Origin of the sequence: Nonomuraea montanisoli (assembly GCF_013363975.1) — a bacterium.
Lineage (GTDB): Bacteria > Actinomycetota > Actinomycetes > Streptosporangiales > Streptosporangiaceae > Nonomuraea > Nonomuraea montanisoli.
This window is the reverse complement of sequence record NZ_JABWGN010000010.1, coordinates 227608-342950: the sequence shown is the minus strand read 5'-3', so window position 1 is coordinate 342950 and position 115343 is coordinate 227608. Positions and strand designations below refer to the sequence as shown.

Genomic DNA, 115343 nt, shown 5'->3' with positions numbered 1-115343 from the left:
CGCTGGAAGACCCGCTGCTCCTCCGGAACCTCGTGGAACAGCGCGAGCCGGCGCTCCGAGGAGAAGAGGTCGGAGCGCCTGGACACGTACACGACGTCCTCGTAGCGGGTGACCGCCCAGAACGGGGGGTCGTCGTCGTGGCGGTGGACCGGGTCGTTCTCGCGCAGCCAGCGAAGCTGGTCGAGGGGTGGTCCGGATTGCGCGTACTGATCCTGGTCGACGAGGTCGATCCGCACGGTCGCTCACCTCAGGGGGACGGTTCCCATCAATCTGGAACGTGTTCTATTCGGGTTCGCCCTCAAGTCAACCGCACCCGGTCCCGCAAGGCCACCCGCGCTTCACCGCGCTCGCGCCGGGGTATGAGACATCGGGTGTCTGCGGCTCACGGATCTGTCCGTCCGGTCGTCCGGCCAGAGAAGACGCCGGGGCGAGCGGCGGCGGGCCGCCCGGTTCGACGCCATGCGCTCCCTCCCGGAGGCGATGGGCGAAGCCGTCCGATGACCTTGCCGCGCTCCTCCGCCTTCCGGCCCGTAACGGAAGCCCGCCCTCCTCCGATGTCTCTTTGCCCTGTCCGCGAGGGCTTTCTGGAGCTTCCTGATCTCTTGCTGCGGTGCTTCGGGTGCGGTGTCGGCATATTTCCACCCACGGATCCGATGTATCGCCCGCCGAAGCCTTGACATCCCTGCATGGCTCCCACCAGCATCGGAGCTATAGACATCCGATGTATGGACTGTGTGGACGAAGGATGCGGTGTGAAGCTGCTGCGAGTAGGACCTGTCGGGCAGGAGCGGCCGGTGGTGATGGACGACGCCGGCAACCTGCGTGACATCGGAGAGCCCGAAATCGACGGGGCTTTCCTCGCCTCCGGGGGAGTGGCCCGCGTCCGTGAGGCGTTGGAGCGCGACGAGCTGCCCGTCGTCGTGGGCGAGGGGCTGCGGGTCGGACCGCCGATCGCGCGGCCCGGCAAGATCGTGTGCATCGGGCTCAACTACAGCGACCACGCCGCCGAGTCCGGCGCCGACGTGCCGGCCGAGCCGGTCGTGTTCATGAAGGCCGCCAACACCATGGTCGGACCGTACGACGAGGTGCTCGTGCCGCGCGGCAGCGTGAAGACCGACTGGGAGGTCGAGCTCGCGATCGTCATCGGCAGGCGGGCCCGCTACCTCGACAGCCGCGAGGAGGCGCTGGACGTCGTCGCCGGGTACGCCGTGTCCAACGACGTCTCCGAACGGGAGTTCCAGCTTGAGCGCGGCGGCCAGTGGGACAAGGGCAAGTCGTGCGAGACGTTCAACCCCCTGGGACCGTGGCTGGTGACGGCCGACGAGATCGCCGACCCGCAGAGCCTGGCACTGCGGCTCTGGGTGAACGGCGAGCTGCGCCAGAACGGCGACACCAAGAACATGATCTTCGACGTCGCCGAGATCGTGCGCTACCTGAGTCAGTTCATGGTGCTCGAACCCGGTGACGTCATCAACACCGGCACCCCGGCCGGCGTCGCCCTGGGCATGGCCGGCCAGCCGTACCTGCGGGCCGGCGACGTGATGGAGCTGGAGATCGAGGGTCTGGGCCGGCAGCGGCAGACGGTGGGGCAGGCATGACGGGGGAGGTCACGGAGGCTGCGAACGGTGCGGCGGCGCGGACGTACCGGATCGTGGAGATGGAGACGCACGACGTCCGCTTCCCCACCTCGCGCGAGCTGGACGGCTCCGACGCCATGAACCCCGACCCCGACTACTCCGCCGCCTACGTCGTCCTGAAAACCGACGACGGCTTCTCCGGCCACGGGTTCGCGTTCACGATCGGGCGCGGCAACGACGTGCAGACCGGTGCCATCACCGCCCTGCGGCCGCACGTGATCGGCAGGGACGCCGAGGACCTCGGCGCGCTCTACAAGGAGATGGTCAACGACTCGCAGCTGCGCTGGCTGGGCCCCGAGAAGGGCGTCATGCACATGGCGATCTCCGCCGTGGTCAACGCCCTGTGGGACCTCAAGGCCAGGCGCGCGGGCAAGCCGCTCTGGCTGCTGCTGTCGGAGATGACCCCCGAGGAGATCGTCGACCTGGTCGACTTCCGCTACCTCAGCGACGCCCTCACCCCCGAGCAGGCGCTCCAGATCCTCCGGCAGGCCGAGGACGGCAAAGCAGAGCGGATCGAGACGCTCCGGCGCGAGGGCTTCCCCGCCTACACCACCTCGCCCGGCTGGCTCGGCTACGACGACGACAAGCTGCGGCGGCTCTGCAAGGAGGCCCTGGACCAGGGGTTCGGGCAGATCAAGCTCAAGGTGGGCGCCGACCTCGCCGACGACGTGCGCCGCTTCCGGGTGGCCCGCGAGGTGTGCGGGCCCGACTACCCGATCGCGATCGACGCCAACCAGCGCTGGGACGTCGACTCCGCCATCGCCTGGGTCAGGGCGCTCGGCGAGTTCAACCCGCACTGGGTGGAGGAGCCGACCAGCCCCGACGACGTGCTCGGCCACGCCGCGATCGCCGAGGGCATCCGCCCCATCCCGGTGGCCACCGGCGAGCACGTGCAGAACCGCATCGTCTTCAAGCAGCTGCTCCAGGCCGGCGCCCTGTCGTACCTGCAGATCGACGCGGCGCGGGTCGGCGGCGTCAACGAGAACATCGCGATCCTGCTGCTCGCGGCCCGCTTCGGCGTCCCGGTCTGCCCGCACGCGGGCGGGGTCGGGCTGTGCGAGCTGGTGCAGCACCTGTCGATGTTCGACTACGTGGCGATCAGCGGCTCCATGGAGAACCGGGTCATCGAGTACGTCGACCACCTGCACGAGCACTTCACCGACCCGGTCGTCATCGACAACGGACGCTACCGCGCCCCCTCCGCGCCGGGCTTCAGCGCGGAGATGCGCCCCGAGTCGATCGCGGCCCACAGGTTCCCCGACGGCGAGGTCTGGAAGGACGCATGAGTCTCAGAGCGATCGTGACAGGAGGCGGGTCCGGCATCGGCCTGGCCACCGCGACCCTGCTGGCCGAGCGCGGCATGAAGGTCGCCTGCCTCGACCTGCGTCCCCCCGGTGAGCCGTTCGTCGGCATCAAGGCGGACGTCACCGACGACGCGGGCGTGCGCGCGGCGGTCGCCGAGGCGGCCGAACGGCTCGGCGGCATCGACGTCGTCGTCAACAACGCCGGCATCGGCGCCCAGGGCACGGTCGAGGACAACCCCGACAGCGAGTGGCAGCGGGTCTTCGACGTCAACGTGCTCGGCATCGTCCGGGTGAGCCGGGCGGCGCTGCCGTACCTGCGCCGGTCGGAGCACGCGGTGATCGTCAACACCTGCTCCATCGCCGCCACGGCGGGCCTGCCGAACCGCGCCCTCTACAGCGCCACCAAGGGCGCGGTGCTGTCGCTGACCCTCGCGATGGCCGCCGACCACGTACGCGAGGGCATCCGCGTCAACTGCGTGAACCCCGGCACCGCCGACACGCCGTGGGTCGGCCGGCTGCTCGACACCGCCGACGACCCGGAGGCGGAGCGCAGGGCGCTGAACGCCAGGCAGCCGATGGGCCGCCTGGTCACCGCCGAGGAGGTCGCCGCCGCGATCGCCTACCTGGCGAGCCCGGAGGCGAGCGCGACCACGGGCATGGCGCTCGCCGTCGACGGAGGCATGCAGGGGCTGCGCCTGCGCCCCGCCCCCTGAGGCGCACCCGTAGCCCGCCAACTGAAAACAGCACCACAGGGCCGGCCCCAGCGGGGGGCCGGCCCGGTCCGAGGAAGGTGTCTCCACGATGAAGCTCGGCCCGGTCGTCGCCGGCGCGGCCCTCATGGCGGTCGTCGCAGCCTGCGGCTCCAGCAGTACGTCCACCACCGGCAGCGGCGCGGCGGGCGGCGGGAAGGTCGGCATCGACTACCCGCGCGCCGACTCCGACTTCTGGAACTCCTACATCAAGTACGTCCCGCAGATGGCCGCCGAGCAGAAGGTGGACCTGATGCCGCCCACCAACTCGCAGAACGACGTGGCCAAGCTCGTCAGCAACGTCCAGGCGCTGGTCGGGCAGGGGGCCAAGGCGATCGTCATGGCCCCGCAGGACACCGGGGCCATCGCCACGACCCTCCAGCAACTGGAGAACAAGAAGATCCCCGTCGTGTCCGTGGACACCCGGCCCGACAAGGGCAAGGTCTCCATGGTGGTCCGTGCCGACAACCGGGCCTACGGGACCAAGGCCTGCGAGTTCCTCGGCGAGAAGCTGGGCGGCAAGGGCAAGGTCGTGCAGCTCATGGGCTCGCTCAGCTCGATCAACGGCCGTGACCGGGCCGAGGCGTTCCGCGAGTGCATGAAGACGAAGTTCCCCGGGATCACCGTCTTCGAGGAGCCGACGGAGTGGGAGGGCAGCAAGGCCGCGTCCATGCTGCAGACCCGCCTGGAGCAGAACCCCGACATCAAGGGGATCTACATGCACGCCGGCGGCGTCCACCTGGCCCCGACGCTCCAGGTGCTCAAGCAGAAGAACCTGCTGGTGCCGCCGGGCGACCCCAAGCACGTCTTCGTGATCTCCAACGACGGCATCCCGGAGGAGCTGGAGGCGATCCGCAAGGGCGAGATCGACGCCACGGTCTCGCAGCCGGCCGACCTGTACGCGAAGTACGCGATGTTCTACGCGAAGGCGTCGCTCGACGGGAAGACGTTCAAGCCGGGACCGACCGACCACGACAGCACGATCATCCAGCTCCCCAACGGCCTGGAGGACCAGCTTCCGGCGCCGCTGGTGACCAAGGACAACGTGGACGACAAGAACCTCTGGGGCAATCAGGTCAAGTGATGAAATATCACGTTGAAGCTCGTAATGTCGTGAAGCGCTTCGGGCCGACCGTGGCGCTCAACGGCGCGAGCATCGCGATCGCCGAGGGCGAGACGCACGCCCTCGTCGGCCGGAACGGCGCCGGCAAGTCCACGCTGGTGTCGATCCTCACCGGCCTCCAGCCCGCCGACGAGGGCGAGGTGCTGTTCGCGGGGGAGCCCGCGCCGGCCCTCGCCGACCGCGACGCGTGGCGGCGGCGCGTCGCCTGCGTCTACCAGAAGTCCACGATCATCCCCGCGCTCACGGTCGCCGAGAACCTGTTCCTCAACCGGCAGACCGACGGCGGCGTGATCAGGTGGCGGGCGCTGCGGGCCAGGGCGCGCGAGCTGCTCGACACGTACGAGGTGGACGTGGACGTCCAGGCGCTGGCCGGCGACCTGAGCGTCGAGCAGCGCCAGCTCGTCGAGATCGCCCGGGCGCTGTCGTTCGGCGCCCGCTTCATCATCCTCGACGAGCCGACCGCCCGCCTCGACGGTCCCGCCATCGAGCGGCTGTTCGCCCGCATGCGGTCGCTGCGCGAGCAGGGCGTCACGATGATGTACATCTCCCACCACCTGGACGAGGTGTACGAGATCTGCCAGAGCGTCACGGTCTTCCGCGACGCCCGGCACATCGTCACCCGGCCCGTCGCCGGCTTCTCCCACGACGAGCTGGTGGGCGCCATGACCGGCGAGGCCACCGCCGCCTACCAGTCCCGTGCCCGCACCCCGGGCGAGCGCGTCGTGCTCGCGGGGGAGGGCCTGTCGCTGGCCGGCCGCTACCGAGAGGTGGACCTCACCGTCCGCTCCGGCGAGGTGGTGGGCCTGGCCGGCTCGGCCAGCAGCGGCAAGGTCGGGCTCGCCGAGACCCTCGTCGGCCTGCGCAGGCCCGACGCCGGCACGGTCACGGTCGACGGCGTCCGGGTACGGCCCGGCGACGTGCCGTCCGCCCTGCGCGCCGGCCTCGGCTTCGTCCCCGAGGACCGCCACCACGAGGGCTTCGTGCCGCTGCTGTCGATCGCCGAGAACGCCACCATCCCCATCGCGGGCAAGCTCGGCCGCTTCGGCACGGTCTCGCCGTCGCGGCAGCGGGCCCGGGCCGTCCAGCTCATCGACGACCTCGACATCAAGACGGAAGGGCCCGGGCAGCCCGTCGGCGACCTGTCCGGCGGCAACGCGCAGAAGGTGGTGTTCGCGCGGGCGCTGGTCGACGACCCGTCCGCGCTGGTAGTGATCAACCCGACGGCGGGCGTCGACGTCAAGGCCAAGCAGGCCCTGCTCGGCGCCGTCGAGGACGCCGTCGAGCGGGGCGCCGGCGCCGTACTCGTCTCCGACGACCTCGACGACCTGCGCGTCTGCGATCGGGTGCTGGTGATGTTCCACGGCCGGGTCGTGAAGGACGTGCCCCGTGGGTGGACCGACCACGAGCTCGTGGCCGTGATGGAAGGCATTGAACAGTGACGACACTGACCGCGTCGCCGGCCCCCCGGGTGCGGCTCGCCCGGTTCCGGGACCTGACCCTCGTCCCGGTGATCCTCATCCTGCTCGTCGTGGGCGCGTTCCTCGACCCGACGTTCCTGACGAGCGGCAACCTGACGAACGTGCTCCAGCAGCAGGCCGCGATCAGCCTGCTCGTGCTGGCCGAGGCCATGATCCTGATCTCCGGCAAGTTCGACCTGTCGCTGGAGTCGACGGTCGGCATGGCGCCGGCCATCGCGGTCATGATGGTGATCCCGGCCTCGGCCGGCGGGTTCGGGCTCGGCCTGCCCGGCGGCCTGGTCATCCCGCTCTGCCTGCTGGTGGGGGCGGTCATCGGCGCCTTCAACGGCTTCCTGATCATCAAGTTCCAGCTGTCGGCGTTCATCGTGACGCTGGCGATGCTGATCATCGTGCACGGGCTCCAGCTCGGCCCCACGCAGGGCAAGACGCTCTTCGAGCTCCCCGACTCGATCCTCTACCTGGGCAGCGCCGTGTGGCTCGGGCTGCCGGCCTCCATCTGGATCGCCGGGGTGCTGTTCGCGGCGGGCATCGCCGGGCTCGCCTACTTCCGGATCGGCCGTTCGCTGTACGCCATCGGCGGCAACATCGACGCCGCCCGCGCCGCCGGCATCCGCGTGGACCGGGTGCTGTGGGGGGTGTTCATCCTCGGCGGCACGCTGGCGGCGCTCGCGGGCGTGCTGGAGACCGGCCGGCTCGGCGCGATCGGCTCCAACCAGGGCGTCGGCTGGATCTTCATGGTGTTCGCGGCGGCGGTCATCGGCGGCGTCAGCATGGACGGCGGCAAGGGCACGATCCTCGGCGCGCTGACCGGCGTCCTCGTCATCGGCCTGGTGCAGAACATCCTCACGCTCAAGGGCGTCTCGGGCTTCTGGCAGCCGGTCGTCTACGGTGCGATCATCCTGGTCGCGCTCATCATCAGCCGCATCGCCGGGGGAAAGGCACAGGACTGATGGAACGGCTCGCGCTGCGCACCCGGCTCAGACCGGGCTGCGAGGAGATCTACGACCGGGAGCACGCCGAGATCCCGGCCGAGCTGGAGCAGGCCATGCGTGAGCACGGGGTGCGCTCCTGGCGCATCTACCGCGACGGCCTGGATCTGTTCCACTTCGTCGAGGTCGAGGACTACGCGGCGCTGCAGGCGGCGCTGCGCGACCACCCCGCCGACCGGGCGTGGCAGGCGCAGATGAACCGGCTGCTGGACGGCGACTTCGACAAGGGCTCCGGCGGGCTCTCGCTGGTCTGGGAGATGACGTGACCGGCGACGTTGCTCGAGGGGATGACGTGCTGGCCCTACCAAGTCACGGGTTCGGCGCCGCGCCCATCGCGGGGCTGTACGAGGCGGTGAGCGAGGAGCAGGCGCGCGCCACGGTCGAGGCCGCCTGGTCGAGCGGGGTGCGCCTGTTCGACACGGCCCCGCACTACGGGCTCGGCCTGTCCGAGCGCCGCCTGGGGGCCGCGCTGGCCGGCCGTACCGGATATGTGCTGTCCACCAAGGTCGGCCGCCTGCTCGTGCCGTCGAGCCGGGGCGGGCGCGACGACCAGGGCTTCGACGTGCCCGCCGACCACACGCGGGTCTGGGACTTCTCGCGCGACGGGGTGCGCCGCTCGCTGGAGGAGTCCCTGGAACGGCTGGGCCTGCCGGCCGTGGACGTCGCCCTGATCCACGACCCCGACCAGCACATGGAGGAGGCGCTCGCCCACGCCTACCCGGCCCTCGCGGAGCTGCGCGACCAGGGAGTGATCAAGGCCGTCGGGGTCGGCATGAACCAGTGGCAGGCGCCGCTGCGCTTCGTCGAGGAGACCGGCGTCGACGTGGTCATGCTGGCCGGCCGGTACACCCTGCTCGACCAGTCGGGGCTGCCGCTGCTGGAGGCGTGCGCGAAGCGCGGGGTGCGGGTGCTGGCGGCCGGGGTGTTCAACAGCGGCCTGCTGGCCACCGCCCGGCTGTCGGGCACGTTCGACTACGCCCCGGCGCCGCCCGCCGTCCTGGACCGGGCCCGCCGTGTCGCCGCGATCTGCGAGTCGCACGGGGTGCCGCTCCCGCAGGCGGCGATGGCCTTCCCGCTGCGGCACCCGGCGGTGGCCTCGATCGTGCTGGGCGCCCGTTCGCCGGAGGAGGTGCGCGCCAACGCGGCGCTGTGGGACCGGCCGGTGCCGGAGGACCTGTGGGCGGAACTGGAGGCGGAGGGCCTGCTGACGCCGTGACGTCCTGGGTCAGGCGGTCACGGCGTGGCTGACGTTCCGGGCCAGGCGGTCCGGGGCAGGCGGGCAGGGGCAGGCGTTCCGGGTCAGGCGGGCGGGGTCAGGCGGTCAGGGCGTAGTTCGCGATCCACAGGCCGGGGATCACCTCGAGCTCACCCCGGGCCTCGAACCCCAGCCGCTCGTACAGGCTGCGGGCGGGCACGTTGTCACGGCCGGTGGACACGATCACCCGGCGGCCGGCCGCCCGCGCCATGACCTGCTCGACCAGCGCCCGCCCGATGCCGCGCCGGTGGGCGCGGGGGTGCACGATCAGCCGGTTGACGTCGATCTCGTCCGGCGACTCCTCCCACGCCACGGCGCCCAGCAGGCCGCCGTCGTCGTCGAAGGCGCCGAGCCAGGTCAGCGGCTCGGCGCGCAGCGCGTCGAGGGTCTCGTGCAGGGGCGGGATCCGGTCGTCGCCGATGAGCTCCGCCTCCACGGCGTACGCGGCGTGCTGCAGATCGAGCAGTTCCTGGCCGAAGGGGTCGCTGTGAGGGGAGATATCCGAGATGTGCACGCGACGAGTATGTCGTCGCACACGGGCACGCCGCGCGTCATTTTCGGGACGTGCCGGGAGAGGTGCCGCGCGTCATTTGCGGGACGTGCCGGGAGAGGGGATGAGCAGCCACGCCTTCGACGGGCCCGGCTCGTACGGCGCGTCGAGGCGCTTGGCGACGACCCCCGGCAGGCCCTGCTCGCGGGCCGCCTGGCGGACCGGCGCGGCCTGGCCGGGCCATGACGGGGCCGTCTGCCAGCGCGCCGCCGACAGGCCGAGCGCCTCCAGCGCCGCCCGGCGCGCCGCGTACGGCTCGGCCACCAGCGAGCGGCCGTCGTCGTACAGCAGGTCGTAGCAGACCAGCACCTCCGCGCCGCCCAGTGTGACCACCTCGCCGTCGAGGACCGCGCTCCGGCTGCCGAACGAGGCGGCCAGGGCGCGCAGCCACGAGTACGCGCGGGCCGCGTCCGTCCGGCCGCCGTCGATCGGCACCAGCGTCCGGCGGCCGCCCCACGCGAACTCGAACGCGTACTCCTCCTCGTCACGCGGCGGCCTGACGCGCTCGACCGGCAGCATGGGCTCCAGCGGCGGGAACGGGTCGCGCGCCGGCGGGTCCATCCGGTGGATCATCCAGTTCTTGCCGTTCGTCCGGAACAGCACGAACCGACCGGAGGCGCGGGAGCCGCGCAGCACCACCTTGACCTCGCGGTCCGACCACTTCTCGGTCTCGTACGTGCCGTGATCCCAGATCGTCATGGCGCCGCCGCCGTACTCGCCGGCCGGGATCTCGCCGTGAAAGGTGAGGTACTCCATCGGGTGGTCCTCGGTGTGGACGGCGAGATGGTTGACGGCCGGGTCGGCCGGCAGGCCCTTGGGGATGGCCCAGGAGGCGAGGACGCCGTCGTGCTCCAGCCGCAGGTCCCAGTGCAGGGAGCGGGCGTGGTGCTCCTGGATCACGAACGCGTCGCCGTCGCCTTCGCGGTCGCCTTCGCCCTGGCGGGCCTCGGGGCGTTCGGGGGGCTCCGCGGGTACCGGCTCGGGGGTACGGCTGGGGTCGCGTCTGCTCCGGTATCGCGCGAGTTTGTCGGCCACACACGCCTCCTACCCCGGCCCACCCGCCCCGCACTGCCCGCGCCGCGGTGACGCCGACCGGGTGGAGATGCCGGCAACGAAAGTCGCGCACCGCAGATACTTTCGGCTGAAGGCGGGGACCCGGCGCACGGCTACGGTGGCTGCGGAGAACGACGCCCGCGGCTGTCGTTCATGAGCCGCTCACGACAGAAGGAGCACCGCCGATGCCCTCCGGTGACCCGTCCGCGCCGGACGCGACCGCCCTGCCGAAGCTGGGCGATCGGGTCGTCGTCTGGGTGGGGGCCCCGCTGCTGGGCGCCGGGGCCGGCTGGCTGCTGCGGTACGTCGTGGGATGGGCGACCACACTGCCGTGGACCCCGTTCGAGGGCCCGCTACGGCTGATCGAGTCGATCCCGCCGACGGCGTTCACGATCGGGGCGGTCGTCGTGGGGGTCGTCGCGGGTCTCGTGCTCGCCGCGATCGCCGACGAGTACACCGTGAAGATCGTCATCGACGACCAGCGGGTGTCGATCGCGCACCGGAGCTCCCGGCAGGAGCTGCCGCGCTCCGCGGTGGCCCTCGCCTTCCTCGACGCCAAGCACCTGGTGCTGCTCGGTCACGACACCGAGGAGCTGGTCCGGCAGGGCGGCGACCTGCCCCGGCCGCGCCCGCTGGCCGAGGCGTTCCAGGCCCACGGCTATCCGTGGCGGGCCGAGGGCGATCCCCACCGGGAGGAGTTCCGGCGCTGGGCCGACGGCCACCCCGACCTGGCCGACGCCGCCCACGCCTACCTCAGGGCCCGCGCCCGCGCGCTGGAGAAGGGCGACGACCGCGACGCCGAGCAGTTACGGCAGGAGCTGGCGAGACTGGGCGTCGCCGTACGCGAGGAGGACAAACGCCAGTTCTGGCGCCACGCCGGCCGCGGAGCGGAGGAAGCCGAGACCTGACCTGAGCGGATGTTCGGGGAGTGGGTGGCGGCCTCCTGCGGTGGGGCGGGGGCGGGATCAGGCGAGGGCCTTGCGGAGCCAGGACTCGACGCCCGCCACGTGAACCGTGGCCCAGGAGCGGGCCACGTCCGCCTGACGGGCGGCGATGGCCTCGTAGATCGCGGTGTGCTGCTCGCGCGTCTTGTCCATCGCGCCCTCCTGCGTCAGGCCGCGCCAGATGCGCGCCCGGGTCGTCGGCCCGGACAGGCTCTCGATGAACGAGCAGAGCACGGTGTTGCCCGACCCCTGGGCGATGCGCTGGTGGAACTGGAGGTCGTTGGCCACCAGTTCCTCGACGGTCGGGTCGGCGGGCAGCGACTCCAGGATCACCCGCAGCTCGTCGATCTCGTCGTCGGTCATGAGCTTGGTGGCCATCGCGGTGGCGGCGGGCTCCAGGATGCGGCGCACCTCGAAGAACTGCAGCACGGTGTCGTCGCGGTGCAGGTCGAGCACGAACGACATGGTGTCGAGCAGCAGCCGCGGCTCAAGGCTGGTGACGTACGTGCCGTCGCCCTGCCGTACGTCGAGGACGTTGATCAGGGCGAGGGCGCGGACGGCCTCGCGCAGCGAGTTGCGCGACAGGCCCAGCCGCTCGGCGAGGTCGGCCTCCTTGGGGAGCCGGTCTCCGGGGGCGAGCTCGCCGGAGAGGATCATCTGCTTGATCTTGTCGATGGCCGCGTCGGTGACCGCCACGATCTTCTCCCTAGACATCGGATGTCTAGGATTCTACGGCCTGGAAGCGGACCGCATCGACTCCTCGTACGCGCCTGACGGAGCCCCGGACCTCCAGGGTGCGCAGGTGGGCCGCGGCCTCTCCGGCGGCCATGCCCCTCAGTATGGGCGCCAGGTCCTCCCAGGGGCGGTTCCAGGTCATCATCGCGGCGATCTCCCAGAGGGTCAGCGGCTCCGCCCGCTCGGCCAGCAGCGCGGCCAGCCGGTCGAGCTTGTCCTCGTGATGGTGGCGGATCTCGGCCGCTCGCGCCGCCACATCCGGGAACATCCACTCGTGCGCGGGCAAGGCGTCCAGCGGCCCCAGCTCGCCGACCCGGTCCAGCGAGGCGAGGAAGTCGCCCAGCGGGTCCACGTCGTCGCGGTCGTAGGGGTAGATGCCGATGTGCGGGGTGATGTCGGGCAGGACGTGGTCGCCGGTGAACAGCCGGTCCGCGTCCTCCAGGTGCAGGCAGATGTGGCCCGGGGTGTGGCCGGGCGTGTGGACGGCGCGCAGCTTGCGGCCCGGCAGGTCGACCAGGTCGCCGTCGGCCAGTTCGCGGTCCGGCCGCGCGGGCGGCAGCGGGCGCTCCGCGGCGACCACCCGGACGTCGCCCGGGTCGGCGCCCGCCCGCTTGAGCATGTCCGTCTGGAACGCCTCGTGCTCGCCCGCGTCGAGCCCGTGGATCAGCCTGACCAGCGCCGCGTCCGCCTCGTGCATCGCGATCCAGCCGCCCGACTCCTCGCGTACCCGTCCGGCCAGGCCGGCGTGGTCGGGGTGGAAGTGCGTGACCACCACGCCCCGCACCGAGGCCACGTCCATGCCGAGTGTCGCGAGCCCGCCGCGCAGCGCCTCCCAGGCGTCGGGATGGTTCCAGCCGGCGTCGACCAGCACGGGGCCCTGGGGCGACTCGATCGCGTAGACGAGGGTGTAGCCGAGCGGGTTGCCGGGGATCGGCACCGGCACGCTCCACACCCCGCCGCCGAGGTCCTGCGGGCGCTGCTCGGCGTACGGCCTGCGCCGGGTCTTTCTCATGGTCGGTCCCCCGTGGTGCGTGAGCGTGGAACGAGTGTGGCGGAAGGAGGGGAGCACCGAAAGGGATTTCCGGCACTTAACGTGACTCGTCCTGAGATGACGGGTCGCTCACCTTGGGGGCGTCACGGCGCTTGGACGGCGGGGTGTGGATAGGCGTCGTACGCGCAGGCGCTCGGGGGTGTGGGCGGACGTCGTACGCGCAGGCGCTTGGGGGTGTGGGCGGGCGTCCTCGCGCAGGGGCCGGGCGTGGGGGACTGGTGGTGGAGCGGCATCCGGCGCGGGGGACGGTGAACGCGCTCTCGGCGGAAGTGCGCGGGCTGACGGGACGATCAGCACGCATGGCCGCGGAGCGTGCGGCATCCGTGGTCGCGGCATGCGGGTACGTACGTATCCACGATCACGTGACGCGTTCGAGGATGGTGGCGGTGGCCAGGGCGCCGCCCGCGCACATCGACACGAGAGCCGTCGACGAGTCCGAGCGCTCCAGTTCGTGCAGCGCCGTGGTGATCAGCCGGGCCCCCGACGCGCCCACCGGGTGGCCGAGCGCGATGGCGCCCCCGTTGACGTTGACCCGGTCGAAATCGGGCTGGTGGACGCCCGCCCACGACAGCACGACCGCGGCGAACGCCTCGTTCACCTCGAACCGGTCGATGTCGCCGATCGACATCCCGGCCATGGCCAGCGCCTTTGAGGTCGCCTCCACGGGGCCGTCGAGGTGGTAGTAAGGCTCGGCGCCCACCAGGGCCTGGGCCAGGATGCGGGCCCTCGGCCGCAGGCCGTGCGCGCGGGCCGCCTCCTCGCTCATCACCAGCACCGCCGCCGCCCCGTCGGAGATCTGCGACGAGTTGCCGGCCGTGTGCAGCGCGCCCTCGCCGAGCACCGGCTTGAGCTTGGCCAGCCCCTCGACGGTGGTCTCGCGCAACCCCTGGTCGCGCCGTACGTCGCCGACGGGCACGATCTCCCGCTCGAACCGCCCGTCGGCCCACGCCTTGGCGGCGAGCTGCTGGGAGCGGGCGCCGAGCCAGTCGAGCCGTTCCCTGGTCAGCCCGCGCCGTGCCGCGATGCGCTCGGCGGCGGTGAACTGGTCGGGTAAGTCGATGCTCCAGTCATCGGGTCGCGGCCTGGCGGGCAGGACGTTGCTGCCGAGCGGCGCACGGCTCATGATCTCGACGCCGCACCCGACGCCGACCTCGATCACGCCGGCGCGGATCATCGCCGCGGCGAGGTGGACGGCCTGCTGCGACGAGCCGCACTGCGCGTCGACCGTGGTGACGCCCGTCTGGTACGGCAGGCCCGCGTACAGCCAGGAGTAGCGCCCCACGTGACCGCCCTGCTCGCCGGCCTGGGTCACGCAGCCGGCGAAGACCTGGCCGACGGCGGCCGGATCGACGCCCGAGCGCTCGATCAGCCCGTTGAGGGCGGCGGCGAGCACCTGCTGCGGCTTGAGCCCGGACAGCCAGCCGTCACGCTTGCCGATGGGGGTGCGGACGGCTTCGACGATCACCGGTGTGCCCACTGTCGCCTCCAGAACGATGCTCGGGAGGCCGACTGTAACTCGTTCTAGTTTGTTGTGGAAGCCCGCTCCTCGACGGGCCGTGTGCTCGGCAGCCCGAACGCTTCGAAGAGCCCGACGTCGAAGAACATGGCCACGTGCCGGATGCCCTCGGCGGCGAGCGTCAGCACCATCAACGAGAACGCGGTATAGATATCACCCTGGCGGAAGTACACCGCGAAGGCCGGCTGGCCGTTGGCCGCGACGGGCACCAGGCGCAGATCGCCCGCGTGCTCGGCCGGGCAGTTGACGCTGATGAGCCGCCCGATCTCCTCGGGGCCCTGGTACCACCCGATGAAGGGCGGCATCTCCCAGACCGCGTCCCGCGTGAACAGCTTCACCAGCGCGGCCACGTCGTAGCTCTCGAACGCGGCCACATAGGCGTCGAGCTGCTCGCGCTGGTCGTGGGGCAGGGGCGGAGTGGGATCGTCCAGGCTCGGCGACACCTCGTTGAGCTGGGCCCGGGCCCGCTGCAGCCCGCTGTTGACCGCGGCCGTCGTGGTCTCCAGGGCCTCGGCCACCTCGGCGGCCCGCCACCGCAGCACGTCGCGCAGCACCAGGATGGCCCGCTGCCGGGGTGGCAGGTGCTGCAGGGCCGCGATGAGCGCCAGCCGGATGCTCTCGCGCGAGGTGACGATCGCGGCCGGGTCGTCGGCGCCCGCGCCCACCATGCCGTCGGGCACCGGCTCCAGCCACGGCACCTCCGGCCGCTCCACCAGCGGCGCGGTCGCCTCGGTGCTCGGCGCGCCCAGCCCCGTGGGCAGCGGCCGGCGGCCCCGGCTCTCCAGCGCGGTCAGGCACACGGTCGTGGCGATGCGGTAGAGCCACGTACGCAGGGACGAACGCCCCTCGAAGCCGTCGTAGGCGCGCCAGGCGCGCAGGTAGGTCTCCTGGACGAGGTCCTCGGCGTCGTGCACCGAACCCGTCATGCGGTAGCAGTGCGCGAGCAGCTCGCGCCGCATGGGGTCGGCCAGCCGCAGGAAGTCCTCGGTCGATGGCCTGTCGGTCATCTTCTCTGTATACGCCCTGCCACCGACAGATTCGGGAACCTCGGTCAGGAGGCAGGGCGTATACAGGGCGAGAGGGGGAGGCCGACCCCGAGGGAGGCAGGTCCTGGGCGGGGATGCCGCACGGGCCGGCGGTGACTTCGGGGCGGCTGCGGCGTGACAGTGACCCCGGAGCGGAGCGGGGCGGGGGCGAAGAGCGGCCCGTGTCAGACGCGGGGCAAAGGGCGGCTCACGTCAGAGCAGCGCGGGCGTGGGGGGACGGCAGCCCGGCCGGGGGTCACGAGGTGACGGTGAGGACGATCTTCCCGGTGGTGCCGCCCGACTCGCCCAGCTCGTGGGCCTTGGCGGCGTCCTCCAGCGGCACGACCGCCGCGATCTCCGGACGCAGCCGCCCCGCCTCGACCAGCGCGGCCAGGGACCGCATCCCCGCGTGGTCGGCCTCCACCAGCATCGCCTCGGACCGGATGCCCCGCTCGGCCGCCGCCGCGTGCAGGCCCGGGTCCAGCAGCGACAACGCCAGGGAGACGATCACGCCGCCCTCGCGCAGGGTACGCAGGGACCGCGGGCCGTACTCGCCGCCCATCGTCTCGACGACCACGTCCATGTCCCGCGCCACCTCGGCGAAGTCCTCCGTGCGGTAGTCGATCACCTCGTCGGCCCCGAGGCCGCGCAGGAAGTCGTGCTTGGCGGCGCTGGCCGTGCCGACCACGTACGCGCCGCGCGCCTTGGCGATCTGCACGGCGAAGTGCCCGACGCCGCCCGCCGCCGCGTGGACGAGCACCCGGTCGCCGCCGCGGGTCGCGGCGGTGTCGACGAGCGCCTGCCAGGCGGTCAGCGCGGCCAGCGGGATCGCGGCGGCCCGCGTGTGGTCCACGGCCGCGGGCTTGCGGGCGAAGGTCCGCGCGGGCGCGGTCACGTACTCGGCGTAGGCCCCGTTGCCGAAGGGGAACGGCAGCATGCCGAACACCTCGTCGCCCGGCTTGTGGATCGTGGTCCCGACGCCCACCTCCTCGACCACGCCGGAGACGTCCCAGCCGAGCACGAACGGCGGCTGCCCGAGATGGCTGCCGGCTGTCCGGACCTTCCAGTCGGCCGGGTTCACCCCCGCCGCGTGCACCCGCACCAGCACCTCCGCCGGCCCCGGCTCCGGCCGGTCCAGCTCCACCAACGTCAGCACCTCGGGACCGCCCAGGGTGTTCTGGCTCATCGCGCGCATCTTCATGGCTCCAGCGTGCTCGCCGCCGCGGTAACACCGCGAGTGGCCCGGAGGCCAAGGTGTGCAAACATTGGGCCATGCATCGCGTGGCCGTCCTCGCGCTCGACGGCGTCATCCCGTTCGAGCTGAGCATCCCGTCGAGGATCTTCGCCACGGCCCGCGGGCCGGCCGGCGAGCCGCTCTACGACGTCGTGACCTGCACGCTCGACGGCGGCCCGGTGCGCACGACGGCCGACTTCTCCATCGCCGCCTCGTGCGACGCGGGCGTGCTCGCGACGGCCGACACGGTCGTGCTGCCCGCGGCCGACACGCACGTGGCCATCACCGGCCCCGAGAGCCTGTCGCCCGAGCTGCTCGACGCCCTGTCGCTGATGCGGCCGGGCGCCCGCGCGGTGTCGATCTGCGTGGCGACCTTCGTGCTGGCCGCCGCCGGGCTGCTGGACGGCCGTCCGGCCACCACTCACTGGAAGCACGCCGAGCGCTTCGCCCGGCTCTTCCCGCGGGTGCGGGTGGACGCCGGGGTGCTGTTCGTGGACGACGGCGACGTGCTGACCTCCGCGGGCGCGTCGTCCGGGGTGGACCTCTGCCTCCATCTCGTACGCCGCGACCACGGCAGCGAGGTCGCCAACCAGGTGGCGCGCAGTTGCGTCGTGCCGCCCTGGCGCGACGGCGGCCAGGCCCAGTACATCGAGCACCCGGTGCCCGAGCCGTCCACCGCGGGCACGGCCCCCACGCGGGCGTGGGCGCTGAGCCGCCTGGCCGAGCCCCTCCAGCTCGCCGAGCTGGCGCGGCACGCGGGGATGAGCCGGCGCACGTTCACGCGGCGCTTCCGCGAGGAGGTGGGGATGAGCCCCGGGCAGTGGCTCACCCGGCAGCGGGTCGAGCTGGCCCGGCGGCTGCTGGAGACCAGCGATCTGCCGATGGACGGGGTGGCCGGGCGCGCGGGGTTCGGCACGGCGGCGTCGTTCCGGCGGCACCTGCACGCCGCCCTCGGCGTGTCGCCGCACGCCTACCGCCGCACGTTCCGGGCCACGAGGGAGGAGACGGCGGAGGTCTGAGCGGGCGCGTGTCGGGGGCGTAGCGCCGGACGGAAGGCCGGAAAGGACGGAAAGGCCGGTCAGGCGATGTCGGTGAGGAGGCGGGCGGCGGCGATCTCGATGCGGCGCTGGATCTGGTCGTAGGTGCGCCGGCCGCGCAGCATCTCCAGCAGCTCCTGCACCCAGATGCTCGACAGCGACCCCGCCAGCGCCACCTGCTCCTCGGTGGCCTGCTCGCGCGAGAGCCCGTCGGCCGAGACCCGCAGCAGCAGGCCGGTCATGCGGTCGCCGAACGGCGTCTCGACCTCGGCCAGGATGAGCGAGCGGATGAGCGCGTCGGCCAGCTCCGGCTCGCGCATGAGGCCCCGGGTGGCGCGCATGAGCACGTCGACGGCCCGGCCGGCCGGGGTGGAGGCGCCCGGGGGACGGCGCTCGATGCTGCTCTCCAGCAGGTCGATCTCCTCGCCGACCACCGCGACGACCAGGTCCATCTTGGACGGGAAGTAGCGGTAGAGGGTGCCGAGCGCGACGCCGGCCCGCTCGGCCACGGTGCGCATCTGCATGGCCTCGACGCCGCCGCGCGAGGCGAGGGCGGCGGCGGCCTGGACGATCCGCTTGCGGCGCTGGTGCTGGCTGCGGGTGCGGACGCTGTGGCCGCCGGACGCGTGCCCGCCGGAACCGGGTGTGGTGTGGCTCTCCATGGTCCCCTCGGTGTCGCTGGAGGGTGCGGTGCCGGCCGCCTGCGGGGTACGCATAAGAACACGTTATCTGATTTCCCTCGGGCACGGCTTGTTACTGGCGAGTCACAAAGAAGCCTGTATAGGCCCATGTCCACGGCGTTACAGGCATATATCCAGACTTTTCGGGGGATGCCAACACTGGACAGATACTAGAATCTGTTCTAGTTTGCGGATCGTTTGGCCGAGCGCTTGCTGGAGGCGCCATGACCGCGGACACCCTCGCCGCCCTGCTCCTGGCGCGGGCCGGCGACGACCGTCCCGGCCTGCTCTTCGAGGACCGGGCGTGGTCCTGGCGCGAGCACGTCGCGGCCTGCCTGGCCGCCGCCGCCCGGCTCGGCGCGATCACCGCTCCCTCCTGGCGGGCCGCGCGCGCCGCCGGCCGGCCGCACGTCGGCGTGCTCTGCGACAACGTCCCCGGGCTGCCGGTGCTCGTCGGAGCCGCCGCCCTCGGCGGATGCGTCGTCGTCGCGCTCAACCCCACCCACTCACCGGCCGAGCTGGTGCGGGACGCCGCGGCCACCGACGTCGCCCTGCTCCTGTACGACGGTCCGTACGAGGAGGCGGCGACCGGCCTGGCCCGCGACCTCCGCATACCGCGAGCCCCGCTGGCCACCATCGCCGACAACGCCGAGATCGCCGAGATCGCCGGTGTGCCCGGCGGGGCCGCCCCCGGCGACCTGGTGATGCTGATCTTCACCTCGGGCACCTCCGGCCGCCCTCGCGCCGTGCGGATCACCCAGCGCAAGCTCGCCGTGCCCGGGCGCAGCCTCGGCATGCTCCTCACCCCGGACGACGTCGTCTACTGCCCGATGCCGCTGTTCCACTCCGGCGCCCTCATGGCCGCCTACGCCCCGGCCGTCGTGTCCGGGGCCGCGCTGGTGCTGCGGCGCCGGTTCTCGGCGTCCGGCCTGCTGCCCGACGTCCGGCGGTACGGCTGCACGTACCTGCACTACGTCGGCAAGGCCCTGTCGTACGTGCTCGCCACCCCGCCCCGCCCCGACGACGCGGACAACCCGTTGCGCCTGGCCTTCGGCAACGAGGGCAGCACGACGGCGACCCGGCGCTTCGGCGAGCGGTTCGGCTGCCGGGTGATCGACGCGTTCGGATCGACGGAGACGGCGATCTCGCTCACGCCCGACCCCGCGGCCCCGCCGGGCGCGCTCGGCCGGCTCCCGGACGGCGTCGAGATCCGCGACCCGCGCACGGGGGAGCGCTGCGCCACCGCCCGCGTCGAGGACGGCCGGCTGCTCAACCCCGACGAGGCGATCGGCGAGCTGGTCAACGTGTCGGGCACCGGCCTGTTCGACGGCTACTACAACGACCCGGAGGCGGACGCCGAACGGCTGCGCGACGGCGCGTTCTGGTCCGGCGACCTCGCCTACGCCGACGCCCGCGGCCACGTGTTCTTCGCCGGCCGCGGCACCGAGCGGCTGCGCGTGGACGGCGAGAACCTCGCGGTGGCCCCGATCGAGGCCGCCCTGCGGGAGTTCCCCGGCGTGGTGGAGGCCGCGGTGTACCCGGTGCCGGACGCGGCGGCCGGTGACCAGGTGATGGCGGCACTGGTCATGTCCGGGCCGTTCTCCCCGGCGGCGTTCGGCTCCTTCCTCGCCGCCCGCGCCGACGTCGGCCGCAAGGCCGTGCCCCGCTACGTCCGGATCGCGGCCGAGCTGCCGCAGACCCCCTCGCACAAGGTCGTCAAGCGCCTGCTCGCCCGCGAGGCGTGGCGCACCGCCGACCCCGTCTGGTGGCGTCCCCCCGGCCCGTCCCAGGACGGCCCGTCCCAGGAGCACCCGTCCCAGGAGGGCCCACCCGAGGACGGCGCGCCGCCGGAGGGCGCGCGTCAGGACGGGCGCTGGCGGCGGCTGGAGGAGGACGACGTCAAGGCCATCGAGGACGACTTCGCCAGGAACGGCCGCGCAAACCTATTGGAGGCATGATGAACTTCGGCCTGGACGAGACCCAGCGCGACCTGCGCGAGCTGGCCGCCGACCTGCTCGCCGAGGACGAGCCGGAGCGCCGGTTACGCGAGGCCGGCCTGCTGGCCGTGTGCCTGCCCGAGGAGGCGGGCGGGGCGGGGCTCGGCCCCGTCGAGATGGCCGTGGTGCTGCGCGAGGTGGGCGCCCGCGCCGCGTCGGTGCCCGCGTTGCCCGCCCTGGCCGCCTCGCTGTTCCTCGCCCGGCACGGCACCCGCGACCAGCAGGAGCGTCCCGCGACGCTCGCGCTGCGCGAGCCCGGCCGCGCCCTCGCCGACCCGCCCGCGACCACCGCGGACCGCACGGACGACGGCTGGGTGCTGACCGGCCGCAAGACCGGCGTCCCGTACCTGGAGTCCGACGTCCTGGTCACCGCCGACGCCGGCGTGTTCCTGGTGGCGCGGCCCGAGTCGAGCCCCGAGTTCGCCTCGACCGGCGAGCCCGCCGCCACCGTGGTCCTCGACCGGACGCCGGCCGAGCGGGTCGCCGGCCCGGAGTCCGTGGCCGCGCTGCGGCAGGTCCTCACCGCCGCCGTGGCCGCCCAGGCGAGCGGCGTCCTCGCCGGCGCGCTGGAGCTGACCACCGGCTACGTCAAGACGCGCCGGCAGTTCGGCCGGGCGCTGGCCGAGTTCCAGGCCGTGACCATGCAGGTCGCGGACGTCTACATCGCCGGGCGGGCGCTGGACGTGGCCATGTGGTCGGCCGCCTGGCGGCTCGGTGAGGGCCTGCCGGCCGAGGAGGACCTGGCGCTGGCCGCCTTCCACACCGGCGAGGCGTTCCGGGCGCTCTACACCTGCCAGCACCTGCACGGCGGGCTCGGCCTCGACGTCACCTACCCGCTGCACCGGTACTTCGCCCACGCCAAGCACCTGTCGCACCTGCTCGGCGGCCAGGACGCCCAGCTCGACCTGATCGGAGCGCTCGCCTGATGCTCATCGACCTGACACCGGACCAGCGCGCGCTCCGCGACGAGCTGCGCGCGTACTTCCGGAGCTGTCTGTCCGACGACGAACGCCGCAAGATCGCTGACGACCCGTTCGGCGAGACCTACATGGAGCACTGCCGGCGCCTCGGCCGTGACGGCAAGCTCGGCCTCGGCTGGCCCAAGGAGTACGGCGGAGGCGGCTACGGCCCCGTCGAGCAGCAGATCTTCGCCAACGAGATCGCCCGCGCCGGCGTGCCGTACCCGATCATCACGCTGCAGACGGTCGGGCCGACGCTGATGCAGTACGGCACGCCGGAGCAGAAGGAGTTCTTCCTGCCGCGCATCCTGGCCGGCGAGTGCCACTTCGCCATCGGCTACAGCGAGCCCGAGGCGGGCACGGACCTGGCGTCCCTGCGCACCACCGCGGTGCTCGACGGCGACCACTACGTCGTCAACGGCCAGAAGATCTTCACCAGCGGCGCCCACTACGCCCAGTACATCTGGCTGGCCGCCCGCACGAACCCCGAGGCGAAGAAGCACAAGGGCATCACCATGATGATCGCCTCCACGGACGACCCGGGCTACTCCTGGACGCCGATCGTCACCATGGACGGCCGCCACCACACCAACGCCACCTACTACTCCGACGTGCGCGTGCCGGTGAGCATGGTCGTCGGCGAGGTGGACAAGGGCTGGGACCTCATCGTCAACCAGCTCAACCACGAACGCGTCACGCTCGGCCCGGCCGGCAACCTCGGCCAGACCTACGACCGGTTCCTCGCCTGGGCGCGGCGCACGGGGCTGGCCGAGGTGCCGGACGTGCGACGGGCGCTCGGCCGGGTGCGCGCGTACTTCCGTACGAACGAGCTGCTCAACTGGCAGGTGGCCGCCAACATGGACCTCGGCTGGCTGGGCGCGCCCGACGCCTCCGCCACCAAGATCTACGGCTCGGAGCGGATGCAGGAGGTCGGCCGGCTGGTCGGCGAGGTGCTCGCCCGCTACGGCGACCCGTCCGACCCGGAGACCGCCGAGCTGCTCGAACGCGTCGACCACGGGGTCAAGGGAGCCGTGGTGCTGACCTTCGGCGGCGGCGTGAACGAGGTGCAGCGCGAGCTGATCGCCATGCTCGGCCTGAGCCTGCCGAGGCCGCCGCGATGACGGAGACGGGGACGAGGACGGACACGGGCACGAGCTCCGAGGACGCGCTGCTGGAGCTCGCGGAGAAGCAGGCGGCGCTGGGCGAGGTGCGGGGCGGCCCGGCCGCCGACCCGGTCAACATCCCGATGATCAGGCACTGGCTCGACGCGATGGGCGACACCAACCGGTCGTACCTGGACCAGGGGATCGCGCCGCCGGCGATGGCCCAGGTGTGGACCATGCCCGGCGTGCGGCGCGGGGTCAAGGAGCGCTCGCCGGTGGACGACGTGCTGGCCGCGCTCGACGCCGCCGGCTACACGGGCGTGGTGGCGACCAACTGCGAGCAGACCTACCACCGCCCGGCGCGCGTGGGGGAGCGGCTCACGGCGGCCACCCGCTTCTCCGGCCTGGTCGGCCCCAAGCGCACCGCCCTGGGCGAGGGGTACTTCGCCACCTGGAACGTCACCTGGTACGGCGAGGGCGACGCGCCGGTGGCCGAGATGATGTTCCGGGTGCTCAAGTTCCGCCCCCGCCGGCGGCGCGAGACCCCGGCTCCGGCCTCCGGCTCGGCCCCGGCCGCGAGCTCGGCCCAGAGATCGGGTGTGGCCCCGTACCCGCTGCGACCTGCCCAGAACCGGGACACCGCGTTCTTCTGGGAGGGCGTGCGCCAGGGCGAGCTGCGCATCCAGAGCTGCGCCGACTGCGGACGCCTGCGGCACCCGCCCGGCCCCGTCTGCCCGTCGTGCCGCTCCACCAACCGCTCCTTCGTCGTCGCCCGCGGCGAGGGCACGGTCTTCAGCTACGTGGTGCACCACCATCCGCCCGTTCCGGGGCGGGAGATGCCGTTCGTGGTGGCTGTGGTGGAACTGCCGGAAGGGGTGAGGATTGTGGGCAACGTCGTGGACTGCCCGCCCGACGCGGTGGGTATCGGTATGGAGTTGCGTGCGACCTATCGGGCAATGGACGACGAAGTGATCCTTCCTATGTGGGCGCCACGGGAGTCGTGATGCGGACGCTGACCGAAGACCAGATCGAGATCGGCGCGGTGCTGCCCGAGCTGTCCATCGACCTCACGCCCACGGTGGTCGTCTCCACCGCCCTGGCCACCATGGACTTCACGCCGGTCCACCACGACGTCGAGGGCGCGCGGGCGCAGGGCTCCAAGGACATCTTCCTCAACATCCTGACCACGATGGGCCTGGTCGAGCGGTACGTCACCGACTGGACGGGGCCCGAGGCCATCATCAGGCGCATCAACGTCAAGCTCGGCGTGCCCGCGTACGCGGGGGACCGGCTGGACTTCAACGGCACGGTCGTCACCCAGGACGGGCCGGACTACACGGTCGAGGTGCGCGGCAAGGTCAGCCTCGGCGACCACGCCACCGCCACCGTCACCTTCACCCTTCCCTCCGACCGAACGATCTGATCACCGCCCCCTTTCCGGAGGCCTTCCGGGGATCCGCCGTGCCCGCGCACGCGACGACGTCAAAGGAGCCAGTACGTGTTCGGAACGCGAGCCGCCATCGCGGGCATCGGCGCCACCGAGTTCAGCAAGGACTCCGGCCGGTCGGAGCTCCGGCTGGCCGCCGAGGCCGTGTTCGCGGCGTTGGACGACGCCGGTCTCGACCCGTCCGACGTGGACGGGATGGTGACCTTCACCCAGGACACCAACCAGGAGATCGCCGTCGCCAGGGAGATCGGGGCGGGCGAGCTGACGTTCTTCTCCCGGGTCGAGTACGGCGGGGGCGCCGCCTGTGGGACCGTCGCGCACGCCGCGATGGCCGTCGCCACCGGTATGGCCCGCACGGTCGTGTGCTACCGCGCCTTCAACGAGCGCTCCGGCCGGCGCTTCGGGCAGCCCGACGCCCGGCTGGGCGGCCAGCCCACCTCGCAGGGGCTGGAGATGAGCTGGCACGTCCCGTTCGGGCTGATGACGCCCGCGGCCTGGGTGGCGATGTTCGCCCAGCGCTACCTGCACACCTACGGCGCCACGTCCGAGGACTTCGGCCGGGTCGCCGTGGCCATGCGCCGCCACGCCGCCACCAACCCGGCCGCCTGGTTCTACCAGCGGCCCATCACGCTGGAGGAGCACCAGGCGTCGCGCTGGATCGTGGAGCCGTTGCGCCTGTTCGACTGCTGCCAGGAGAGCGACGGGGCGGTGGCCCTCGTCGTCACCTCCGCCGAGCGGGCGCGGGACCTGCGGCGCTCGCCCGCCGTCGTCACGGCCGCCGCCCAGGGCTCGGCGGAGGGGCAGATGATGATGACCAGCTACTACCGGGACGACATGAGCGGCCTTCCGGAGATGTCCGTCGTCGGCCGCCGGCTGTGGGAGATGTCGGGGCTCAAGCCGCAGGACGTGCGGACCGCCATCCTGTACGACCACTTCACCCCGTTCGTCCTCGCGCAACTGGAGGAGCTCGGGTTCTGCGGCCGGGGCGAGGCGCCCGGGTTCGTCCGCGACGGCGGCATCGAGCTGGGCGGCCGTCTGCCGGTCAACCCGCACGGCGGGCAGCTCGGCGAGGCGTACATCCACGGCATGAACGGCATCGCCGAGGCCGTGCGCCAGATCCGCGGCACGTCGGCCAACCAGGTGTCCGGGGTGGAGCACGTCCTGGTGACGGCGGGGACGGGGGTGCCGACCAGCGGACTGATCCTGTCCGCCGGCTGACATCCCCGCACGCCGGGAGCCCGTCAGGGGCTCAGGATCGCGGGCACCGAGAAGAACACGATCATCGCGATCGCCACGCACATGAGGAACCCGATCAGCTCCCACGCCCAGTCGTGGTGCCGGCCGCCGCGGCGCGGGCGGGCGCCCTTGCGCGGGGCGCCCTTGCGTGAGGCGCTCTTGCGCGGGGCGTTCTTGCCCGAACGCAGCGGCTTGGCCGGGGCGCCGGAGCGCAGCCGGTCGGCCGGGCCGCCCTTGCCGGAGCGGGGCTTGGCCTTGGCGTCCTTGCCGGGCCGCGTCGTGGGCGCGGCCTCCTCGCGGGACTTCGCCGATCCGCCGGCCGGTCCGGGCTCGGCGTCCCGTTCGGCTCGTCCCGGCTTGGCGTCTCGTCCGGGCTTGGCGTCCCGAACCGCTCCTCCCGACATGGCCTCCGGGACGGCCGGTCCGGTGGGGGACGGCGCGGCGGCGGCCGGGCCGCTGGGGGACGGCCCGGTGAGGGACGGCGCGGCCCCGGCCGGTGCGTCCGCCGGGAGCGGCATGCGGTAGATCGGCTCGGGAGCCCGGTCGCGCCGCGCGAACAGGCTGCCGGGCGCGCCCTCGCCCGCCGTCCGGGCCGGCGGGCCGGTCGGCGTGCGGGCGGCCGGGTCGCCGGGGCGGGCCGTGTCGCGGATCGCGGGCATCTCCTGCGTGGCCGACTCGTCGTCCAGCACGTCACCCGGGATCGGCGCCGAGGACGCGCGGCCCCGTGCGGACCGCGGGCCGCCCGCCGGCGGGAACACGTCGCCCGTGGCGAACGCGTCGCCGCCTCCCGGCAGGAAGAACGGCCGTTCTCCCAGCCGTGCCCCCTCCCCGGCCCCTTCCAGCCGTGCCCCCTCCCCGGACCCTCCCGGCCGCGCCCGATCCTCGGGCGCCGGCCGCTTCGGGATGAGCCCCTGGTCGCGGGCGGAGGTGAACGCCTGCCACGGCCGCACCAGACCCGTGCTCGGCCGGGCCCGGTCGGTCGCGGCGAGCGGGTCGCCCACCTTGGGCATCGGCTCGGTCGTCGCCTCGTGCGGCGGCACGCGGGACGGCGACGGCGGCTTCAGCAGCTCGGCCGGGAACAGCCCCGTGCTCGTCAGCGGGTCGCGCTCGCCGAGCGGCAGCGGCCAGACCGGCGGCACCGGCCAGCGCGGCCTGACGAACATCGGCGCGGCGTCGGGCGACCGGGACCCGGCGAAGTGGATGCGGAGCGTGCCGGGCGGCTCCGGCCACGGCAGGCGGCCGAGCACGTCGCGCAGCGGCGAGACGCCCAGCGCGCCGTACACGTCGGCCACCGGCTTCGGCATGCGGCGGGCGGCGGCGCGGTCGAGTGCGGCGCCGAGCAGCCGGCGGTAGCGGTGCGCGGCGGCGCCGACCAGCTCGCCGGCCGTGTCGGGCGCCACGTCGAGCACCCAGGCGAGCTCGGCGCGGTCCAGGCCGCACACCTCGGACAGAAGGAGCACCTCGCGGTGGTGCGGGCGCAGCTCGTGCAGCGTGCGCTCCACCAGGGCGGAGGCGGGATCGATGAGCGGGTCGACGACAGGGGGCGCGTAGACGACGTCACGGCGCTGGATCTCACGGCGGGCGAGCGCGTACATCGCGGCGCGGGGCGGGGCCGTCGCGGGGACGCTGGTGAGGACGGACACCAGCACGTCGGCGGCGGAGCCGTGGTCGCCGAGCTGGTCGGCGCAGTACGCGAACAGCCCGGCGGCGTGACTGTCGTAGAGCTCGGCGACCAGCTCGGCGCGGGCACGCTGATCGGTGAGCGGCTGTGTCACGGGCCGGTTCCTCTTGCTGAATTGCTGCGGTGGGGGGTGGAGAAGGGGCGGGCGGGCTCGGTGGTGTTGACCGATGGTGAAGCAATCATGCCAAGTCGCCACCATCGGCGCATCAAGAGATCCGGTTTTGTTGTGAATTCCGGCTGGTGGGGTGAAGCGTTTAACCGCGGGGGTGACGCGACATACCGCTGTCGGCCGCCGTAGTGTGGGCCACCAAGAGATCATGCGGCGGTCGTGGCAGGGGGGCCGCGACCCTGCCCGGGCAAGCGAGAGGTCGCGCGTGATCACATTCGACGCCGTCACGAAACGGTACGCGGACGGCACGGTGGCCGTGGACAATCTGTCACTCGAGGCGCCCACGGGCGAGATCACCGTGTTCGTCGGACCGTCGGGCTGCGGCAAGACGACGTCCCTGCGGATGATCAACCGGATGATCGACGCTACGGAAGGGCGCATCCTCCTCGACGGCGACCCGGTGCAGGACATCGACCCGCCCAAGCTGCGGCGCGGCATCGGCTACGTCATCCAGCAGGCCGGCCTCTTCCCCCACAAGAAGATCGTGGACAACGTCGCCACCGTCCCGCTGCTGCTCGGCTGGGACCGCGGCAAGGCCCGCAGCCGGGCCATGGAGCTGCTCGAACGCGTGGGCCTCGACCCCGCGATGGGCGAGCGCTACCCGTTCCAGCTCTCCGGCGGCCAGCAGCAGCGCGTGGGCGTGGCCAGGGCGCTGGCCGCCGACCCGCCCGTGCTGCTCATGGACGAGCCGTTCAGCGCCGTCGACCCGATCGTCCGCACCAGCCTGCAGGACGAGCTGCTGCGGCTCCAGGCGGAGCTCAACAAGACGATCGTCTTCGTCACCCACGACATCGACGAGGCCATCAAGCTGGGCGACCGCGTGGCCGTGCTGCGCGTCGGCGGGCGGCTGGCGCAGCTCGCCGACCCCAAGACGCTGCTGTCGGAGCCGGCCGACGACTTCGTCCGCGAGTTCCTGGGCCACGACCGGGGCATCCGCCGCCTGCAGTTCGTCGGCACCGAGGGGCTGCGGCTGCGCACCGACCTGACCGTGCCCGCCGGCTTCTCCGGCGGCTCGCCGGAGCCCTGGGTGCTCGCCGTCTCCGACGACGGCCGGCCGGTCGGGTGGCTGCGGGGCGACGGCGGCGGCGAGCCGGAGCCGTACGGCACGTTCCGGCCCGGCCGCGACTCCATGCGCTCCGCCCTCGACGCGGCGCTGCTGTCGCCGTCCGGATGCGCGGTGGCGGTCGGCGAGGACGGCAAGGTGGCCGGCGTGGCCACCCGTGAGGCCCTCGACGAGGCGCTCGCGGAGGCCGCCGATGGGTGAGCCGCTGCTGTCGCGCCTGATCGCGGACGGGCCCCCGTCGCTGTGGGAGTGGATCGCCCGCAACTGGGACACCGGCCGGGTCGGCAGCATCAAGGACCTCCTCGGCGACCACCTCGTCATGTCGCTCGTGCCGATCGTCGCCGGCCTCGTGCTGGCCCTGCCGCTCGGCCTGGCCAGCGCCCGCTGGCGATGGCTCTACCAGCCGACGGCCGGCGTGTTCAACGTCGTGTACGCGCTGCCGTCGCTGCCGGTCTTCATGCTGCTCATCTCGGTCACGGGCCTGTCCAAGACCACGGTGATCATCCCGCTCACCTTCTACGCGATCGCCGTGCTGCTGCCCGCCGTGGTGGACGGCCTCGGCTCGGTGCCCGACCACGTGCGCCAGTCGGCCGTGGCGATGGGCTTCACGCCGCTGCGCCGCCTCGTCCAGGTCGAGCTGCCGATCGCCGTGCCCGTCGTGCTCGCCGGGCTGCGGGTCGTCGCGGTCTCCAGCATCAGCCTGGTCAGTGTCGGCGCGCTGATCGGCCAGGGCGGCCTCGGCATGCTGTTCACCCGGGCCTACCAGAACCCGTTCCTGCCGCCGGTCATCGTCGGCATCGTGCTCATCGTGGCGCTCGCGCTGGTCGCCGACGGACTGCTCGTCCTCGCGCAGCGGCTGCTGACCCCGTGGGTGCGGGCGAGGAGGGCATCGTGAGCTGGCTCAGCGACTTCTTCGGCGACCCGGCCAACTGGTCCGGCCCCGACGGCATCCCCGCCCGGCTGCTGGAGCACCTGGAGTTCTCCGCGCTGGCCCTGGCCCTGGCCATGCTGGTCGCGATCCCGCTCGGGCTGCTCATCGGGCACACCGGCCGCGGCGGCGTCATCGTGGTCATCTCCGCCAACCTCGCCCGGGCCCTGCCCACGCTGGGCCTGCTGGTGCTGTTCGTGCTGCTGCTCGGCACCGCCTCGATCCTGCCGGTGATCATTCCCCTGGTGCTGCTGGCGATCCCTCCGATCCTGGTCAACACGTTCGAGGGGATCCGCGGGGTCGATCCGGAGCTGCGCGACGCCGCGTACGGGATGGGCCTGACCGGCGGGCAGGTGCTCGGCCGGGTGCTGGTGCCGGTGGCGCTGCCGCTCATCCTGCTCGGGCTGCGGCTGTCGGCCATCCAGGTCGTCGCGACCACGACGGTCGCCGCGTACACCGGGCTGGGCGGGCTCGGCCGGTTCGTGATCGACGGTTTCGCGACGAAGGATTACGCGAGCGTCGTCGGGGGTTCTGTACTGATTGTGCTGTTCGCACTCGCGGTGCAGCTCGTCTTCACGCTTCTCCAGCGGACGACGGTCTCGCCCGGCGTGAGCCGGCGGGTCAAGGTCCGTCAGGTGGCCTCAGGAAGGGAAACAACGTGATGAGACGTAGATTCGGCACCGCGGCGGTGCTTTTGACGGCGGCGCTGGCCCTCACCGCGTGCGGCGGTGGCGGCGGCGGCAACCCGCTCGACACCACGAGCGCGGCGCCCAGCGGTTCCGCGACGGGCGGCGGTGGCGGCGGCGGGAAGGCCGTCATCGGCTCGTTCGACTTCGACGAGAGCGTGCTGCTGGGCTCCATCTACGCCCAGGCGCTGGAGTCCAAGGGCGTGAAGGTGGAGGAGAAGCCCCGCATCGGCAGCCGCGAGGTCGTCTACGACCAGGTCAAGAGCGGCGGGCTGACGATCGTGCCCGAGTACAACGGCAACCTGCTCGCCTTCGTCGACCTGCAGAACAAGGCGAGCACCACCGACGACGTCAACGCGGCGCTGAAGGAGAAGCTCCCGGCCGAGCTGGAGGTCCTCGCCTCCTCGCCCGCCGAGGACAAGGACACCCTCTCGATCACCAAGGACACCCAGGCCAAGCAGTCCCTCAACAGCATGGAGGACCTGGCCAAGGTGTCGAAGACCATGACCGTGGGCGGCCCGCCCGAGTTCAAGAAGCGCTGGCAGGCGCGCTTCAAGGAGGTGTACGGGCTGGAGTTCAAGGAGTGGAAGCCCACCGGCCCCACCACGGCCGACGCCATCAAGGACGGCTCCATCCAGGTCGGCAACGTCTTCTCCACCGACCCCAAGATGACCGCCAACAACCTCGTGCCGCTGCAGGACCCGAAGAACATCTTCCCCGCGCAGAACGTCACGCCCCTGGTGAACAAGGCCGCGGCGACCGACACGATCAGGACCACCCTGGACGCCGTCTCGGCCAAGCTCACGACGCAGTCGCTGCTGGACATGATGCAGAAGATCAGCGTCAACAAGGACGAGCCGGCCACGGTCGCCAAGGAGTGGCTGACCAGCAACGGGCTGGCCTGACCCGGTGACGGGCCCCGCCGTCCGCGGGGCCCGTCGCGACCCGCCGTCGGAGGGGACGTTGGAATTCACGGAGGCGATGGCCCAGCTCGCCGCCGGGGTGTCGGTGGTGACCGTACGGGACGGGCGTGACGACCTCGGCACCACGGTGTCGGCGGTCATGTCGGTCTCGCTCGACCCGCCGCTCGTCCTGGTCAGCCTGGCCAGTGGCGGCTACCTCTGCGAGGTGCTGCTGCGGCAGGACCGGTGGGCGGCCTCACTCCTGTCGTCCGGCCAGGCGGCCATCGCCAGCCGCTTCGCCACCGCCGGCCGCCCCAGCGCCCGCCACCTCGTGGCGGGCGTCCCGCACCACCGCGGCCCGCACTCGGACGCGATCGTCGTCGAGAACGGGGTCGCCGCTCTGGAGGCGGAGACGACGCAGGTGGTGCCGGCGGGTGACCACACGCTGTTCCTGGCCCGCGTGGTGAACGTCCCCTACATCACCCCGACCCTGGCCCCGCTGATCCGCCTGCGCGGCCGCTACCGCCCGATGGGCGGCTGACCCTTCTCGGCTCCGGCAACGGCCCGCGCGGCTTCGTCAGCGGATGGCGTACCACCCGGGCAGGGCCAGGGGACCCGCGGCCGGCAGCCCCAGCTCGGCCGACAGCCGGGCCAGCGGCCCCCACGCGTCGATCCGGACCCGGGCCAGCGCCGCCGCCTTGTCCTCGCTCGACTCCGCCCCGCGCAGCCGCTCCAGCGGGTGGATGCGCGGGTAGACCCGCACCGGGGCGTCGTCGGCCAGACCCGCCCGCTTGCGCGCCACGGCCAGCGCGTCCTCCAGCCCGCCCAGCTCGTCCACCAGCCCGCGCTCCCGGGCGTCGGCGCCGGTCCAGACCCGGCCCCGGGCCAGCTCGTGCGCGCGTTCGCGGGTCAGGTCGCGCGACTGCGCCACCTTGCCCACGAAGTCGTCGTAGATGCGGTCCAGCCAGGCGTTCACCCGCTCCCACTGCTCGGGCGAGAAGCCGCGCGTGGTGGAGAACATCCCGGCGTTCGCGCCGCCGGCCACCAGCTCGGAGTTGACGCCGATCCGCTCCAGCAGCTCGGACAGGACGGGCTTGCCGCCGAAGACGCCGATCGAGCCGGTCAGGGTCCCCGGCTGGGCGACGATCACGTCGGCGGCCATGGAGACGAAGTAGCCGCCCGAGGCGGCCAGGTCGCCCATCGACACGATGACGGGCTTGACCTTGCGGGTCAGCACCACCTCGCGCCACACGGTGTCGGAGGCGACGTACGAGCCGCCGGGGCTGTCCACCCGGAACACGACGGCCTTCACGTGGTCGTCGCGCCGGGCGGCGCGCAGCGCGGCGCTCACCGTGTCGGACCCCATCGCCCCGCCGCCGCCGAGCGGGCTGCGGCCGCTGCGGCCCATCCTGATCTGCCCGTGGCCCTGGACGAGGGCGACCCCGTCGGCCGTGGGGTTGGGCAGCTTCCGCACCATGGCGGCCCGGGCGTAGCGGGAGACGTACTGCAGGTGCGCCTCGCTGCCGGCGGCCTTCTTGACCTCGTCGTACACCTCGTCCCGGTACGCGAGTCCGTCCACCAGCCCGGCCTCGACCGCCTCGGACCCGATGAACGGGCCCCGGTCGATCAGCTCGCGCACCTTGGCCGGGTCCAGCCGCCGCCCCTCGGCGATGCCCGCCACGACCTGGTCGACGACGGACCCGACGATCCGCTCCATCGACTCCCGGTGCGGCTCGGTCATGTGGTCCTGGGTGAAGGTGTTGGCGGCGGTCTTGTACTCGTGCCGCTGGCCCATCTCGTACCCGACGCCCAGCTTGCCCAGCGCGCCCTTGACGAAGCGCTGCTCCAGCGCCACGCCGGTCAGCCCGACGTCGCCGCTGGGCTGGAGGTAGACGCGCTCGAAGGCGCTGGCCAGGTAGTAGGGGACGGTGCCGTTGCCGAACTCGCCGTAGGTCTCAGAGAAGGCGACCGTGAGCTTGCCGGAGGCGCGGAACCGGGTCACGGCCTGCCGCAGCTCCTGGACCACGGCCAGCCCGAGCGGGTTCCCGCCGATCTTCACGACCAGCGCCTTGACCCGGGAGTCGTCGCGGCCGCGCTTGAGCCCGGCGAGCACGTCGGACAGGCGCGGCTTGCGCATGGACAGCACGGCCGACAACGGATCGGTGGGCGGCCCCTCGGTGAGGCCCTCGGTGAGGTCCAGCTCCAGGACAAGCGGGGCGGTGCGCCGCTGACGAAGCTTGTCCACGGTCTCGAAGATCGCCTTGCCTGCGTCCATGAAGCCACCCTAAGCGACACATCTCGGACGTACGCGGCCGTCTTCGGAGAGGTGCTTAGAAGTATGCTCCTTAGAAGTACAGTCCTTAGGTATATGGTTCTAACATGTCCGCGAGGCTCGCCAAACCCGCTCACGTCTTCGACCGTGACCGTGAATGGGAGGGATTGGCCAGGTTCGCCACCTCCCCCAGTCCGGACGTCCGGCTGGGCATCGTCAGTGGCAGGCGCCGTCAGGGGAAGACCTATCTCCTTGACGCGCTCGCCCGGCAGGTCGACGGGTTCTTCTTCGCGGCGACCGAGGCGACGGAGATCGAGTCTCTGGCGCGCTTCGGGCAGGCCCTGGCCGCTCACACGGGGGGCGGCCGATACGCGTTCGACGACTGGGAAGAGGCACTGGAGCGGCTCTTCGCGGTGATTCCGCGCGGGCTCATCGTGATCGACGAGTTCCCGTACCTCAGCAAGGCCTCGCCGGCCCTGCCCTCGCTGATCCAGCACGCCCTCGACCCCCGCGGTCCCGCACGGCGGGGCGAGGCGCGCCTGTTGCTGTGCGGTTCGGCGCTGGGGGTGATGGGCCGCCTGCTGGCGGGCAACGCCCCCCTGCGGGGGCGGGCCAGCCTCGAACTGATCGTCCGGCCGCTGGACTATCGCGCCTCGGCGAAGTTCTGGAACATCGGCGATCCGCGCCTCGCCGTCCTCGTCCACTCCATCGTCGGTGGCACCCCCGCGTACCGGCGCGAGTTCGTGGCGGGCGACTCGCCCGAGTCGCTGGCGGACTTCGGCCCCTGGGTGCTCCGCACGGTGCTGAACCCGCAGACGCCGCTCTTCCGCGAGGCGCGCTACCTGCTGGCCGAGGAGACCGACATTCGCGACACGGCGCTCTACCACGGAGTGCTCGGCGCCATCGCCTCCGGCAACGCGACAAGAGGCGGCATCGCCAACCACATCGGCAGGAAGTCTCCGGACATCGGTCACCAGCTCACGGTCCTGGAGGACGCCCGCCTGATCGGCCGCGAGGCCGACGCCTTCCGCAAGGGCAAGACGCTGTACCGCATCCGCGAGCCGCTCATCGTCTTCTACGAAGCCGTGATGCGGCGCGAATGGACCCGTCTGGACCGGGGCGACCGTGACGCCGCCTGGGCGAATTCTCAGGCCACGTTCCTCTCGCAGGTGGTGGGCCCGCACTTCGAGGAGATCTGCCGGGAGTGGGCGATGTCCGCGGGGCCGGAGGTGTTCGGCGAACTGCCGGGCGAGGTGGCGGCGGGCACGGTCGCGGACCCGCACAACCGCACGCAGATCGAGGTCGACGTGGCGGTCCTCGCCCAGGAGGAGCCGGGCCGCCCCCGACGCGTCCTCTCCTTGGGAGAGGCCAAGTGGGACAGGAGGATGACGGCGGGCCACGTGGCACGGCTGCGGCGCGCGCGCGACCTGCTGGCGGTGAAGGGGTACGACACGCGCGACACGCTGCTGACGTGTTACAGCGGAGCGGATTTCGACGCGGATCTCCGCGACGACCGCGACGTGCGGCTGATCACCTTGGCGGACCTCTACGGATGACGGCTGTCGCGGGCACCGGGGAGAGCGCCGCGGCGCGTCGTTCCCACCAGCCCTCCGCTCGAGGGTCTGGTGGGAACGCGGGCGGGACCTACCAGGTGACCGTGGCGGTGGCGGGGGTCGAGCGGCCGTACTCTGCGCCGACCGCCTCGACCTCGATCGTCGTCGTGGTCTCGGCGCCCGCCCGGTCGAGGGCCGGCACGAAGTACGCGTCGTTCGGCGTCGCGCCCAGGTACGTACGCGAGCCGTCGGGGTCGCGGCGGTAGACGTCGTAGTGGTGGGGCCGCCCGGCGCCGGTCCAGGACAGGCGCAGCGCCTTGCGGGTGGGGGAGACGTCGGTGGCGCCCAGCACGGTCAGCCCGGACGGCGCGGCCACCTCGTCGATCGCGCCGTCGTACACGGCGAGTTGCCCGACCCGGATGTCGTAGGCGTCGGCGGAGCCGGTGACGCGCAGGGCGAGCTGGGCGATCGTCCGGCCCGCGTGCGCGGACAGGTCGAGGGTCCGGCGTTCCCAGCCGGTCCCGCCGGTCGCGCCGAGGTCGAAGGTGGTGAACGTGGTGGGCGCGTCGGCGAAGGCCACCGCCGCCTTCAGGTGGGTGGCCCCGGCCTGCGGCGTCTTCAGCACGACCGACAGCCGGGTGCCGGCGGCGACGGGGAGCCGGGTCTGGTAGAGGCGCACGGTGTTGACCGCGTCGAGGCGGCCGGTGAGGCGGAGGGAGGAGCCGCCCTCGTAGGCGTCGCCGTAGTCGATGGACGGGGTGAGCCTGCTGCCCGCGGACTCCACGATCCACCGGTAGGTGGGCGGGACGTCCTGCACGGACAGGTTGTTCCAGCCGCCGTCGCGCACGCGCGCGCCGCCGACGTTGTAGAAGTCGCCGTGCCCGGTGTTGAAGCCGGTCACGAACGGCTTGGCGGTGACGGGGCTGGACTCGGCGATGTAGTGGGCCAGGCCCTTCCACGGTGAGGAGGTCGAGGTGTTCGACGGGTCGGCGTTGGCGCCCACCCAGAACCGGGAGTCGCGCGCCCGGAAGTCGGCCGGCCCGCTCGCCGACTTCCACGTCCACTCCGGACGGTAGATGCCCAGCGAGGTGACGTGCGGCCGGCCGGACGGGAACACCGCCTCCCACGGTACGGCCGTGTCGTAGCCGGCGGCCTCGGTGTCGATGCCCGCGAACAGGTCGTGCTCGTCGCGGCCGAGTGACCTGGCCCGCTCGCGGGAGGCGCGCTGGCGGCCGGCGGACCAGCCGAAGTCGAGGAACATCGAGTCGGCCACCCGGTCCGGGTCGGCGAAGAACGCGTCGTTGGCCGGGGTGAGGCCGTCCTGCCAGGAGATCGAGCCGTCCTCGGTCATGGCGTCGTACCACATGAACTCGGTCGGGCCCTTGCCCCGCGCGTACGTGATCAGCGAGCGCAGCTCGGTGGCGAGGGCCGCGTCGCCGCCCGCCGTCTCCTGGTTGACGAACCAGCCGTCGAAGCCGTAGTGCCGGGCGACCTCGACGAGCTTGTCGGCCACCGGGTACGTCGAGCCGGACTTCTTGACGAAGTCGCGCACCCACTCGATCCGGCCGCCGTAGACGGTGGGCGGGAAGAAGACGGTGCCGTAGACCTTGACGCCGTTGCGGTGGGCGGCGTCGATCACCGTCGGGTTGGGGGCCAGGATGAGGCCCTCGCCGGCCGAGCCGCCCCAGAAGACCAGCGTGTCGACGTACTGCCAGTACGTGAACGCGTAGTAGTCGGCGGTGAGCGAGCCCTGCGAGGGGTTGCCGGAGGTGGGGGCGAAGGAGACCAGGGAGGCGACGCGGCCCTCCCCGGCCCGGGCGTTCGCGTTCGCCTTCAGGCGGGGCGAGGAGGTGCGGGGGCGCAGCGGCACCCGGGAGCGGTTGAACCGGGCGTCGGGGTCGGTGGCGGGGTCCCAGCCGAGGATCGTGTCGGGGTACCAGTACGAGGCGTACGGCTGGCCGCCGGTCGCGGCGCTCCGCGCAAGAGCCGAGCCGGTCGCGGTGCTCCGCGCAAGAGCCGAGCCGGTCGCGGTGCTCCGCGAGAGAGCCGAGGCGGCCGGGGCGGTGGCCGCGACGAGGGCCGTGGCGGTGAGCACCGCGCAGAGCCGGGGTAACCGGGGTGACAGTCGCATCCGGGTCTCCTCCTGTCGTTTCCTTGGGCGTGCGGGGTCATGCCGGGGTCAGGACGGCCTCGATTCCGCGGGCGGCCAGGTGGGCGGCGTCGTCCGCGCGGCCCTTCGTGACGATGGCCAGCGGGCCGGCCTGGCGCAGCCTGACCCACTCGGCGTGGAAGGCGCTGCCCGGCGCGACCTCGGCCCGGCGCTCCGGTTCCGTCCTGAGGTCCACGTCGCACAGCAGCGCGGGCCTGCCGGCCGCCGGGCGGCGTCCCTCTCGGTGCTCCCGGATCGCCGAGGCGAGCTCCAGGGCCGCGGGCTTGGCCCGATGGTCGACCGTGAACAGGCCCAGGTCGTACTCGCGCTCGGGGAAGTCGGCCAGGGCGCGGTCCACGTCGTGCGAGCACCACCAGGTGACGCCCCACAGGGCCGGGTTGGCGGTGACCGCGTCGAGCGTGCCGCGCACGAACCGCGGCGCGTCGGCCTCCGGGACGTCCGGGCGGGGCGCGCCGACCTCCTGCAGCCAGACCGGGCGGGCCGGGTCCGCCGAGGTGGCGGCGGCCAGCTCGACGAGGTAGTCGGCGTGCGTGACGGTGGCCGGGCCGAGCGGGCCGTCGAGGGCGGAGACGCCGTTGAACACCCACGAGTGCACCGTGGTCAGGTCGCCCAGGTCCACGTTGTCGGCGGGGTGGAACGGGTGGCCGGGGTCGTACCAGGTCGCGTCGTACAGGGAGTGCAGGGACAGCAGGTTCGGGGCGGCGGCGCGCACGACGTCGATCAGCTCGGCCGCCCAGCGGGCGGACGCCTCGGGCGTCGTCGGGTTGGCCGGGTAGAGGTTGTTCACCTCGTTGCCGAGGGTCACGGCGAAGACGCCGGGGTGACCGGCGACCGCGCGGGCGACGGCGTCCGCGTACGCGGCGATGCCGTCGCGGACCTCGGGATCGGTGAAGACGCTGCGCCGGTGCCAGGTGAGCACCCAGGACGGCAGGAAGTCGAAGCTGGACAGGTGTCCCTGGAGGAGGTCCACGGCCACGGACAGGCCGGACTCGGCGGCGATGTCGATCACCTGGAGCAGGTCGTCGATGCCCCGCCGCCTGATCAGGGCGCGGTTGGGCTGGATCCACGGCCAGATCGGGAAGACCCGGACGTGGTCCAGCCCGAGCCCGGCGAGGTCGTCGAAGTCGCGGCGGACCGAGTCGGGGGAAAGGTCGAGCCAGCCGTGGAACCAACCTGCCGAGGGCACGTAGTTGGCGCCGAAACGGATGGGGTGGGACAGGGGCACGCGTCCTCCGGGAGATGAGTCGATCTCCCGCGAACCCTAAACCGGTTTAGTCGCCTTGCCAAGCCCCGGGCGGCGCCGTGCTCTCCCTGACGACCAGCCGCGGCGTGGCGGTCTTCACGTCCCGCCGGCGCTCCGGCTCCTCGATCAGCGCCAGCATGACCTCGGCCAACCGGCGGCCGTAGGCGAAGGTGTCGCGCGACAGCGCGGTGATGGCGGGGTGCGCGATCCGGGTCAGCACCGAGTCGTCGAAGGCCACGATGGACAGCTCGTCCGGCACCCGTACCCCCATCTCGCCCGCCACGCCCAGCCCGGCCAGGGCCATCACGTCGCTGTCGTAGACGATCGCGGTGGGCCGCCGGGCGCGCGACAGCAGCGCCCGGGTCGCGGCGGCGCCCTCGGCGTCGCTGAAGTCGGTGGTCGTCGACACCGTCTCGGCCAGGCCGAGCCGGCGGCTGGAGTCGCGCAGCGCCCGCATGCGCCGCTGGGTGTGGTGGAACTCGGGCAGGCCGGCGACGTGGGCCAGCCGCCGGTGGCCGAGCGCCGCGAGGTAGTCGGCGACCGACAGCATGGCCTCCCGGTCGTCGGCCCACACGCTGGACAGCGAGCCGTGCCTGCCCGGGCCGCCCAGCACCACGCTCGGCACGCCGAGCTCCTCCAGCACCTCGATGCGGGGGTCGCGGACCTTGAGGTCGACGATGATGAAGCCGTCGACGCGGTGCGCGGAGGCCCAGTCGCGGTAGACCTCCGTCTCCGCCTCGACGTCCTCGACGATCATGAGGTGCATCGCGACCGACTGCCGCGACAGCCCCGCCTGCAGCCCCGACAGGAGCTGGGCGAAGAACGGCTCCACGCCGAGCGTGCTGGCGGGCCTGGCGATCACCAGCCCGACCGCGTCCGCCCTGGCCCCGCCGAGGGCCCGGGCCGCGCTGTGCGGGCGCCAGTTCATCTCCTTGGCGACCTGCAGGATGCGGGCCCGCGTCGCCTCGGCCACACCGGGACGCCCGTTGAGCGCGAACGAGACCGCGCCCTTGGAGACGCCGACCCGCTCGGCGATGTCGGCGATCGTCGGTCGAGCCACCCGCGACTCCTTCACAACTCGATGTCACCTATTGACAGCAGAGTCTAGCCAGTGAATAGTCCGGCAACTATAGCGGTTTAGCGCCTTCTCCGAGGAGAGCTTCATGCGTAGGTACTGGTCAGGTCTGGGTCTGGCCGCCGTGTTGGCGGCCGCCGGCTGCGGGCTGGGGGACACGGGGCAGCCGGCCGCTGCGCCTGGCGCGACGGCGACGGGCGAGGTGAAGGGCAAGGTCAGTCTGCAGACGTGGGCGCTGAAGCCGAAGTTCACCGACTACATGCAGAAGGTCATCGACTCCTTCGAGAAGAAGTACCCCGGCGTCGAGGTCGAGTGGCTGGACCAGCCCGGGGAGGGCTACTCCGACAAGGTGCTCAGCCAGGCCGCCGGCGGCTCGCTGCCCGACGTGACGAACCTGCCGCCCGAGTTCGCGCTGCCCCTCGTCAAGCAGGGCCTGCTGCTCGACGTCGCCCAGGCCGACCCCGCGGTGAAGGACGAGTACGTCCCCGGAGGCCTGTCGGCCTACACCTACCCCGGCGTCCAGGGCGTCTACGGCTACCCGTGGTACCTCAACACCGACGTCAACTACTGGAACTCCGAGCTGATGGCCGAGAACGGCCTCGACGCCAAGAAGCCGCCGGCGAGCTTCGACGAGCTGGTCGCCCAGGCCCGCACGCTCAAGGAGAAGTCCGGCGGCAAGGTCTACCTGATGAGCCGCAAGCCCGAGCTGGGCGACTTCGTGCAGGCCGGGGTGAAGCTGATGTCCGACGACGGCAAGAGCTTCACCTTCAACACCCCCGAGGCCGCCGCGCTGCTCGACAAGTACCGTGACGCGTTCAAGGACGGCCTGCTGCCGCGCGACGTGCTCACCGACACCTACGCCGGCAACGCCAAGCTCTTCAACGAGGGCACGGTGGCCTGGACGACCGGCGGCGGCAACTACATCACCAGCCTGGCCGTGGACAACCCGTCGCTGGCCCCCAAGGTGGTGCCGTCACCGGCCTTCGGCACCCCGCCGCTGTACGTCCAGGGCCTGTCGGTGTCGGCGAAGTCGAAGAACACGCCCGCGGCCCTCGCGCTGGCCCGCTGGGTGACCAACGCGGAGAACCAGGCGGCCTTCGCCCACCTGGTGGCCATCTTCCCCAGCACCAAGGCCTCGGCGGACGATCCGTTCTTCAGCAAGAGCGACGGCACCAACGCCGGCGACGCCAAGGTGATGGCCTTCGCGGCGCTGGCCAAGGCGAAGATGCTGGAGCCGGTCGCGCTCACCGAGGCGATGAAGAAGATCGTCAAGCAGCAGTTCGCGCTGGCGATCAGCGGTGAGGTCACCTCGAAGGAGGCGCTGGACAAGGCCGTGGCCAAGTGCGACGAGCTGCTGCAGAACTGATGACCCACCGCCGCTGGTTCACGCCCTGGCTGCTGGTGGCGCCGGCGGTCGTGTGGCTGCTGGTGTTCAACCTCTGGCCGTCGCTCAACACGGTGGTGCTGGCGTTCACCAACGCCAAGCCGCTGGGCGGCGGCCACTTCACCGGCCTGGCCAACTTCGCCCGGGCGCTGGACGACTCCCAGCTCACCGACGCGCTGGTCAACAGCATCGTCTACATGCTGGTCTGCCTGCCGCTGCTGACCATGCTGCCGCTGCTTCTCGCGATCCTGGTGGAGAAGCGGCTGCCCGGCATCACGTTCTTCCGCACCGCCTTCTACACGCCGGTGGTGGCCTCGGCCGTGGTGGTCGCGCTGATCTGGGGCTGGGTGCTGGACGACCGGGGCCTGGTCAACGGCTTCGCCCAGTGGCTGGGCGTCGTCGCCGCGCCGGTGCCGTTCCTCACCGACCGCTGGCTGCTGCTGTTCAGCGCGATCAGCCTGACGGTCTGGAAGGGGCTCGGCTACTACATGATCATCTACCTGTCGGCGCTCGGCAACGTGCGCCGCGAGCTGCACGAGGCCGCCGCGGTCGACGGCGCCGGCGCGGTGCGCAGGTTCTGGAGCGTCACCGTGCCCGGCGTGCGCAACACGATGCTGCTGGTCTCGGTGCTGGTGTCGGTCTCGGCGCTGCGCGTGTTCTCCGAGCTGTACGTGCTGTCCAACGGCACCGGCGGGCCCGGCGGGCGCGACATGTCGGTCGTGATGCTGATCCAGCTCTACACCCGCGGCTTCTCCGGCCACCTGGGGTACGCCTCCGCGCTCAGCATCGTGCTGTTCGTCATCACGATCGGCCCCATGCTCCTGCTGCTGCGGCTCGACAGGAAGGCGGCCTGACATGGCGGCACACGCCAAGCGCGTCCGTCCCGGCGGCCTGGCCGCCGCGGGCCCCGCCGAGAAGGCGCTGCGGTACGCGCTGCTCCTGCTGGTGCTGGCGCTGACCGTGTCGCCGTTCCTGTGGCAGCTCTCCACGTCGCTGAAGAGCCTGACCGAGGACGTCTACTCCCGGACGCCGACCTTCCTGCCCGAGCACCCCACGCTGGACAACTACGCCCAGGTGGCCGACGCGATCCCCGTCTGGTCCTACGCCGCCAACTCGCTGGTGGTGGCCGCGATCGTCATCACGGGCAACGTCATCGGGGCCACCATGGCCGGGTACGCGCTCGCCCGGCTGCGCTTCCGCGGCGCGAAGCTGCTGCTCGGCCTCTTCCTGGCCACGCTCGTGCTGCCGGGCGAGGTGACGATCGTGTCGCAGTACGTCACCGTCCGCAGCCTCGGCCTGGCCGACACGCTGCTCGGCGTGGCACTGCCCGGGGCGATCGCCATGCTCAACGTCCTGCTCATGCGCACCGCGTTCGCGGCGATCCCGCAGGAGATGGACGAGGCCGCCGTCATCGACGGGGCGACCGCCTGGCAGCGGCTGCGCCACATCGGCCTGCCCAACGTCCGCGGCATGCTGAGCGTGATCACGATCTTCACGTTCATCGGCGCGTGGGACGACTTCCTGTGGCCGCTCATCGTGCTGACCGACCCCGACCACTACACGCTGACGGTCGGGCTGCAGTACCTGAACGGCACGTTCACCTCCAACCCGCGGCTGATCGCGGCGGGCACGATGATCTCCTTCGTGCCTATCGTGGTCGTGTTCGCGGCGCTCCAGCGGTACTTCTTCCGAGGCGTCGAGGAAGGCGCGATCAAAGGTTAGCCATCCAGGCAATCAGGAGTTCAGATGCATGACGACCGCAAGCTTGTCGAAGGCCGGTTGAAGCGGGTCCTCGACGAGCGCATCCGGCCGGCCGTCCACCCGGAGTCCGTGCCCCTCGACGTGGCCGTCTGGCACGCCCCCGGCGAGCCGGTGCCCGTCGCGGAGGGCCTGTCGGCCACGCCCGAGCCGATCGCGGCCGGCGACCGCTGGGGCGCCCCGTGGGGGACGAGCTGGTTCACCGTCACGGGCACGGTGCCGCCGGAGTGGGCGGGCCGTACCGTGGAGGCGATCCTCGACCTCGGCTTCGACCGGAACATGCCCGGCTTCCAGTGCGAGGGCCTGGTCTACCGCCCCGACGGCACGCCGGTGAAGGGCCTGCACCCGCTCAACGACTGGGTCCGGATCGGCGCGCCCGTCGAGGGCGGCGAGGAGGTGCGGCTGCACATCGAGGCCGCCTCCAACCCGGTCATCCTCGACTACCACCCGTTCCTGCCGACACCGCTCGGCGACAAGGAGACCGCGGGGACGCAGCCGCAGTACACGCTGGCCCGGATGGACCTGGCCGTCTTCGACGAGACCGTGTGGCAGCTCGTCATGGACCTGGAGGTGCTCGGCGAGCTGATGGCGGAGCTGCCCGTCGAGGGAGCCCGCCGCTGGGAGATCATGCGGGCGATCGAGCGCGCGCTCGACGCGGTGGACCTCCAGGACGTCAACGGCACCGCGGCCGCCGCCCGGGAGTGCCTGGCCGGCGTGCTGGCCACGCCCGCCGCGCCGTCGGCGCACCGCGTCAGCGCCGTCGGCCACGCGCACATCGACTCGGCCTGGCTGTGGCCGCTGCGCGAGACGGTCCGCAAGGTGGCCCGCACCACCTCCAACATGACCGCGCTGCTGGAGAGCGAGCCCTCGTTCGTCTTCGCGATGTCGCAGGCCCAGCAGTGGGCGTGGGTGAAGGAGCACCGGCCCGAGGTGTGGGCCAAGGTCGTCAAGGCGGTGGCGTCCGGACGGTTCGTCCCGGCGGGCGGCATGTGGGTGGAGTCCGACACCAACATGCCCGGCTCGGAGGCGATGGCCCGGCAGTTCGTCCACGGCAAGAGGTTCTTCCTCGACGAGTTCGGCATCGAGAACGACGAGGTGTGGCTGCCCGACACGTTCGGCTTCGCCGCCGGCCTGCCGCAGATCATCAAGGCCGCCGGCTCCCGATGGCTGCTCACCCAGAAGATCTCGTGGAGCCAGACCAACACGTTCCCGCACCACACGTTCCTGTGGGAGGGCATCGACGGCACCCGGATCTTCACCCACTTCCCGCCGGTCGACACCTACAACTGCTCCATGAAGGGCAGCGAGATCGCCCACGCGGCCCGCAACTTCAAGGACAAGGACCTGGCGCGGCACTCCCTGGCCCCCACCGGCTGGGGCGACGGGGGCGGCGGCGCCACCCGCGAGATGGTCGCCAAGGCGGCCAGGATGCGCGACCTGGAGGGCTCGGCCGTCGTCACCTGGGAGACGCCCGCCGAGTTCTTCACCAAGGCCGAGGCCGAGCACCCGCGCCCGGCCGTCTGGGTGGGCGAGCTGTACCTGGAGCTGCACCGCGCCACGCTCACCAGCCAGGCCAGGACCAAGCAGGGCAACCGGCGCAGCGAGCACCTGCTGCGCGAGGCCGAGCTGTGGTCGGCGACCGCCGCCGTACGGGCCGGCCATCCCTACCCGTACGAGCGGCTCGACCGGCTGTGGAAGACCGTGCTGCTGCACCAGTTCCACGACATCCTGCCGGGCTCGTCGATCGCCTGGGTGCACCGGGAGGCCGAGAAGACGTACGCGGCCGTCGCCGAGGAGCTGAACGCGATCATCGACGCCGCCCAGCGGGCCCTCGCCGGTGACGCCGGCGCCGGGACGCTGCTGTTCAACTCCACGCCGCACACACGGGACGGCGTCCCCGCGGGCGGCGCCCAGGCCCCCGTCACGGCCGGCGGCACGACCGTCGGCCCGCGCGAGGGCGGCGGCCACGTCCTGGACAACGGCCTGCTGCGGGTCGAGGTGGACGGCCGCGGCCTGGTGGTGTCCGTCCACGACCTCGCGGCCGGACGCGAGGCCGTCGCCCCCGGCCAGACGGCCAACCTGCTCCAGCTCCACCCCGACTTCCCCAACATGTGGGACGCCTGGGACGTGGACGCGTTCTACCGCAACACCGGCACCGACCTGGTGGAGGCCGAGGAGGTGGCGCCGGGGGAGGAGCCCGGTACGGTCCGGGTGACCCGCTCCTTCGGCCGCTCGAAGGTGACCCAGGTGCTCGGCCTGCGGCCGGGCGCCAAGCGGCTCGACATCGACACCGAGGTCGACTGGCACGAGACGGAGAAGTTCCTCAAGCTGGCCTTCCCGCTGGACGTCCGCGCCGAGCGGTACGCCTCCGAGACCCAGTACGGCCACGCCTACCGCGCCACGCACACCAACACGAGCTGGGAGGCCGCCAAGTTCGAGGCGTGCAACCACCGCTTCGTGCACCTGGAGGAGCCGGGCTGGGGCATCGCCCTGGTCAACGACTCCACCTACGGCCACGACGTGACGCGGACGGTCCGCGACCTCGACGGGGGCACCACCACCACGGTCCGCGCCTCCCTGCTGCGCGCGCCGCGCTTCCCCGACCCGGAGACCGACCAGGGCGTGCACCGGTTCCGGCACGCGCTCGTGCCGGGGGCGACGGTCGGCGACGCCGTCCGCGAGGGGTACGTCGTCAACCTGCCCGCGCGCCACCTGCCCGGCGACGCGGAGGTGGCCCCGCTGGTCACGCTCGACAACGACGCCGTGGTCGTGACGGCCGTCAAGCTGGCCGACGACGAGAGCGGCGACGTGGTCGTCCGCTTCCACGAGGCCCACGGCGGCCGGGCCGTGGCCACCCTGACCGCGGGCTTCCCGGTCGGCGGGGTCACGGTGACCGACCTGCTCGAACGGCCTCTGGCCGAGGCCGCGCGCGAGGGCGGCGTCACGTGGCGCGAGGACGGCACGGTCGCGCTGAGCCTGCGTCCGTTCGAGCTAGTGACGCTGCGCCTGCGCCGCTGATCCGCTCCTCGCCCGGGCTATGTGCCCAGGGCCGAGGCCGCCTTCTTCAGGGAGGCGGCCTTGGCCTTGGCGCTCAGCCGCACCTTCTCCGCGCTCGCCAGCCTGGCCGTGCCGTTCGTCCCGTGGGCCCAGGTCAGCCAGCCGGCCAGCAGCGCGGCGTCCAGCCGCTGCCGCGCCGTCTTCGACGCCTTCAGCACCCGGTACGCGGAGCCCAGTGACGACGCCTTGGTGAGCTCGGGGAACACCTTGCTGCCCTTCTGCGCCAGCTTCAGGTAGCAGGTGAGCGTCGCGTCGGGGATCGTGCCGCTGGAGCGGTGGATCTCCATGGCCCACTGCTTGGCCGTCAGCCGCTTGGCGGTCTTGCCGCGCGTGCAGACCGGGGGCGGGGTGGAGGCGGCGGTCGGGGTGGGGGTGATCGTCACCGTGACCGTGACCGTGGGCAGCGGGACCGGGGTGGACGTCGGCGTGGGCGTGGGATCGGGGGTGTCGTCCACCGGGTCGGGCTCGGGCGTCGGGCCGCTGCCGTCGGTGGGGTCCGGCGCGGGGTCGGGCGCGGGGTCGCCGCCCGTCGGGGCCGGGGCCGGCGTCTGGCTGACCGTGGGCTGCGGGCTCGCGCCGCCCAGCGCCGCCAGCACGTCGAGGCGCGGCGTGACCACGTCCTTGTCGTTCGCACGGTACGCGTACGGCCTGCCGGTCGAGGTGAGCTTGGCGATCAGCTCGGTCATCGGCGTGTCCGGCGACTTGGCCTTCAGCAGCGCCAGCGCGCCCGCCACGTGCGGCGAGGCCATGGAGGTGCCGCTGTGCACGGCCTTCTGGTTGTCCGGCACCGACGACTCGATGTCCACCCCGGGCGCGAACAGGTCGACCAGTTCGCCCCGGTTGGAGAAGTCGGCGATGGCGTCGTTCCCGTCGTTGGCGCCGACGGCCACGGCCGAGGAGACGCACGCCGGGAAGGAGACGCCGTCGTAGTACTCGTTGCCGGCCGCGACCACGGTCGCGATGTTCCTGGCCAGCAGCGCGTCCACCAGCGGCTTGAAGACCTGGCCCTCCTCGCTGGTGTCGCAGGAGGTGTCGAAGAGCATGCCGCCGAGGCTGAGGTTCACCGCGGCGACGGGCGTGGACAGCTCGGCCACGTGCTCCATGGCCAGCCGCAGCGACGACTCGTAGGCCAGCAGGCAGGACGGCTCGCCGCACACGTTCTCGTCGTCCACCCGGCTGAACACCTGGATGGCCACGATCTTCGCCTCGGGGGCGACCCCTTCGGCGCCCGCGGCGATGCCGGCGACGTGGGTGCCGTGCTCGCACAGGTTCACCCCGCCGGCCAGGCACCTGTCGGTGACGGCGTTCGCCGCGCCGGGCCCGATCATGCTGGTCTGCCCGTTCGGGCAGAGCGACGTGACGCCGTCCTCCACGGCGGAGAAGCACGCCTCCTCCACGACCCGGCCGCCGAACGACGGGTGGTCCAGGTCGATGCCGGTGTCCAGGACGGCCACCGCCTGTCCGCTGCCCTTGAACCCCTGCGCGTGCGCCTGGTCGGCGCCGATGAGCTGGAGGTTGGACACCTCGGCCGGGGGATAGGCGCGGTCGCGGTGGACGGAGCTCACGCGCGGGTCCTCCGCCAGCGCGGCCAGCTCCTCGGCCGTGCCCTCCACGACCATGAACGGCTGCGTCCGCGAGCGCAGCACCACGTCCACGCTCTCCTCGGCCGCCTTGGCGGCGATCGGCTCGCGCTGGGCCGGGTCGGTCAGCTCGACGATCGCCCGCACCGGGCCCCGGTCGAGCGCGAGGCCGTCCTCCAGCTTCTCCTCCGGAGGAGTGGGCTGCGCGGACGTCTCGGAGGACGGGGCCGGGTCGTCGGCGTGAGCCGGGATGACGGGGGTCGCCGTGAGCAGGGCGAACGTGGTCACCCAGGTGACCAGGGGGCGAAGTCGCACGCGTCCTCCGAGAGGGGGATGATCTCGGAGTTTAAGGTGATTTATCCGGCAAGCCCAGAGACGCGCGGGGTTTCTCAGCGAACTCCGGGCGACCTCTCAGTGACGTCCGGCCCCCCTGCCCTGTGACGCCTCAGGACGCGGGCGGCTCCTCGGCGAGCAGCGGCGCCGGCTCCCCGGCCACCGTCGGCTCCCCGGCCACCGCCGGGACCGCCGCGTCCTCCCCGGCCACCGCCCGCGGGGCGGCGCCCTCCCCGGTCACCGCCCGGGCCGTCGCGTTCTCCCCGGTCGTCGTGGCCGTCTCGCCGGTCAGTGACGGCTCCTCGACCTCCGGCGCCTCCCTGCGCAGCCACAACGCGCCCAGCGGCGGCACCCGCAGCCGGGCCGAGTACGGCAGCCCGTGCCACGACTCCTCGGTCGCCTCCACCGTGCCCAGGTTGCCGACCCCGCTGCCCCAGTAGTCGTAGGCGTCCGTGTTGAGCGCCTCGGTCCACTGCCCGCCGTACGGCAGGCCGAGCCGGTAGTCCTCGTGCGGCGAGCCGCTGAAGTTGGCCACGCACGCCACCGCGGACCCGTCCTCCGCGAAGCGGACGAACGAGAACGTGTTGCCCGGGGCGTCGTCGGCGTCGATCCACCGGAACCCCGACGGGTCCGTGTCCAGCTCCCACAGCGCCGGCGTGTCACGGTAGAGCGCGTTCAGGTCGCGGACCAGCCGCTGCACGCCCTTGTGCCCGTCGAACTCCAGCACCCACCAGTCGAGCCCGCGCTCCTCCGACCACTCCGAGCCCTGGCCGAACTCGCCGCCCATGAACAGCAGCTGCTTGCCCGGGTGCGCCCACATGTACGCCAGCAGGGCCCTGAGCTGGGCGAAACGCTGCCACTCGTCGCCCGGCATCTTGCCCAGGAGCGAGCCCTTGCCGTGGACGACCTCGTCGTGCGACAGCGGCAGCACGTAGTTCTCGGAGTAGGCGTAGATCAGCGAGAACGTCATCTGATGGTGGTGGTACTGCCGGAAGACCGGCTCGTGCCGGAGGTAGGCCAGCGTGTCGTGCATCCAGCCCATGTTCCACTTGAACCCGAACCCGAGGCCGCCCAGGTGCACCGGCCGCGAGACGCCCGGCCAGGCCGTCGACTCCTCGGCCACGGTGGAGATGCCCGGCTCGTCCCGGTAGACGACGGCGTTCATCTCCTTGAGGAACTCGACGGCGTCGAGGTTCTCGCGCCCGCCGTAGATGTTCGGCGTCCACTCGCCCTCGCGGCGCGAGTAGTCGAGGTACAGCATCGAGGCCACGGCGTCCACCCGCAGCCCGTCGATGTGGAACTCCTTCAGCCAGTACAGGGCGTTGGCCACCAGGAAGTTGCGCACCTCCCTGCGGCCGAAGTCGAAGACGTAGGTCCCCCAGTCCGGCTGCAGGCCGCGCTTGGGGTCGGCGTGCTCGTACAGCGGGGTGCCGTCGAAGCGGGCCAGGGCCCAGTCGTCCATCGGGAAGTGCGCGGGCACCCAGTCGAGCAGCACGCCGATGCCGGCCTGGTGCAGCCGGTCCACCAGGTGGCGGAACTCGTCGGGCTTGCCGAACCGCGCCGTCGGCGCGTAGTAGGAGGTCACCTGGTAGCCCCACGACCCGCCGAACGGGTGCTCGGCCACCGGCAGCATCTCCACGTGCGTGAAGCCCATGTCCCGCACGTACTCGACGAGCTGGTCGGCCAGCTCCACGTACGACAGGCCGGGCCGCCACGAGCCGAGGTGCACCTCGTAGACGCTCATCGGGCCGCGCTGCGACTGCTGCTCGCGCCGCCGCGCCATCCACTCGGCGTCGTCCCAGGAGTAGGCGGAATGGTCGATCACCGAGGCGGTCTGCGGCGGCACCTCGGTGCGGCGGGCCATCGGGTCGGCCTTGTCGCGCCACACGCCGTCGGCGCCGAGGATCTGGTACTTGTACCGCTCGCCCGCCCCCAGGCCGGGGACGAACAGCTCCCACACCCCGGAACGGCCCAGGGAGCGCATCGGGTAGGCGGTGCCGTCCCAGTGGTTGAAGTCGCCGACGACCCGGATGCCGCGCGCGTTCGGCGCCCAGACGGCGAACGCCGTGCCGTCCACGTCCTGGTGCCGCATGACGCGCGCCCCGAGGGCCTCCCACAGCCGCTCGTGCCGTCCCTCGCCGATGAGGTGCAGGTCGATCTCGCCGAGCGTGGGCCAGTGCCGGTACGGGTCACGCACCTCCTGCGGCTCCCCGCCGGAGTACTGGACGCTCAGGGTGTACGCGGGCACCTTGTCCAGGCCCGGGACCGTCACCTCGAACACCCCGTGCGCCTGGTGTTTCAGCTCGTGAGCCGTTCCGTCCTCCAGCACCACCCGCACCCGCTCGGCCAGCGGGCGCAGGGCGCGGAACGTCACCCCGCCCGCGACGGGGTGCGCCCCCAGGATCGAATGGGGATCGTGGTGCGCACCGCCCGCGAGGCGGTCGAGCTCTGTCCTCATCGGCATGCTCCCAACCCTGCCCTACGACGACCGTCCAACCCAGCCACTGCCCGCTTTCACGGAGACAATCACCGAAAGTTGGGAATACCTGGTGTATGTCAGGGCACGGGTGGGGCCTCACGGACTGGGGTTCTTCGCCGTGACGTCGCGCGGGAGGACGCGGAAGCCCTGCCAGTGCACCGGCATCGGGTCGGCGTCCTCGTCGCGGGCCACGTGGTGGAAGTCCACGTTGACCCAGACCACCGGATCGGTCAGCCGCTCGCCGTTCACGTAGCGGTCGACGGAGTCGCGGCAGCGGGGCAGCGGGTTCTGGGTGGCCAGGCGCTCGCACGCGTGGTACTGCGTGACGTACAGGTCGGCCCGGGTGAACGCCTCGTCGGCCGGGCCGCGGTACTCGGCGCTGTCGGAGTTGTCGATCTCCCAGGAGACCGGGTGCCGGTCGGCGTTGAGCGCCCTGGGGTCGAGCACCCGCCACCAGCGCATGCGCCGGTTGACCGCCTTGGTCTCGGCGGCGAACCGGGTGCGGACCATGAACCGGCGCTTCGTGCCGGTGCCCGCGAAGTCGTACTGCTCCACGGCGTCGCGGTTGGCGCCGTTGACGTCGAAGTCGAGCCGCCAGAAGACGTTGTGGCTGTGCGACTCCTCGAAGTGCCGCCGCCCGACGCCGATCGGCCAGCCGTGGCCGGGCGTGGTCACCGTGCCCGCCAGCGAGCCCGTGGCGCCGAGGCGCGGCGTGATGGAGCCGTCGTCGCCGAACACCCACTCCGCGACGTAGGCGTACCAGCCGACCTGGTAGCCCGACAGCACCACCAGCTCCTGGCCCTGCCGCGACTTGCGGGCCTCCTCGTCGCCGAAGCCGTCCTTGAGGTGGGCGTGGCCGCGTGCCCTGGTGGTGACGCACACGTACGGGCCGCGCCGCTCGCCGCCGGGGCAGTCGGCAGGGGTCAGCGCGATGGCGGACTCGCCGAGCGAGCCGAGGTCGTGGTAGCGCGGCTCGCCGCTGTCGTAGGGCACGTGGATCTGCGCGAGCGCCGCGCTGCGCAGCACGTTCTGCGGGTCGCCGCCCTTCGGGGTGTAGACGACGTGGCTCAGCGTCAGGCCCTCGATGGTGCGCATCTCCCAGCACATCCGCCAGCGCGCGCCGTTCGGCAGCGCCTGGTCGACGAGGTACGGCGAGCCGCACGTGGCCCCGGCGGCCGGTGCGGCGGGGCGGGCGCCGGACGCCGCGGCCAGGGTGGCGCGGGGGGCCGGGGTGGCGTGGGCGGCGGCGATGACGAAGGCCGCGAGGGCGATACGGAGGAACACCTCACCACTCCAGGATGTGAACCTTCTTGGCGGACAGGTCGGCGACGACACGGCTCGTGTCCAGGAACGTGCCGTCGGGCAGCCGGACGAACAGCCTGATGCACCGGTGCTCGGCGCAGTCCCCGCGCCGGGCCGTGTAGATCAGCCCCCGCAGCCACAGGTCGGCCGTGGAGCGCAGCGGCTGACCGGCGGCGCGCCGGTAGGCGGTCCGCATGCCCTCGCCGAGCCGCGGGTGCGCGAGGATCAGCTCGGCGGCGCGGGTCTCCTCGCGCTTGGACGGAGGGGGCTGGGTGCCCGTGCCGGAGACCTCGCGCACCACCTTGCCCTGGGCGAGGTCCACGGTGCGGACGGTCAGCGTGTCGGTGCCGTAGTCGTAGACGTACGCCTCCGCCCGCCGCGCGCCCTCGCCGCTCTTGCCGTCGTCGCGCTCGACGTACAGCAGCTCGGCCCGGCCGGCGGCGAAGTGCGCCCGCGGGCCCGCGGAGGTGGCGATGTCGCTCGCCCGCCGGATCTCGTCCGGGGTGAGCGGGTCGCCGGGCTCCGGAGAGGCCGCCGCGGGCAGCTCGGCCCGCGCGGAGGGCGGCCCGCCGTCGCCGGGGAGCAGCAGGACGGCGGCGGTGATCGTCGCGACCACCCCCGCCGAGACCGCGAGCATCATCACGCCCCGCATGCCGGGCTCCTTTACTCTTCGTTTACGAGCACCTGCGAAGAGTAGTCGCCCCGAGCGGGCCGCGCGGGGGAACCGCGATATTCGCGCCTCCAGCGCCATGCGCGTCCCGGACGCGCCACCGGTACGGGCTCCGACGCGCCTGAGCCCGTACCGGACGCGCCTCCGGGACGGGCGCAGCGCCTCAGGGAGAGCAGGCGCCTCAGGGAGAGCAGGCGCGTCGGAAAGCAGGCGCGTCGGGAAAGGGGGCGCGTCAGGAATAGGGGGCGCCCGGCGCGCCGCGGCTCACGCGTGGTCCGGGACCAGGCCGCCGAGAGGGGAGGCGGCGCCCAGCGCGAGGGCCGCGGCGAGGGCGGTGTCGCCGAGGGCGGCGCGGGCCGAGGCCGTGACGCGGTCCACGTCCCCGCGCTCGGCGGGCGGCAGCGGCGCGCCCGCCGACTCCCGCAGCGCCGCGGCCTTGCCGAGCAGCCGCGCCGCCTCCGCGTGCTGCCCGGCGAGGGCGCGGGCGCCCGCCAGCCCCTCCAGCGCGAGCGCGACGGCACGCGGGTCGCCGACGTGCCGCGCCCTCGCGAGCGCGCCGAGCTGGAGCTCCCGAGCGGCCGCCGCGTCTCCGCGCAGCTCCGCGACGAAGCCCAGCTCGGCCAGGATCAGCGCCTCGCCGGGCACCCCGGACACCTCGCGCACCCAGCCGATCCACTTGCGCAGCAGCCGGTCCGCCTCGTCCAGCCGGCCCTGCCTGCGGGCCCCGAGCGCCAGCCCCATCTCGGCGAACTGCTCCGCGGGCCGGTTGGACTGCGACACGGCCAGCGCCCTGGCCCGCTCGTGGTAGTCCTCCGCCCGCGCGTGGTCGCCGGTCAGCATGGCGATCCGGCCCAGCCGCGACAGCGCGTCGCAGGCCGCGCCCCACAGGCCCAGCTCCTCGGCCATCCGCAGCCCGTCGCGCCGCAGCGCCGCGGCGCGCCCGTAGTCGCCGGTGATCTCGGCGAGGGTGCCGAGGCTCTCGTCGGCCCGCATCTCGCCCCACCTGTCGCCGCTCTCCTGGAAGAGCGCCAGCGCCCGCTCGCCGTCGCGCCGCAGCGCCGCGAGGTCGCCGCGCATGCCCGCCCACCTGGCCCGTACGCTCAGCGCGGCGGCCGTGCCCCACCGGTCGTCCAGGGCCTCGAAGGCGGCCAGCGCCGCCTCTACCAGCTCCATGCTCAGCGCCAGGTCGTCGTAGCCGAACAGCGCGAGGCCCGCGAACCAGCGCGCCCTGGCCCGGGCCGCCGGGTCCTCGACCGCCTCGAACAGGCCGGTGTCCAGCGGGACGGGCCGCCCGCCCATCGCCTCCAGCCCGTGCAGCCACAACCGCGCCCGGGCCGCCCCGGGGGTCTCCGGCGCCGCCACGGACAGCGCGGCCTCCAGGGCGCGGCGGCCCTCGCCCAGCCTGCCGCGCAGCACCCAGTACCAGGCCAGCGCGTTCACCAGCCGCACCACCTCGCCGGCCGCGCCGAGCCGTACGGCGTGGTCGATCGCCGCGCGGACGTTGGCGCTCTCGGCGTCGAGCAGCGTGAGGACGCGGCGCTGGTCCCGCCCGTACAGGGACGGTTCGGCGCGCTCGGCGACGCCGGCGTGGTGGCGCACGTGCCGCAGCCGGACGGCGTCCGCCTCGCCCGCCTCGGCCAGCCGTTCCAGGCAGTACGCCGCCACCGACTCCAGCAGCCGGTACCGGCCGTCCGCCGACCGCACCACGAGCGACCGGTCCACCAGCCGGGACAGCGGGCCGAGCACGTCCAGGCCGGGCTCCCCGCAGGCCGCCTCGGCGGCTTCCAGCGTGCAGCCGCCGGCGTGGACCGCGAGCCGCCGCAGCACCAGCCGCTCCTCCTCGTCGAGCAGCTCCCAGCTCCAGTCGATCACGGCGCGAAGGGTCCGCTGGCGGGCCGGGGCGCCGCGCAGGCCGGGGGCCAGCACCCGGAACCGGTCGTCGAGGCGGTCGGCGAGCCCCCGGGGGGTGAGGGCGCGCAGCCGGGTGGCGGCCAGCTCCAGGGCCAGCGGGATGCCGTCGAGCCGCACGCAGATCTCCACGAGCGCGCTCCGCTCGTCATCCGCGCCCGTGGTGTCTGCGCCCGTGGTGTCCGCGCCCGTGGTGTCCGCGCCCGTGGTGTCCGCGCCCGTGGTGTCCGTACCCGTGGTGTCCGTACCCGTGGTGTCCGTACCGGTGACGTCCGTGTGCGCGACGGACATGCCCGCGCGGGACGTCAGCAGTTCGACCGCGGCCGTCACGCTCAGGGGCGGGACGCTCCACAGGGCCTCGCCCGGCACGCGCAGAGACTCCCGGCTGGTGGCGAGGATCCGCAGCCCGGGGGCGGCCCGCAACAGCAGCCCGGCGAGCGCGGCGACCTCCTCCACCACGTGCTCGCAGTTGTCCAGCAGCAGCAGCGTCTCCCCGGCCCCGCCGCCGCCCCCGGCCCCGGCGCGCAGGGCCGCGGCCAGCCGGTCCGTCAGCGATCCCGGGACGTCGTCCCGCAGCCCCAGCGCGCCCGCCACGGCCTCGGCCACCTCGGCGGGCGCGGACGCGGCCAGCTCGACCATCCACACACCGCCCGCGAACGGCCGCCCGGGATCCCCCGCCACCTCCAGCGCCAGCCGCGTCTTGCCGACGCCGCCCGGCCCGGTGAGCGTGACCAGCCGGTTCGCGCGCAGCAGGGCGCGCACCTCTCCCACCGCCTCCGCTCTGCCGACCAGCGAGGTCAGCGGCGCCGGCAGCCCGCCCACGGGGCGAGCCGGGGTCTCCAGGACGGACGGGGTGCCGGGGGAGGCCGGGGTCTTCAGGGCTGACGCGGTGCCGGGGGTGGGCCGGGCCAGGGCGGATGGGGCGCCAGGGGTGGGCCGGGTCTCCGGCGCGGTACCCAGGGAGGGGCGGGTCTCCGGGGTGGGCGCGGTTCCCGGAGAGGGCCGGGTCTCCGGAAGGGGCGACATCGCCAGGGACGGGTCGTGGCGCAGGATCGCCTGGTGCAGGGTCACCAGCTCGGGCCCGGGGTCGACGCCCAGCTCCTCCGCCAGCCGGGTGCGCAGGCCGGCGTAGCTCGCCAGCGCCTCGCCCTGCCGTCCCGCCCCGTACAGGGCGCGCACGTGGAGGGCCCGCAGCCGCTCGCGCAGCGGGTGCTCGGCGACGACGCCCGCGAGGTCGGCGGCCACGGGACCGTGCTCGCCCAGCGCGAGCCGCGCCGCCGCCAGCTCCTCCAGGGCCACCAGCCGCAGCTCGTCCAGCCGGACGGTCTCGGCGCGGGTGAACTCCTCGTCGCGGTGCCCGGCGTAGGCGGGGCCCCGCCACAGGCCCAGCGCCTCGTCCAGCAGCGCCCGGCGGCCGCGCGGGTCGCCGTCCCGGCGGGCGCGGCCCAGCAGCTCCTCGAACCGGTCGGCGTCCACCTCGTACGCCGCGCCGGTCCGCAGCGCGTACCCGCGCGCCTGGTGGACGATCAGCTCGCGGTCGCCGAGGACGCGGCGAAGCTGCGACACCTTGACCCGCAGCGCCGCGGGCGCCCCGGCGGGCGGCTGCTCGCCCCACAGGTCGAAAATCAGCCGGTCGGCCGGGACGGACGTGCCGCGGTGGGCCAGCAGGTCGGCCAGGAGCGCGCGGACCTTCGCCTCCGGCACCTGGACGGGCTCGCCGCCGGGCGTCCACACCGCCAGGGGTCCCAGCACCCCGAACCGCATCAGCCCCCCATAACGCTTCCCGAACGCGACCATAACCCGGGCCGGGCACCGTGGATTCCCGTCCCGCCCCACAACCTCCCCACAACCTAAGGAACAGTGAGATGTCGGAGAACATCGCGGTGCTCGGGCTCGGCCTCATGGGCACGGCCCTGGCCGAGACCCTGCTGGCGGCCGGTCACCGTGTCACCGTGTGGAACCGCTCGGCCGCCAAGGCCGACGCCCTGGTGGCCAAGGGCGCCACCCGCGCCGCCACCGCCGCCGAGGCCGTCGCGGCCGCCCCGTTGGCGATCGTCTGCGTGCTCGACTACGCGGCCGTCCACGAGGTCCTGGAAGGCGCCGACCTGGCGGGCCGCACGGTGCTGAACCTCACCAACGGCCGCCCGGCCGAGGCCCGCGAGGCCGGCGACCGGGTGAGCGGGCGCGGCGGCGACTACCTGGACGGCGGCATCATGGCCGTCCCGCAGATGATCGGGCACCCCGGCGCGCTGATCCTCTACAGCGGCTCGCGGGCCGCCTTCGACCGCCACGAGGCGACGCTCAAGCCCCTGGCCGAGTCGCGCCACCTGGGCGAGGACCCGGGCCTCGCCCCGCTGTACGACCTGGCCATGCTCACCGGCATGTACGGCCAGATCGCCGGGTTCCTGGAGGCGGCGGCGCTGATCGCCTCCGAGGGGCGGCCGGTGCGCGAGTTCACCGAGACGCTGCTCGTGCCGTGGATGCACGCGATGGCCGCGCTCAAGCCACGCTGGGCCGAGGACATCGAGCAGGGCCACTACGCCACCGAGGTCTCCAACCTGGAGGTCAACCGCGTGGGCATGCTCAACCTGTCGACCGCCTTCGAGGAGCAGGGGGTCAAGCTTGACCTGCTGCTGCCGATGAAGGAGATCCTGGAGCGCCGGGTGGCCCGGGGTCACGGCGCCGAAGGCCTGTCCAGCCTGATCGAGGAGCTGCGCTGAAGCCGGGTCAGAGGCCGGTGCGGCGGAAGGCGGCCAGCGGGATGCCGACCCATGTGGGCCGGTTGCGGGCCTCGTAGACCACCTCGTACACCGCCTTGGCCATCTCGAACGCCTTGAGCAGGGCCGAGTCGGCCGGCGAGATGGCCCCGCCGCCGTCGACGTAGCCGTCGAGGAACGCGGCCCGGTTGCGCGCCGCCCAGTCCTCGGCCCGCGGCTCCAGCGACGCGGCGTCGGGCCGGTCGGCCAGCAGGTGCCGGGCGGCGTAGTCGAACGAGCGCAGCATGCCCGCCACGTCGCGCAGCGGCGACGACAGCGCCCGGCGCTCGGACAGCGGCTGCCCCGGCTCGCCCTCGAAGTCCAGCACCACCCAGTCGGTGTTGGTGCGCATCACCTGGCCGAGGTGGTAGTCGCCGTGGACCCGCTGCACGGGCACCTCGGCGGTCAGCTCCTCGACCCGGTGGTAGACGGCCTCGATCGTGCCGACGTGCTCGCGCAGCTCGGGCACCTCGGCCACGGCCCGGGCGAGCCGCCGCCTGAAGCCCTCGGCCATCCGCTTGACCTCGGGGATCTCGATCACGTCGGTGGGGAACGCCGCGGCCAGCTCGTGGTGGACGCGCGCGGTGGCGCAGCCGAGCCGGAACGACTCGCCGGCGAAGTCGCCGCCCGCGTCGGCCGCGGTGACGGCCGCGGGCTCGCCGTAGCCGTCCTCGAAGGGCATGGCGTAGAGGTCGCGGACGCTGGTGAGCGCGAGGTCCCAGCCGTCGTTGGAGTTGGAGAGGAACTCCTGCGTGATCGCCAGCGTGGTCGGCGTGCCGTCGAGGTCGGTCTCGACCCATCCGTACGGCTGGGCGATGTGCGGGGCGTGCCGCTCGGCCAGCGCGGTGATGACCTCCAGCTCGGGGTTGACGCCGGGGACGAGCCGCCGGAACAGCTTGCAGATGTACGTGTCGCCGTACACGAGCGAGGTGTTGGACTGCTCGGCGCCGAGCACGAGGCTGCGCAGGGAGGTGTCGATCTCGACGTCGGGGAGGTGGCGGAAGCGCACCGTCCCCCAGTCGCAGTTCCGGCCCATGCATTCGAGCAGCCACGGGGTCAGCTCGTGGTCGTGGACGGCGTCGTAGGCGTACCACTCGTCGCGGGAGGGCCCGTCCTGGAAGGCGTACGGGCCGTGCACGCCGATCAGCGCGTGCTTGAGCCGGTCGGGCAGGTCGGAGCGCAGGCCGAGGAGCACCTGGTAGCGATCACGCGTGCCGTCCTGCCACACCGACACCACCAGGTGGCGCAGGCCGGGGTCGCCGGCCTCGATCGTGGCGTCGGAGTCGATCGACACTCTGTCGATCGGGCGCCCCTTGCCGCCGAACCATCGCTGACGTCCGATCCATGCGGCAAGGAGCTCCTCAAGCACGTCTCATTCCTCCTGGGTGGCTGCCGGCGGGAGGGTGAACCAGTAGAACCCATGCCCCGGAAGCGTCAAAAGATACGGAAGCTCGCCAATTGGTGGGAACGGGACTCCGCCCATCGTCTCCACCGGGGACACTCCGACGAACCTCCGCAGGTCCAGCTCCACCGGCTGGGGGAAGCGGGAGAGGTTGTTGACGCACAGCATCCGGTCGTCGCCCAGCTCGCGGACGAACGCGAGGACGCTCGGGTTGGAGGAGTTGAGCTCGATGAACTCGCCGAGCCCGAACACCGGGTGGCGCTTGCGGATCTCGATCATGCGCCGGGTCCAGTGCAGCAGCGAGCCGGCGTTCTTCTGCTGCGCCTCGACGTTGAGGCCCTGGTAGCCGTAGATCGGGTCCATGATCACCGGCAGGTAGAGCCGGCCGGGGTCGCAGTCGGAGAACCCGGCGTTGCGGTCGGGGTCCCACTGCATGGGGGTGCGCACGCCGTCGCGGTCGCCCAGCCAGATGTTGTCGCCCATGCCGATCTCGTCGCCGTAGTAGAGCACCGGTGAGCCCGGCAGCGACAGGAGCAGCGCGGTGAACAGCTCGATCTGGTTGCGGTCGTTCTCCAGCAGCGGCGCCAGGCGCCGGCGGATGCCGACGTTGGCGCGCATGCGCGGGTCCTTGGCGTACTCGGAGTACATGTAGTCGCGTTCCTCGTCCGTCACCATCTCGAGCGTCAGCTCGTCGTGGTTGCGGAGGAAGATGCCCCACTGGCAGTTCTCGGGGATCTTGGGGGTCTGGGCCAGGATCTCGGAGATGGGGTAGCGCGACTCCCGGCGCACGGCCATGAAGATGCGCGGCATCAGCGGGAAGTGGAACGCCATGTGGCACTCGTCGCCGCCGCCGACCGGGTCGCCGAAGTAGTCCACCACGTCCGAGGGCCACTGGTTGGCCTCGGCCAGCAGGACGCTGTCGGGGTAGAGCCGGTCCACCTCGGCGCGCACCCGCTTGAGGTACTGGTGGGTCTTCGGCAGGTTCTCGCAGTTGGTGCCCTCCTCCTCGAACAGGTAGGGCACCGCGTCCAGCCGGAACCCGTCGATGCCGAGGTCGAGCCAGAAGCGCAGGACCTCCAGCATGGCGTCCTGCACGTCCGGGTTCTCGTAGTTGAGGTCGGGCTGGTGGTGGAAGAACCGGTGCCAGTAGTACTGGCCGCGCACCGGGTCGTAGGTCCAGTTGGACGTCTCGGTGTCGATGAAGATGATCCGCGCGTCGGAGTAGGCCGTGTCGGTGTCGGACCAGACGTAGAAGTCGCCGAACGGGCCCTCGGGATCGTGCCGGGACGCCTGGAACCACGGGTGGGCGTCGCTGGTGTGGTTCATGACGAGGTCGGCGATGACGCGCATGCCCCGCTTGTGGGCCTCGTCGACCAGCTTCACGAAGTCCCCCAGGTCTCCGAACTCGGGGAGGATCTTCATGAAGTCGGCGATGTCGTAGCCGCCGTCACGCAGCGGCGACTCGTAGAGCGGCAGCAGCCACAGGCAGTCGACGCCGAGCCACTGGAGGTAGTCCAGCTTGCCGATCAGGCCCTTGATGTCGCCGGTGCCGTCTCCGTTGGAATCGGAGAAACCCCTGATCAGGACCTCGTAGAAGACCGCGCGCTTGTACCAGTACGGATCGCGAGGCTTCTCCTCGTCGAAGGGGTTGGGTATGGGTGTGGAGCTCATGGGCCCTCCTTCGCCGGGCTCATGAGGGAGGCGCTAACACACACGTTGAAGACTCCCCGCTGAATTCTGGTCTACCGTGGCGCGGCTCGAACGGTGAAGATGTGGGCAGGATGGATATGGGGATCGAGGCGGACATAATTCCCCTGCCGCCAACGATACGACTCGCCGGACAGTTCGTCGTCGACCACGAACTCAGCGTTCCAGTCCAGGCCGAGCGCCGGCATGTCGAGGTCGACCGTCGCCTCGTGGGTGTGGTGAGGATCGAGGTTGACGACGGCGAGGACGACGTCGCCCAGCCCGTGCCGTCGTGTGGCAGGGTCGTAGGCGCCCGGAAGTCGCTTGGAGAAGCAGACCACATCCGGTTGGTCGACGCGGTGGAACCGTAGATTACGCAATTCCTGGAGCGCCGGATGAGCTCTTCGGAACAAATTAAGGTGCGTGATGAACGGGGCGAGTGTACGACCTTCCCGCTCCGCCGCGTCCCAATCGCGAGGTCTGTACTGATATTTCTCGCTATCGAGATATTCTTCGCTTCCGGGGCGGACAGGAATGTTTTCCCCGAGTTCGTACCCGGAATACACGCCCCACGTCGGCGAGACCAGCGCGGCCAGCACGGCACGGATCTTGAACGCGGGGATCCCCCCGTGCTGCAGATACTCGTGCAGGATGTCCGGCGTGTTGACGAACAGGTTGGGCCGCAGGAAGAACGACGTGTCCTGGGCCAGCTCCGACAGGTAGGACTCCACGTCCTGCTTGGAGTTCTTCCACGTGAAGTACGTGTACGACTGGTGGAAGCCGACCTTGGCCAGGGTCTGCAGCATCGCCGGCCGGGTGAACGCCTCGGCGAGGAACAGCACGTCGGGGTCGGTCCGGTGGATGTCGGCCAGCAGCCGCTCCCAGAAGCCCACCGGTTTGGTGTGCGGGTTGTCCACCCGGAAGATCCGCACGCCGTGGTCCATCCAGTGCCGGACCACCCGGCGGACCTCGGCGAAGATGCCCTCCGGGTCCTTGTCGAAGTTGATCGGGTAGATGTCCTGGTACTTCTTGGGCGGGTTCTCGGCGTACGCGATCGTGCCGTCGGCCCGGATCGTGAACCACTCGGGATGCTCCTTGACCCACGGATGGTCGGGGGAGCACTGGAGCGCCAGGTCGAGCGCGACCTCCATGCCGAGCTCGCGGGTCCGGGCCACGAACGCGTCGAAGTCCTCGATCGTGCCGAGGTCGGGATGGACGGCGTCGTGCCCGCCCTCCTCCGAGCCGATCGCCCACGGCGAGCCCGGCTCGTCGGGCTCGGGGCTGAGCGTGTTGTTGCGCCCCTTGCGGAACGTGTGACCGATCGGGTGGATCGGCGGCAGGTAGACGACGTCGAAGCCCATCTTGGCGACTGCGGGCAGCCGCCTGGCCGCTGTCTGGAAATTTCCGGATCTGGTGATGCCGTGGTCGTCGACCAGGGCGCCCTCCGACCGCGGGAAGAACTCGTACCACGAGCCGTACAGCGCCCTGCGCCGATCGACCACGATCTTCCTCGGCCGCGACCTGGTGACCAGATCGCGCAGCGGATGCGCGTCCAGCAGCGCCGCCGTCTCGGGAAGCTGGACGATCGACAGCCGGGCCCGCGGGTCCAGGTCGTCGTCACGCAACGTGGACGCGATCGCCAGCAGCGCCGCGCGGTGCCCGCACGCGCTCTCGCCGCCCGCCTCCTTCTGCCCTCCCTGCTTCTCCGGGCCCTGCTTCTCTGTGCCCTGCCTCCCGGGGCCCTGCTTCGCCGCCGCGCGTGCGGCGGCCCGGGCCGGATCGGCCGGGATGTGCCCGTTCCTGGCCTGCGGCGTCGTGCGCCCGCCGGGGGCGGGGCAGTCGGCCTGTCGCACGCCGCGGGCCGCCCGCTCGAACAGCCGGGCGCCCTCCTCGCACATCAGGTCGACGTCCATGCCACGCGGGATCTTGATCTCGGCGTCGTGCAGCCACGTCGCGATGGGGTCGCTCCACGCCTCCACGCGGAACAACCACTCACCCTCGGTGGGCAGGCTGACCTCGACGCCCCACCGGTCGGTGCCCGGTGAGAGCTCGCGCATCGGTCTCAGCCGATCACGCTGCCCGTCGGGCGCGGTGAGGACCACGCCCGCGGCCACGGCGTCGTGGCCTTCTCGGAACACGGTCGCCGAGACCTGGAAGGTCTCACCGGCGACCGCCTTGGCGGGCCACTGCCCGCAGTCGACGACGGGGTGGATGTCCGTGATGGGAATTCTTCCGATCATCGCGCATTTCGAGGTTGCGACGGCACACTCGGTACCGCCGGAGGCTTCCGTGGCAAGAACGATCCTTGCATGTAAATTGTGGGCAGCAGCGGATAGACCTCCCGTGTCCCCGGGAGAACTGACAATGGTGGAAGTTGCCCCAATCGTCGCGCTTCATGCTTCTTCCCGGAAGGGGTTTGAACGTCCTTGCTGAGGGTGAGGGACTGAGAGGTCCCTCCTAGCCCATAGGGTGCACAAACGTGAGAGCAATCCGCCGGTTTACCGTACGCACAGTCCTGCCCCGGGAGCTGGCCGCACTCGGCGAGCTGGTCCACAACCTGCGCTGGTCGTGGCACCCCGAGACCACAGACCTGTTCGCCGAGGTCGACCCGCGCCTGTGGGAACAGGTGGGCCACGACCCGGTGGCCCTCCTCGGCGCCGTCGACCCGGCCAGGCTGTCCGAGCTGGCCGCCGACCGCCGCTTCCTGCGCCGTCTCGCCGACGCCGCCGACGACCTGCGCGAGTACATGACCGCCCCGCGGTGGTACCAGACGCTGCCCGACGCCGCGGGCGCCATCGCCTACTTCTCCCCCGAGTACGGCATCGCCGCCGCGCTCCCGCAGTACTCCGGCGGGCTCGGGATCCTGGCCGGAGACCACCTCAAGGCCGCCAGCGACCTCGGCGTCCCCATCCTCGCCGTGGGCCTGCTCTACCGGCACGGCTACTTCACCCAGTCGCTGTCGCCCGAGGGCTGGCAGCTCGAGCACTACCCGTCGCTCGACGCGGGCGGCCTGCCGCTGACCCTCCTGAAGGAGGAGGACGGCACCCCCGTCAAGATCCGCGTCGGCCTGCCCGAGGGCCGGGCGCTGCACGCCCAGCTCTGGGTGGCCCAGGTCGGCCGCGTGCCGCTGCTGCTGCTCGACTCCGACGTGGCCGACAACGACAGCGCGGCCCGCGACGTCACCGACCGCCTCTACGGCGGCGGCACCGACCACCGCCTCATGCAGGAGCTGCTGCTGGGCGTGGGCGGCGTGCGCGCCATCCGCGCCTACTGCCGCATCACCGGCCACCCCGACCCCGAGGTCTTCCACACCAACGAGGGCCACGCCGGGTTCCTCGGCCTGGAGCGCATCCGCGAGCTGACCGAGGCGCGGCTGTCGTTCGACGAGGCCCTGGAGGCCGTGCGGGCCGGCACGGTCTTCACCACGCACACGCCGGTGCCCGCGGGCATCGACCGCTTCCCCATCGAGATGATCGAGCGGCACTTCGGCGGCGACAACGCCTGGCCGACCGTGCCCGTCGAGCGCATCCTCGCCCTGGGCGCCGAGGCCGACCCCGGCCGCTTCAACATGGCGGTCATGGGCATGCGGCTGGCCCAGCGCGTCAACGGCGTCTCGGAGCTGCACGGCGAGGTCAGCCGAGAGATGTTCAAGAACCTCTGGCCCGGCTTCGACGTGGACGAGGTGCCGATCGGCTCGATCACCAACGGCGTGCACGCCCCCACCTGGGTGGGCCGCGAGATGATGGAGCTGGCCGGACGCGAGCTGCCCCTGCTCATCGAGCGGGCGCGCGGCTGGGACGGCATCCAGAAGATCTCCGACGCCGAGATCTGGGAGATCCGGCGCACCCTGCGCCGCCGCCTGGTCGAGGGGGCCCGGGCCCGGCTGCGCCGCTCCTGGCGCGACCGCGGCGCCTCCGACGCCGAGCTCGGCTGGATCGACGACGCCCTCGACCCCGACGTGCTGACGATCGGCTTCGCCCGCCGGGTGCCGTCGTACAAGCGGCTCACGCTCATGCTGCGCGACCCCGAGCGGCTCAGGAGCCTGCTGCTCGACCCGGACAAGCCGGTGCAGATCGTGATCGCCGGCAAGGCCCACCCGGCCGACGAGGGCGGCAAGAAGCTGATCCAGCAGATCGTCAAGTTCGCCGACCACCCCGACGTGCGGCACCGCATCGTGTTCCTGCCCGACTACGACATGGCGCTCGGCCAGCTCATGACGCAGGGCAGCGACGTGTGGCTGAACAACCCGCTGCGCCCGCTGGAGGCGTCCGGCACGTCCGGCATGAAGTCGGCCCTGAACGGCGGGCTCAACCTGTCCATCCGCGACGGGTGGTGGGACGAGTGGTACGACGGCACCAACGGCTGGGCGATCCCCACGGCCGACGGCGTCGCCGACCCCGACCGGCGTGACGAGCTGGAGGCCGCCGCCCTGTACGACCTGATCGAGCACGAGGTGTCCGACCGGTTCTACGACCGGGCGGCCGACGGGCTGCCGCGCCGCTGGATGGAGATGGTCAAGCACACGCTGACCTCGCTCGGTCCCAAGGTGCTGGCCGGCCGGATGCTGCGCGACTACGTCCTCAGCCTGTACACGCCGGCGGCCAAGGCGGGCCGCGCGCTCGCGGCCGACTCCCACGCCGGGGCCCGCTCGTTCGCCGCCTGGCGGCTGCGCGTGTCCAAGGCGTGGCCGGGGGTGCGGGTCGAGCACGTGGAGGCGTCCGGCGTCGGCGACACCCCCGAGGTGGGCAACGTGATGGAGCTGCGGGCCACGATCGCGCTCGGCGACCTGGCCCCGGACGACGTGCTCGTCCAGGCCGCCTACGGCCGGGTCGGGCCGCACGACGAGCTGGTCCACCCGGGCTACCTGGCCCTCACGCCCGTCGACAGCGACGACGACGGCCGCGCCCACTACGCGGGCGTGGTGCCGCTGGACCGCACGGGCGCGTTCGGCTACACGGTCCGGGTCGTGCCCCACCACCCGCTGGCGGCCTCGCCGGCCGAGCTCGGGCTGCTCACCGTGCCCGAGGAGCCGGTCGGGATGACCAACGGCACCCTGCGGTGACCGCACGCACGCCGTACGGACGGGGCGCGAGGCCTTGACGCCGCTGGATAATCGGGATGTGGACAACAGCGGGAACGGCGTGCGCGCCGACACTCTGGTGGCCACGGTCCGCGGCGTGCTGCCCTCGTTGACGCCCGCCGCGCAGACCGTCGCCCGCCTCATCCTGGAGGATCCCGCGACGGTGGCCCGGAGCACCATCACCGAGCTGTCCGCCGCTTCGGGCACCAGCGAGGCCACGATCGTGCGCACGGCCAGGCTGCTGGGCTTCGCGGGTTACCCGCAGCTCCGGCTGGCCCTGGCCGCGGCGGCGGCGCAGCCCGACCGGCTGGTGCCCGGCGACCTCGCCCCCGACGACCCGTTGTCCGAGGTCATCGTGAAGGTGGCCAGGGCCGAGTCCGAGGCGATCAACGACACGGTCGCCCAGCTCACCTCCGAGCGGCTGGGCCTGGTCATCGACGCCATCGTGGGGGCGCGGCGGATCGACGCGTACGGTGTGGGCGCCTCGGGCCTGGTAGCGGCGGACGTCGCGCAGAAGCTGCTGCGCATCGGCGTGTCCTGCCACGCCTTCCAGGACGCCCACCTCGCGCTGACCAGCTCCGTCCTCCTGCGGCCCGGCGACGTCGCCATCGGCATCAGCACGTCCGGCGAGACGCCGGACGTGCTGGAGCCGCTGGGCCGGGCCAAGGAGGCCGGCGCCACCACCGTGGCGATCACCAACAACCCGCGCTCGACGATCGCGGAGCTGGCCGAGCACGTGCTCATCTCGGCCGGGCGCGAGACGGAGTTCCGTCCCGGCGCGCTGGCCAGCCGCATCAGCCAGCTCCTGGTCATCGACTGCGTGTTCGTCGGCGTCGCCCAGCGCACGTTCGACTCCTCGCAGGAGGCGTGGAACAGCACCAGGCGCGCCGTTCAGGAGTTCACCCGGAGAACGTCACACGCACGTCGTCAGCCTTGACGAACATGACGCGGTGCCCGAACTGGATCTCCAGGTACTTCGTCTTGCCCTTGACCACGGTGTGCGGCTCCGGCTCGAAGGTGACCGCCCGGTAGTACTCGGTCGCCGCCGGGCCGGCCAGGGTGTACTTCTCGCCGGCCGAGAACGTGTACTGCAGCGGGGTGACCGCCTGGTACGGGATGTCGACCGGGTACGCCTCCTTCTCCGGGTAGGCCCTGCCGTACACGGGGACCGTGGCGAGGCCCGGCTTGGGCGTCACCACGAGGCCCATGGAGGGCACGGCGGTCGGCGCGGAGGCCGGGTTGTGGAACCACGCCTTCTGGCCGAGGTACCAGATCGCGGTCCAGTCGCCCTGCCGGTCGGCCACGGCGAAGCGCTGGCCGGTGGTGGCGCGGGCGCTGTGGTCGTACACGCTGTAGAGCGAGTCGCCCGTGGGGTGCTTGCCGATGTCCTTGATCAGCGGGGCGTCGGCGCGCGGCTCGGTGCGCAGCCAGACCGTGGAGGCGGGCAGCGGCGGGCAGGCGTTCTCCGGGTTCTTGCGGTCGCAGCCGTAGAAGTACGGCTTGTTGGTCGCGAAGTCCGGCTTGATCATGACGGAGCCCGACCTGGGGCCGCCGAACTGGTGCAGCGGGGCGCCGATCAGCTCGAAGTAGTGCGCCCAGTCCCAGAACGGTCCCGGGTCCTCGTGCATGCCCTTGACCGTGGTCGGCAGGGTGCCGGGCACGTTGTCGTGGCCGAGGATGTGCGCGCGGTCGAGCGGCACGCCGTGGCGCAGCGCCAGGTAGCGCACCAGCTTGGCCGACGACCGGTACATCGCCTCGGTGTACCAGGTGCTGCCCTCGGCCAGGAAGCCCTCGTGCTCGATGCCGATGGACTTGGCGTTGATGTACCAGTTGCCGGCCTGCCAGCCGACGTCCTTGGTCTTGATCTGCTGGGCGATGTGGCCGTCGCTGGAACGGACGGAGTAGTGCCAGCTCCCGGGCCACTTCGGGTCCTGGTTGAGCTTGACCGAGGGCGCCCAGTAGCCCTCCATGTCGTGGATGATGATGTAGTCGACCTTCTGGCTGACGGGCCGGTTCGCCAGGTCGTAGTGGCCGTAGTCGTCGTTCGGGAGCTGGGCGTAGGCCGCGGGGATCCACTCGCAGGAGATGGAGGGCGGGCACTCGACGCCGTCGCGGCGCGGCGGGCGCAGGCCGAGCTTCTCCAGCCACTTCTCCACGGCCTCCAGGCCGGGAACCGGCTTGAGGACGACGCGGCCGCCGTCGTCGGTGACCCGGTCGGCGCCTTCCTTGATCGTCGCGTACACCTCGTCGGCGAAGACCTTGGCGGCCTGCGACTCCTCGGCGCCGGAGTACTTCGCGACCGCTCCGTACCACTCGCCCGGGTCGTCGCTCAGCGGCGCGCCGAGCGACTTCTGGTAGTCGGCGAGCAGCGCGGCGCCGCCCCGGATGTTGGCGGCGTCGTCGGCGCGCAGCTTCTCGCGGCTCTCACCGGTGAGCTCGGCGGCCTTCTCGATGGTGCGCAGCGAGGCGGGGATCTCGGCGGGGGCGGGGGTGTCGGCGGGGGCGGCCAGCGGACGGCTCTCGTCGCCGCGGGCGTCCTCCTCGCTCCCGCCGTGGTGGTTGGTGCCGGTGAAGGAGGCGGCGTCGGTCAGGTGCATGGGGCCGAACCCGGCGTTGTTGCTGGGCTGGCCGGCGTGGGCGTCCCAGCGCGACTCCAGGTAGGAGACGCCCAGCAGGACGCTTTCGGGGACCTTGAACTCCGCGGCGGCGGCGCTGAACGCCTGCTGCCGGTCGTCCGGTTCGGCGGCGGCCTGCGCCGTCGTGGGGATGCTCGCTAAGGGGAGGAAGGCGACCGCGGCGATCGCCAGCGCTCTGCGCATGGGCGCTCCTAGACTGCTGGGGGTGCTGCAACGCACAGCGTCTCAATATTTTCTTTCTGCGGCGAGAGCTTTGCGAAGGATTTTTTCACGCATGGGCGCCGCCGGATCTTCGCGGGGACGCTCTTGTAGGGTCGGGGCATGGCTGAGTTCGTACGCGTAGAGGTCGCCGGGCAGACCGCCACCATCAGGCTCGACCGCCCCAAGATGAACGCCCTCAACCGCCAGGCCCAGCACGAGATCGCCGAGGCGGCCCGCGCCGTCGACGCCGACCCCGCCGTGCACGCGGTCGTGCTCTACGGCGGCGAGCGCGTCTTCGCCGCCGGCGTCGACGTCAAGGAGATGGTCACCATGTCGTACGCCGACATGGCCCTCCACTCCCGCACGCTGCAGGACTGCTTCACGGCGGTCGCACGCATCGGCAAGCCGGTCATCGCCGCCGTCACCGGCTACGCCCTCGGCGGCGGGTGCGAGCTCGCGCTGTGCGCCGACTTCCGCGTCGCGGGCGAGTCGGCCAAGCTCGGCCAGCCGGAGATCCAGCTCGGCATCATCCCGGGCGCGGGCGGCACGCAGCGGCTGCCGCGCCTGGTCGGCCCGGCCCGGGCCAAGGACCTCATCTTCAGCGGCCGGCACGTCCCGGCCGCCGAGGCCCTCGCGATGGGGCTGGTCGACCGGGTGGTGCCGGACGCGGAGGTGTACACGGCGGCGCTGGAGTGGGCGGCCACGTTCGCCGACGGCCCGACGGTGGCGTTCCGCGCGGCCAAGCAGGCCATCGACGGGGGGCTTGACGTCGATCTCGACACGGGGCTGGAGATCGAGCGCCTGCAGTTCTCCGGTCTCTTCGCCACCGAGGACGCGCGCACGGGCATGACGGCGTTCGCCGAGAAGACCCGGCCGAAGTTCTCCGGTCGATGAACTTCTTCCGTTACGGCTCCGCCCGCCTGGCCCCAGTCGCCGTACGGGGCTGAGGGCCTCCAGGGGAACGCCCGCTGAGCCCGCGCGGGGCCGGGCGCCGTCACGTGCGTCAAGTCACCACGGTCGTGGTCAACCCCTGACCACGACCGTGGTGAGCGATCTCGGCGCGAGCGTCACCGCGCGGCCGGTCACCTCTGACTTCGCCAGGTCGTGGGCCTCGTCCGTGACGTAGGTCGTCGCCTGGCCGCGAACGTCGCTCCACGTGACCGGGCTCGTCCCCGTGTTGAGGATCTCCACCACCCGGGAGCCGTCCGTGTTCCGGAATGCCGAAACTTTCAGTGACGGGTCGGTCGCCGAGGCGTCCAGCCGGACCGCTCCGGGGCGGATGAAGCGGCTGTAGGCGGCCAGGGCCCACAGGCGCTTGGAGACGTGGTACGTCCTGGTCGTCTCGTCGATCTGGAGCAGCGCGCGGGTGGCGCCGCGCGAGGCGCCCAGCCAGTAGACGTAGCCGCTCACGTCGCCCAGCGTGAGGGCGTCGTGCACGGCCGAGGCGATCGCCATGCCGTCGTAGCCGCCGCCGTCGTCCCAGCGCTCGTCCCACGTGTCGCCGTTGGGGTTCCACTCCGACATCCACGTCCTGCGGGTCGTGGGCAGCGGCCCGTCCACCGGGCTGGCGTAGGTGTGGCCGGTGTGGGTCCTCACCCAGCGGCGCGCCTCCGGGTCGGCCTCGACGGCCGCCGAGTACGCCTTGGCCTCCTTCCAGCCGAACGAGTCGCAGCACACCAGGTTCACGCCCTTGGCGATGGGCCCGAGGATCTTTGCGAACGCGGCGGCCTCGGCCGGGGTGAACCGCATCGAGGCGTAGGTGGCGGTGAAGTCCGGCTCGTTGGTGAAGCCGAGGTCGGTGATCCTGATGCCCTCCCGGGCGTAGAAGCGGGTGTACTGGGCCAGGTAGCGGGCGTAGGCGGTGCGCCACTCGGGTTTGAGGGCGCCGCCGTTCTTGTCGTCGCCGTTCTCCTTCATGTAGCCGGGGGCGCTCCAGGCGTCGGCGACGAAGCGCCGCACGCCGTACTCCTTGGCCGCCCTGGCCACCCAGACCTGGCTGTTGTCGTCGCCGTCCCAGACGTAGCGGGGCGGCGCGTCGGGGCCGCCCGGGTCCTCCGGCTGGATGGAGACCATGTGGTCGTACGGGCTGCCGGCGGGGGAGGAGCCGATGCCGAGCCGCAGGATGCTGAACCCGGCGCCCTTGGCGCGGTCGAACCACAGGTCGAGGATCTCGCGCTGCCGGTCCTCGGGCAGCGCGCGGAGGAGCTCGTTGCGCCGGAACGCCTGGGAGATGCCGAAGCCGTCGATCTCCTGGTGGCGGACGTGCTCCCGCACCGTGATCACGCCCGGTGCGGTGGTGTCGGGGCCGGCGGATGGGGTGTGGACGGCCGGCAGGCCGAGCAGGGTGATCGCGACAACGCCTCGCCACATGGCGGCCTCCGAAAGTTTCGGGAGATCATCGATATATTTCGCGCGCGTGCCGGAAACGTAAGCGCCGGCCGAGGATCCGTCAACACCCCTGTCAGAGCGGGAGCGGGGCGAGGGGGCGGCGTTCACCCGGTCCGGGCACGGCTGCGCGCGGGGGCGAGTAAGAGAGAGTGTTGCCATTCGGGCACGGCGCCATGGTGGGTGGCGATTTCCCACTATGGTGACGTTTCATGATGCGCGTCCTGGTCCCCGCGCGGCTCCGTCAGGCCGTGCGCACGTGGTTCGATGCCCGCTACATCTCCATCGCCGACCACCGCCAGGACATCAGGGACGCCCTGTGGGAGGTCCAGACGCTGCGCCGGGAGATGGCGACGCTCCAGGCGGAGGTGGAGCGCCTGCGCAAGGCCGGGCCCGCAGCCCCGGGGCCGGACCGTGCCAAACTCGACGAGACCCGCCGCATCGCCCAGGACACCCAGCGCCTGGCCCAGGAGACGGCCAAGGCGATGGACGGCGTGCTGCAGAACGAGGTCCTGGTCTGGCAGGCCATCGACGAGCTCAGGGACCGCGCGGCCGGCGTCGCGGAGCGGTCGTGAGGGTGACCTGGTCGGGCGGCGACCTGACCTTCCGCCTCGACCCCGAGGACGAGATCACCGGCCACGCCTCCGACGGTCACCCCGTCAAGCTCGCGATCAACTCGTGCTCCCTCTCGGACGTGCCGGACGACGCCCATCCCGACCTGTTCGCCGTGGCCGCGTGGACCGTCGTCGCCCCGTGGACGCGCAGGCGGGTCACCTTCGACCGGGCGGTGTCGCCCGAGGTCGCCGCCGCGCTGCACGACGGGTGGGGGATCGAGGCCGGGCCCGTGGGCGCCGAGCCGCGCCGTGCCGGGAGCACGCTGGCGATCTCCTACAGCGGCGGCGCGGACTCCGTGGCCGCGGCCACCGTCTACCCGGACGCGCCGTTCGTCCACTTCCAGCGGGTGCCGCATGCCCGCGTCCCCAACCGGTGGCCGCACTACCGCTCGGACGTGCTGGCCAAGCTGGCCCGGGGGACCGGGCGCGACCTCACGATCGTGCGGTCCGACCTGGAGTACACGCTCGCCGAGCCCCGGCCCGGCTACCCCGAGCACCAGGCCGTCGCGGCCGGCGCGCTGCTGTCGGCCGACCGGCTCGGCCTCGGCGGGCTCGGCTTCGGGTACGAGATGGGCTCCCGGTGGCTCGGCGGTGGCCGTTACCTGCTGCGCTACACCCCGGACAACGACCTGTGGGCGCCGCACGGCAAGTGGGGCCGGCTGTTCGCGACGGTGGGCGTCCACATCGTGCTGCCCGTCGGCGGGGTCAGCGAGGCCGTCACCATGAGGCTCGCGCTCGGCTCCGACCTCAAGGACTCCGTCCGCTGGTGCCTGCGCGGCACTGACGGCCCCTGCCGTACCTGCGGCAAGTGCCTGTACAAGGAGCTCATCCAGGCCGCGATCGAGCGGCGGCCGCTCGACACGCCCATCACCGCCGACCGGCCCGTGGCGCGCAAGTGGATGCGCCCGCCGCCCTACGGCGGCCAGGAGATGATCCAGTACGGCCTGGCCCGCGTGCCCGGGATCGAGGACACGCTGTTCGCCACGGCCCTGACGTACTTCGACGTCAGCGAGGAGTCGACGAGCTGGCTCGACCACTGCTACCCGAGGGCGATCGAGGAGATCCCGGAGCCGTGGCGGGAGCAGGCGGCGGCGTTCATGGCGGCCGACGTCGGCTTCATGACCGACGACGAGGTGCGCCGGGTGGAGAGCTGGGGCTCGTGAACGAGGGAGGAACGCGGCGGATGAAGGTGTACCTGTCGGTCGACATGGAGGGCGTCACCGGGCTCACCGACCCGGAGGAGATGCACGCCGGCAAGCGCGGCTACGAGCGCGGGTGCGAGCTGATGACGGCCGACGCCAACGCCGCCGTCGAGGGCGCTCACGCGGCCGGGGCCACGTCGGTGCTGGTCAACGACGCCCACGGGTCCACCAAGAACCTCCGCATCGACCTGCTCGACCCCCGCGCCACCCTCATCCGCGGCCCCGGCAAGGCTCAGCGGATGGCGCAGGGCCTGGACTCCTCGTTCCAGGCGGCCGGATTCGTCGGCTACCACGCCCGCGCCGGGGTGCAGCACGGCGTGCTCAACCACACGTGGATGGGCAAGGAGATCCAGAACGTCTACCTCAACGGCGAGGTGTGCGGCGAGACCCGGCTGGTGGCCGCGTGCGCCGGGTTCCACGGCGTGCCGGTCGTGCTGGTCAGCGGGGACGAGGCCGTGGGCGAGGAGGCCCGCGAGCTGCTCGGCGACGTCGAGACGGTCGCGGTGAAGAAGGGGATCGACAAGTTCTCGGCCGAGCTGCTGCCGCCGAGCGTGGCCCAGGCCCGCATCCGTGACGCCATGGCCCGCGCCCTCAACCGGTTGACCGACTTCACGCCGTACACGCTGGCTCCGCCGTACACGCTGGGGGTGGAGTGGAACTCCACCGCCATCGCCGCCGCGGTCGGGCTGATCCCGGGCGTGAAGGCGGCGGGGACGCGCCACACCGAGTTCACGACGGACGACTTCACGCAGATCATGGCGCTGTTCGGCATCTTCGCCACGATCGGCGGCCAGATCGCCTGCGGCAGCGGCCCCTACGGCTGAGCCCCCTCCGGGGCCGCGGGGTGTCCGGCACGCGGGTGCCGGGGCGCGGGTGTACGGTGCGGAGCGGCCGTCGCTCCGTCGCGGGCGGCGGGCCGGGAACATGCCTGGAGAGAGGTGCGGCGTGGAGGGTGCGGCGCTGACGCGGCGGGGGCTGCTCGTCGGCATCGGGGCGGTCGGCGGCGCGGGCGCCATGTACGCCGCCATGGGCGCCCTGGGCCTGGCGCCGTCCGGGCAGGACAAGGCGTTCGCCGCCCCGCGGTCCGGTGACTTCTCGCTCACCGGCCGGGCCGCGGGCACGGTGGTCATCCTCGGCGCGGGCGTGGCCGGGCTCACCGTGGCGTACGAGCTGGGCAAGGCCGGCTACGACTGCACGCTGCTGGAGGCGCGCGACCGCACCGGCGGGCGCAACCTCACGCTGCGCGGCGGCGACCGGCTGACCGAGGCGGGCGGCGTCACGCAGGAGGCGAGGTTCGGCGAGGGCGTCTACTTCAACGCGGGGCCCGGTCGCATCGCGCAGTGGATGGTCACGCTCGACTACTGCCGCGAGCTCGGCGTGCCGATCGAGACGTTCGTCAACAGCAACGCCCAGGCGTACGTCCATACGAGCGGCGGCACGGTGCGGGCCCGCACCGCGAAAGCTGACATGTATGGGTATGTAGCGGAGTTACTCGCGAAGGCGACCAACGCCGGAGCGCTCGACCGGGAGCTGACCCGCGACGACCGGGAGCACCTGCTCGACTTCCTGCGCCGCTTCGGCGACCTCGGCCCCAAGCTCGACTACGAGGGCTCGCCCCGGCGCGGTTACCTGAAGTATCCGGCGCTGGACGGCGGCACCCCCGTCCCCGGCCCCGGCGCGCTCCACGACGTCCTCGCCGCCGGCACCGGCCGCTCCATACTCAACGACTTCGGCTACGACCAGGCCACCCCCATGTTCCAGCCGGTCGGCGGCATGGACGCCATCGTGGAACGGCTGACCGAGGCCGTTGGCGCCGACCGCGTCAGGACGGGCGCCAAGGTCACGCAGATCACGAACCAGGCCGACGGCGTCGAGGTCGTCTGGGACGGCGGCCGGATCAAGGCCGACTACTGCGTCGCCACCCTGCCGCCCCACGTGCTCGCCCGGATCCCGCACAACCTCGGCGTCGAGGTCACCGCCGCGCTCAGGACGCCCGTCCCGGTCGCCGCCGGCAAGATCGGCATGGAGTACGACCGGCGCTGGTGGGAGCTGGAGGACCGCGTCTACGGCGGCATCACCGAGACCGACCTGGACATCACCCACATCTGGTACCCCTCGCACGGCTACCACTCCGAGCGCGGCCTGATCGTCGGCTACTACAACACCGGGCCCGAGGCCGAGCTGTACGGCGCGCTCACCCCCGAGGACCGCCGCCGCCGCGCCCTCACCCAAGGCCGCAAGATCCACGGCGACAAGTACGGCAAGGGCCTGCTGTCCAGCGTCTCCATCGCCTGGGAACGCCAGGAGCACATCCAGGGCGGCTGGGTGCGCTGGCCGGCCTTTGATTCGTCGTTCACTCTTCTGCAACGCCCCAGCGGAAGGGTCTACTTCGCGGGCGACTGGCTCACCCACCTGATCGCCTGGCAGGCGGGGGCCATGGAGTCGGCCCGCGCCGCCGTCACGCAGCTCCACCAGAGGGTGCTGCGCTCGCAGTGACGGCACGCTGTCACCGGGACCGCGTAGGGTCCTGGGGGAGCGAACGAGGAGATGGGATGACATTGCACTGGGTGCCCGCGACCGAACGGACCGACCTGCTGGCGGACCCGGTGGCCCGTGCCGTGCGCGAGCTGCCCGGTCTCGCCGAGGTGGCCGAGATCGACCCCGAGCTGGCCGACACGGCCGCCTTCTGCGAGCGCTACGGCGTGACCATGGACGAGTCGGCCAACTGCGTCGTCGTCGCGGCCAGGCGCGGCGGCGAGACCCGCTACGCGGCCTGCATGGTGCTGGCCACGACCCGGGTCGACGTCAACGGCGTGGTGCGCAGACACCTGGAGGCGCGCAAGGCGAGCTTCGCGCCGATGGCGGACGCGGTGGAGCTGACCGGCATGGAGTACGGCGGCATCACGCCGCTGGGCCTGCCGGCCGACTGGCCGATCCTGGTGGACGCGCGCGTGGCCGAGCACCCGAGGGTGGTCGTCGGCAGCGGGCTGCGCAGGAGCAAGCTGGCGGTCGCCGGGTCCACCCTGGCCGGGCTGAAGGGCGCGGAGGTCCTCGCCCTGGCCGACGACGCATAGCGCAAGTCGCCGCGACCCCGCGAATGTCGTGGCCGATTCGATACCGAGGGATCGGAAACCGATGGCCCCGATCCGGACGTTGTACGAGTGGGAATGTGGCCTCATGGTTCATCTCGTGGGCGGGGATTAAGCCGGTATGGTGCTTCATGCCATGAACGATGACCGACTTGGCCCTTACCGGCTGCTCAGGCGGCTCGGTGAAGGCGGAATGGGCGTTGTCCACCTCGCTGCCGACCCTCAGGGGAGGCACGTGGCGGTCAAGGTCCTGCGCGGCGAGGTCGCCGGTGACGAGGTCGCCAGGCGACGGCTGTCGCGCGAGGTCGAGACCATGCGCCGGGTGCGCAGCCGGTACATCGCCGAGGTCGTCGACGCCGACGTCACCGGTCATCGTCCGTACATCGTCACGCGCTACGTCCCCGGACGCTCGCTGGACGAGATCGTCAAGGACGACGGCCCGCTCGACCTGCCCGCCGTGGTGCGCATCGCGCACGGCGTGGCGACGGCGCTGTCCGCGGTCCACTCCGTCGGCGTGATCCACCGTGACCTCAAGCCCGGCAACGTGCTGATCCTCGACGGCGAGCCGGTGCTCATCGACTTCGGCATCGCCCAGGCGGTCGACGCCACGCGGCTGACCCAGACCGGCATGTTCATCGGCACGCCCGGCTACCTCGCCCCGGAGATCATCGAGGGGCAGGAGGCGGGGCCGGAGGTCGACGTCCACGCCTGGGCCGGCACGCTGCTGTACGCCTGCACCGGCCAGCCGCCCTTCGGCAAGGGCACGCTGGAGATGATCTTCTACAACATCACCGCGGGCAAGGCCGAGATCGGGGCCGCGCCGGCCGAGCTGCAGCCGCTGCTCAAGGCCGCCTTCCAGCGCAACCCCGGCAAGCGGCCGAAGGCCGCCGAGCTGGCCGAGCAGACCGCGCGCATGCTGCCCCGGTCGCCGGGCGGGTCGCCGGACGAGATCTCGACGGTGCCGGGCCCCGACCGGTTCGACCTGCCGGCGCCGCGGCCCGTCGCCGAGCGCCCGGCCTGGGAGATCTCCACGCCGCCGGTCACGCCCCGCCAGCTCCTCGACGGGCAGGAGGTCCGCTTCGGCCAGCCGGGCGTGCCCGCTCCCGGGCAGACGCCGCCGGGCCAGGACCAGCCGTACGTGTCGCTGCTCGGCCAGGGCGGCCCGGCCGTTCCAGGAGCCGGTCAGGGCGGCCCGGTCGTTCCGGGAGCCGGTCAGGGCGGCCCGGTTGTTCCCGGAGCCGGTCCGGGCGGTTCGGGGACCGGTCAGGGGACCGGGCAGAGCGGCCCCGTGGCGGGCGCTCCGGGCGCGGGGCAGGCCGGTCCGACACCGGGCGGCGACCAGTCCGACCCGTGGGCGAGCGACGAGGGCGACCCGTGGCCGACCCGCCGCGTCACGCCCGAGGAACTGCGCCGCATGCAGCAGGAGAGCGGCGCCCAGCCGTGGCAGGGCGCCCCGCGGCCGGGCGACGGCCCGGCGTACCCGCGGCCGGGCGACAACGCGTTCTCGCGGCCGGGTGACAGTGCCGCGTCCCCCTGGCCCGGTGAGGGCTCCGCGTCCCCGTGGCCCCAGGAGCACGGCCCGCTGCCGTCGCAGGAGGGCGACGTGCCGACGCGGCGCGTGCGCCCCGACAGCCCCGACTACGGCCGCCCGAACGTCGACTACGGCCGCCCCGGCCCCGCGCCGGGCACGGGACCGAACGCGGGTCCCGCGCCGTATCCCGGATCGGGACCGCACGCCGCGGCCCATCCAGGATCGGGCCCGCACGGCGGGCCCGCGGCGTTTTCCGGGCCGGCCGCCTACTCCGGCCCGCACGCCACGCCCGCGTCCGGCCCGCAGGCCGGCCACCAGGCAGGTCAGCAGGCGGGTCAGCAGGCGGGTCATCAGTCCGGGCACGCGTTCGGCATGGGCGGCCCGGCCGGGCCGGGGTCGCAGGGGCGTCCCACGCAGCAGCCGCCGCCCCCCTACATCCCCGCCCAGCCCCACTACCCGCCGGACCCGCGGACCAAGCGGGAGCCGTTCGTCCCGGGCGCCGTACCCGGCCAGGTGCTCCAGCGCTCCCGGGCCTACGGCGTGGCGGGCGCGATGCTCCTCGTCGTCATGATCGTGGTGGCGGTCATGGCGCCCGTGCTGGTGGCCGCGGTGGTCGTGCCCGTCGCGGTGCTGCTGCGCGCCGCTGACCTGGCCCAGCCGGAGCTGATCGCGCGCCGCTCGACCGGCGCGGCGGCGCTGGACGTGGTCAGGGTGTTCGCGCATCCGCAGGCGCTGGCCAAGTCCGTGGGCATCACGCTCGCGCTGGTTCTTTACGCGCTCATTCTCGGGCTACCCGTTACGCTGCTCCTCACCGTGGTGCTCGGTACGGACCCGTACAACGCGCTGGCCTGGGGAGCGTCGGTCGCCCTCTGGACCCTGTGCGCGGGCCCGGGTGTGGAGGGTCCGGGGCGCCAGATGCGCAGGACGCTCGCTTCCCTCGTACCCTCGAGAACAGCGGCGATGGTGCTGGCGGGCGTCCTCGGGGCGGCCGCGGCGTTGTCGCTGCTCCTCGCCTACGGCACGTTCAGGGACGACGCGAGGAGGGCCGTATGGGCTCCGGTGGACGTGGGACCTGTGGTGGAGCAGCTCGACGGACTGAAGGGGGACTCGGGGGGATGACGGGGGGAAGACGGCGATGAGCACGGGCAATACCCAGGCGCCAGAGCGGCTCGGCCCCTACCGGGTGATACGGAAGATCGGCGAGGGCGGCATGGGGGTTGTCCACCTCGGCGTCGACTCCGAGGGCCGCGAGGTCGCGATCAAGGTGCTCCACCCGCACGTGGCCGCCGACCTCAAGGCCCGCGACCGGCTCACCCGCGAGGTCGAGACCATGCGGCGGGTGCGCAGCCCGCACGTGGCCGAGGTGCTCGACGCCGAGCTCGTCGGTGGCCAGCCGTACGTCGTGACCCGGTTCGCGCCCGGTCGCACGCTGGAGGAGACCGTACTCAACGACGGCGCTCTGCCCGCGGGCGAGGTGATCAAACTCGCGCGGGGGCTCTGCCAGGCGCTGGTGTCCATCCACGCCGCCGACGTGATCCACCGCGACTTCAAGCCGTCCAACGTCATGCTGGTCGACGGTGAGCCGCTGGTCATCGACTTCGGCATCGCCCACCTGGTCAACGCCACGCGGCTGACCCAGACGGGCATGTTCGTCGGCACGCCGGGCTACCTCGCGCCCGAGATCATCCGCGACTCCGAGATCACCCAGGCGGCCGACGTCCACGCGCTGGCCTCCACGGTGTTCTTCGCCGCGACGGGCGCGCCGCCGTTCGGCACGGGCACGTTCGAGGCGGTCTGCTTCAACATCATGGAGGGACGCGCCCAGCTCGACAAGGCGCCCGCGTGGCTGCGCGGCTGGCTCTCGCGCGCCCTGGACGTCGACCCGTCCGCCCGGCCCAGCGCCCAGGAGCTCCTGCGCATGGCCAGGGCGCTCGACCCGTCGGTGACGACGTTCCACGAGGCCGCGCCGCAGGCGCAGTCGGGCGGCACGAAGAAGCTGTCCACCCGCACGCGCGTCCTCGACGCCCAGGACTCCTACGCCGACCTGCTGCCGCCCGTCGAGTACGGCCCGCCGCAGCCCCGTTACGAGCCGAAGCCCCGGCAGGAGCGCCCCCGGCAGGAGGAGCGCCCGCCGCCCTACGTCCCGGCGCCCATGCCGGCCCGCGCGCCCCGGCCCGACCAGCGGGTGGCCGGGCCGGCCCCCGGCTACCCGGCCACCCAGGACGGCTACCGTCCGGCCACCCAGCCGCCCCGGTACACGCCGCCCGCGACCCAGGGTGGTCACCGCCCGGCCACCCCGCCGTCCCCGTACACGCCGCCCGCCGAGCGCAAGCGCTACCTGGTGGGCAGCCAGCTCGTCGGCGGGCTGCTGCTGGTCATGCTGGTCGCGCTGACGGTCATGATGCCCGTGGCCGTGGGCGCGGTGGCCGTCGCGCTCGCGGTGGTGCTGCGGGTGGGCGACTACCTGTTCGGCGACATGGTCAAGCGCCGCCAGATCCGCGGCTCCAGCGCCGCCGACCCGCTGCTCGTGCTCGTCGGCACCCCGTGGGCGCTGGTCAAGGCGGCGCTCGTGTCGCTGGTCCACGTGCCGTTGTCGATCCTGTTCGGCCTCTGCGTGTACGGCGTGCTGCGCTGGGGCGGCGGTATGAACGACATGAACCAGGCCGTCGCGTGGGCCGCGGGCGCCTTCACGGCCGGCCTGTTCGTCCTGCCGGGCGGCGGCCCGCCCCGCCGGACGGTCACCCGGGCGATCACCGGCATGCTGCGCAGCCCGGGAGCGGCCACGGTGGCGCTGCTGGCGGTGGGCACCGTGACGCTGGTCGTCGTGATGTTCGCGCTGGGCCAGGAGACGGTGTGGGAGCCGTGGCGCGCCCCCCAGACCGTGATCAGGGAGCTGTCGCGCAGCGCACGGGACAGCGCGACGGGTCTCATGACCGGCCTCATCGACGATCTCCTGCGCCAGGTCGGGCTGGGCTTCCTGTCACCCTGGTCCTGAGCGTCCTGCGTGTCCTGACCCGCCCCTGAGGGGAAGGAAGGGGTATGAGCGAGCATCTCGGTCCGTACCACCTGCTCTCCAGGCTCGGTTCCGGCGGTTTCGGCGAGGTGCATCTCGCGCTCGACCCCGAGGGGCGCACGGTCGCGGTCAAGGTGCTGCATCCGCACGTCGCGGCCGACACCGTCGCGCTGGCGCGGCTGGCCCGCGAGGTCGAGACGATGCGCCGGGTCGGCGGACCGTACGTGGCGGAGGTGCTCGACGCCTCGCTGGACGGCGGCCGGCCGGGCGACGGCGCGCGGCCGTACCTGGTCACCCGCTACGTGCAGGGCAGGCCGCTCAGCGCGGTGGCCGTCCCGGTGGCCGACCTGCCGCGCCTGGCGGCCGGGCTGGCGGCGGCGCTGCTGGCCATGCACGAGGCGGGCGTCATCCACCGCGACCTCAAGCCGGCCAACGTGATGATGGTCGAGGGGCGGGCCGTGGTCATCGACTTCGGGATCGCGAGCGCGCTCGACTCGCTGTCGGTGACGGCCTCGGGCGCGGTGGTGGGCACGCCCGGCTACCTGGCGCCCGAGGTGCTCGAAGGCCGCGAGGCGGGCATGGCGGCCGACGTGTTCTCCTTCGGGGCCACGCTGGCGTACGCGGCCACGGGACGCCAGCCGTACGGGCAGGGTCCCGCGTCGGCGGTCGCCTACCGGGTCGTCCACCACGAGCCCGACCTGGAGGGGGCTCCGGAGTGGCTGGAGCCGTTGCTGCGGCGGTGCCTGTCCACGGATCCCGCCGCGCGGCCCACGGCCGCCGAGCTGCACGCGGAGCTGGGGGCGCTCGCCGGGCCTCTGCCGTCCGAGCCGGCAGGCACACACGGGACGCCCGTGTCGCCGCCGGGCCTGTCGGTGTCGCAGACCGCCGCGGCCGACGGCGGGGCGGCAGGCGGCGTCCTGCCGGGCGGCGTCGCGCCGGGCGGTGCTGCGCTCGGGGGCGCGGTGTCCGGAGGCGTGGCGTCTGGGGGCGCGGTGTCTGGAGGCGCTGCGTCTGGAGGCGTGGCGTCTGGAGGCGCTGCGTCTGGAGGCGCTGTGTCCGGGGGCGTGGCGTCTGGAGGCGCTGTGTCCGGGGGCGGCGCGCAGGGGGGCCTGGCGGCGGGGGTTCCTCCGCCGGGCGGCAGCGCGGCCGGTGGGGCGGCCGGCGCGACAACCGACGGCACCGCCAGTGGGGCGACCGACGGCAGGACCGGTGGGGCGACCGGCGGCGCGGCCAGTGGGGCCGGCGGACTGGCCGGTGAGGCGGCCGTACGCCTCCCCGACGCGCCCGCCGCCCGGACGTCCTCGACGGGGCTGCCCGGCACGGACGCGTCCCGTCTCGACATGCCGGATCTGTCCGGCGTACGCGAGCCGGACCTGCGCCGCGACCGGCGGCGTTCCCGGGCGGAGCCGCGGCGCGAGGGCCTGCACGACCTGGAGACCCGCGAATGGCGGCCCGGGGACGACCGGCGCCGGCGCTCGCCCGAGGAGGCCAGGGCGCGGCACCGGGAGAAGGTGCGCAGGCGCTGGGTGATCGGCTCGGCCCTGTTCGTGGCGCTGCTGGCCGCCGCGGCGCGCGAGCCGCTGCCGGAGGTGACCCTGTTCCTGCTGGCCGGGTACACGCTCGCGGTGGTGGCCGACGCGGGCGTGGCGCTGCTGGCGCGCCGGCCGTACCGGACGAGCCGGATCGTGGTGGACTTCGCGAGCATCGCGGGCGCGGTGGGGCTGAGCCTGGGACTGAGCATGGCGTTCAGCACGTTCACGCTGGCATTGTTCGCGGGTACGGCGCTGGTGACGGGGATCGTGTTCCTGCTGTCCGCCTGACGGGCGCCCCTTCGAAGCGTACCGAACAAAGTTCGGTAGTGTGGGGGACGGTGACGCCGCGGCGCGGGCCCGGGAGGCCGTGTTTGCGCCGAAGCTACCCGTGGGTAACATGGCGGCGGGGAGCACGGGAGCGACCCGTGCCACCCGCTGTCACGGAGCCCACGGGACACCTGGCAGTCTGGACAGCATGCATCCAGCGCCCGCCGCACCGACGCGGTGGCGCACGCGAACACGGGAGGTCGGCCACCGGCCATGAACATCGTCGTCTGCGTGAAGCAGGTCCCCGACACGGCGACCGAGCGCAAGCTGCGGTCCGATGACAAGACGCTCGACCGTGACGCCGTAGACGGCGTGGTCAACGAGCTGGACGAGTATGCGGTCGAGGAGGCCCTGAAGCTCAAGGAGGCCCACGGCGGTGAGGTCACCGTCCTGTCCATGGGCCCCGGCAAGGCCACCGAGACCATCCGCAAGGCCCTGGCCATGGGCGCCGACAAGGCGGTCCACCTCAGCGATGACGCCCTGCACGGCTCCGACGCGCTGTCGACCTCCTATGCGATGGCGCAGGCGCTGAAGAAGATCGGCTTCGACCTGGTCATCCTCGGTTCCGAGTCCACCGACGCCCGCACCGGCGTGCTCGCCGCGATGCTGGCCGAGCGGCTCGGCACCCCGCAGCTCACCCTCGCCAACAAGGTCGAGGTCGACGGGTCGTCCATCGCGGTCCAGCGGCTGACCGACTACGGGTTCGACCGGGTCGAGGCCACGCTGCCCGCCGTCGTGTCCGTGGTGGAGAAGATCAACGAGCCGCGCTACCCGTCCTTCAAGGGCATCATGGCGGCCAAGAAGAAGCCGGTCGAGACGCTCGGCATCGCCGACGCCGAGATCGCGGCCGACCAGGTGGGTCTCGACGCCGCCTGGTCCGAGGTCGTCGACTTCGCCGCGGCCCCGCCGCGTGCGGCCGGCACGATCGTCAAGGACGAGGGCGACGGTGGCGCGAAGGCCGCCGACTTCCTCGCCTCCAAGAAGTTCATCTGAGAACGGGGGTTTTACTGATATGTCGGAGATTCTCGTTCTCGTCGAGCAGCTCGACGGCGAGGTCAAGAAGGTCACGCTGGAGCTGCTGACGCTGGCACGCGGCCTCGGCACGCCGGCCGCCGTCTGGGCCGGCCCCGGTCTCACTGACGCCGCCAAGGCCAGGCTGGCCGAGTACGGCGCCGAGAAGATCTACGTCGCCTCCTCCGCCGACGTGGTCGACCACGTGGTGGCCCCCAAGGCCGAGCTGCTCGCCCAGCTCGTGGCCGACAAGTCGCCCGCCGCCGTGCTGGTGGCGGCCACGGCCGAGGGCAAGGAGGTCGCCGGCCGCCTCGCGGTCAAGACCGACTCGGGCGTCATCACCGACGCCGTGGGCCTCGGCGAGGGCTTCGTGGCCGACCAGTCGATCTTCGGTGGCGGCGTCAACGTCCGCTCCCGGGTGCGCAAGGGCACGCCCATCGTCGCCGTACGCCCCAACTCCACCGCTCCCGAGCCCGTCGCGGGCGCCGGCGCGGAGGAGGAGGTGTCGCTCACCCTGAGCGACGCCGCCAAGGCGGCCCGCATCGTCGAGCGGGTCAAGCAGGAGAAGGGCGCCCGCCCCGAACTGACCGAGGCCGCGATCGTGGTCTCCGGCGGACGCGGTGTCGGCTCGGCCGAGAACTTCTCGGTCATCGAGGGCCTGGCCGACGCGCTCGGCGCGGCCGTGGGCGCCTCGCGCGCCGCCACGGACGCCGGCTGGTACCCGCACCAGTTCCAGGTCGGCCAGACCGGCAAGACCGTGTCGCCGCAGCTCTACATCGCGGCCGGCATCTCCGGCGCCATCCAGCACCGGGCCGGCATGCAGACCGCGAAGACGATCGTGGCGATCAACAAGGACCCGGAGGCGCCGATCTTCGAGCTCGCCGACTACGGCGTCGTGGGCGACCTGCACCAGGTCGTTCCGCAGCTCACCGAAGAGGTCACCAAGCGCAAGTAGCCGCAGGGGGAGAGCACGGTCTTCGCTCAAGGGCGCTTCGCGCAGAGAGCTCAGGCTGTGACTTTGGGGGGCGCAGCCCCCCAAACCCCCGCTCAAGAGCCGCTTCGCCGATCCGTCGGCCAAGGACGTCGGAGCGGCGTCACATGCCAGCCGTCTCCGAAACGGCTGGTCATGATGGCCGTTTTCCGTAACTGCATGTGCTTGACGTGTGACAATCAGTGCCATGCCGTCCCCCCGTCATGACGCCCTCATCCGGCTGTTCAGCAATCGTCCACAGCTGGCGGTCGAGGTGTTGCGTGATCTTCTGGGCATGGAGCTGCCCGCCACCCCGCTGGTCCGGCTGGAGCAGTCGACCTTCAACACTCGGCCTTCTGACGACATCGAGGCCGACCTGGTCATCGTCTTAGGGCCGCCGCAGACGCCTGCCCACGCCATCATCGTGGAGATCCAGCAGGACAAGTCCAAGAACCCCCGGCAACTGGCGCGCTATGCCGCCGCGTTGTGGTTGTTGCTGGGCTGCGATGTCACCGTTCTGCTCATCTGCCCCGATCGGGGAGTTGCCGCTCACTATGCGGTGCCGATCGATTCCGGGCTGACCGGATATCGCCTGCAGGCCCAGGTGCTGGGCCCGGACGGCATACCGGTCATCACCGATCCTCAGGAAGCTGCGGCCAACCTGGGGTTGTCGGCCATGGCGGTCATGGTCCACGGCCGTGACCGCAAGGTGGTGGAGGCTTTCGCCACGGCGTTGACCGCGCGTGACGAACACGCTCCGAAGTACTATGAATACGCCTACAGCATGTCGGCGCCCGAAGTGCGGCACCTCCTGGAGGAGATCATGACGTCCACAGACTGGCCCGTCTACAGCCCCTTCGCCCGCGAGCACTACGGCCGCGGTCTCGACGAAGGCCGAGCCGAGGGCAAGGCCGAAGAGGCGGCCAGGATGCTTCTGCTCGTGCTGGGGGCCCGCGGCTTGGACGTTCCGGACGACGTACGCGCCCAGATCTCCACCTGCGCTGATCTTGCCCAGCTGGAGAGCTGGATGACCCGCGCGGCGACCGCTCAGAGTCTTCAGGATCTGTTCGACCAGAGCGGCTGACAGCCTCGTCCGCGCGGACACCAGCCGCTCGTGACCGCCGCCTTGGGCCAGCCTGCCACCGTCGCCGGTCGCGTCCAGCCCGCGGTGCAGAACCGTTGCCCCGCGAAACAGACCCGGTAGGCCGAGGCGCGTCCTGAACGACGCGAACGGCGCCGTACGGATGAATCCGTACGGCGCCGTTCGTGTGACCACCGAAGCGTGGTGGCTCAGGCGGCGACCTCGACGCGCTCGCGCTCAGGCGCCGGGAGCACCCGGACCGCCGCGGGCTCCTCGCGCGGCAGCAGGCGCGCCGCCAGCGTGATCAGCAGGCCGAGCACCACCGCGAGCCCGAGCGCGGTACGCAGCGAGGTGACGTCCGACAGGAAGCCGATCACGACCGGGCCGAGCAGCAGCCCCGCGTACCCCATGGCGCCGGCCTGGGCGATCGCCGGCCCGGGGTTGTCCGTGGCGGTGCCGGCGAGCGACAGGGTCATCGGCGAGATCGTCGCCACGCCGAGCCCGACGAAGAACATCGCGACCACCGCCATCAGCGGCGCCGGCGCCGCCAGCACGGCCGTGAAGAACCCGGCCGTGGCCAGCCCCGACACGGTCAGCATGCCGCGCACCCCGAACCGCGACCGCAGCCGGTCGCCGGTCAGCCGGGCGACCAGCATGCCCACCTCGAACACCGGATACCCGAGCGCCGCGACCGCCTCCGGCGCGCCCAGCGTGTCACGCATGAACAGGCCGTTCCAGTCGGCGACCGTGCCCTCGACCATGAACGCGAAGAACATCAGCGCGCCCAGCAGGTAGACGATCGGCGGCATGCGGCGCCGCGCGGCCGTCCCGGTCTCCCGGACGGGAGTCTCGGCCAGGTACGCGCGGCCGGCCAGGATCATCACCGGCAGGGAGAGCAGGCCGACGAGCGCCAGGTTCGCGGTGAAGGACAGGCCCAGCGCGATGGCCAGGCTGCCCAGCGCGCCCGCGGAGATGGCGCCGACGCACCAGCCCGCGTGCATGCCGTTCATCAGCGGACGCCCGTAGGCGCGCTCGACGGTGGAGCCCTGCGCGTTCATCGCGATGTCCACCATGCCGAACGCGAGGCCGAAGAACGCGGCGGCGCCCATGAGGATCGGCAGGTTCGGCGCGAAGGCCACGCCCACCAGGCCGAGCGCCGTGAGCGGCCCGCCGACGCGCAGGACGCTCCTGCTGCCGAAACGGGCCATGACGCGACGCATGGACTGCATGGTGACCAGGGCGCCGAGGCCCCAGACGAGCAGGATGGCGCCCACGACGGACTCCGACAGGCCCAGCTTGTCGGTCAACGCCGGGATGCGCACGGTCATCGTGCCCACCATCAGTCCTGCCATCACGAACGTCAGGACGGCCCCGTACCGGGCCGTCCGCAGGTCCTTCGCCATCATCACAGCACACCTCTCAGAGCGTCACGAACGTCATGCGAAAAGTCGGGGGAGGGGCCCCGGCGGGGGTGCCGGTGCCCTCTCGGGGGCGGGCGCCGGTGGGGGCCGGCGCCCTGCGGGGGGACGGGCGTCGGCGGGGGCCGACGCCCTGGGGGCTCGCGACGGGGGTGCCGCGGCCCTCGGGGGCTCGGTGGGGCGCGGCGGGGTGCCGCGGCCCTCGGGGAGGGGGCGGGCGCCGGCGGGGGCCGGCGTCCTGGGGCATGCGGACGCCCGCCGGGTCGTGGCCGGCGTCCTGGGTGGGGGCGCGGCGTGGTGCCGCCGTGGCCCTGTCACGGAGATCGCCTGGTGGGCGCGGCGGGCCCCGTCTCCGTGAGTGGGCCATGGGCCGGGTCGCGGGGGAAACGGGCCCACACGAGGTGGGCTCCGTGCGTCCCCGCACCGGCCGCCGCGGCCCGGGTCGATCCCCGAGCCAGAGCCTGCAACGCCGCCGTGGGCCGCCTTATTTCCATCCGGCGTGGCCTTTACGGCTCGCCCGATTCCTCGGGTTCTTCGGGCCGCCGGGCGGGTCCCCTGGGGGGACTTATGGCGCCGGAGGAGGTTTCAGCAGCGCGCGCAGCCGGGCCTCCAGGGCCTGGAGGTCGCTCTCGGTGTTGAGCTCCGGGTCGTGGCTGGCCACGTCCCAGAGCCCCTCACACGCGAGGCGCACCACCTGGGACGCCAGCGGGTCGGGCTCGTCGGCCAGCCCCTCGCGGTGCCAGCGGGCCATGGCCTCGCGCAGCGGCGCCAGCAGGAACAGGTTGCCCGAGGCCCCGGTGACCACGGCCCATCGTCGCAGCCGGCCCGAGCGGACGGCCGCCAGTGTGGCCATGACGTAGCGCTCGGTGTAGGTGTCGCCCGGCTGGGCGGCCAGGAGCTGGTCGAACTCGTCGATGAGACGCTCGACCATGCCCTTGATCAGGGCCTCCTTGCTGCCGAAATGGTAGAGGAGGCCGCCCTTGCTCACCCCCGCGCGGTCGGCGACGGCGGAGAGCGTGAGCGCGGCCGAGCCCTGGTCGCAGAGCAGGTCCTCCGCGGCGTCCAGCAACTCGTCCCGTCTCATGCCACTACTGTACCGTCCGGACGGTACAGTGGCAAACGAGATACCCTTGGCGGGTGAGCAGACCGTCGGCCTACCTTGATCACGCTGCGACCACGCCGATGCTTCCCGAGGCGATCGAGGCCATGACGGAGCAGCTCGGCCAGGTCGGCAACGCCTCGTCGCTGCACGCGGCGGGCCGCCGGGCGCGCCGGGTCGTCGAGGAGGCGCGCGAGAGCATCGCCGACGCGCTGGGCGCCCGGCCGAGTGAGGTGGTGTTCACCTCCGGCGGCACCGAGGCCGACAACCTCGCCGTCAAGGGTCTCTACTGGGCGCGCGCCCCGCGCCGCCGCGTCCTGGTCAGCTCCGTCGAGCACCACGGCGTCCTCGACCCCGCCCACTGGCTGGCCGACACGCAGGGCGCCCAGGTGGAGCTCCTGCCCGTCGACGAGCTCGGCCGCGTCCGGCCCGACGCGCTGCGCGCCGCCATCGACCGCGACCCGGACGACGTCGCCCTGGTCAGCGTCATGTGGGCCAACAACGAGGTCGGCACCGTCCATCCGGTCCACGTGCTCGCCGCGGTGGCGCGCGACCACGGCATCCCGTTCCACACCGACGCGGTGCAGGCGGTCGGCCAGCTCCCGGTGTCGTTCGCCGCGTCGGGAGCCGACGCGGTCACCGTCAGCGGCCACAAGATCGGCGGCCCGGTCGGGGTGGGCGCGCTGCTGCTGGCGCGCGGCCTGACGCCGGTCCCCGTCCAGCACGGCGGCGGCCAGGAGCGCGACGTGCGCTCCGGCACGCTCGACGCGCCCGCCATCGCGGGCTTCGCCGCCGCGGTGCGGGTCGCGGTCAAGGAGCAGGAGAGCCAGCGGCTACGGCTGACGGAGCTGCGCGACGACCTGATCCGGCGCGTCCGCGAGGCCGTGCCCGACGTGGTGCTCAACGGAGACCCCGCCGAGCGGCTGCCGGGCAACGCCCACTTCTCGTTCCCCGGCTGCGAGGGTGACGCGCTGCTCATGCTGCTCGACGCCAAGGGCGTGGAGTGCTCGACCGGTTCGGCCTGCTCGGCGGGCGTGGCCCAGCCGTCCCACGTGCTGCTGGCCATGGGCGCCGACGCGGTGTCGGCGCGCGGCTCCCTCAGGTTCTCGCTGGGGCACACCTCGACGCGTGACGACGTGGACCGGCTCGTCGAGGTGCTGCCCACGGCCGTCGAACGCGCCCGCCGCGCCGGTCTGGGCTGACCGCCGACCCTCCGGCGCGGTTCATCAGGTCCCTCGGGCGCGGTTCAGCTCCCTCGGGCGCGGTTCAGCTCCCTCAGGCGCGGTTCAGGTCCTCCGGTGCTGTTCAGGTGAGAAAGTGGGCGACCGCGGTCCAGGCCGGGTCGGCCGTCACCGCCAGCCCCGCCTTGCCCTCGTTCCATCCCTTGGCCAGCTCCTTGGCCCAGGCGGCGGTGTCGCCGTCCGGGTCGGCGTACAGGTGGTAGAACCGCAGCCCCTCGGCGCTCACGTGGACGGCCAGCAGGGCCGTCTCCCGCCGGTCGAGCAGCCCCGCGAACAGCCGTTCGTCGAAGGCGGTCAGCGCGGTGACCGAGTCGCCGGTGGGCAGGCCGCCCTCGTCGCGGTGCCGGTACGGCAGCGTGATCGCCACGTGCTGGTCGAACAGCGGATGGTCCACCGGCCGCAGCGGATGGCGGGCGGCCGCGGTCAGCGGCGTGCCGCTGCCCGTGAGCCCCTCCAGCAGCGCCCACTGCTCCTCGCCCGCGCCGGGCGCGAGGTCCGCCGCCAGGTCGGCCACCACGGCCGGCAGGTGCGCGGCGGCCACCGCGTCGATCGGCTCGAACGTCACCGGGGTGATCTCGCCCACCCAGCGCGCCACCTCGTCCTCGCCCAGCAGCCAGTCGAGGGCGATCAGCGTCGCGTCCATCCGGTCGATCTCGTCGAGGTCGGCGAAGGCCGGATGGTAGGCCAAGACGTCGACGCGCGAGCCGTCACGCGGCACCCGCAGCCCGAGCGTCAGCTTGTCCAGTTTGAGCGTGTCCTCGTCCACCCTGACCGTGCGCTCCGTCGCCCGCGGGTCGGCCTGCCGCGACGGGTGGAACTCCCACACCAGGTCGCCCTCCGGCGCCGCCGCGGCCCAGCGGTGGGCCAGGGGCCGCAGCTCGGCGTCGCCCGCGGCGGTCACCACCAGGGCGTGCGCCGCCTCCTTGCCGGGGGCGAGCTCCCACTTCAGATCGGGGTGGAGCGCCCACACGGCGCGGTCGACCAGTTGCGCCATGCCGTGGATGTCGTCGGCGGCCATCCGGGAGTCGACGCGGGGCCGCGTCTCCTGCCACCACGCCCAGAACGCGGACACGCGGTCACGCTGCCCGCCCGTCCCGCCGATACCGTCCTCGCCGCCCAGGCGCTCGAACAGTCGCATAGCCGTGAATCCTTCCAGACCGCGGGCGTGCCCGCGCCCTCACCCCGGCCGGGGGCTCCAGGACATGGCCGGGCCGCACCGGCCGCGAGGCCCACTCCCCATCGGACAGTACGCTTGGAACGTCATGGGATTGCGTGTGCTTGCCGCCATGTCGGGCGGCGTCGACTCAGCCGTGGCCGCCGCGCGGATCGCCGAGGCCGGTCACGATGTCACCGGTGTCCATCTCGCCCTGTCGGCCAACCCCCAATCCCATCGCACGGGAGCCCGGGGCTGCTGCACGATCGAGGACTCGCGTGACGCGCGCCGCGCCGCCGACGTGATCGGCATCCCGTTCTACATCTGGGACATGGCCGAGCGCTTCCAGCGCGACGTGGTCGAGGACTTCGTCGCCGAGTACGCCGCGGGTCGCACGCCCAACCCGTGCCTGCGGTGCAACGAGAAGATCAAGTTCGCGGCGGTGCTCGACCGGGCGCTGGCGCTCGGGTTCGACGCCGTGGCGACCGGCCACCACGCCAGGCTCGTCGACGGCGTGCTCTCGCGCAGCGTCGACCAGGCCAAGGACCAGTCGTACGTGCTGGGCGTGCTCACCCGCGAACAGCTCAGCCACGCGATCTTCCCGCTGGGCGACTCCACCAAGGCCGAGGTGCGCGAGGAGGCGGCCCGGCGCGGCCTGACCGTCGCCGACAAGCCCGACAGCCACGACATCTGCTTCATCGCCGACGGCGACACCCGAGGCTTCCTGGCCGGGCGGCTGGGCGCCGCCGAGGGGCCGATCGTCGACCAGGCGGGCGAGGTGGTGGGCAGCCACCAGGGGGCCCACGGGTTCACGGTGGGCCAGCGCAAGGGCCTGCGCATCGACCGGCCGGCCGCCGACGGCAGGCCGCGCTACGTGCTGTCGATCGAGCCGGTGTCCAACACGGTCACCGTGGGGCCGCGTTCGGCGCTGGAGGTCACGACGATCACGTGCGTCCGTCCGGTCTGGAACGGCCCGTCGAGCCTCGACGACCTGAGCGTCCAGCTCCGCGCGCACGGCGAGGTGTACGGGTGCCGCTTCGAGGAGACCGGCGACGGGCTGCGCGTCGAGCTCGACCGGCCGGCCACGGGGGTCGCCGCGGGTCAGGCCGCGGTGCTCTACTCGGGCGCGACCGTCATCGGCAGCGCCACGATCGCCCACGCGGCCTGACCGCCCCTCCGCGGCCTGACCGTTTCTCCGCGGCCGCCCTGGCGTCAGGGCGGCTCGACTCCTCCGCGGCCGCCCCGGCGTCAGGCCAGCTCGACCGACTCGCCGACGGGGACGCGCCGGATGTCGGCGCCCTGCTTGTCGGCCTCCAGCTTGAGCCAGGTGTCCAGCAACCCCAGCCCCACCTCGCTGTACAGCGCGTCATGCGTCGAGTACGCCCGCGCCGGCCGGATCGTGCGCAGGTACTCGACCATGGCCGGCAGCCTCAGCCAGGGCGCCGTGGTGGGCACCAGCAGCGTCGGCACCTCCACCTCGGGCACCGTCAGCGCGTCACCCGGGTAGAACACCTGGTCGTCGATCATGAACCCGACGTTCTCCACGACCGGCATGTCGGGATGGTTCGCCGCGTGCCACTCGCCGAACGTCCTCACCCCGAACCCCGCCACCTCGAACGCGTCGCCATGGCGCACCGTCTGCACCTTGACCGGCACCTCCGCCAGGTCGCCGGCGACCGCCTCGCACGTCCAGACCTCCAGGTCGGCGGGTGCCGACCGCAACCGTTCGGGATCGAGATGGTCGGCATGCTGATGCGTGATGAGCACCGCGTCGGCGCCGTCCAGCGCCTCGACCTCGCTGAAGACCCCCGGGTCGATGACGAGGACCTTGCCGTCCTTCTCCAGTCGCCAGCACGCGTGGCCGTACTTGATGAGCCTCATCTTGGAGAGCCTACGCTTGTCCCATGTTGACGTGGGAGGCCACCGGGGTCGGGTCGCATCCGGGCCAGGATCACCTTGAGGCGGCGCGGGTCGTGTTCGGCGAAGTGCCGGGGCTGCCGTACCTGCCGGAGCTGCCGGGGCGGGGCGTGGGCGCCGACATGATCGGCCGTACGGCGGGGCTGCTGATCGACCTGCCGGTGGAGGTGCAGCCGTCCGGATGGCGGCTGACCGGGCGCCCTGGGCGCGATCATCAGCGGGCCGTCGACCACCTCAGGCGTGACCTCGACGGCCTCGAGGAGGTCGGGCACGCCTACGAGGGGCCGCTGAAGGTGCAGGTGTGCGGGCCGTGGACGCTGGCCGGCGGGCTGGAGCTGCGGCACGGCGACAAGGTGCTGTCCGACCACGGCGCGGTGCGCGACCTGACCGAGTCCCTCGCGCAGGGCGTGGCCGACCACGTCGCGGAGGTGCGGCGGCGCCTTCCCGGCGTCACCGAGGTGGTGCTCCAGCTCGACGAGCCGGGCCTGCCGGGGGCGCTGGCCGGCACTGTGCCGACCGCCTCGGGCTTCGGGCGGCTGCCCGCCGTGGAGGAGTGGCGGGTGGAGGAGTCGCTGCGCGGGTTCCCGTCGCCGATCGTCCACTGCTGCGCGCCGTCCGTGCCGTACGACGTGCTGCGCAGAGCGGGCGTGCGCGGCGTCTCCGTGGACGCCTCGCTGGTCCGGCGGCGCGATGAGGAGGCGGTCGGCGAGGCCGTGGAGGCGGGACTGCTGCTGCTCCTCGGCGTGGTGCCCGGCACCGACACGCGGCTGCCCGGCGCGGGCGTCGTCGCCAAGCCCGCGCTGGAGCTGTGGCGCCGCCTCGGGTTCGCGGCCGAGCGGCTGGCGGAGCAGGTGGTGCTGACGCCGTCCTGCGGGCTGGCGGGCGCCTCTCCGGCGTACGCGAGGGCGGCCCTGGCGGCCTGCCGCAAGGCGGCCCGCGTGCTCAGCGAGGATCCGGAGGCCGGGGCCGCCGGATGACCTCTCACCTGGCCAATCTTGTCGGTGCGCGGCGATAGCGTTCTCCCAGGGGTCGTGAGAAAGGAGTTCCGGCGTGAGCGAGCTGAACACCGAGACCGGTGGTGTGCCGGTGGAGGCGCTGAAGCGCCATGCTGAGCTGTCGGAGCTGGTGGAAGAGGCCCGCTGGCGCTATTACGTGCTCGACCAGCCCACGGTCAGCGACGCCCAGTTCGACTCCTGGTTCAACGAGCTGCTGGCGCTGGAGGAGGCGCATCCCTCGCTCCAGACGCCCGACTCGCCGACCCAGAAGGTGGGCGCGCCGGTCTCGGGCGACTTCGCCAAGGTCCGGCACCTCGCCCCCATGGAGAGCCTCGACAACGCCTTCGACGCCGCGGACATGGCGGCCTGGCAGGCGCGCGCCGAGCGGCTCGCCGAGCGCGACCCGGCCCCCTACCTCGTGGAGCTCAAGATCGACGGGCTCGCGGTGGCGCTGATCTACCGCGACGGCAAGCTGGAGCGCGGCGCGACCCGCGGCGACGGCCGCACCGGCGACGACGTGACGGCCAACGTCCGCACCATCAAGGGCGTGCCGCACCGGCTCACGGGCGACGACGTGCCCAGCCTGGTCGAGGTGCGCGGCGAGGTCTACATCCCGGTCGCCGACTTCGCGACGCTCAACGAGCAGCTCGTCGAGCAGGGCAAGCCGCCGTTCGCCAACCCGCGCAACTCGGCGGCCGGCACGCTGCGGCAGAAGGACCCGCGCGTCACCGCGCAGCGCCCGCTGCGCATGATCGTCCACGGGGTCGGCGTCTGGGAGGGCGCCACCCCGCCGCGCACGCAGTCCGAGATGTACGAGCGGCTGCGCGAGCTGGGGCTGCCGGTGAGCGACCTGTACCGGGTCGTGGGCAGCCCGGCCGAGGTCGACGAGTTCATCGAGCACTACCACGTGCACCGGCACGACCCCGCGTACGAGATCGACGGCGTGGTGGTCAAGGTCGACGACTTCCGGCTCCAGCGGGAGCTGGGCTCCACCTCGCGGGCGCCGCGCTGGGCGATCGCCTACAAGTACCCGCCGGAGGAGGTCAACACCAAGCTCCGCGACATCCAGGTCGGCGTGGGCCGCACGGGCCGCGTCACGCCGTTCGGGCTGATGGAGCCGGTGTCCGTGGCCGGGTCCACGGTCGAGCGGGCCACGCTGCACAACGCCGCGATCGTGGTCAAGAAGGGCGTGCTCATCGGCGACACCGTGGTGCTGCGCAAGGCGGGCGACGTCATCCCCGAGATCGTCGGTCCCGTGACGGCGCTGCGCGACGGCTCCGAGCGGGAGTTCGTCATGCCCACGCACTGCCCCGAGTGCGGCACCGAGCTGGCCTACGAGCGCGAGGGCGACGCCGACCTGCGCTGCCCCAACGCGCACGGCTGCCCCGGGCAGATCCGCGAGCGCGTCTACTTCGCGGCCGGGCGCAAGGCCCTCGACATCGACGGCCTCGGCTACGTCGCGGCCACCGCGCTCACCCAGCCGCTGCCGCCGCAGGAGCCGGTGGTGCGCACCGAGGCCGACCTGTTCGACCTGACGCTCGACCAGCTCATCCCGATCCGCTCCGTGGTCCGCGACATGGACAGCGGCCTGCCCAAGATCGACCCGAAGACGGGCGAGGAGAAGGTCGTCTCGTTCTTCTCCAACCTCAGCGGCGAGGCCAGCCAGAACGCGGTCAAGCTCATGGAGTCGCTGGAGCAGGCCAAGCAGGTGCCGCTGTGGCGGGTGCTCGTGGCGCTGTCGATCCGCCACATCGGCCCGCCCACCGCCCAGCACCTCGCCGCCGAGATGCGCTCGATGGACGCCATCATGAACGCCTCCGAGGAGGAGCTGGCCGCGGTCAAGGACATCGGGCCCCGCACGGCCGCGGTGATCCGGGAGTGGTTCCAGGTCGACTGGCACCGCGAGATCGTCGAACGCTGGCGCGCGGCGGGGGTGCGCATGGAGGACGAGCCGGCGCCCGAGAAGGGGCCGCAGATCCTCGACGGGCTCACGTTCGTGGTGACGGGCACGCTGGAGGGCTACACCCGCGACACGGCGGCCGAGGCGCTCACCAGCCGGGGCGGCAAGGTGGCGGGGTCGGTCTCGAAGAAGACCTCGTTCGTCGTCGTGGGGGAGAACGCCGGGTCGAAGTACGACAAGGCGGTCAGCTTGGGGGTGCCGATCCTGGACGAGGCGGGCTTCGAGACCCTCCTCAAGGACGGCCCGGAGGCGGCGGCCAAGGTGGCGGTGAAGCCCGAGGAGTAAGCGCCGCTCGCGCTGCCGCCTGAGGCGGAGGGAGCACCTGGGCCCGCCTCTGCCCTTGCTCCTGCGCCTCGTCTCCGCGCGCGGTCCGCGTCCCCACGCTGCCCGCGTCCTCGCGCGGTCCGCGTCTCGAAAGCCCCGCATCCTCAGGTGGACCACCCCCTCACCTGCCCCCGCGCCCCTCGCACGCGCCGCGTCGCGACGCCCGCGACACGCCCGGCGGAAGAACAGATCACATCCATGGGTAGCAAAAGGGCTGAAACTCGGCGCGCAGGCACAGAGCGTCGATATGCTGTCTACGCAGTGTGCTTTCCGGGCATATGTCCGATAGGAGAAGTGACGGAACGTACGCGCTTGGTTTCGCGAAGTGGGGTAAAGGTCGTACCCTCCCATAGTGACCTGATGGGGGTTCTGTTTACCGATGACTGACCCAACCGACACCCGCGACACAGGACCACGCGTCGGCACGCCCCTGTGGGCGTACCTCGCGGGCATCACCGTGATCGGCTTCACCGCCCTCGCCGTGTCCCTGCTCCGGCTGGAGCTCGGGCCGATGGTGGAGCTCGCCCGCACGTCCCTGTTCTGGGTGCTGGCCGTCCTGGTCATCCTGGGCGAGCTGCGGCCCGTGATGGTGTCCTCGGCGGCCCTGGTCGGCGGCACGTATCCCTCGACGATGTTCACGTTCGCCGTGCTGCTGCACTTCGGCCTGCCCGTGGCGGTGATCATGCAGTGCGTGGCCGTCGCGATCAACGGGGTGGTGACGCGCCGGGCCTGGCACCGGGTGATGTTCAACACCGCGCAGTCGACGCTCGCGCTGACCGCCGCCGCCGTGGTGCTGGGCGTGTTCGGGATCGTGCCGAGCCCCGCCCGGCCGTGGGTGCCCGACGGGGCCGACCTGGCCGCCATCGGCATCGCGGGCGTCGCCTACTTCGCCGTGCGGGCCGCGCTGGTCAGCGGCGCCGTCGCCCTGCACGAGCGCCGGTCGATCGTGCGCGTGATCAGGGCCTCGGCCGGCCCGCAGAGCATGGTGTACGCGGGGCTGCTCGGCCTCGCGCCGCTGGTCGTGGTCGTCATGAGCCAGGCGCCCGAGATGGTGCCGCTGTTCGTGGCGCCGCTGGCCGCCGTCTACTTCACCGCGACGCTGTCGATGCGCCGCGACCACCAGGCCCTGCACGACGAGCTGACCGGGCTGCCCAACCGCAAGATGCTCATCGTCAGCACCGAGGAGGCGCTGGCCGAGGCCCGCCAGGACGAGCGGGTCGGCCTGTTCCTGCTGGACCTCGACCGGTTCAAGGAGGTCAACGACACCATGGGGCACCCGGTGGGCGACCGGCTGCTCCAGATGGTGGCCCACCGGCTGACCCACTCCGTACGGCCCGGCGACGTGGTGGCCAGGCTGGGCGGCGACGAGTTCGCCGTGCTCCTGCCCTCGATCCGCGACGCCCACGCGGCGCGCGAGGTGGCGTCCCGGCTGCGGGCGGCCCTGACCGAGCCCGTCCGCCTGGAGGGCATGACGTTCGACCTCGACGGCTCGGTCGGCATCGCCCTCTACCCCGACCACGCCCCCGACTTCGAGCTGCTGCTGCAACGCGCCGACGTGGCCATGTACCTGGCCAAGGAGGGCCGTACGGGCGTGGAGCTCTACCAGCCCAACAAGGACCGCAACTCGCCCGAGCGCCTCAACCTGCTCGGCGACCTGCGCCGCGCGGTCGACAACGGCGAGCTGCGGCTGCACTACCAGCCCAAGGTCAGCCTGACCGACGGCGCCGTCCACGGGGTCGAGGCGCTGCTGCGCTGGCGGCATCCGGTGCACGGGCCGATCGCGCCCTCGGAGTTCATCCCGCTGGCCGAGCAGTCGTACCTGATGCGCCAGCTCACCGCGTACGTCATCGACAGTGCGCTGGAGCAGGCCGCCCGCTGGTGGCACACGGGCCTGCCGGTGCGGGTCTCGGTCAACATCTCGGCCCGCGACCTGCTCGACTCGGCGCTGCCGGAGCAACTGGAGCTGGGGCTGGCCAAGTACCAGCTCCCGCCGGCGGCCATCCAGCTGGAGGTCACCGAGCGCATCCTCATGGGCGACCAGGCCTACCAGCACGAGGCGATCAAGGCGCTGGCCGCGCTGGGGGTGCCGCTCGCGCTCGACGACTTCGGCACCGGCTACTCCTCGCTCATCCGGCTCCAGCGGCTGGCCATCTCCGAGGTCAAGATCGACGCGTCGTTCGTGCGGCGCATCGCCGAGTCCGAGGACGACGCGCGGATCGTCCGCTCCATCGTCGACCTGGTCCGCTCGCTCGGGCTGCGCTCGGTCGCGGAGGGCGTCGAGACGGACGTGGTGGCGCTGCGCCTGGCCGAGATGGGGTGCGACCTGGGGCAGGGCTGGCTGTTCGGCAAGCCGATGTCCCCGGCCGACGCCACGACGTGGCTGCGCGACCGCTTCGAGCCCTCGTCGGCCATCGAGTACGGCTATCGGCCCGAGGTCACCCAGACGGCGTGAGGGAGCGGGTGCGCCAGATCTCGGCGCCCGCCGGCCCGGCCACAGGGCCAACGCCGGCGACGCGAGAGCGGTGAGCACCATCATGACGGCGAGCCCGTAGCCGAATCGGCCGGGACGCTACACCTCCGTCGCATCGCCGACGTCGATCGCCGGCACCCGGTCTCCCCGGACGACCGAGAAGCTGAAGTCACGCATGATGGTGTCGTCCCTGGTCTCCCGGCCGTCGGCCGACGCGAAGGCTCCGTGCCAGGAGCAGGAGCCGCGCCGGCAATGCTCCTCCTGCGCGGTGAAGGTCGCCAGGACGCCGGCCGCCAACAGCGCCAGCATGCCGAGCAGGGTGAGGACGAACCACTTCCGAGTCCTGCGATCCATCGGCGCTCCCGGATGTGTGGCGGCCCACCTGGATCATGCATCCGGCCCGCGTGTGTTGCCAGGGTGTTAATGGTTCGGAGGCGTTCCGTCACGGCCCCTAGGATGTGAGTGTCCAAACTCCATCCACGAAACGGGTTCAACGACTCATGTCCGCCATAACCCGCGACGAGGTCGCGCACCTGGCCCGGTTGTCCAGGCTGGCGCTCACCGACGACGAGCTCGACCACTACGCCACGCAGCTCGATGCCATCATCGAGTCGGTCGCGAAGGTCGCCGAGGTCGCCGCCGAGGACGTGCCGCCGTCGTCGCACGCGCTCCCGCTGACCAATGTCTTCCGTGCCGACGAGGTGCGACAGTCCCTGACGCCCGAGCAGGCGCTCTCCGGCGCCCCCGCCGTCGAGGACGACCGCTTCCGGGTGCCGCGCATCCTCGGGGAGGAGGCATGAGTCTGATCCACAAGACCGCCGCCGAGCTCGGCGCGATGGTCGCGGCCGGAGAGGTGTCGGCCGTCGAGGTGGCCGAGGCGCACCTCGACCGCATCGCCGAGGTCGAGCCCAAGGTCAACGCGTTCCTGCACGTCGACCGGGAGGTGACGCTCGGCCAGGCGTGCGCCGTCGACGAGCGGCTGCGCTCCGGTGAGCGGCTCGGCCCGCTGGCCGGCGTGCCGATCGCGCACAAGGACATCTTCACCACCCGCGACATGCCGACCACGGCCGCGTCCAGGATCCTCGAAGGCTGGCGCCCGCCGTACGACGCGACCGTGACGCGCCGCCTGCGCGAGGCCGGGCTGGTCATCCTGGGCAAGACCAACCTGGACGAGTTCGCCATGGGCTCCTCCACGGAGAACTCCGCCTACGGCCCGACCCGCAACCCGTGGGACCTGAACAAGATCCCCGGCGGCTCGTCGGGTGGTTCGAGCGCGGCCGTCGCCGCCTACCAGGCGCCGCTGTCCACCGGCACCGACACGGGCGGCTCGATCCGGCAGCCCGCCGCGGTCACCGGCATCGTCGGCATGAAGCCGACCTACGGCGGCTCGTCCCGGTACGGCCTGATCGCGTTCGCCAGCTCGCTCGACACGCCGGGGCCGTTCGCCCGCAACGTGCTCGACGCGGCGCTGCTGCACGAGGCGTTCTCCGGTCACGACCCGCTCGACTCGACCTCCGTCGACGCGCCGGTGCCCTCCGTCGTGGAGGCGGCCCGGCAGGGCGACGTGGCGGGGTTGCGGATCGGCGTGGTCAAGGAGTTCGGCGGCGACGGCTACCAGCCGGGCGTGCTGGCCCGCTTCAACGAGGCGGTGGCGCTGCTGGAATCGCTCGGCGCCAAGGTCGTCGAGGTGTCCTGCCCGTCGTTCGTGACGGCGCTGCCCGCCTACTACCTGATCGCCCCGTCGGAGTGCTCGTCCAACCTGGCGCGCTTCGACGCCATGCGCTACGGCCTGCGCGTCGGCGACGACGGCACCCGCAGCGCCGAGGAGGTCATGGCGCTGACCAGGGCCGCCGGCTTCGGCCCCGAGGTCAAGCGGCGCATCATGCTCGGCACGTACGCCCTGTCGAGCGGCTACTACGACGCCTACTACGGCCAGGCGCAGAAGGTGCGCACGGTCATCGCGCGCGAGTTCGAGGCCGCCTACCACCAGGTGGACGTGCTGGTCTCGCCGACCACGCCGACGACGGCGTTCCCGATCGGCGAGCGGGCCGACGACCCGATGGCGATGTACCTCGCCGACCTGTGCACGATCCCGTCCAACCTGGCGGGCAACGCGGCGATCTCCGTGCCGTGCGGCCTGGCCGACGAGGACGGCCTGCCGGTCGGTCTGCAGATCATGGCGCCGGTGCTGGGCGACGACCGCTGCTACCGCGTCGCCGCCGCGGTCGAGAAGGCCCTGGAGAGCCGCTGGGGCGGCCCGCTGCTGAAGGAGGCTCCGGCACTGTGACGACCACGAAGATGTCCTACGACGAGGCGCTCGACCGGTTCGAGCCGGTGCTGGGCCTGGAGACGCACGTCGAGCTGGGCACCGCGTCGAAGATGTTCTGCGGCTGCCGCACGACGTTCGGCGCGCCGCCCAACACGCAGGTCTGCCCGATCTGCCTGGCCTTCCCCGGTTCGCTGCCGGTGGCCAACGCCAAGGCGATCGAGTCGACGATCCAGATCGGCCTGGCGCTGAACTGCTCCATCGCCGAATGGTGCCGCTTCGCCCGGAAGAACTACTTCTATCCGGACATGCCGAAGAACTACCAGATCTCGCAGTACGACGAGCCGCTCTGCTTCGACGGCTACATCGACGTCGAGGTCGACGGCGAGACCGTGCGCATCGAGATCGAGCGGGTGCACCTGGAGGAGGACACCGGCAAGTCCACCCACGTGGGTGGCGCGACCGGCCGCATCCACGGCGCCGACTACTCGATCGTCGACTACAACCGCGCCGGCATCCCGCTGGTCGAGATCGTGACCAAGCCCATCCCGGGCACCGACCGGCTGGCGCCGGAGGTGGCCCGCGCGTACGTCACCGAGCTGCGCGAGATCATGCGTTCGCTCGGGGTCTCCGACGTGCGCATGGAGGAGGGCTCGCTGCGCTGCGACGTCAACGTCTCGCTCATGCCGCGCGGCTCGTCCGAGTGGGGCACCCGCACCGAGACCAAGAACGTCAACTCCCTGCGCAGCGTCGAGCGCGCCGTGCGCAGCGAGATCGAGCGACAGGGCGCGGTCCTCGCCGACGGCGGCCGGATCGTGCAGGAGACCCGGCACTTCCACGAGGACACCGGCACGACCACCTCCGGGCGGTCCAAGGAGGAGGCGCAGGACTACCGCTACTTCCCCGAGCCCGACCTGGTGCCGATCGCGCCCGACCCGGCGTGGGTGGCCGAGCTGAAGGCGGCGCTGCCCGAGCTGCCGTCGCTCAAGCGCAAGCGGCTGCAGGCCGAGTGGGGGCTGTCCGACCTCGACATGCAGGCCATGCACAACGCCGACGCCATCGACCTGGTCGAGGCGACGGTCGCGGCGGGCGCCCCGGCGGCCGACGCGCGCAAGTGGTGGATGGGCGAGCTGGCGCGCCGCGCCAACGAGACCGGCACCGCGCTCGCCGAGCTGCCGATCACGCCGGCCCACATCGCCCGCGTCACCGAGCTGGTGGCCTCCGGCGCGCTCAACGACAAGCTCGCCCGCGAGGTGCTGGAGGGCGTGCTGAACGGCGAGGGCACGCCGGACGAGGTGGTCGACAAGCGCGGCCTCAAGATCGTCAATGACGAGGGCGAGCTGTCCGCGATCATCGACGACGTCCTCGCGGCCAACGCCGACGCGGCCGAGAAGGTCCGCTCCGGCAAGATCGCCGCTGTGGGCGCGCTGGTCGGCGGCGTGATGAAGGCCAGCCGCGGCAAGGCCGACGCGGCCCGGGCGCGGGTGCTGATCCTGGAGAAGCTGGGCGTCTCCGAGTAACCCGACGAGCTCAGGACGTGCGAAAGGCCCCGCCGGCGGATGATCGGCGGGGCCTTGGCACATCCCTGGACGCTCCCTTGAAGCACTGATCGCAGTGCCCCGGAGACGGCGCGTCAATCCTCGACCGCGTGATCTTCCGCGGCCCGGCGTCAGTCCTCCTCGTGGATCACGGTCGGCGCGAGTTCCCTGCGCACGGCCAGCTTGCGCACCAGCGGCGTGAGCAGCGCCCCCAGCGCGAGCAGCAGCAGCACCACGGCGACCGGGCTCTTGACCAGCACCGTCACGTCGCCGGCGCCGATGGCCAGGGCCCGGCGGAGCTGGATCTCGGCCATCGGGCCGAGGATCATGCCGATGACGGCCGGGGCGACGGGCAGCCCGAAGCGGCGCATCGCGAACCCGAGCAGGCCGAGCACGTACAGCACGACCAGGTCCACCACGGTCCCGTTCAGCGCGTAGACGCCGAGGGCGGCGAACACCACGATCCCGGCGTACAGGTAGGGCCGGGGGATGCGCAGCACCCGCGCCCACAGCGGGGCGAGCGGCAGGTTGAGCACCAGCAGCATCGTGTTGCCGATGAACAGCGACGCGATCATGCCCCACACCAGCGCCGGGTTGTGGTCGAACAACTGCGGTCCGGGCTGCAGGCCGTACTGCTGGAAGGCGGCCAGCAGGATGGCGGCGGTCGCGGACGTGGGCAGGCCCAGCGTCAGCAGCGGCACGAGCGTGCCCGCGGCGGAGGCGTTGTTGGCCGCCTCCGGCCCCGCCACGCCCTCGATGGCGCCCTTGCCGTACTCCTCGCGGGCCGTGCCGCGGGCCAGGCGCTTCTCGGCGGCGTACGACAGGAAGGTGGGGATCTCGGCGCCGCCGCCCGGCAGCGCGCCGAACGGGAAGCCGAGCGCGGTGCCGCGCAGCCACGGCTTCCACGAGCGGGCCCAGTCGGAGCGGCCCATCCAGGCCCGGCCCACGGGCACCACCTCGGGCGTGGAGTGGCGCAGCCGGGAGGCCACGTACAGCGCCTCGCCGAGCGCGAACAGCCCGACCGCGACGATCACCACGTCGATGCCGTCGAGGAGCTGCGGGATGCCCATGGTCAGGCGCGCCTGCCCGGTCTGCTGGTCGATGCCGATGAGCCCGATGACCAGGCCGAGCCCGAGCGAGGCGAGACCGCGCACGAGCGAGCGCGACAGCACGGCCGACACGGCGGTGAAGGCGAGGATCGCCAGCGCGAAGTAGTCCTCCGGCCCGAACGAGATCGCGAAGGCCACCACCGCCGGGGCGGCGACGACGAGCAGCGCGGTCGCGATCGTGCCGGCCACGAACGAGCCGATGGCGGCCGTGGCCAGGGCCTGGGCGGCCCGGCCGCGCCGGGCCATCTTGTTGCCCTCCAGCGCGGTGATCATCGACGACGACTCACCGGGCGTGTTGAGCAGGATCGACGTGGTCGAGCCGCCGTACATGCCGCCGTAGTAGATGCCGGCGAACATGATGAACGCGCTCGCGGGCGGCACCGTGAACGTGATCGGCAGCAGCAGCGCCACGGTCATGGCCGGGCCGATGCCGGGCAGGACGCCGACGAGCGTGCCGAGCGTGACGCCGACCAGTGCGTACAGGAGGTTGACGGGGGTCAGCGCGGCGCCGAACCCGTCGATCAGGAGCTGGAGCGAGTCCACCTACAGCACCCCCCTCAGCCAGCCGGCCGGCAGCGTCACGCCCAGCCCCTTGACGAACAGCAGGTACGTCACGAGCCCCAGGACCACCCCGACGACGGCCGCGCGCACCTTGTGCCCGGCGCCGAGGACCACGGACAGCCCGAAGAACAGCAGGGCCGAGCCGATGATCCAGCCGACGACGTTGAGCACGGTGACGAACGCCAGGAAGATCCCGCTCACCAGGGCGACGCTGCGCCAGTCGGCGGGGGCGCCGGCGTCGACGTCCTCGCTCTCCTCCGGGTCGCCCTGGCCGCCGCGCAGCACGTCGATCACGTAGAACACGCCCACGACGATCATCGCGCCGCCGACCAGGGTGGGGAAGAACCGCGGGCCGATGCCGAGCTGGGAGGCCGCCGCCGACACGTTGAGCGTGCCGACGATGACGAGCACGCCCAGCGCCAGCACCACGAGGGCGAGCACCAGCTCGGGCCGCCACCAGTGGCGCGGTGCCTGCCCGGTCGGGGGCTCCCCCGAGGGGGCGCGCACGGGTGTGTCTGGGGAGGACATCAGGACACGAGCCCCATCTCGGCGATGATGCCCTTGACCCGGGCCTGCTCGGAGGTGAGGTAGTCGGCGAACTGCTGGCCGGTCTGGAAGGAGTCGATCCAGCCGTTCTTGGCGACGGCGTCCTTCCACGGCTGTGAGTCGTGCATCTTGGTGACCAGGTCGGTCAGGGCCTTCTTGTCGCCCTCGCTGATCCCGCCGGGGGCCACCATGCCGCGCCAGTTGGCCAGCTCGACGTCCAGGCCGCCCTCCTTGAGGGTGGGTGCGTCGAGGCCGGAGATCCGCTGCGCCGAGGTGACACCCAGGGCGCGCAGTTTGCCGGACTTGACGTGCTCGGCGAACTCGCCGACACCCGAGACGCCGATCGTGACCTTGCCGCCGAGCAGCGCGTTGAGCGCCTCGCCGCCGCCGGAGTGGGCGATGTAGTTGACCTTCTTGGGGTCGACGCCCGCGGCCTTGGCCATGAGACCGGCCACGATGTGGTCGGTGCCGCCCGCCGAGCCGCCGGCGACGGACACCTTGGCCGGGTCCGCCTTCCAGGCCGCGACCAGGTCGGAGAGCTGCTTGAGCGGGGAGTCGGCCGGGACCACGACGATCTCGTACTCCTCGGTCAGCTTGGCGATGGGCGTGGTCTCGGCGAGGGTGACCTTGGACTTGTTCTGCTCGATCGCGCCGAGCATGACCAGGCCCATGGTCATCAGTAGGTTGCCGTTGCCCTTCTCACCGGCGAGCTGGGACAGGCCGATGGTGCCGCCCGCTCCGGGGACGTTGTAGACCTCGACCCTGCGCTTGGGGTCGGCGGCCTTGAGCGCCTGCTCGGCCACGCGCGAGGTCTGGTCCCAGCCGCCGCCGGGCGAGGCCGGCGCCATGATCCGCAGCGTGCCGGCGGCGCCCGATGTGCCGCCGCCACCGGCGTTCTCGCCGCAGCCGGTCAGCGCGGCGATCGAGATCGCCGCGAGGGCGGCGAGTATACGCATCCGCATGAGAACTCCAAGGGGGGATTTCACGGTATGAAACCTGGATGGTGAAGTCCGTCCCGCGAGGAGTCGAGCTTTATCTGATAGTAGTCATTTAGGTCTTTTTGGTCGCTACCCCGCTGTGACCTGCGGATGTTTCCATGAGTTGGGTGAGACGAGTACGCGACGCGTCCCTCGGGACGCAGCTCTTCGTGCTCCAGATGGTGATCGTGCTGCTCGCCGTCGGGGGCACCGCCGGCGTGTGGGCCGAGCACACGCGCGACCAGCTCGACGCGCTGCACGAGCAGCGGGCCCTGGCCATCGCCCAGTCCGTCGCCGCGCTCCCGCAGGTGCGTGACGCGTTCGACCTGAAGAACCCCGAGACGGTGCTCCAGCCGCTCGCGGTGAGCGTCCAGCACTCCACCCGCGCCGACTACGTGGTGATCGCCAACCGCGAGCAGACCCGCTACGCCCACCCCAACACCGCGCTGATCGGCCGCAAGCTGTCCACCGACGGCACCACCGTGCTGAACACCGGCCGGAGCTGGGTCGGCACCGAGACCGGCACCATCGGCACCACCGTGCGCGGCAAGGCGCCCGTCTTCGACGAGTACGGCGAGGTCATCGGCCTGGTGTCGGTCGGCGTGCTGCAGACCACGGTCACCGGCCAGCTCGCGGACGCGCTGCCGCCGCTGCTGTGGACCGCGCTGGCCGTCCTGGTGTCGGGGCTCGCCGCCGCCGCGCTGATCACCGCGCGGGTGCGCAGGCAGACGTTCGGGCTGGAGCCGCGCGAGATCGCCGCGCTGCTGGAGCAGCGCGAGGGCGTCCTGCACGGCGTGAAGGAGGGCGTGCTCGCCCTCGACCTCGGGGGCAGGGTGACGCTGGTCAACGACGCCGCCCGCGAGCTGCTCGACCTCGCGGGTGACGACCTGGTGGGGGAGGACCTGACCCGGCTGCCGGTCTCCGGCCGCATGCGCGACGTGCTCGGCGGCGCCGACCCGGGCGAGGACCGGATCGTGCTGCACGGCGACCGCGTGCTGGTGCTCAACCGCACCCCCGTGTCCGTACGGGGCCAGCACCGCGGCTGGGTGGTGACCCTGCGCGACCGCACCGAGCTGGTACGCCTGGCCCGCGAGCTGGACGACGCCAGCAGCGCGACCGACGCGCTGCGGGCCCAGGCGCACGAGTTCGCCAACCGCATGCACACGGTCGTCGGGCTGCTGGAGCTGGGGGAGCACGAGTCGGCGATCGGCTTCATCACCCGCGGCACCGGCACCGCGTACGCCGCCGACCTGCGCGAACGGGTCCAGGAGCCGACGCTCGCGGCGCTGCTGCTGGCCAAGTCCGCCGAGGCGGCCGAGCGCGGCGCCCGGCTGGTCCTGGCCGACGACTCCGCCGTGCCGGAGGGCTCGCTCGGCGACCCGGGCGACGCCGTCCTCGTGGTCGGCAACCTGGTGGCCAACGCGATCGACGCGCTGGACGGCGCGCCCGGCACGATCGAGGTGTCCGTACGGGCCGACGCGGACGGCCTGCGGGTGCGGGTGGGTGACTCCGGGCCCGGCATCGCGCCGGACCTGGTGGAGGAGGTGTTCCGGGAGGGGTTCACCACCAAGGCCGCCCAGTCGGGGCCGCGCGGGCTCGGCCTGGCGCTGACCCGGCAGGCGTGCCTGCGCCGGGGCGGCTGGGTCAAGGTGCGCAACGACCGGGGCGCGGTCTTCACGGCCCTGCTGCCGCCCCCGGTCGAGGCGGTGGCCCGATGACCCGGGACCGCTCCGGAGACCTCCATGAAGACGCTCCGGGCGCACCCGTCGGTGAGGAGCGGGCAGAGATCCGGGTGCTCGTCGTGGACGACGACTTCATGGTGGCGCGCATCCACAGCGGGTACGTGGCCCGCGTCCCCGGCTTCCGGGTGGTCGCGACGGCGCACACCGGGGCCGACGCGCTCGCCGAGGCGGCCCGGCACCGGCCGGACCTCGTCCTGCTCGACATCTACCTGCCCGACATGTCGGGTCTCGACGTGCTCAAGGACCTGCGCGACACCGACGCCCTGGTGATCAGCGCGGCTCGCGACGTGCCCACGGTCCGGGAGTCCATGCGGCGCGGCGCCGTCAACTACCTGATCAAGCCGTTCACCGCCGACGCCCTGGCCGAGCGGCTCCGGCAGTACGCCGAGACCAGGAGGCGGCTCACCTCCATCGGCCCCGAGGCCCGGCAGGACGACGTGGACCGGCTCTTCGGCACGCCCTCCTCGGCCGCCGCCCTGCCCAAGGGCCTGTCGCCGGCCACCTGCGCGCTGGTCGCCGAGACGCTGCGCGAGGCGGGCGGCGACCTGTCGGCGGCGGAGACGGCCGAGCTGGCCGGGCTGTCGCGGGTCAGCGCCCGCCGGTACCTGGAGTACCTGTGCGTGGAGGGCCGGGCCGAGCTGAGGCCCAGGTACGGCACCGCGGGCCGTCCCGAACATCGCTACCAGTGGAGAGGTTGACACCCATCCGTAGCCGTATTCCGTGACATATCCAGATGCTCGTGCCTTACTGTTGCCTGAAGATGTGGCAGCGTAGCGGGAGGAGTTTGAGGCGTGCGTAACGCCGGGCCGATCGACTCGCCGACAGACCCCTTCTCCTCGGTGCCCCTGCCCAGCTCGGGCACCACGAGCAGGAGGCCGCGGATCGAGGGCCTGCCTCCCGGCGTGTCACCCGACATCTTCGGCCCCCCGGCGCAGCAGCCGCGCCCCGCGCCGCCTCCCGGCCAGGACGGCCCCGCGAACGGCTCCCGGAACGACGGGCCCCCGGACGGCGCCGCGGACGGCCCCGGCCCCGGCAAGAGCGCGCTGCCCCCGATGGCGGCCCCCGTGCAGCCATGGCCGGTGAGCCGGTCCCGGGCCGAGACCTCGCGCGCCGGCACCTTCGGCCTGCCCGAGCAGCCGAGCCCGTCGCCCGTCTTCCTCGACCCCGAGCCCTCCCGCCGCGGCCGCCTGCTGCCCGCCGTGCTGCTGGTCGTCGTGGTGCTGGCCGTGCTCGCGTACCTGGTGCCGGCCGTGCTGATGTCGGGCTCGGTGTTACGCGGCACCCGCGTCGGCGGCGTGGACATCGGCGGCCTGACCGTCACCCAGGCGGCCGACAAGCTCCGCGACGAGCTGGCCGTCAAGCTCAACAAGCCCGTCACGGTGGACATCGGCGGCCAGAAGGAGATCATCCAGGCCGAGGACGCCGGGCTGGAGCTCGACGTGGTCGGCACGATCGGCCAGGCCCGCAGCGGCTTCCCCGGCCCCATGGAGGTGTGGCGCGGGCTGACCGGCCCCACCGACCTGGAGCCGAAGGTCACCATCGACCTCTCCCAGCTCACCCGGACCGTCGAGGGCCTCGCCGAGAGCCACGACAAGGTCCCGCGCGAGGGCAAGGTGGCCTTCCAGGGGCTGCGGCCGGTCGTGACCGAGCCGCGCGACGGCGTGCTGCTCGACCGCGACGACGCGGTCCGCGCCATCGACGCGGCCTTCCGCGGCGGCCGCGACTCGGTCATCCTCACCCTGCGGCCCGCCAAGCCCGAAAGCACCTCCGCAACCGTCGCCAAGGCCAAGGCCCTGGCCGAGCGGGCCGTCGCGGCCCCCATCACGCTGGCGCTCGGCGGCAAGCAGACCCAGGTCCCGCCCGCCACGATCGCCGCCAACCTCACCTTCACCGCCGGCGAGGACGGCGAGGACGGCGAGCTCGTGCCGCACTTCGACGCCGAGAAGGCCCTGGCCACGGTGGAGGGCGGCCTCATCGACGAGGCGCAGGCCCCCCGCGACGCCACGTACGACATCGTCAACGGCAAGCCCGTCCTCGTCCCCGCCCGCACCGGCCGGGGCGTGGACCCCGAGCGGCTCGCCGCCGACGTGGCCGAGGTGGTCGCCGGGCAGGGCAGCCGCGTCATCCCGGTGAAGCTGGCCACGGTCAAGCCGGCGGTCGCGACCAGCGCGGTGAGCGGCCTCGGCATCAAGGAGAACGTGGGCGAGTTCACCACCACGTTCGAGTGCTGCCAGCCCCGCGCCACCAACATCCAGCGCATGGCCGCCGACCTCGACGGCGTCGTGGTGCGGCCGGGCCGGACGTTCTCCCTGAACGACGCCACCGGCGAGCGCACCCGCGAGGGCGGCTACGTGGAGGCCGGGCAGATCGTCGGCGGCCGGCTCGTCACCATCGTCGGCGGCGGCGTCTCCCAGTTCGCCACCACCCTCTACAACGCGGCGTACTTCGCCGGGTTCGAGGAGGTCGAGCGCACGCCGATGGACTACTACGCCGTCCGCTACCCGGCCGGCCGCGACGCGGGGCTCCTCTACCCCGACCGCGACCTGAAGTGGCGCAACGACTCCGACTACGGGGTGCTCGTCAAGACCGCCACCACCGGCACGTCGGTGACGGTCACGCTGTGGAGCACCCGGCGCTACGACAAGGTCCAGGCGGTCGAGTCGGAGAAGCGGGACTTCACCGCGTTCCGCACCCAGACCAGCAGCGACCCGGGGTGCGTGCCCGCCGGCGGGGTGCAGGGCTTCACGATCGACGTCACCCGGGTGTTCGTCAACGACGGCAAAGAGGTCAAGCGCGACCGCAAGCAGACCACCAAGTACCGCCCCCAGGCCCAGGTGGTCTGCGCCGCCGAATAGCCGCTACCTGCCGCTACCTGCCGCTACGGGGTGCGCAGGGGCACCGACAGGATGCGGTCGTCGCCGTCGCGGGGCGAGCCGCGCCCGTCCCTGTTGCTGGTCGACACCCACAGCGTCCCGTCGGGCGCCGCCACCACGCCGCGCAGCCGGCCGTAGACGTCCGTGAAGCGGGCCACCGGACGACCCACCTGCCCGCTCGCGTCCAGCGGGATCTGCCAGAGCCGCCGGCCGCGCAGCGCCCCCATCCACAGCGACCCGCCCGCGTAGGCCAGGCCCGACGGCGACGCCTCGGCGGTGCGCCAGGTCAGCACGGGGTTGGTGAAGCGCGGGTCGTCGCCGCGGCCCTCGACCTCCGGCCAGCCGTAGTTGGCGCCCGGCTTGATGAGGTTGAGCTCGTCGAAGGCGTTCTGGCCGAACTCCGAGGCGTACAGGTGGCCGGACGGGTCCCAGGCCAGGCCCTGCACGTTGCGGTGGCCGAGGCTGTACACGAGCGTGCCGAACGGGTTGCCGGGCGCGGGGGCGCCGTCCGTGGTCATGCGCAGGATCTTGCCGCCCAGGGAGTCGCGCCGCTGGGCGAGCTGGTCGTCGCCGGTCTCGCCCGTGGTGGCGTACAGGTAGCCGTCGGGGCCGAACGCGAGCCGGCCGCCGTCGTGGATGCCGCCCTTGGGGATGCCGCGCACGATCACCCTGGGCGCGCCCAGCCGGCCGCCGGCGAAGGGATACCGCACGATCCGGTTGTCCTCGGCGGCCGTGAAGGAGAGGAACACCTGCTCGCCCTTCACCGCCACGCCCATCAGCCCGCCCTCGCCGTGGGGCTCCACGCCCTCGACGGTGGCCACCTCGGTGACGCGCCCCCGGGGCGTGACCCGCAGCAGCCGCGCCGTGTCGCGCTCGGTCACCAGGGCGTCGCCGCCCGGCAGGAACGCCATCGCCCAGGGCACCGCCAGGTCCCGCGCCACGGTGCGCGGTTCGCCCGGCTGCGCGATGTCGCGCGGAGGGGAGCCCTTGCCCGGATCGTCCGCCGTCGTCGAGGGCGGATCCACGGGGGGCGGAGCCGTCGCGGCCTCGCCGCTCGCCGTTCCGCCCGTGGCCGAGCACGCCCCCACGGCCACCGCCAGCCCCGCCACCAGAAGGATCTTCCTGAGCTTCCTCATATGGTTCATACTTCCCCCCAGGTCGTAAGGTTCTCGGCATGAGGATCTGGGTTCCTTCCGACGCGGTGGCCGATGTCCTGTCCGACCTCCCCGGCGTGGAGTGCGCGGTCTACGACGGCTCCGGGCCCCTGCCCGAGGGGGTCGAGGAGGTCGAGGTCTGGATCCCGCCGCTCGTCACGGTGCCCGACGTGCCGGGCGTCCTGTCCCGGATGACCTCCCTGCGCCTGCTGCAGACGGTGACGGCCGGCGTGGAGCCGTACCGGCCGTACGTGCCGGAGGGCGCGGTGCTGTGCAACGCCCGCGGCGTCCACGACGCGGGCACGGCCGAGTGGGCGGTCGGCGCCATGATCGCGGTGCTGCGGGAGTTCCCCGGGTTCGTGGACGCGCAGCGGCGCGGCGAGTGGACCTACCACCACACCGGCGTCCTGGCCGACGCCACCGTGCTGATCGTCGGCTACGGGTCCATCGGCGCGGCGCTGGAGCGGCGTCTCGACGGCTTCGAGGTCGAGGTCGTCCGGGTGGCGCGCTCGGCCCGCGACGGCGAGCGCGGCCGGGTCCACGGCATGGACGAGCTGCCCGCGCTGCTGCCCGAGGCCGACGTCGTGGTCCTGCTCGTGCCCGCGACGGCCGACACGGCCGGCATGGCGGACGCGGCGTTCCTGTCCCGGATGAAGGACGGCGCCGTGCTGGTCAACGCCGCCCGCGGCGGGATCGTGGACACCGACGCGCTGGTCGCCGAGCTGAAGACCGGGCGGCTGCGCGCCGCCCTCGACGTGACCGCGCCGGAGCCGCTGCCCGCCGGGCATCCGCTGTGGAGCGCCCCCGGCGTGCTGATCACGCCGCACGTCGCCGGCAGCACCCCCGCCTCCGGCCGGCGGCTGCTGCGGCTGCTGCGCTCGCAGCTCCTTCGCCACCTCGCGGGAGAGCCGCTCAACAACGTCATCACGGACGCGTACTGATCCGCTGAGCGGGCATAGGCCGACAGGCAGCGGCGACGCGTACTGAGAGGATTCCGGAAAGTGGCTGCACCGTGACCTTCGGTGCGTACGGTTGCTTCTACCAACGATTCCTGACTCACTGTCAAGATAGTTCTCGGAGCAGATTGGTCCGCGCGGTTATCAGATCGGTGACGACATAGGCGTTGTCACCACCCCGACCCGCGCGAGCGCACACACTGGCGATGTGGCCGACGGCCTTCGGCGGTCACTGAGCGAGTTCGAGACGGGATGGGCGACGACTGTGATCCGCTGGCGTGATCCACGTGCACCGCTGACCGCCGCCGCGGCGACCGGTGTGGCTGGGTTCGCGGCTGCGCTCCTCGTGGGCGGTCAGACCTCGGTCACCGGCGCGGTCGCCGGCGTCCTCGCGGCGTTGCTCGCCGCCGTCTCCCTGCTCACCACCTCCGCGCGGCTGGGCGACCACCGCGCGACGGCGACGGGCACCCGCTGGATGGGCGGCGGCGCCGTCGTCTGGGCCGGCGGCGTGGCCCTGCGGCCGGTCGCCGAGAACACCGGCCTCATGGTGAGCTTCGCCGACCTGCTCGTCCTGGTCGGCACCGTCCTGCTGGCCGGCGGCGCGCTCATCGCGAGCGGCCGCTCCCTGTCGGGCACCGCCGTTTTACGGCTCGTCACCGACTCCTACCTGTGCGCGGTCTCGCTGTTCCTGGTCGGCTGGGTCGTCGCGCTGCGCAGGGTGTACGAGCAGGCCGACCCCGCGACGTTCACCTTCACCATGCTCCCGCCGATGCTGGCGCTGCTCGTGACCTGCGCGGCGGTGCCGTCGGCCGTCAGGGGACGCGCGGCGCCCCCGGCCGCGGCCGGGGTGGGGGTGCTGGCCACCACCACGGTCGCCGGGATCGCCGAGGCCGTCGCGCGGCTGACCGACGCCGTGCCGCCCGTGTGGAGCGTCATGCTCGCGCCGATGGCGTTCCTGCTGCTGGCCGCCGTGCCGTGGGCCGTGCGCGAGTCCGGACCGCCGCCCGGCGGCAGGCCCGTCGGCAACCTGATCGCGCTCGTGCCGCTGGTGCTCGTGGGCGTGGCCACCGTCACGCTGCTCGTCCACCTGGCGGGCATGCGCGCGTTCCAGCCGGTGACCGGCGTGGTGCTGCTCGCGGGCTCGGCGGTGCTGCTGCTGCTGTTCCGGGTGTTCGTGCTGTCGGGCGCCAACGCCCGGCTGCGCCGCCTGGCCGCGCTCGGCGACCGGCAGTTGCGCGAGCTGGCCGAGAGCACCGGCGACGTGGTCCTGCTCTGCGACTACGAGGGCATCGTGCGCGAGATCGGCGCCGGCGTCGAGGTCACCTACGGCTACCGCCCCGACGAGCTGGTGGGCGGCACGATCTTCGAGTACATCCACCCCGAGGACGTCCCCGGCATCCAGGCGGCGCTGCGCGCGATGGGCTTCGAGGACGACGGCGGCAGCCCCGGCGCCTGCATGATCGCCTGCCGGGTGCGGGCCGCCGACGGCACCTGGCGGCCCACCGAGTCGGTCGCCACCCGCCACGTGGGCGGCGAGGACCTGCTGCTCGTCACCACCCGCGACGTGAGCGACGAGGAGGCCCTGCGCAACCAGGTCGCGCACCTGACCTTCCACGACGGCGTCACCGGCCTGCCCAACCGCGCCTACTTCGAGGAGCGCACCCGCGAGGTGCTCTCCGGCCGCGCCGGCCACGTCGCGGTCATCTTCCTCGACCTCGACGGGTTCACCTCGGTCAACGACTCCGTGGGCCACGCCAGCGGCGACTACCTGCTCGGGCAGGCCGCCCGCCGGCTGCGCGGCGCCGTGCGGGCCGACGACACGCTCGCCCGGTGGGGCGGCGACGAGTTCGCGGTGCTCGTGGAGACCGGGGGAGAGGCGCAGATCGCCGTCGACATGGCCGAGCGGCTGCTGCGGGCGGTCTCGCAGGAGCCGTTCCGGGTGGCCGACCGCGACGTGGCGCTGACCGCCAGCGTGGGCGTCGCCTTCGCCGAGGACGAGATGCCCGCGGGCGACCTCATCCGCAACGCCGACGTGGCCATGGCCCGGGCCAAGGAGCTGGGCGGGCGCCGGGTCGAGGTGTTCGCCGCGCAGATGCACGCCGACGTGGTGCGCCGGCTGGAGCTGGCCGCCGACCTGCAGCGGGCGCTGATCGAGCAGCAGTTCGCCATCGAGTACCAGCCGGTCGTGGATCTGGCCACCTCCCGGGTGACCGCCGTCGAGGCGCTGGTGCGCTGGTGGCGCGGCTCGGTGTTCGTGCCGCCGGAGCAGTTCCTCGGCCCGGCCGAGGACACCGGGCTGATCGTGCCGCTGAGCGAGTGGATCCTGCGCGAGGCGTGCCGCGAGGTGGCCGCCTGGCGCGCCTCCTCCTGGGACATCGGCCTGTCGGTCAACCTGTCGGCCCGGCAGATCACCGCCCCGCGCTTCGTCGAGACGGTCGAGGAGGCGCTGAGCGAGAGCGGGCTGCCCGCCTCGGCGCTCACCCTGGAAGTGATCGAGGAGATGCTCGTCGAGGACGCCGAGGAGACCATCCGGCGCCTGTCGGAGCTGCGCGCCCTCGGTGTACGGCTGGCGATCGACGACTTCGGCACCGGGTACGCCTCGCTGGCGTTCCTGCGGCAGCTCCCGGTGGACATGATCAAGATAGACCCGTCGTTCGTGTCCGGGCTGGGCCGCGACGACACCCTCACCCTGCTCACCCGGACCATCGTCCGGCTCGGCCACGACCTCGGTCTCATCGTGGTGGCCGAGGGGATCGAGCGGCCGGAGCAGCTCGAACTGCTCCGTGAGATGGGCTGCACCCGAGGTCAGGGTTTCCTCGTGGCCAGGCCGATGGCGGCCCGCGGAGTGGACTCGCTGATGAGGACCAGTCTCACGGTGTGAGACACGCGTCCCATCAAGTTGACACCCACCCGCGGCGAGGGACTATGGTGAGGCCATGCTTCGCATGCAGATCCTCGTAGTACTTCGCCGGCGCGCAGGCCGATAGCGAAGCACTTCGACCTGCGCGCCGCCCCTTGGTCCCGCCTTCCCGGTGGGGCAGGGGCATTTTTTATGTCCTCACGAGACAGCCACGCAAGGAAACGAGCCGATGACCGAACGGATGACAGGTGCACAGGCCCTCGTCAGGGCTCTGGAGCACGTCGGAGTCGACACCGTGTTCGGGATCCCGGGCGGCGCCATCCTCCCGGCCTACGATCCCCTCTACGACTCGACCAAGGTCCGGCACGTGCTCGTACGGCACGAGCAGGGCGCGGGCCATGCGGCCGAGGGCTACGCCCAGGCGACCGGGCGGGTCGGCGTCTGCATGGCGACCAGCGGCCCCGGCGCCACCAACCTGGTGACGCCGCTGGCCGACGCCTACATGGACTCCGTGCCGATCGTGGCGATCACGGGCCAGGTGGCCAGCAAGGCGATCGGCACCGACGCCTTCCAGGAAGCCGACATCTCCGGCATCACCATGCCGATCACCAAGCACAACTTCCTGGTCACCGACCCCGCCGACATCGCCCGCACGATCATGGAGGCGTTCCACATCGCCTCCACCGGCCGCCCCGGCCCCGTGCTCGTGGACATCTCCAAGGACGCCCTCCAGGCCGAGACGACCTTCTCCTGGCCGCCGGTCATGCAGCTGCCGGGCTACCGTCCTGTCACCCGCCCCCACTCCAAGCAGATCCGCGAGGCCGCCAAGCTGATCGCCGAGGCGCGGCGCCCGGTCCTGTACGTCGGCGGCGGCGTCAACAGGGCGGGCGCGGCCCCCGAGCTGCGCCGGCTGGCCGAGCTGACCCAGATCCCCGTGGTCACCACGCTGATGGCGCGCGGCACGTTCCCCGACAGCCACCCGCAGCACCTCGGCATGCCCGGCATGCACGGCACCGTGGCCGCGGTCGGCGCGCTGCAGAAGTCCGACCTGATCATCGGCCTGGGCGTGCGCTTCGACGACCGGGTGACCGGCGACCTGGAGACGTTCGCGCCGTACGCGAAGGTGGTCCACGCCGACATCGACCCGGCCGAGATCTCCAAGAACCGCCACGCCGACGTGCCGATCGTGGGCGACTGCAAGGAGGTCCTCGGCGACCTCATCGCCGTCATCGAGGGCTCCGACCAGCGGGGCGACTACGCCGCCTGGTGGACGCTGCTCAACGGCTACAAGGAGACCTACCCGCTGGGCTACGACGACTACGAGGACGGCTCGCTGGCCCCGCAGTACGTCATCGAGCGGCTGGGCGCGATCGTCGGGCCCGACGCCTTCTACGTGGCGGGCGTCGGCCAGCACCAGATGTGGGCCTCGCAGTTCGTCAAGTACGAGCGGCCGGGGGCGTTCATCAACTCGGGCGGCGCCGGCACCATGGGCTTCGCGGTCCCGGCGGCGATGGGCGCCAAGATGGGCAGGCCCGAGTCCACGGTGTGGGCCATCGACGGCGACGGCTGCTTCCAGATGACCAACCAGGAGCTCGCCACCTGCGCCCTGGAGGGCGTGCCGGTCAAGATCGCCGTCATCAACAACGGCAACCTGGGCATGGTCCGCCAGTGGCAGACGCTGTTCTACGACCAGCGTTACTCCAACACCGACCTGCAGTCCGTGCGCCGGATCCCCGACTTCGTCAAGCTGGCGGAGGCCTATGGTTGTGTGGGACTGCGGTGCGAGCGTCCGGAGGACGTCGACGCCATCATCGAGAAGGCCATGGAGATCAACGACGTGCCCGTCGTGATCGACTTCGTCGTCCACGCGGACGCGATGGTGTGGCCGATGGTGGCGGCGGGCACCAGCAACGACGACATCAAGATCGCCCGTGACATGGCGCCGACGTGGGAGAACGAGGATGAGTAGGCACACGTTGTCCGTGCTTGTGGAGAACAAGCCCGGTGTGCTCGCCAGGGTGTCCGCGCTGTTCAGCCGGCGGGGTTTCAACATCGACTCGCTGGCGGTCGGGCAGACCGAGCACGACGACATCTCCCGCATGACCATCGTGGTCAACGTCGAGGAGCTGCCGCTGGAGCAGGTCACCAAGCAGCTCAACAAGCTGGTGAACGTCCTCAAGATCGTCGAGCTCGACCCGGCGCAGTGCGTCCAGCGCGAACTGATGCTGATCAAGGTCAAGGCCGACGCCGAGAACCGTTCCAGCGTGCTGGAGCTCGTCCAGCTCTTCCGCGCCCGCTGCGTCGACGTGGCGGCCGACGCGGTGACCATCGAGGTCACCGGCACCACCGACAA

Annotated in this window: 89 protein-coding genes (2 of these 89 only partly in view); 56 read left to right on the top strand and 33 right to left on the bottom strand. The window is 72.5% G+C overall.

Annotated features, from left to right (window positions below):
* Positions 1–236 carry the 5' end (the start) of a cytochrome P450 gene (locus tag HTZ77_RS48380; RefSeq protein ID WP_175592455.1) on the bottom strand. Its footprint begins 952 nt before the window's first position, so 236 of the gene's 1188 nt are visible here — the first part of the coding sequence; it begins with the start codon at positions 234–236; the stop codon falls past the left edge of the window.
* Between the two features lie 516 nt (positions 237–752).
* On the opposite strand from HTZ77_RS48380, the gene HTZ77_RS26890 reads away from it, so the two are divergent.
* From HTZ77_RS26890 to HTZ77_RS26855, 8 genes are all read left to right on the top strand, one after another.
* A complete protein-coding gene (locus HTZ77_RS26890; RefSeq protein WP_175592454.1) occupies positions 753–1598 on the top strand; it encodes a fumarylacetoacetate hydrolase family protein in 846 nt (281 codons plus the stop codon).
* Positions 1595–2923, top strand: coding sequence for an L-fuconate dehydratase (locus HTZ77_RS26885; protein WP_175592453.1), 1329 nt, complete (start codon positions 1595–1597; stop codon positions 2921–2923). Before HTZ77_RS26890 ends, HTZ77_RS26885 begins: the two co-directional genes overlap by 4 nt.
* Positions 2920–3654, top strand: a complete 735-nt coding sequence (locus HTZ77_RS26880) for an SDR family NAD(P)-dependent oxidoreductase (protein ID WP_175592452.1) — start codon at positions 2920–2922, stop codon at positions 3652–3654. The genes HTZ77_RS26885 and HTZ77_RS26880 overlap by 4 nt, the downstream gene beginning before the upstream one ends.
* An 88-nt stretch (positions 3655–3742) precedes the next feature.
* Positions 3743–4774 carry a sugar ABC transporter substrate-binding protein gene (locus HTZ77_RS26875; protein WP_175592451.1) on the top strand — a complete coding sequence of 344 codons (1032 nt, stop codon included), beginning with the start codon at positions 3743–3745 and terminating at the stop codon, positions 4772–4774.
* Positions 4775–4803: 29 nt separating this feature from the next.
* Positions 4804–6252, top strand: a complete 1449-nt coding sequence (locus tag HTZ77_RS26870; protein ID WP_328808783.1) for a sugar ABC transporter ATP-binding protein — start codon at positions 4804–4806, stop codon at positions 6250–6252.
* The gene (locus HTZ77_RS26865) at positions 6249–7241 is read left to right on the top strand and encodes an ABC transporter permease (RefSeq protein WP_175592449.1); all 993 of its coding nucleotides are present in this window, start codon (positions 6249–6251) and stop codon (positions 7239–7241) included. The genes HTZ77_RS26870 and HTZ77_RS26865 overlap by 4 nt, the downstream gene beginning before the upstream one ends.
* Positions 7241–7546: an L-rhamnose mutarotase gene (locus HTZ77_RS26860; protein WP_175592448.1), complete on the top strand. Its 306-nt coding sequence runs from the start codon at positions 7241–7243 to the stop codon at positions 7544–7546. The genes HTZ77_RS26865 and HTZ77_RS26860 overlap by 1 nt, the downstream gene beginning before the upstream one ends.
* Positions 7543–8496: an aldo/keto reductase gene (locus tag HTZ77_RS26855; protein WP_328808782.1), complete on the top strand. Its 954-nt coding sequence runs from the start codon at positions 7543–7545 to the stop codon at positions 8494–8496. Before HTZ77_RS26860 ends, HTZ77_RS26855 begins: the two co-directional genes overlap by 4 nt.
* A gap of 97 nt (positions 8497–8593) precedes the next feature.
* On the opposite strand, the gene HTZ77_RS46645 is transcribed toward HTZ77_RS26855, so the two are convergent.
* Positions 8594–9049, bottom strand: a complete 456-nt coding sequence (locus HTZ77_RS46645) for a GNAT family N-acetyltransferase (protein ID WP_175592447.1) — start codon at positions 9047–9049, stop codon at positions 8594–8596.
* Positions 9050–9121: 72 nt separating this feature from the next.
* Complete coding sequence (locus HTZ77_RS48375; protein ID WP_175592446.1) at positions 9122–10120, bottom strand: DNA polymerase ligase N-terminal domain-containing protein; 999 nt, start codon at positions 10118–10120, stop codon at positions 9122–9124.
* A 203-nt stretch (positions 10121–10323) separates the two neighbouring features.
* Between HTZ77_RS48375 and HTZ77_RS26840 the strand changes: the two genes are divergently transcribed.
* Positions 10324–11046, top strand: coding sequence for a YqeB family protein (locus HTZ77_RS26840; RefSeq protein ID WP_235995181.1), 723 nt, complete (start codon positions 10324–10326; stop codon positions 11044–11046).
* A gap of 57 nt (positions 11047–11103) precedes the next feature.
* Here HTZ77_RS26840 and HTZ77_RS26835 read toward each other — a convergent pair whose 3' ends face one another.
* The 5 genes from HTZ77_RS26835 to HTZ77_RS26815 all read right to left on the bottom strand — a co-directional run bounded on the left by HTZ77_RS26835 (position 11104) and on the right by HTZ77_RS26815 (position 16604).
* Positions 11104–11796, bottom strand: coding sequence for a FadR/GntR family transcriptional regulator (locus HTZ77_RS26835; protein ID WP_205303546.1), 693 nt, complete (start codon positions 11794–11796; stop codon positions 11104–11106).
* A gap of 7 nt (positions 11797–11803) precedes the next feature.
* The gene (locus HTZ77_RS26830) at positions 11804–12829 is read right to left on the bottom strand and encodes an MBL fold metallo-hydrolase (protein ID WP_175592445.1); all 1026 of its coding nucleotides are present in this window, start codon (positions 12827–12829) and stop codon (positions 11804–11806) included.
* A 397-nt stretch (positions 12830–13226) separates the two neighbouring features.
* A complete protein-coding gene (locus HTZ77_RS26825; protein ID WP_175592444.1) occupies positions 13227–14345 on the bottom strand; it encodes a steroid 3-ketoacyl-CoA thiolase in 1119 nt (372 codons plus the stop codon).
* A 44-nt stretch (positions 14346–14389) separates the two neighbouring features.
* Positions 14390–15391, bottom strand: coding sequence for a sigma-70 family RNA polymerase sigma factor (locus tag HTZ77_RS26820; protein WP_175592443.1), 1002 nt, complete (start codon positions 15389–15391; stop codon positions 14390–14392).
* A gap of 274 nt (positions 15392–15665) precedes the next feature.
* On the bottom strand, positions 15666–16604 hold the full coding sequence (locus HTZ77_RS26815; protein WP_175592606.1) for an NADP-dependent oxidoreductase: 939 nt from the start codon (positions 16602–16604) through the stop codon (positions 15666–15668).
* Positions 16605–16681: 77 nt separating this feature from the next.
* Here HTZ77_RS26815 and HTZ77_RS26810 point away from each other — a divergent pair, with 77 nt between their 5' ends.
* Positions 16682–17662 carry a GlxA family transcriptional regulator gene (locus tag HTZ77_RS26810; RefSeq protein ID WP_175592442.1) on the top strand — a complete coding sequence of 327 codons (981 nt, stop codon included), beginning with the start codon at positions 16682–16684 and terminating at the stop codon, positions 17660–17662.
* 59 nt (positions 17663–17721) lie between these two features.
* Here the strand turns inward: HTZ77_RS26810 and HTZ77_RS26805 are convergent, their stop codons facing one another.
* Entirely contained in the window at positions 17722–18396 is a 675-nt protein-coding gene (locus HTZ77_RS26805; RefSeq protein ID WP_407940560.1) for a TetR family transcriptional regulator, read from the bottom strand.
* A 188-nt stretch (positions 18397–18584) separates the two neighbouring features.
* Here HTZ77_RS26805 and HTZ77_RS26800 point away from each other — a divergent pair, with 188 nt between their 5' ends.
* From HTZ77_RS26800 to HTZ77_RS26775, 6 genes are all read left to right on the top strand, one after another.
* Positions 18585–20318, top strand: a complete 1734-nt coding sequence (locus HTZ77_RS26800; protein ID WP_175592441.1) for an AMP-binding protein — start codon at positions 18585–18587, stop codon at positions 20316–20318.
* Entirely contained in the window at positions 20315–21283 is a 969-nt protein-coding gene (locus HTZ77_RS26795; RefSeq protein WP_328808781.1) for an acyl-CoA dehydrogenase family protein, read from the top strand. Before HTZ77_RS26800 ends, HTZ77_RS26795 begins: the two co-directional genes overlap by 4 nt.
* Positions 21283–22437, top strand: a complete 1155-nt coding sequence (locus HTZ77_RS26790) for an acyl-CoA dehydrogenase family protein (protein WP_175592440.1) — start codon at positions 21283–21285, stop codon at positions 22435–22437. The genes HTZ77_RS26795 and HTZ77_RS26790 overlap by 1 nt, the downstream gene beginning before the upstream one ends.
* A complete protein-coding gene (locus HTZ77_RS26785; protein ID WP_235995179.1) occupies positions 22434–23423 on the top strand; it encodes a bifunctional MaoC family dehydratase N-terminal/OB-fold nucleic acid binding domain-containing protein in 990 nt (329 codons plus the stop codon). Before HTZ77_RS26790 ends, HTZ77_RS26785 begins: the two co-directional genes overlap by 4 nt.
* A complete protein-coding gene (locus tag HTZ77_RS26780) occupies positions 23423–23842 on the top strand; it encodes a MaoC/PaaZ C-terminal domain-containing protein (protein WP_175592439.1) in 420 nt (139 codons plus the stop codon). The genes HTZ77_RS26785 and HTZ77_RS26780 overlap by 1 nt, the downstream gene beginning before the upstream one ends.
* A 75-nt stretch (positions 23843–23917) precedes the next feature.
* Positions 23918–25084 (top strand): lipid-transfer protein, encoded by a 1167-nt coding sequence (locus HTZ77_RS26775; protein ID WP_175592438.1) that lies wholly within the window; start codon positions 23918–23920, stop codon positions 25082–25084.
* Positions 25085–25107: 23 nt separating this feature from the next.
* On the opposite strand, the gene HTZ77_RS26770 is transcribed toward HTZ77_RS26775, so the two are convergent.
* Positions 25108–26877: a hypothetical protein gene (locus HTZ77_RS26770; protein WP_175592437.1), complete on the bottom strand. Its 1770-nt coding sequence runs from the start codon at positions 26875–26877 to the stop codon at positions 25108–25110.
* Between the two features lie 280 nt (positions 26878–27157).
* Between HTZ77_RS26770 and HTZ77_RS26765 the strand changes: the two genes are divergently transcribed.
* The 5 genes from HTZ77_RS26765 (at position 27158) to HTZ77_RS26745 (ending at position 31072) form a co-directional block, all read left to right on the top strand.
* Positions 27158–28216 (top strand): ABC transporter ATP-binding protein, encoded by a 1059-nt coding sequence (locus HTZ77_RS26765; protein ID WP_175592436.1) that lies wholly within the window; start codon positions 27158–27160, stop codon positions 28214–28216.
* Positions 28209–28910: an ABC transporter permease gene (locus HTZ77_RS26760; protein WP_175592435.1), complete on the top strand. Its 702-nt coding sequence runs from the start codon at positions 28209–28211 to the stop codon at positions 28908–28910. The genes HTZ77_RS26765 and HTZ77_RS26760 overlap by 8 nt, the downstream gene beginning before the upstream one ends.
* Entirely contained in the window at positions 28907–29605 is a 699-nt protein-coding gene (locus tag HTZ77_RS26755; RefSeq protein ID WP_175592434.1) for an ABC transporter permease, read from the top strand. The genes HTZ77_RS26760 and HTZ77_RS26755 overlap by 4 nt, the downstream gene beginning before the upstream one ends.
* Positions 29605–30534, top strand: coding sequence for an ABC transporter substrate-binding protein (locus HTZ77_RS26750; RefSeq protein ID WP_175592433.1), 930 nt, complete (start codon positions 29605–29607; stop codon positions 30532–30534). The genes HTZ77_RS26755 and HTZ77_RS26750 overlap by 1 nt, the downstream gene beginning before the upstream one ends.
* Positions 30535–30610: 76 nt before the next feature.
* Entirely contained in the window at positions 30611–31072 is a 462-nt protein-coding gene (locus tag HTZ77_RS26745) for a flavin reductase family protein (protein WP_175592602.1), read from the top strand.
* A gap of 36 nt (positions 31073–31108) precedes the next feature.
* Here HTZ77_RS26745 and sppA read toward each other — a convergent pair whose 3' ends face one another.
* Positions 31109–32806 (bottom strand): signal peptide peptidase SppA, encoded by a 1698-nt coding sequence (gene sppA, locus HTZ77_RS26740; RefSeq protein WP_175592432.1) that lies wholly within the window; start codon positions 32804–32806, stop codon positions 31109–31111.
* Positions 32807–32910: 104 nt separating this feature from the next.
* On the opposite strand from sppA, the gene HTZ77_RS26735 reads away from it, so the two are divergent.
* The gene (locus HTZ77_RS26735; protein ID WP_175592431.1) at positions 32911–34359 is read left to right on the top strand and encodes an AAA family ATPase; all 1449 of its coding nucleotides are present in this window, start codon (positions 32911–32913) and stop codon (positions 34357–34359) included.
* An 88-nt stretch (positions 34360–34447) separates the two neighbouring features.
* Here the strand turns inward: HTZ77_RS26735 and HTZ77_RS26730 are convergent, their stop codons facing one another.
* From HTZ77_RS26730 to HTZ77_RS26720, 3 genes are read right to left on the bottom strand one after another with little or no spacing between them, the layout of a single operon-like run.
* Positions 34448–36487, bottom strand: coding sequence for an endo-beta-N-acetylglucosaminidase (locus HTZ77_RS26730; RefSeq protein WP_175592430.1), 2040 nt, complete (start codon positions 36485–36487; stop codon positions 34448–34450).
* 37 nt (positions 36488–36524) lie between these two features.
* Positions 36525–37751: a glycoside hydrolase 5 family protein gene (locus HTZ77_RS26725; protein WP_175592429.1), complete on the bottom strand. Its 1227-nt coding sequence runs from the start codon at positions 37749–37751 to the stop codon at positions 36525–36527.
* Positions 37752–37797: 46 nt separating this feature from the next.
* Positions 37798–38829: a LacI family DNA-binding transcriptional regulator gene (locus tag HTZ77_RS26720; RefSeq protein WP_175592428.1), complete on the bottom strand. Its 1032-nt coding sequence runs from the start codon at positions 38827–38829 to the stop codon at positions 37798–37800.
* Between the two features lie 103 nt (positions 38830–38932).
* Between HTZ77_RS26720 and HTZ77_RS26715 the strand changes: the two genes are divergently transcribed.
* Genes HTZ77_RS26715 through HTZ77_RS26700 form a run of 4 tightly spaced genes read left to right on the top strand, consistent with a single transcriptional unit; the run spans position 38933 to position 45004 of the window.
* Complete coding sequence (locus tag HTZ77_RS26715) at positions 38933–40210, top strand: ABC transporter substrate-binding protein (protein WP_175592427.1); 1278 nt, start codon at positions 38933–38935, stop codon at positions 40208–40210.
* Entirely contained in the window at positions 40210–41082 is an 873-nt protein-coding gene (locus tag HTZ77_RS26710) for a carbohydrate ABC transporter permease (RefSeq protein ID WP_175592426.1), read from the top strand. The genes HTZ77_RS26715 and HTZ77_RS26710 overlap by 1 nt, the downstream gene beginning before the upstream one ends.
* 1 nt (position 41083) lies before the next feature.
* Positions 41084–41950, top strand: coding sequence for a carbohydrate ABC transporter permease (locus HTZ77_RS26705; protein WP_175592425.1), 867 nt, complete (start codon positions 41084–41086; stop codon positions 41948–41950).
* Between the two features lie 24 nt (positions 41951–41974).
* Positions 41975–45004: an alpha-mannosidase gene (locus tag HTZ77_RS26700; protein WP_175592424.1), complete on the top strand. Its 3030-nt coding sequence runs from the start codon at positions 41975–41977 to the stop codon at positions 45002–45004.
* 17 nt (positions 45005–45021) lie between these two features.
* Here HTZ77_RS26700 and HTZ77_RS47665 read toward each other — a convergent pair whose 3' ends face one another.
* The 5 genes from HTZ77_RS47665 to HTZ77_RS26675 all read right to left on the bottom strand — a co-directional run bounded on the left by HTZ77_RS47665 (position 45022) and on the right by HTZ77_RS26675 (position 55079).
* Positions 45022–46938, bottom strand: coding sequence for a S8 family peptidase (locus HTZ77_RS47665; protein WP_175592423.1), 1917 nt, complete (start codon positions 46936–46938; stop codon positions 45022–45024).
* 130 nt (positions 46939–47068) lie between these two features.
* Positions 47069–49414: a 1,4-alpha-glucan branching protein GlgB gene (gene glgB, locus HTZ77_RS26690; protein WP_235995177.1), complete on the bottom strand. Its 2346-nt coding sequence runs from the start codon at positions 49412–49414 to the stop codon at positions 47069–47071.
* Between the two features lie 117 nt (positions 49415–49531).
* A complete protein-coding gene (locus tag HTZ77_RS26685; RefSeq protein ID WP_328808780.1) occupies positions 49532–50719 on the bottom strand; it encodes a copper amine oxidase in 1188 nt (395 codons plus the stop codon).
* A gap of 1 nt (position 50720) precedes the next feature.
* On the bottom strand, positions 50721–51389 hold the full coding sequence (locus HTZ77_RS26680) for a hypothetical protein (RefSeq protein WP_175592422.1): 669 nt from the start codon (positions 51387–51389) through the stop codon (positions 50721–50723).
* Positions 51390–51671: 282 nt separating this feature from the next.
* Positions 51672–55079 carry an AfsR/SARP family transcriptional regulator gene (locus tag HTZ77_RS26675; protein WP_205303540.1) on the bottom strand — a complete coding sequence of 1136 codons (3408 nt, stop codon included), beginning with the start codon at positions 55077–55079 and terminating at the stop codon, positions 51672–51674.
* A gap of 101 nt (positions 55080–55180) precedes the next feature.
* On the opposite strand from HTZ77_RS26675, the gene HTZ77_RS26670 reads away from it, so the two are divergent.
* On the top strand, positions 55181–56035 hold the full coding sequence (locus tag HTZ77_RS26670) for an NAD(P)-dependent oxidoreductase (protein WP_175592421.1): 855 nt from the start codon (positions 55181–55183) through the stop codon (positions 56033–56035).
* Positions 56036–56042: 7 nt separating this feature from the next.
* Here HTZ77_RS26670 and HTZ77_RS26665 read toward each other — a convergent pair whose 3' ends face one another.
* The 3 genes from HTZ77_RS26665 to HTZ77_RS26655 form a co-directional block, all read right to left on the bottom strand.
* Complete coding sequence (locus HTZ77_RS26665) at positions 56043–57440, bottom strand: maltokinase N-terminal cap-like domain-containing protein (protein WP_175592420.1); 1398 nt, start codon at positions 57438–57440, stop codon at positions 56043–56045.
* Between the two features lie 3 nt (positions 57441–57443).
* Positions 57444–59144: a maltose alpha-D-glucosyltransferase gene (gene treS / locus HTZ77_RS26660; protein ID WP_175592419.1), complete on the bottom strand. Its 1701-nt coding sequence runs from the start codon at positions 59142–59144 to the stop codon at positions 57444–57446.
* A gap of 71 nt (positions 59145–59215) precedes the next feature.
* Positions 59216–61399 carry an alpha-1,4-glucan--maltose-1-phosphate maltosyltransferase gene (locus tag HTZ77_RS26655; protein ID WP_175592418.1) on the bottom strand — a complete coding sequence of 728 codons (2184 nt, stop codon included), beginning with the start codon at positions 61397–61399 and terminating at the stop codon, positions 59216–59218.
* A 239-nt stretch (positions 61400–61638) separates the two neighbouring features.
* Here HTZ77_RS26655 and glgP point away from each other — a divergent pair, with 239 nt between their 5' ends.
* Together glgP and HTZ77_RS26645 are read left to right on the top strand one after the other, a co-directional pair.
* Positions 61639–64221 (top strand): alpha-glucan family phosphorylase, encoded by a 2583-nt coding sequence (gene glgP / locus HTZ77_RS26650; protein WP_175592417.1) that lies wholly within the window; start codon positions 61639–61641, stop codon positions 64219–64221.
* Positions 64222–64279: 58 nt separating this feature from the next.
* On the top strand, positions 64280–65176 hold the full coding sequence (locus HTZ77_RS26645) for a MurR/RpiR family transcriptional regulator (RefSeq protein ID WP_175592416.1): 897 nt from the start codon (positions 64280–64282) through the stop codon (positions 65174–65176).
* Here the strand turns inward: HTZ77_RS26645 and HTZ77_RS26640 are convergent.
* Complete coding sequence (locus tag HTZ77_RS26640) at positions 65139–67058, bottom strand: N-acetylmuramoyl-L-alanine amidase (protein ID WP_175592415.1); 1920 nt, start codon at positions 67056–67058, stop codon at positions 65139–65141. The genes HTZ77_RS26645 and HTZ77_RS26640 overlap by 38 nt on opposite strands.
* Positions 67059–67196: 138 nt before the next feature.
* Between HTZ77_RS26640 and HTZ77_RS26635 the strand changes: the two genes are divergently transcribed.
* The gene (locus tag HTZ77_RS26635; RefSeq protein WP_175592414.1) at positions 67197–67970 is read left to right on the top strand and encodes an enoyl-CoA hydratase/isomerase family protein; all 774 of its coding nucleotides are present in this window, start codon (positions 67197–67199) and stop codon (positions 67968–67970) included.
* A 129-nt stretch (positions 67971–68099) separates the two neighbouring features.
* Here the strand turns inward: HTZ77_RS26635 and HTZ77_RS26630 are convergent, their stop codons facing one another.
* Positions 68100–69446, bottom strand: a complete 1347-nt coding sequence (locus HTZ77_RS26630; RefSeq protein WP_175592413.1) for a glycoside hydrolase family 30 protein — start codon at positions 69444–69446, stop codon at positions 68100–68102.
* A 227-nt stretch (positions 69447–69673) separates the two neighbouring features.
* Here HTZ77_RS26630 and HTZ77_RS26625 point away from each other — a divergent pair, with 227 nt between their 5' ends.
* From HTZ77_RS26625 to HTZ77_RS26575, 11 genes are all read left to right on the top strand, one after another.
* Positions 69674–70036: a hypothetical protein gene (locus tag HTZ77_RS26625; RefSeq protein WP_175592412.1), complete on the top strand. Its 363-nt coding sequence runs from the start codon at positions 69674–69676 to the stop codon at positions 70034–70036.
* Positions 70033–71238 (top strand): DUF6395 domain-containing protein, encoded by a 1206-nt coding sequence (locus HTZ77_RS26620; RefSeq protein WP_175592411.1) that lies wholly within the window; start codon positions 70033–70035, stop codon positions 71236–71238. Before HTZ77_RS26625 ends, HTZ77_RS26620 begins: the two co-directional genes overlap by 4 nt.
* 20 nt (positions 71239–71258) lie before the next feature.
* Positions 71259–72101 (top strand): M55 family metallopeptidase, encoded by an 843-nt coding sequence (locus HTZ77_RS26615; protein ID WP_175592410.1) that lies wholly within the window; start codon positions 71259–71261, stop codon positions 72099–72101.
* A 121-nt stretch (positions 72102–72222) separates the two neighbouring features.
* Positions 72223–73773 carry a flavin monoamine oxidase family protein gene (locus HTZ77_RS26610; protein WP_328808779.1) on the top strand — a complete coding sequence of 517 codons (1551 nt, stop codon included), beginning with the start codon at positions 72223–72225 and terminating at the stop codon, positions 73771–73773.
* A 56-nt stretch (positions 73774–73829) separates the two neighbouring features.
* Positions 73830–74351: a YbaK/EbsC family protein gene (locus HTZ77_RS26605; RefSeq protein ID WP_175592409.1), complete on the top strand. Its 522-nt coding sequence runs from the start codon at positions 73830–73832 to the stop codon at positions 74349–74351.
* Between the two features lie 136 nt (positions 74352–74487).
* Positions 74488–77016 (top strand): serine/threonine-protein kinase, encoded by a 2529-nt coding sequence (locus tag HTZ77_RS46620; protein ID WP_328808778.1) that lies wholly within the window; start codon positions 74488–74490, stop codon positions 77014–77016.
* Positions 77017–77032: 16 nt separating this feature from the next.
* Complete coding sequence (locus HTZ77_RS26595; RefSeq protein ID WP_175592408.1) at positions 77033–78892, top strand: serine/threonine-protein kinase; 1860 nt, start codon at positions 77033–77035, stop codon at positions 78890–78892.
* A gap of 44 nt (positions 78893–78936) precedes the next feature.
* Entirely contained in the window at positions 78937–80730 is a 1794-nt protein-coding gene (locus HTZ77_RS45445) for a serine/threonine-protein kinase (protein ID WP_205303536.1), read from the top strand.
* Between the two features lie 252 nt (positions 80731–80982).
* A complete protein-coding gene (locus tag HTZ77_RS26585) occupies positions 80983–81762 on the top strand; it encodes an electron transfer flavoprotein subunit beta/FixA family protein (protein WP_175592407.1) in 780 nt (259 codons plus the stop codon).
* Positions 81763–81781: 19 nt separating this feature from the next.
* A complete protein-coding gene (locus tag HTZ77_RS26580; RefSeq protein WP_175592406.1) occupies positions 81782–82735 on the top strand; it encodes an electron transfer flavoprotein subunit alpha/FixB family protein in 954 nt (317 codons plus the stop codon).
* Positions 82736–82958: 223 nt separating this feature from the next.
* Positions 82959–83834 (top strand): RpnC/YadD family protein, encoded by an 876-nt coding sequence (locus HTZ77_RS26575; protein ID WP_235995174.1) that lies wholly within the window; start codon positions 82959–82961, stop codon positions 83832–83834.
* 206 nt (positions 83835–84040) lie between these two features.
* On the opposite strand, the gene HTZ77_RS26570 is transcribed toward HTZ77_RS26575, so the two are convergent.
* Both HTZ77_RS26570 and HTZ77_RS26565 read right to left on the bottom strand, forming a co-directional pair.
* The gene (locus HTZ77_RS26570) at positions 84041–85237 is read right to left on the bottom strand and encodes an MFS transporter (RefSeq protein ID WP_235995173.1); all 1197 of its coding nucleotides are present in this window, start codon (positions 85235–85237) and stop codon (positions 84041–84043) included.
* 577 nt (positions 85238–85814) lie between these two features.
* Positions 85815–86333, bottom strand: coding sequence for a TetR/AcrR family transcriptional regulator (locus HTZ77_RS26565; protein ID WP_175592405.1), 519 nt, complete (start codon positions 86331–86333; stop codon positions 85815–85817).
* 53 nt (positions 86334–86386) lie between these two features.
* Between HTZ77_RS26565 and HTZ77_RS26560 the strand changes: the two genes are divergently transcribed.
* A complete protein-coding gene (locus HTZ77_RS26560) occupies positions 86387–87550 on the top strand; it encodes a cysteine desulfurase family protein (RefSeq protein WP_328808777.1) in 1164 nt (387 codons plus the stop codon).
* Between the two features lie 103 nt (positions 87551–87653).
* Here HTZ77_RS26560 and HTZ77_RS26555 read toward each other — a convergent pair whose 3' ends face one another.
* Positions 87654–88727 carry a DUF695 domain-containing protein gene (locus HTZ77_RS26555; protein WP_175592404.1) on the bottom strand — a complete coding sequence of 358 codons (1074 nt, stop codon included), beginning with the start codon at positions 88725–88727 and terminating at the stop codon, positions 87654–87656.
* A gap of 124 nt (positions 88728–88851) precedes the next feature.
* On the opposite strand from HTZ77_RS26555, the gene mnmA reads away from it, so the two are divergent.
* Positions 88852–89910 (top strand): tRNA 2-thiouridine(34) synthase MnmA, encoded by a 1059-nt coding sequence (gene mnmA, locus HTZ77_RS26550; protein WP_175592403.1) that lies wholly within the window; start codon positions 88852–88854, stop codon positions 89908–89910.
* Positions 89911–89990: 80 nt separating this feature from the next.
* Here the strand turns inward: mnmA and HTZ77_RS26545 are convergent, their stop codons facing one another.
* A complete protein-coding gene (locus HTZ77_RS26545; protein ID WP_175592402.1) occupies positions 89991–90623 on the bottom strand; it encodes an MBL fold metallo-hydrolase in 633 nt (210 codons plus the stop codon).
* Positions 90624–90646: 23 nt separating this feature from the next.
* Here HTZ77_RS26545 and HTZ77_RS26540 point away from each other — a divergent pair, with 23 nt between their 5' ends.
* The 3 genes from HTZ77_RS26540 (at position 90647) to HTZ77_RS26530 (ending at position 96390) form a co-directional block, all read left to right on the top strand.
* The gene (locus tag HTZ77_RS26540) at positions 90647–91636 is read left to right on the top strand and encodes a methionine synthase (RefSeq protein WP_175592401.1); all 990 of its coding nucleotides are present in this window, start codon (positions 90647–90649) and stop codon (positions 91634–91636) included.
* A gap of 73 nt (positions 91637–91709) precedes the next feature.
* Positions 91710–93899 (top strand): NAD-dependent DNA ligase LigA, encoded by a 2190-nt coding sequence (gene ligA / locus HTZ77_RS26535; protein ID WP_175592400.1) that lies wholly within the window; start codon positions 91710–91712, stop codon positions 93897–93899.
* A gap of 418 nt (positions 93900–94317) precedes the next feature.
* The gene (locus HTZ77_RS26530) at positions 94318–96390 is read left to right on the top strand and encodes a putative bifunctional diguanylate cyclase/phosphodiesterase (RefSeq protein WP_175592399.1); all 2073 of its coding nucleotides are present in this window, start codon (positions 94318–94320) and stop codon (positions 96388–96390) included.
* A 117-nt stretch (positions 96391–96507) separates the two neighbouring features.
* Here HTZ77_RS26530 and HTZ77_RS26525 read toward each other — a convergent pair whose 3' ends face one another.
* Positions 96508–96762 (bottom strand): hypothetical protein, encoded by a 255-nt coding sequence (locus HTZ77_RS26525; RefSeq protein ID WP_175592398.1) that lies wholly within the window; start codon positions 96760–96762, stop codon positions 96508–96510.
* 146 nt (positions 96763–96908) lie between these two features.
* Between HTZ77_RS26525 and gatC the strand changes: the two genes are divergently transcribed.
* From gatC to gatB, 3 genes are read left to right on the top strand one after another with little or no spacing between them, the layout of a single operon-like run.
* On the top strand, positions 96909–97208 hold the full coding sequence (gene gatC, locus HTZ77_RS26520; protein WP_101787882.1) for an Asp-tRNA(Asn)/Glu-tRNA(Gln) amidotransferase subunit GatC: 300 nt from the start codon (positions 96909–96911) through the stop codon (positions 97206–97208).
* The gene (gene gatA, locus HTZ77_RS26515; RefSeq protein ID WP_175592397.1) at positions 97205–98695 is read left to right on the top strand and encodes an Asp-tRNA(Asn)/Glu-tRNA(Gln) amidotransferase subunit GatA; all 1491 of its coding nucleotides are present in this window, start codon (positions 97205–97207) and stop codon (positions 98693–98695) included. Before gatC ends, gatA begins: the two co-directional genes overlap by 4 nt.
* Before the next feature lie 11 nt (positions 98696–98706).
* Positions 98707–100194 (top strand): Asp-tRNA(Asn)/Glu-tRNA(Gln) amidotransferase subunit GatB, encoded by a 1488-nt coding sequence (gene gatB / locus HTZ77_RS26510; RefSeq protein WP_235995232.1) that lies wholly within the window; start codon positions 98707–98709, stop codon positions 100192–100194.
* Positions 100195–100343: 149 nt separating this feature from the next.
* On the opposite strand, the gene HTZ77_RS26505 is transcribed toward gatB, so the two are convergent.
* The 3 genes from HTZ77_RS26505 to HTZ77_RS26495 are packed head-to-tail and all read right to left on the bottom strand — an operon-like array spanning position 100344 to position 103390.
* On the bottom strand, positions 100344–101864 hold the full coding sequence (locus HTZ77_RS26505) for a tripartite tricarboxylate transporter permease (RefSeq protein ID WP_175592396.1): 1521 nt from the start codon (positions 101862–101864) through the stop codon (positions 100344–100346).
* Positions 101865–102410 carry a tripartite tricarboxylate transporter TctB family protein gene (locus tag HTZ77_RS26500; RefSeq protein ID WP_175592395.1) on the bottom strand — a complete coding sequence of 182 codons (546 nt, stop codon included), beginning with the start codon at positions 102408–102410 and terminating at the stop codon, positions 101865–101867.
* Complete coding sequence (locus tag HTZ77_RS26495; RefSeq protein ID WP_175592394.1) at positions 102410–103390, bottom strand: Bug family tripartite tricarboxylate transporter substrate binding protein; 981 nt, start codon at positions 103388–103390, stop codon at positions 102410–102412. The genes HTZ77_RS26500 and HTZ77_RS26495 overlap by 1 nt, the downstream gene beginning before the upstream one ends.
* A 134-nt stretch (positions 103391–103524) precedes the next feature.
* Here HTZ77_RS26495 and HTZ77_RS26490 point away from each other — a divergent pair, with 134 nt between their 5' ends.
* From HTZ77_RS26490 to HTZ77_RS26480, 3 genes are all read left to right on the top strand, one after another.
* A complete protein-coding gene (locus HTZ77_RS26490; RefSeq protein ID WP_175592393.1) occupies positions 103525–105123 on the top strand; it encodes an ATP-binding protein in 1599 nt (532 codons plus the stop codon).
* Positions 105120–105845, top strand: a complete 726-nt coding sequence (locus HTZ77_RS26485; RefSeq protein ID WP_175592392.1) for a response regulator — start codon at positions 105120–105122, stop codon at positions 105843–105845. Before HTZ77_RS26490 ends, HTZ77_RS26485 begins: the two co-directional genes overlap by 4 nt.
* Positions 105846–105938: 93 nt before the next feature.
* Positions 105939–108002: a VanW family protein gene (locus tag HTZ77_RS26480; protein WP_175592391.1), complete on the top strand. Its 2064-nt coding sequence runs from the start codon at positions 105939–105941 to the stop codon at positions 108000–108002.
* A gap of 23 nt (positions 108003–108025) precedes the next feature.
* Here the strand turns inward: HTZ77_RS26480 and HTZ77_RS26475 are convergent, their stop codons facing one another.
* A complete protein-coding gene (locus HTZ77_RS26475) occupies positions 108026–109156 on the bottom strand; it encodes a PQQ-dependent sugar dehydrogenase (protein ID WP_175592390.1) in 1131 nt (376 codons plus the stop codon).
* Positions 109157–109194: 38 nt separating this feature from the next.
* Here HTZ77_RS26475 and HTZ77_RS26470 point away from each other — a divergent pair, with 38 nt between their 5' ends.
* The 4 genes from HTZ77_RS26470 to ilvN form a co-directional block, all read left to right on the top strand.
* Positions 109195–110115 carry a 2-hydroxyacid dehydrogenase gene (locus tag HTZ77_RS26470; protein ID WP_175592389.1) on the top strand — a complete coding sequence of 307 codons (921 nt, stop codon included), beginning with the start codon at positions 109195–109197 and terminating at the stop codon, positions 110113–110115.
* A 223-nt stretch (positions 110116–110338) separates the two neighbouring features.
* Complete coding sequence (locus HTZ77_RS26465) at positions 110339–113011, top strand: putative bifunctional diguanylate cyclase/phosphodiesterase (protein WP_328808776.1); 2673 nt, start codon at positions 110339–110341, stop codon at positions 113009–113011.
* A gap of 208 nt (positions 113012–113219) precedes the next feature.
* Positions 113220–114959, top strand: a complete 1740-nt coding sequence (locus HTZ77_RS26460) for an acetolactate synthase large subunit (protein WP_175592388.1) — start codon at positions 113220–113222, stop codon at positions 114957–114959.
* A protein-coding gene (ilvN, locus tag HTZ77_RS26455) for an acetolactate synthase small subunit (protein WP_175592387.1) crosses the window boundary here: on the top strand, positions 114952–115343 show its 5' portion. The gene runs 133 nt beyond the window's last position; the window shows 392 of its 525 coding nt (coding positions 1–392); it begins with the start codon at positions 114952–114954; its stop codon lies off the right edge, out of view. Before HTZ77_RS26460 ends, ilvN begins: the two co-directional genes overlap by 8 nt.

Bases quoted from the DNA above. Each gene is read 5' to 3' on its own strand.
- HTZ77_RS26885 (WP_175592453.1), top strand. From the start codon at position 1,595: ATGACGGGGGAGGTCACGGAGGCTGCGAACGGTGCGGCGGCGCGGACG.
- HTZ77_RS26880 (WP_175592452.1), top strand. From the start codon at position 2,920: ATGAGTCTCAGAGCGATCGTGACAGGAGGCGGGTCCGGCATCGGCCTG.
- HTZ77_RS26875 (WP_175592451.1), top strand. From the start codon at position 3,743: ATGAAGCTCGGCCCGGTCGTCGCCGGCGCGGCCCTCATGGCGGTCGTC.
- HTZ77_RS26860 (WP_175592448.1), top strand. From the start codon at position 7,241: ATGGAACGGCTCGCGCTGCGCACCCGGCTCAGACCGGGCTGCGAGGAG.
- HTZ77_RS26840 (WP_235995181.1), top strand. From the start codon at position 10,324: ATGCCCTCCGGTGACCCGTCCGCGCCGGACGCGACCGCCCTGCCGAAG.
- HTZ77_RS26835 (WP_205303546.1), bottom strand. From the start codon at position 11,796: ATGTCTAGGGAGAAGATCGTGGCGGTCACCGACGCGGCCATCGACAAG.
- HTZ77_RS26830 (WP_175592445.1), bottom strand. From the start codon at position 12,829: ATGAGAAAGACCCGGCGCAGGCCGTACGCCGAGCAGCGCCCGCAGGAC.
- HTZ77_RS26820 (WP_175592443.1), bottom strand. From the start codon at position 15,391: ATGACCGACAGGCCATCGACCGAGGACTTCCTGCGGCTGGCCGACCCC.
- HTZ77_RS26815 (WP_175592606.1), bottom strand. From the start codon at position 16,604: ATGCGCGCGATGAGCCAGAACACCCTGGGCGGTCCCGAGGTGCTGACG.
- HTZ77_RS26810 (WP_175592442.1), top strand. From the start codon at position 16,682: ATGCATCGCGTGGCCGTCCTCGCGCTCGACGGCGTCATCCCGTTCGAG.
- HTZ77_RS26805 (WP_407940560.1), bottom strand. From the start codon at position 18,396: ATGCGTACCCCGCAGGCGGCCGGCACCGCACCCTCCAGCGACACCGAG.
- HTZ77_RS26800 (WP_175592441.1), top strand. From the start codon at position 18,585: ATGACCGCGGACACCCTCGCCGCCCTGCTCCTGGCGCGGGCCGGCGAC.
- HTZ77_RS26795 (WP_328808781.1), top strand. From the start codon at position 20,315: ATGATGAACTTCGGCCTGGACGAGACCCAGCGCGACCTGCGCGAGCTG.
- HTZ77_RS26790 (WP_175592440.1), top strand. From the start codon at position 21,283: ATGCTCATCGACCTGACACCGGACCAGCGCGCGCTCCGCGACGAGCTG.
- HTZ77_RS26785 (WP_235995179.1), top strand. From the start codon at position 22,434: ATGACGGAGACGGGGACGAGGACGGACACGGGCACGAGCTCCGAGGAC.
- HTZ77_RS26780 (WP_175592439.1), top strand. From the start codon at position 23,423: ATGCGGACGCTGACCGAAGACCAGATCGAGATCGGCGCGGTGCTGCCC.
- HTZ77_RS26760 (WP_175592435.1), top strand. From the start codon at position 28,209: ATGGGTGAGCCGCTGCTGTCGCGCCTGATCGCGGACGGGCCCCCGTCG.
- HTZ77_RS26750 (WP_175592433.1), top strand. From the start codon at position 29,605: ATGAGACGTAGATTCGGCACCGCGGCGGTGCTTTTGACGGCGGCGCTG.
- HTZ77_RS26745 (WP_175592602.1), top strand. From the start codon at position 30,611: ATGGCCCAGCTCGCCGCCGGGGTGTCGGTGGTGACCGTACGGGACGGG.
- sppA (WP_175592432.1), bottom strand. From the start codon at position 32,806: ATGGACGCAGGCAAGGCGATCTTCGAGACCGTGGACAAGCTTCGTCAG.
- HTZ77_RS26735 (WP_175592431.1), top strand. From the start codon at position 32,911: ATGTCCGCGAGGCTCGCCAAACCCGCTCACGTCTTCGACCGTGACCGT.
- HTZ77_RS26730 (WP_175592430.1), bottom strand. From the start codon at position 36,487: ATGCGACTGTCACCCCGGTTACCCCGGCTCTGCGCGGTGCTCACCGCC.
- HTZ77_RS26715 (WP_175592427.1), top strand. From the start codon at position 38,933: ATGCGTAGGTACTGGTCAGGTCTGGGTCTGGCCGCCGTGTTGGCGGCC.
- HTZ77_RS26710 (WP_175592426.1), top strand. From the start codon at position 40,210: ATGACCCACCGCCGCTGGTTCACGCCCTGGCTGCTGGTGGCGCCGGCG.
- HTZ77_RS26705 (WP_175592425.1), top strand. From the start codon at position 41,084: ATGGCGGCACACGCCAAGCGCGTCCGTCCCGGCGGCCTGGCCGCCGCG.
- HTZ77_RS26700 (WP_175592424.1), top strand. From the start codon at position 41,975: ATGCATGACGACCGCAAGCTTGTCGAAGGCCGGTTGAAGCGGGTCCTC.
- glgB (WP_235995177.1), bottom strand. From the start codon at position 49,414: ATGAGGACAGAGCTCGACCGCCTCGCGGGCGGTGCGCACCACGATCCC.
- HTZ77_RS26680 (WP_175592422.1), bottom strand. From the start codon at position 51,389: ATGCGGGGCGTGATGATGCTCGCGGTCTCGGCGGGGGTGGTCGCGACG.
- HTZ77_RS26675 (WP_205303540.1), bottom strand. From the start codon at position 55,079: ATGCGGTTCGGGGTGCTGGGACCCCTGGCGGTGTGGACGCCCGGCGGC.
- HTZ77_RS26670 (WP_175592421.1), top strand. From the start codon at position 55,181: ATGTCGGAGAACATCGCGGTGCTCGGGCTCGGCCTCATGGGCACGGCC.
- treS (WP_175592419.1), bottom strand. From the start codon at position 59,144: ATGAGCTCCACACCCATACCCAACCCCTTCGACGAGGAGAAGCCTCGC.
- HTZ77_RS26655 (WP_175592418.1), bottom strand. From the start codon at position 61,399: ATGATCGGAAGAATTCCCATCACGGACATCCACCCCGTCGTCGACTGC.
- HTZ77_RS26640 (WP_175592415.1), bottom strand. From the start codon at position 67,058: ATGCGCAGAGCGCTGGCGATCGCCGCGGTCGCCTTCCTCCCCTTAGCG.
- HTZ77_RS26635 (WP_175592414.1), top strand. From the start codon at position 67,197: ATGGCTGAGTTCGTACGCGTAGAGGTCGCCGGGCAGACCGCCACCATC.
- HTZ77_RS26630 (WP_175592413.1), bottom strand. From the start codon at position 69,446: ATGTGGCGAGGCGTTGTCGCGATCACCCTGCTCGGCCTGCCGGCCGTC.
- HTZ77_RS26625 (WP_175592412.1), top strand. From the start codon at position 69,674: ATGATGCGCGTCCTGGTCCCCGCGCGGCTCCGTCAGGCCGTGCGCACG.
- HTZ77_RS26615 (WP_175592410.1), top strand. From the start codon at position 71,259: ATGAAGGTGTACCTGTCGGTCGACATGGAGGGCGTCACCGGGCTCACC.
- HTZ77_RS26605 (WP_175592409.1), top strand. From the start codon at position 73,830: ATGACATTGCACTGGGTGCCCGCGACCGAACGGACCGACCTGCTGGCG.
- HTZ77_RS46620 (WP_328808778.1), top strand. From the start codon at position 74,488: ATGGTGCTTCATGCCATGAACGATGACCGACTTGGCCCTTACCGGCTG.
- HTZ77_RS26595 (WP_175592408.1), top strand. From the start codon at position 77,033: ATGAGCACGGGCAATACCCAGGCGCCAGAGCGGCTCGGCCCCTACCGG.
- HTZ77_RS45445 (WP_205303536.1), top strand. From the start codon at position 78,937: ATGAGCGAGCATCTCGGTCCGTACCACCTGCTCTCCAGGCTCGGTTCC.
- HTZ77_RS26585 (WP_175592407.1), top strand. From the start codon at position 80,983: ATGAACATCGTCGTCTGCGTGAAGCAGGTCCCCGACACGGCGACCGAG.
- HTZ77_RS26580 (WP_175592406.1), top strand. From the start codon at position 81,782: ATGTCGGAGATTCTCGTTCTCGTCGAGCAGCTCGACGGCGAGGTCAAG.
- HTZ77_RS26575 (WP_235995174.1), top strand. From the start codon at position 82,959: ATGCCGTCCCCCCGTCATGACGCCCTCATCCGGCTGTTCAGCAATCGT.
- HTZ77_RS26570 (WP_235995173.1), bottom strand. From the start codon at position 85,237: ATGATGGCGAAGGACCTGCGGACGGCCCGGTACGGGGCCGTCCTGACG.
- HTZ77_RS26565 (WP_175592405.1), bottom strand. From the start codon at position 86,333: ATGAGACGGGACGAGTTGCTGGACGCCGCGGAGGACCTGCTCTGCGAC.
- HTZ77_RS26555 (WP_175592404.1), bottom strand. From the start codon at position 88,727: ATGCGACTGTTCGAGCGCCTGGGCGGCGAGGACGGTATCGGCGGGACG.
- mnmA (WP_175592403.1), top strand. From the start codon at position 88,852: ATGGGATTGCGTGTGCTTGCCGCCATGTCGGGCGGCGTCGACTCAGCC.
- HTZ77_RS26545 (WP_175592402.1), bottom strand. From the start codon at position 90,623: ATGAGGCTCATCAAGTACGGCCACGCGTGCTGGCGACTGGAGAAGGAC.
- HTZ77_RS26540 (WP_175592401.1), top strand. From the start codon at position 90,647: ATGTTGACGTGGGAGGCCACCGGGGTCGGGTCGCATCCGGGCCAGGAT.
- HTZ77_RS26530 (WP_175592399.1), top strand. From the start codon at position 94,318: ATGACTGACCCAACCGACACCCGCGACACAGGACCACGCGTCGGCACG.
- HTZ77_RS26525 (WP_175592398.1), bottom strand. From the start codon at position 96,762: ATGGATCGCAGGACTCGGAAGTGGTTCGTCCTCACCCTGCTCGGCATG.
- gatC (WP_101787882.1), top strand. From the start codon at position 96,909: ATGTCCGCCATAACCCGCGACGAGGTCGCGCACCTGGCCCGGTTGTCC.
- gatA (WP_175592397.1), top strand. From the start codon at position 97,205: ATGAGTCTGATCCACAAGACCGCCGCCGAGCTCGGCGCGATGGTCGCG.
- gatB (WP_235995232.1), top strand. From the start codon at position 98,707: ATGTCCTACGACGAGGCGCTCGACCGGTTCGAGCCGGTGCTGGGCCTG.
- HTZ77_RS26500 (WP_175592395.1), bottom strand. From the start codon at position 102,410: ATGTCCTCCCCAGACACACCCGTGCGCGCCCCCTCGGGGGAGCCCCCG.
- HTZ77_RS26495 (WP_175592394.1), bottom strand. From the start codon at position 103,390: ATGCGGATGCGTATACTCGCCGCCCTCGCGGCGATCTCGATCGCCGCG.
- HTZ77_RS26490 (WP_175592393.1), top strand. From the start codon at position 103,525: ATGAGTTGGGTGAGACGAGTACGCGACGCGTCCCTCGGGACGCAGCTC.
- HTZ77_RS26485 (WP_175592392.1), top strand. From the start codon at position 105,120: ATGACCCGGGACCGCTCCGGAGACCTCCATGAAGACGCTCCGGGCGCA.
- HTZ77_RS26475 (WP_175592390.1), bottom strand. From the start codon at position 109,156: ATGAGGAAGCTCAGGAAGATCCTTCTGGTGGCGGGGCTGGCGGTGGCC.
- HTZ77_RS26470 (WP_175592389.1), top strand. From the start codon at position 109,195: ATGAGGATCTGGGTTCCTTCCGACGCGGTGGCCGATGTCCTGTCCGAC.
- HTZ77_RS26460 (WP_175592388.1), top strand. From the start codon at position 113,220: ATGACCGAACGGATGACAGGTGCACAGGCCCTCGTCAGGGCTCTGGAG.